This is a genomic window from Streptomyces sp. NPDC088762 (assembly GCF_044750905.1).
GTDB lineage: Bacteria > Actinomycetota > Actinomycetes > Streptomycetales > Streptomycetaceae > Streptomyces.
This window is the reverse complement of the sequence record NZ_JBIVKT010000007.1, coordinates 227,361-315,207: the sequence shown is the minus strand read 5'-3', so window position 1 is coordinate 315,207 and position 87,847 is coordinate 227,361. Positions and strand designations below refer to the sequence as shown.

Here is an 87,847-nt window from a genome sequence, read left to right as displayed (position 1 = left end):
CTTCGCATGCTGCGCCTCGGTCGCACGATCACTCGGCCCGCGCCGCGCCTGCTCACGCAGGGACTGCAACTCGGCCACGCGCCCGCGGGCGTCCGTGGGCTCGCTCGGGGTCTGGTCCACAACGGTCATGTACCGACCTTACGAAGATCGCGATGAAAAACCTCCGTTCATTCCACACAGTCTCAGGTGTCATCAGCTGTCCGGCCCGCACAGTACCGCCGGGGCATGAGCCGACTCCGCCATACGGGACCTTCGTCCTTTGTCGTAGTCCTACAAATCGGGGGGACACGCTGCCTAATGTTGAAATTTGAACGGAATGGGTCTAGCGTCGTTCTCGTTGAAGTCGTTGAACATTCAACAGAACCGCTACCAAGGAGCACGTCATGGGAATCTTCACCCGCCGCAGCCAGACCACGCCCGTCCAGCAGGCCGTCACCACCGGCGCCGCCGTCGCCACGCTCGACGTGGACCCGGCGCTCGCCGCCCTCACCGGCGACTACGTCATCGACGCCGCACACAGCAGCATCGGCTTCACCGTCCGCCACGCCATGGTCACCAACGTCCGCGGCAGCTTCGCCGAGCACGAGGGCGCCCTGTACCTGGACGGCGCCGATCCCTCCCGCTCCACCGCCTCCATCGACGTGAAGATCGCCTCCGTCGACACCGGCATCGCGGACCGCGACGGCCACCTGCGCAGCGCGGACTTCTTCGACGCCGAGACCTTCCCGCTGATGACCTTCCGCTCCACGGCGGCGAGCCGGGTCGGCGGCGACACGTACCGCATCACCGGCGACCTGACGATCAAGGACGTCACGCGCCCGCTCTCCATCGACCTGGAGTTCAACGGCTCCGCCACCGACGTCTACGGCAGCGAGCGCGTGGGCTTCGAGGGTTCGGCCGAGATCCTGCGCTCGGACTGGGGCCTGACCTGGAACGCCGCGCTGGAGGCCGGCGGTGTGATGGTCAGCGACAAGGTGAAGCTGACCTTCGACATCTCCGCCGTCAAGCAGGCCTGACGCAGCGCTCTGACCGGATGACCGGGGGCGGTTGGGGGGAGTCCCTAGAAACCGCCCCCACCGTCGAAGCCGCCGCCCCCGTCGAAGCTGCCGCCGAAGTCGGACGGGTTGAAGTCGGCCCCGGAGACGTCCCCGCCCTCGAAGCCGGACCCGTAGTCGCCGCCGAAGTCGGAGGCGTAGGCCGGGCTGGACATCATCGAACCGAGCATCGTGCCCATCAGCAGACCGGGCAGGATGCCTCCCCCGAAGTAGCCGCCGGCCCAGGGACCGTACGCCGGGCCGGCGTCGTAGTAGGGACGCGGCCCGTAGTCGGTGTCGACCGTACGGACCGCGGGGTCCCGGCCGTCGCGCAGCCGGACGGCGTCCGCCGTGCAGACGGGCACGGTACGCGCCGCGCCGCCCGCCGGCGCCCAGGCGGCGTCCTCGGTGCTCGGCCCGTGCCGCGGGTCGAAGAAGCAGGGCAGCCGCCGCTCGGGCACGGGACGGCCCTGCCGGCGCGCGTCGAGACAGGCCAGCGCGTAACGGCCGTCCTCCAGCGCCTGGGTCACGCCCTGGACCTCTTCGGGGCGCTGGACCGAGGCCATGATCTGTTTGGCTTTCTCGTACGAGTCGAGGCCCTGCTCGTAGTCCTTGCGCATCGCGTCGTCGGCGCCGGGCTCGCCGGGGTGGAAGTCCAGCCGGTCCAGCTCCTCGCCGAAAGCCGTGATGTCCTCGTCGACGACCACGGCAAGGCGTTCGACGGCCTCGCGCCGGGCCTCTTCTTTCTTCTTGCGATTGCGGCGGACCAGCGCGTAGGCGCCACCGCCGCCGATCACGGCCACCGCGCCGAGGGTGATCAGGCCGCTGACGGGGGCGCCCTCGTTCTCGGCGCCGGTGCCGGCCCAGGACGCGGGTGCTCTCCCCTTGACCTGGCTCAGGGCCTGGTCCACGAAGTTGTCGAGCTGGGTGGCGGCGTCGGGCGCCCCCACCGTGACGGCGTCGGTCAGGTTGCGCACCGCGTTCACCGGCATGACCGCCCTGTCGGCGCCGGCGTCGAACCGGTCGCCGAGCCGGATCGCGTAGAGCCCGGTGATCCCGGTCTCGGCGCGGACGGCCGTGAGCACCTTGTCCGGCGGGAACTCGGCGGTGGCCGGCAGCACGGCGACGAACACCGGCTTCCCGGCATCCTTGATCTTCTGGGCGAGCGCCTCGGCATCCGCCTTGGGCAGCTGCGCCTCGGCACGCGGGTCGACGTAGACCGGCCCCTCCTTGAGGGCCTCCCCCACGGCGGCGACGCCGGTGGCGGCCGACGCCTGCGGGGCGGCCGCCAAGGCCGTCCCGGACAGGGCCAGCAGCAGACCGGCCAACACGGATACGAGCCTGGTCCTCATACCCACGACGCTACCCGAACCGGCATTTTCCTGTGTGAGGAGGACATAAGACCCGACGAGGGTCCGCGCGGCGTACGGCGGACACCGCGCGGACCCTCGGCAGGAGGACGGCCCGGGACTACTCGGCCGGTTCGACGCCCGCGTGCAGGAGGCCGTAGGTGAAGGCGTCCTCCAGGGCCTGCCAGGACGCGGCGATCACGTTCGGGGCCACGCCCACCGTGGACCACTCGCGGACGCCGTCCGTGGTGGCGACCAGCACGCGCGTCGTGGACTCCGTGCCGTGCTTGCCCTCCAGGATGCGGACCTTGTAGTCGACCAGCTCGAACTTGGCCAGCTGGGGGTAGAAGCGCTCGAGGGCGACCCGCAGCGCGCGGTCCAGGGCGTTGACCGGGCCGTTGCCCTCCGCCGTCGCGACGATCCGCTCGCCCTTGGCCCACAGCTTCACCGTGGCCTCGTTGGCGTGGGTGCCGTCCGGCCGGTCCTCGACGATCGCCCGCCACGACTCGATGCGGAAGTATTTGCGGGCCCGGCCCTCGGCCTCGGCGCGCAGCAGCAGCTCGAAGGAGGCGTCGGCGGCCTCGTACGTGTAGCCCTGGAGCTCGCGCTCCTTGACCCGCTCCACGACCCGGGAGATCAGCGCGCGGTCCCCGCCGAGATCGACGCCGAGCTCCTTGCCCTTGAGCTCGATGGAGGCGCGCCCGGCCATGTCGGAGACCAGCATGCGCATGGTGTTGCCGACCCGCTCGGGGTCGATGTGCTGGTAGAGGTCCGGGTCGACCTTGATGGCGGAGGCGTGCAGGCCGGCCTTGTGCGCGAAGGCGGAGACACCCACGTAGGGCTGATGCGTGGAGGGCGTCAGGTTGACGACCTCGGCAATCGCGTGGGAGATCCGGGTCATCTCGGCGAGTGCGCCCTCGGGGAGCACCTTGCGGCCGTACTTGATCTCCAGCGCGGCGACGACGGGGAAGAGGTTGGCGTTGCCGACCCGCTCGCCGTAGCCGTTCGCGGTGCACTGGACGTGGGTGGCGCCCGCGTCGACGGCGGCCAGGGTGTTGGCGACGGCGCAGCCGGTGTCGTCCTGGGCGTGGATGCCCAGGCGTGCGCCGGTGTCGGCGAGGACGGTGGCGACGGTCGCCGTGATCTGGGCCGGCAGCATGCCGCCGTTGGTGTCGCAGAGGATGACGACATCGGCGCCCGCCTCGTGCGCCGTGCGCACGACGGACTTCGCGTACTCGGCGTTGGCGCGGTAGCCGTCGAAGAAGTGCTCGCAGTCGACGAAGACCCGGCGGCCCTGGGCGACCAGGTAGGAGACGGTGTCCCGCACCATCTCCAGGTTCTCGTCCAGGGTGGTGCGCAGGGCGAGCTCGACGTGCCGGTCGTGGGACTTGGCGACGAGCGTGATGACCGGGGCACCGGACTCCAGCAGGGCCCGCACCTGCGGGTCCTCGGCGGCCGAGCCGCCCGCCCGCCGGGTCGCGCCGAAGGCGACGAGCTGGGCGTTCTTGAAGGCGATCTCGGCACGGGCCCGGGCGAAGAACTCGGTGTCGCGGGGGTTGGCGCCGGGCCAGCCGCCCTCGATGAAGCCCACGCCGAAGTCGTCCAGGTGCCGGGCGATCGTCAGCTTGTCGGCGACCGTGAGGTTGATGCCTTCGCGCTGGGCACCGTCGCGCAGGGTGGTGTCGAAGACATGGAAGCTGTCGTCGAGGACCTCTGTCGTCGTCATGCTGATCTGGCTCCTGTCGGATGAGTGGCTCCGGGTGTCCGGGATCCACTGCCCCCATCATCGCGCGCGGTCCGGTCCCGGCAGGAATGGGCCGGGAAACGAAAAAACCTCTCGCGGGTGCGAGAGGTCTGCGCGCGGGTCTGGGGCACGATGGCCTCTGGCCGCGGAGTTCTTCCACGGTTCAGCGGTCAGTGCGGACCGGCGCGCTGCTGCCGATAATCATGGGCTGAGCAAGCACGTCCGCAGTGTGCCATAACGCCTGCGGCGCGCGGACGCGGATCTCAGTATGCGGGCAGCCGCTTCGCGGGCGGGGCTGGGCCCCTCGGCCCCCGCCACGCCTGACCGTCTTCGGCTGCAGCGCCGCTGCCGGGGCTCCGCCCCAGGCCCCGCGCCTCAAACGCCGGCGGGGCTGGAATCGCCTGGGGCGGGGGTCAGGCCTTCGGTCAGGAATTCGGATACGTGGGACAGGATTTCCTCGCGGGAGAGGAGCGGGAGGCCCACCGCCAGTTGGATGCTGAATCCGTCGAGCAGGGACCTGGTGCGGGTCGCGAAGCGGTCGGCGTCCACCGGGCGGAACTCGCCGCGCGAGATGCCCTCGGCGAGCAGGGCCACCAGGTCCCGGTGCCAGGCGCCCTCGATCGCCGCCTGCCGGTCGCGTTCCTCCGGTCCGGCGTTCTGGGATCGGTTCCAGACCTCCAGCCACAGGGTCCAGTGCGGGTCCCGGGCGTACTCCGGCACGTACAGGTCGACGTAGTCCCGCAGCCGCTCGCTCGCCGGGGCGCGCCGGGACAGCAGGGCCCGGCGCTCGTCGCCCAGCGCCGCCTCGCTCCACTCCAGGGTCTGCAGCAGGAGCTCGTCCTTGCTGCGGAAGTAGTAGAGGAGGTGGCCGCTGCTCATGCCGACCTCGCGGCCCAGACCGGCCATGGTCAGGCCTTCCAGGCCCCGCTCGGCGATCGTGGCCATGGCGGCGGCGAGTACGTCCTCGCGCGGGGGCGCGTTCTTGCGCGCTGCCCGTACCGGTACTCCACCCGCCGCCATGGGCCCACTCCTTCTCCGGATCCCGAAGGTCAGACCTTCGGCTGCTGCTGGGTGATGCAGTGGATTCCGCCACCCCCGGCGAAAATCGTACGTGCGTCAACGAGGGTCACGGTCCGCTCGGGGAACAGTCCGCGGAAGATCTCGGCCGCCTCCTCGTCGCGCGGGTCGTCGAAGGAGCACAGCACCACGCCGCCGTTGCACAGATAGTGGTTGATGTACGAGTAGTCCACCCACTCGCCGTCCTCCTCCAGCACGGTCGGCGCCGGGATCTCCACGACCTCCAGCAGCCGGCCCTGGGCGTCGGTGGAGGCGCGCAGGATGGCGGCGATGGTCTTGCAGCGCTCGTGGTCCGGGTGGGCCGGGTCGGGCTGGGTGTGGACCATGACCACGCCGGGGCGGGCGAAGGCGGCGACGATGTCGACGTGGCCCTGGGTGCCGTAGGTGCCGTAGTCGCCGGCCAGGCCGTACGGGAGCCAGATCGCCTTGGTGGTGCCGAGGTGGGCGTGGATCTCCTGCTCGACCTGCTCACGGGTCCAGCCGGGGTTGCGGCCCTTGCCCAGCTGCACGGTGTCGGTGAGGAGAACGGTGCCCTCGCCGTCGACGTGGATGGCGCCGCCCTCGTTGACCAGGGGGGTGCTGTACGTCCGGGTGCCGACGGCGTCGGAGATGTGCCGGGCGATCTTCGAGTCGTGGTCCCAGCGGGCCCACTCCTGGGCGCCCCAGCCGTTGAAGGTCCAGTCGACGGCCGCCAGCTCGCCGGCGTCGTTGGTGACGAAGGTCGGGCCGATGTCCCGCATCCAGGCGTCGTCGAGCTCGCGCTCGACCAGCTCGATGTCGTCGCCCACGATCGCCCGGGCACTCTCGGCGTCACCGGGCGAGACGACGAGGGTCACGGGCTCGTACGTGCGGACCGCGCGGGCGACGGCGCCCCAGGCCTCGCGGGCCTCGGCCAGCTCCTGATCGTTGGTGAAGGTGGGGTTGGGGCTGGGCCAGGCCATCCAGGTGCGCTCGTGGGGCATCCACTCGGCGGGCATCCGGAATCCGTCGTTCACGGGCTTTGCAGTCATGGTGGGGAGGTCCTTACGGGCTGGCTTAGAGGAAGTACAGGCGGTTGAGGGAGACCGAATCGGCGGCTTCGGAGCGCAGTGGTTCCCCGTCGAGGGAGACGAGGCCGCTGCGCGCGTCGACATCGACCGCGCCCACCCGGGAGTTCAGGAGGAGGTCCTTGGGGCCGATGCCGCGGGTGCCGCGGACGGCCACCCGGCGCCGGCGGGTCGGCATCTCGTCGCTGCCGAGGGCCGCCGCTGCGGCCGAGACGAAGGCGACGGAGATGTCGGCGGCGGTGGCCCCGTACGAGCCGAACTGCGGGCCGAGGACCAGCGGTTCGCAGGTGTCGGTGGCGGCGTTCGGGTCGCCGGTGACCCCGTAGGCCGGGAAGCCGGACTTGAGGACCAGCTGCGGCTTGGCGCCGAAGAACTGCGGGCGCCACAGCACGATGTCGGCGAGCTTGCCGACCTCGATGGAGCCGATCTCGTGGGCCAGGCCGTGGGCGATGGCGGGGTTGATGGTCAGCTTGGCCATGTAGCGCAGGACGCGGGCGTTGTCGTCGCCCTCGCCGTCGCCGGCCAGCGGGCCCAGCTCGCCCTTCATCTTCGCCGCCATGGCGAAGGTGCGGCGGATGGTCTCGCCCGCGCGGCCCATGCCCTGGGCGTCGGAGGAGGTGATGCCGATCGCGCCCAGGTCGTGCAGGACGTCCTCGGCCCCCATCGTGCCCGCGCGGATCCGGTCGCGGGCCATGGCGGCGTCGCCCGGGAGGTCCGGCTTGAGGTCGTGGACGGAGACGATCATGCCGTAGTGCTCGGCGACCGCGTCCCGGCCGAAGGGCAGGGTGGGGTTGGTGGAGGAGCCGATGACGTTCGGCACGCCCGCCATCTTGAGCACGTTGGGGACATGTCCGCCGCCGCAGCCCTCGATGTGGAAGGCGTGGATGGTCCGGCCCTCCAGGACGCGCAGGGTGTCCTCGACGGAGAGGCACTCGTTCAGACCGTCGCTGTGCAGGGCGACCTGTACGTCGTACTCCTCGGCCACGCGCAGGGCGGTGTCGAGAGCGCGGGTGTGGGCGCCCATGTCCTCGTGCACCTTGAAGCCGGAGGCGCCGCCCTCGGCGAGTGCCTCGACGAGGGGCGCCGGGTCCGAGGAGGAGCCGCGGGCGAGGAAGCCGATGTTGACGGGCCAGGCGTCGAAGGCGTTGAAGGCGTGCTTGAGGGCCCACGGGGAGTTGACGCCGACGCCCCACACCGGGCCGAACTCCTGGCCGATGACCGTGGTGACGCCCGCGGCGAGCGAGGCCTCCATGATGCGCGGGGACAGCAGGTGGACGTGGGTGTCCACGGCGCCGGCGGTGGCGATCAGGCCCTCGCCGGAGACGATGCTCGTGCCGGTGCCGACGACGACGTCCACGCCGTCGAGGGTGTCGGGGTTGCCGGCGCGGCCGATCGCGTGGATGCGGCCCTCGCGGATGCCGATGGAGACCTTGCGGATGCCGAGGACGGCGTCGATGACCAGCACGTTGCTGATGACGACGTCGCAGGTCTCGCGGACGGCGGCGGCCTTCAGGTGCAGGCCGTCGCGGGCGGTCTTGCCGAAGCCGGCGAGGAACTCGTCGCCGGGCTTCTGGGCGTCGGACTCGACCCGGACGGTGAGTCCGGAGTCGCCTAGCCGGACCCGGTCCCCGGCGCGGGGGCCGAAGACGGAGGCGTACTCGTGCGGGTCGATGTGCCGGCTGCCCGGCGCACAGTGGTCGCTGTGGGGGGTCTGGCGGCTCATGCCTGCTCTCCGTCCGCGGGGTCGGTGGTGCCGGTGGCGGCTGCGCCGGCGGCGCGCTCCGGGTCTGCGCCCAGGTACCCGCACGCGGCCGCCCGGCTCAGTGCCTGCTCCTTGGCGCCGGGGGCGTCCAGGGGGCCGTCGACCAGGCCGGCGAAGCCGACGGCGATGCGGTCGCCGCCGATCGGCACCAGCCCGACCTCGCCCTCGCCGTGGGGGTCGAACCGTACGGACGAGCCGGCCGGCACGCACAGGCGCATCCCGTAGGCGGCGGCGCGGTCGAAGTCGAGGCGCGGGTTGGCCTCGAAGAAGTGGAAGTGGGAGGTGACGCTCACCGGCACGGCGGCGGTGTTGCGCACGCGCAGGTGCACGACGGGCTCCGGCTGGGGGACGCCGGGGCCGGGGACGACCGCGCCGGGGGCCTCGTCACCGAGGGAGGCCGCGCCCCGGACGGGCGAGGAGACCACGGCGAGGCGGGAGCCGTCGTCGAAGACGGCCTCCACGTGCACCTCGGTGACCACGTCGGCCACGCCGGGCAGGACGTCGTCCGGGCCCAGCACGCTGCGGGCTTCCTCGATGGCCTCCGCCAGCCGCTTGCCGTCGCGCGCGGCCTCGCAGACGGTGTCCGCGATCAGCGCGGTGGCCTCGGGGACGTTGAGCTTCAGGCCCCGGGCCCGCCGGGCCCTGGCCAGTTCCGCTGCGCTGCGGAGCAGCAGCCGGTCGCGCTCCGTAGGGGTCAGCCGCACGGCGATCCACCACCCTTTGACTCGATGGGTTAGAGCATCACTCTAACTCTTCATTTCCTTGCTGGGAATCATTGACCTACCACCAGGGTGTGAGTCACATTGAGTGTCGCTCAAAGACGTGCACCACCACCCCCCGCCCTGCCAAGGGAGTCCCCCCATGCCCATCGAACAGCGCGGAGTCGACACCATCCCGGAAGAGGAGCGAACGAGCGGTCCCCGTGACCTGATCTCGATCCTCCTCGGCTCCAACCTCTGCCTCGGAGTGATCGTCTTCGGCTGGCTGCCCCCGTCCTTCGGACTGGGCCTGTGGCCCTCGGTCACCGCCATCGTGACCGGCACCCTGGTCGGCATCGCCTTCACCGCGCCGCTGGCGCTGGTCTCCCTCAGGACGGCCACCAACCTGTCGACCTCCAGCGGCGCCCAGTTCGGCGTCCGCGGGCGTCTCGTCGGCTCGATCGTGGGCCTGCTGCTCGCGCTGGGCTACACGGCGCTCACGCTGTGGATCGGCGGCGACGTGATGGTCGGCGTGCTCTCCCGGCTCACCGGGCTCCCGGACACCGGCCTCTGGCGGGCCGTGATGTACGGCGTCCTGGCCGCGTGCACCGTCGTCGGAGCCGTCTTCGGCTACCGGCTGCTGCTGCGCATGAGCAAGCTGCTCTCCATCGGCATGGTGGTCCTGCTGGCCGTCGGCCTCTTCGCCTACGCCCCGGACTTCACCACCGCCGCGCCGCCGGAGACCCCCCTCCTCCTCGGCTCCTTCTGGCCGACCTGGCTGCTCGCGGCCGTCGCCGCCGGCCTCAGCGGGCCCGTCGCCTTCATCACCCTGCTCGGCGACTACACCCGCTACGTCTCCCCCCGCAAGCACAGCTCCCGCAAGGTGTTCTGGGCCACCTGTCTGGGCCTGCTGATCGGCCTGCTGATCCCGCAGCTCTTCGGCACCTACACCGCCCTCGCCGCCAAGGCCGGCGCGGACTACGCCGGGCCCCTCGTGGAGGCCGCGCCGTTCTGGTACCTGGTTCCGCTGCTCGTCGCCGCGGCGGCCGGCTCGGTGGGCAACGCCGGGCTGATGCTCTACTCCATGGGCCTGGACCTCGACGCGATCGTCCCCAAGGCCACGCGCACCAAGGCCACCGTGATCGCCGCGGCCGTGGCCACCGCGTTCGTGTTCTTCGGCTCCTTCTCGTGGGACGTGCAGTCCGCGATGACCTCGTTCGTCCTGCTGCTGACCGCGATCGGCACCCCGTGGGCCGTGATCACCCTCATCGGTTACGTGCGCTGCCGCGGCGAATACGACGCCGACTCGCTGCAGGTCTTCAACCGCCGCTCGGTGGGCGGGGTCTACTGGTACCGCAACGGCTGGAACACGGCCGCCACCGCCTCCTGGGTCATCGGCGCCGGCGTCGGCCTGCTCGCCGTGACCACCCCCTTCTACGAGGGCCCGCTGCTCGCCCTCACCGGCGGCGTGGACTGCTCCTTCATCCTGTCCGGCCTGGCCGGCGGGCTGGTCTACCTCGCGCTGACCGCCCGTACCGCCCCGGCCGCGGTCGGCACCGAGGAGCCGGAGTCGGTGGCCGCAGCCGCCTGACCGAGACCGTACGCACGTGAAAGGGCCCGCCTCCCCGGGAGGCGGGCCCTTTCGCGTGCGGGGACGGCTTTCCCGCGCGTACGGCCCTACGCGTCCACCGCTCGTGCCAGAGCGAAACCGCCGCCCTGCATGTCCTCGCACAGGGCACGGCAGGCGCCGAAGTACTCGGCGAACTCGGGTTTGTCCTGCCAGGCCTTCATCGCGTCCATGGAGTTCCAGGAGGCGAAGGACACGTAGTGGCCGGGGTTGCCCAGATCGCGGATCAAGCGAGCGAACAGGAAGCCGTCGTTCGCTTCTTTGGTCCAGTTCAGGAGGGTCGTCCAGCGGTCGGCGAACTCGTCCTCCCTGCCCTCGGAGACCTTCCAATTGCCGGAAGCCCAGTAGTTGCTTGCCTCGGACATCGCACACCACCTCGGTACGGGCCCCACTTCAGGTTAGGCCCGTACCGATCGGTCGCACCCGGGCTCAGCCGAGCGGGTGCATCCAGCCGTGGTGGTCGGCGGCGTGGCCGGTCTGGAGCTCCAGGAGGGCCTTGCGCAGGCGCATGGTGACCTGGCCGGGCTCGCCGTCGCCCTGGATCCAGTTGGCGCGCTCCGACTTGACCGAGCCGACCGGGGTGATGACGGCGGCGGTGCCGCAGGCGAAGACCTCGGTGAGGGTGCCGCTGGCGTTGTCCCGCTGCCAGTCCTCGGTGGTGATCCGGCCCTCCTCGGCGGTGTAGCCGAGGTCGCGGGCGATGGTGAGGAGGGAGTCGCGGGTGATGCCCGGGAGCAGCGAGCCGGTGAGCTCGGGCGTGACGATGCGGTCGCCGTACACGAAGTACAGGTTCATCCCGCCCATCTCCTCGATCCAGCGGTGCTCGACGGCGTCGAGCCAGACCACCTGGTCGCAGCCGTGCGAGGCCGCCTGGGCCTGGGCGACGAGGGAGGCCGCGTAGTTGCCGCCGGTCTTGGCCGCGCCGGTGCCGCCCTTGGCGGCGCGGACGTACTCCTCCGAGAGCCAGACGGAGACGGGCTTGACGCCGCCGGGGAAGTAGGCGCCGGCGGGCGAGGCGATGACGATGAACAGGAACTCGTTGGCGGGGCGGACGCCGAGGCCGACCTCGGTGGCGAACATGAACGGCCGCAGGTAGAGGGAGGCTTCGCCCGAGTCCGGCACCCAGGCGCGGTCCTGCTTGATGAGCGCGTCACAGGCGGCGATGAACAGGTCCACCGGCAGCTCGGGCATGGCCATGCGGCGGGCGGAGGACTGGAAGCGCTCCGCGTTGGCCTCGGGGCGGAAGGTCGCGACGGTGCCGTCGGGCTGGCGGTAGGCCTTGAGGCCCTCGAAGATCGTCTGCGCGTAGTGCAGCGTCATGTTCGCCGGGTCGATCGCCAGGGGGGCGTAGGGAACCAGTTCGGCGTCGTGCCAGCCGCGGCCCTCGGTCCACTTGATCGTCACCATGTGGTCGGTGAAGTGGCGGCCGAAGCCGGGGCTGGCCAGGATCGCCTCGCGCTCCGCGTCGGACAGCGGGTTCGAGGAGGGCTTGAGCTCGATCGTGGGCGTCGTCATGAGTGCTTGTCCTTCACCGTTTGTGTATGGCGGACCGCGCTCATGCGTACTAGTTACTAGGACGTCCGAGCTTCCCCGTAGTCCGCGGCCTCGCGTTCGATTATCGCGCGCGAGGGGAGTTCGGAGAAACGGAGTGTTGCGGCCCAGGGGAGATGGTGGCACCCGGGGCCGCGCAGGAGAAGCCGCCGGGTCCTGGAATGCGACCCGGCGGCTTCCTGGGGTGGAGCTGCCGGGTCAGCCGGCTACGCGAGCGGCGAGGGCGTCGCCGATCTCGTCGGTGGAGCGGAAGGTGCCGTCGCGCTCGGCGAGGTCGGCGGAGACCGCGTCCTCGATCCGGGCGGCCCGGTCCTCGTGACCGAGGTGGCGCAGCAGGAGGGCGACGGACAGGATCGTCGCGGTCGGGTCGGCCTTGCCGGTGCCCGCGATGTCCGGGGCCGAGCCGTGGACGGGCTCGAACATGGAGGGGAAGGCGCCGGTCGGGTTGATGTTCCCGGAGGCGGCGAGGCCGATCCCGCCGGTCACGGCGGCCGCCAGGTCGGTGAGGATGTCACCGAAGAGGTTGTCCGTGACGATGACGTCGAAGCGCTCGGGCTGCGTGACGAAGAAGATCGTCGCCGCGTCGACGTGCAGGTAGTCGGTGGTGACCTCGGGGTACTCCTGGCCGACCTTGTCGAAGATGTTCTTCCACATGTGGCCCGCGTACACGAGGACGTTGTTCTTGTGGACGAGCGTCAGCTTCTTGCGGGGGCGGGCGTTGGCGCGCTCGTACGCGTCGCGGACCACGCGCTCCACACCGTAGGCGGTGTTGATGCTGACCTCGGTGGCCACCTCGGCGGGGGTGCCGGTGCGCAGCGAGCCGCCGTTGCCGGTGTACGGGCCTTCGGTGCCCTCGCGGACCACGACGAAGTCGATCTCCGGACGGCCGGCGAGCGGGGTGGCCGTGTTGGGGAAGAGCTTCGAGGGGCGCAGGTTGATGTAGTGGTCGAAGGCGAAGCGGAGCTTCAGCAGCAGTCCGCGCTCCAGGACGCCGGACGGGACCGACGGGTCGCCGATGGCGCCGAGCAGGATCGCGTCGTGGTGCTTGAGGGCTTCGAGCTCCGCGTCCGGGAGGGTCTCACCGGTGCGGTGCCAGCGCTGGGCGCCGAGGTCGTACTCCTTGGTCTCCAGCTTCACATCCTGGGGCAGGACCGCGGTAAGGACCTTGAGTCCCTGAGCCACGACTTCCTGGCCGATGCCATCACCGGGGATCACTGCGAGATTGATGCTGGTCGACATGGCGAAACCGTACTCCCTGTCCCAGCCCTCAGACATATTGCGTCCAGCATCTGGACCCATGTGGACGCAACATGTCCCGGGAGGAGGCTGCTCAGTGGCCGGTCGCCCCGCCGTTGTCCCGGCGGTCGAGGGCCCGCTGGAGGGCAGCGGCGGCCTGCTTGCGGTCGGCGTCCGCGGAGGAGGAGCGGCGGACGCGGCGGGGTGCGGTGGATGCGTTCATGGTGATCGACTCCTTGAGATCACGGCGTGGCGGGGCCACGGATGAGGGGTTCCTTCAAGGCGCCGGAAGAGGCGGGGAGCAGTACGCCGCAGGGGTTGCCTGCCAGGGCGCGCGCTCACGACCGCCATTCGCCGGATCGGCGAGACGTTCGGCTCCTACAAAGCTAGGGCAGGTGCCGCTGTATGTCTCCGCAATTACTCGGACTTCCTAGTATCTGAGACGCCGAACCCCTCGGAAGGCTCCTCCCGAGGGGTCCGTTTCAGCCCTTGCCGGAACGGAGTTCCCTGATCAGAGCCCTGACAGTGAGGGTGGCGGCGGATTCCGGAGTGGTGACGTATCCCACCTGTCTCACCGGCCTCTGGGGGCCCAGATCGGTGATCTGCACCGCCGCACCGGCCTCGCGGAGCGACAGCTCCGGCAGGATCGCCATACCGAGCCCCCTGCCGACCATCGTCAGCACCATGCCGTCGTCCTCCGCCTTCACGGTGGCCGGCGGGATCCAGTCCTGGGACCGCCACCACTCGCGGGTGTAGGAGCCGCAGTTCTCGTCCCAGTCCAGCAGCGGGAGCGACTTCGGGTCCGGGTGGCCGACCGGGTGCACCAGCGCGTACGCCTCCTGCGCGAGCACCCCGCCCAGCAGGCCGGGCGGCAGCTCCGCCGAGCCCCCCAGGGTGGCGATGCCCAGGTCGGCGCGGCCGGCGGCGACCTCCCCTGCCGTCCCGGCGCCGAGCTCGCGCACCACCCGGACCTCGGGGCGGATGCCGGGGTGCCGGGCGGTGAGCCGTTCCAGGGCGGGCGGCAGCAGGTGCAGAGCCGCACTGCGGAAGGCGGCGATCCGCAGCACGCCTTCGAGCGCGCCGCCGTCCGCGCCCGCGCCCGCTCCCGCCGGGCCGCCGCGGGCCGCGCCGCGCGCCTCCGCGCCGAGGACCTCGTACAGCCGCAGGATGCGGCGGGCGTGGCCGACGGCCCGCTCCCCCGCCGGGGTGGGCGAGGCCCCGGCCCGCCCGCGCTCGAAGAGCACCGCGCCGACCTTGGCCTCGCTGCCGCGCACCGAGTGCGAGACGGCGGACTGGGTGAGGCCGAGCGCGGCGGCCGCCGCGGAGAACCCGCCGGTCTCGGCGACGGCGACCAGGATCCGCAGTTCCTGCGGGAGGAGATCGGACACCGGGGCCCCCACCTCGTTCCATGAGCGTCATTCATGCATGTACGGCTTCCATGAGCCCAACCCCCTGCCCGGCCGGGAGATTCCTTCCTAGCGTCTGCGCCATGACCACCGACACCGCATACGCCGTCCACCAGATCGCCCGCCCGGCCGGCTTCCCCTCCGCATCCGACTTCGCGTACGTCTCCTCGCCCGTCCCCGAACCGGCCCCCGGCACCGCCCTCGTGCAAAACCTGCTGCTCTCGGTCGACCCGTACCACCGCGGGATGATGGACGGCGGCGAGGACGGCTTCGAGCTCGGCACCCCGCTGGAGGGCCGCTCGGTGGGCCGCGTGCTCGCCTCCCGCGACCCGGGGCTGCGCGAGGGCGACCTCGTCTTCCACCGGCAGGGCTGGCGTACGCACGCCCTCGTCACCCTCGGCGCGGACGGCGCGCGCAAGCTGCGCAACCACGAGGGGATCCCGCTAGAGGCGTACCTCTCGATCCTCGGCGGCACCGGCCTGACCGCGTACGCCGCACTGACCCGGACCGCCGGACTGCGGGAGGGCGAGGACCTGTTCGTCTCCGCCGCGGCGGGCGGGGTCGGCACGGCGGTCGGCCACATCGCCCGGCTGCTCGGCGCGCGCCGGATCGTCGGCAGCGCGGGCTCGGCGGCCAAGGTCCGCCACCTCACCGAGGTCCTCGGCTTCGACGCGGCCTTCGACTACCACGACGGGCCGGTCGGCGAGCAGCTCGCGAAGGCCGCACCCGACGGCATCGACGTCTACGTGGACAACGTGGGCGGGGAGCACCTGGAGGGCGCGATCGAGGTGTTGCGCGAGTACGGGCGCATCGCGTGGGTGGGCGCGATCTCGATGTACAACGGGGACCGCTCGCCCGCCGCTCCCCGCAACCTCTTCGAGGTCGTGCACAAATCGCTGCGCCTGGAAGGGGTATTGGTTCGCAACCACACCAATCTGCAGGACGAGATGGAGGACTTCCTGGTCCCCCACCTCCGCAGTGGCCGGATCGGTACCGACACCACCGTTGCGCAGGGCTTCGAGCACACCGTGGAGGCCTTCCTGGGCATGCTCCGCGGGGACAATCTGGGCAAGATGCTCGTCCGCGCCAACGCTTGATTCCAGCCACCCGGATGTTCACCGACTTCTTACCGCACGGCTGTAGACCTTTGACCCGGCGCCCGCCACTCTGTGCGTCAATGTGCCAGCCGGGCACTTGAGTTGGAGGCGAGTAGCCAGTGACACCGATCAGCCGCAGAGGGTTCGTGGGAATCGGCGCCGGGCTGATGGCGGGCGCCGCCCTGCCCGCGATCGCGCCGACGACGGCGGCCGCGGCCGCCGCGACCGGCACCATCACCGATGTGAAGCACGTGGTGATCCTGATGCAGGAGAACCGCAGCTTCGACCACTACTTCGGCAGGCTGAAGGGTGTCCGCGGCTTCGGCGATCGCGCCGCCGGCAACATCCCGGGTGGGTGGGGCATGTTCAACCAGCCCAACTGGGGTGGCCGCCAGTACCCGTGGAAGCTGTCCGCCACCCCACCGGCCGGAGGCGTGGACGGCGAGACGCTGGCCCAGTGCAACGGCGACCTCCCCCACAGCTGGACCTCGCAGCACGCCGCCTGGAACAAGGGCCGGATGGACAACTGGGTCACCGGCGTCGGCAACACCCGCACCCTCGGCTACCTCGACCGCGGGGACATCCCCTTCCACTACGGCCTCGCCGACCACTACACCATCTGCGACGCCTACTTCTGCTCCACCCTCAGCGCGACCGGCCCGAACCGCACCTTCCTGTGGAGCGGCAAGGTCGACGCGGGCAGCAAGGACGGCGGCGACGAGTCCGGGCTGACCTGGGAGACGTACGCGGAGGCCCTCCAGCGCGCCGGCATGAGCTGGAAGGTGTACCAGAACGCGCAGGACAACTACGGGGACAACGGTCTGGCCTACTTCAAGAAGTTCACGGACGCGGCGCCCGGCAATCCGCTGTGGGACCGCGGCATGGGCTCCGTCCCGAAGGTCACCGGCTCCACCCCGGACGACATCGCCGCCGCCATCCGCGCCGACGTGGTCGCGGGCACCCTCCCCCAGGTCTCCTGGGTCGTGGCGAGCGAGGCCTTCTCGGAGCACCCTTACGCCCCGCCCGGCGACGGCGCGCACTTCGTGGACCTGGTCTACCGCGCGCTGGCCGCCGACCCCGAGGTCTTCGACTCCACCGTCCTCTTCCTCAACTACGACGAGAACGACGGCTTCTTCGACCACGTGCCGCCGCCGGTCGCCCCGCCGGGAACACCCGGCGAGTACATCGACGGCACCCCGATCGGGCTCGGCTTCCGCGTGCCGATGCTGGTCATGTCCCCGTGGACGCGGGGCGGCTGGGTCAGCTCGGAGGTCTTCGACCACACCTCGGTGCTCCGTTTCATGGAGACCTGGACGGCCGCCCTCGGCACCCCCGCCACCTGCCCGAACATCAGCGCCTGGCGCCGCAGGGTGGTGGGCGACCTGACCGGCGTGTTCGACTTCGCGCACCCGGTCTACGGGGTACCGGCGGGCCTCCCGTCCACCGCCAAGGTCATCGGCCAGTCGACCTGCGGCCCGCTGCCCAACCCGGTGCCGCAGGACAACGCCCTCCCGGCGCAGGAGGCCGGGACCCGGCCCGCCCGGGCCCTGCCCTACCAGGTGAACGGCAACCTGGACCGCTTCGAATTCGGGGCTGCCGGCAAGATCCTGGCCTGGTTCTCGATGACCAACCAGGGCGCGGAGGCGAAACGGCCGGCGCACTTCTCGATCCACCCGCACCAGTACCGGGACACGGCGGCCTGGCAGTACACGGTAGACCCCGGAGCCACCTCGACCGACTACTTCAACATCGGTCTCGGCTCCGGCTCCGGCAAGTACGACATCTCGATGTACGGCCCGAACCGCTTCCTGCGCCGCTTCATCGGAGACGCCTCCAAGGCGGGCAAGGCGATCGAGGTCGCGGCCCGCTTCGCGGTCGAGCCGGGCACCGGCAAGACGGCGGTGTACTTCAGGATGACCAACTCCTCCGCCTCCCCCGTCACCTTCACGATCCGCTCCAACGCCTACCGCACGGACGGCCCGTGGACGTACACGGTCGCGGCGAACTCCTCGCGCGAGGACTACTTCAACGCGGTGGCGTACAGCAACGGCTGGTACGACTTCACGATCCTGGCCGACTCCGACGGCACCTGGTCCCGCCGGTACACGGGCCACATCGAGACGGGCGCCCCGAGCATCTCGGGCTCGTAGACACCCCTAGAGCACGTCCCCGTTGCGCCAGTCGAAGTCGAGCCGCCCGGCGGGATCCGGCAGGGTCCCGCCGGGCGGTGCCCACAGGTAGGTGGAGCCCTCCTCCTCGGGCAGGCGCACGGGCCCGTCCGGCGAGAGCGTTCCGATCCGGCCCGGCCACACCGTCCACCCGCGGCGCTCGTACAGCGCGGCCCCGTCCTCGGACGCCGACAGCGCGCCCAGCACGTAGGCCCGCCCGATCACCCCTTCCAGGGCGGCCATGACGGCGCTCCCGAGCCCCCTGCGCCGGTGGCCGGCCCCTACGGCCACGGCCTCGACGTACCCGGTGCGCAGGGCGGCGCCCCGGTGCACCACACGGCGCTGCACGACGCTGCCGTGGGCGACGAGCTCCCCGCCCGCGTGGACCAGGGCGTGCATGCCGCCGAGCCCGTGCTCGAAGTCCTCGTCGGAGAAGTCCCCGTCGAACGCCGCGTCGAGCAGCGCCCTGACCTCTGCCAGGGCGCCCGGGCCCAGCTGCGAGGTGTGCACCAGGCTCGTCCGCATGCCCGTCACCGCTCCGGTCGGCCGGTCCCGCTCGCTCATCCCGGCACCGTACCAAGGGGACCGCATTGCGGACGCCGGACGCCGTCCACCGGCCGGAATCGGCCGACGCGGCTCTGGCGGGCCGCGCCGCGGCCTCCGCACACTCGCGGTATGTCGCCCGATACCCAGCAGTGGACCCCGATCCACGGCCAGCCGTACCGCCCCGCCGCCTACCGGCCCGAGCGGATGCCGAGCGCGGAATCCCGCGCGCGGGCCGCCGAGTTGCGTGCACGCATGGACGAGCGGCGGACCGTACGCCATTTCTCCCCCGACCCCGTGCCCGAGCAGGTGGTCCGGGACGCCATCGCGTGCGCCGCCACCGCCCCCTCCGGGGCGCACCAGCAGCCCTGGACCTTCGTCCTGGTCAAGGACCCGGAAGTCCGCCGGCAGATCCGCGCCGCCGCCGAGCAGGAGGAGGCGCTCTCGTACGACGGCCGCCTCGGTGACGAGTGGCTCGCCGCCCTGCGCCCCCTCGGCACGGACGCCGTGAAGACCCACCTCACGGACGCCCCTGCCCTGATCGTGGTCTTCCAGCAGCGCTACTGGCTCGGCCCGGACGGCACGAAGCACAAGCACTACTACGTCGACGAGTCGGTCGGCATCGCCGTCGGCATGCTCCTGTCCGCCCTCCACCTGTCCGGCCTGGCCGCCCTCATCCACACCCCGAGCCCGATGCGCTTCCTCTCCCGGGTCCTGAACCGCCCCGAGAACGAGAAGGCCTTCGCGGTCGTCCCGGTCGGCTACCCGGCGGACGACTGCGAAGTCCCCGATCTGGTCCGCAAGTCCCTGGACCAGGTCCTCGTCGAGGTCTAGGGGGTCTCGCCGGGCCGCCGGAAATGGAAACCGCCCCCGCTCCGGACTTGGGGGTACCGGAGCGGGGGCGGGGTTCAGCGGGCGGGTCAGCCCATGTGGGGGTAGCCGTACTCGGTCGGGGCCACCAGCGTCTCCTTGATGGAGCGCGTCGAGGTCCAGCGCTGGAGGTTGGTCGCCGCGCCGGCCTTGTCGTTCGTGCCCGAGGCACGGCCGCCGCCGAAGGGCTGCTGGCCGACCACGGCGCCCGTGGACTTGTCGTTGATGTAGAAGTTGCCCGCCGCGAAGCGGAGCTTCTCCATCGCGTCCGCCGCCGCGTAGCGGTCACCGGCGATGATCGAGCCGGTCAGGGCGTACGCCGAGACGGACTCCATCTGGGCCAGCATCGCGTCGTAGTCCGCGTCGTCGTAGACGTGGACCGCGAGGATCGGGCCGAAGTACTCGGTCGTGAAGACCTCGTTCTCCGGGTCGGTGCACACGATGACGGTCGGGCGGACGAAGTAGCCCTCCGAGTCGTCGTAGGTGCCGCCCGCGACGATCTCGCAGGTCGGGTCGGCCTTCGCCCGGTCGATGGCGGCCTTGTTCTTCGCGAACGAACGCTCGTCGATGACGGCGCCGATGAAGTTGGTCAGGTCGCGGACGTCACCCATGGCGATGCCGTCGACCTCGGCCGCGAAGGCCTCCTTGAAGCCGTCGTTCCAGATCGAGGCCGGGATGTAGGCGCGGGAGGACGCCGAGCACTTCTGGCCCTGGAACTCGAAGGAGCCGCGGGTCAGCGCGGTCTTCAGGACGGCGCGGTCCGCGGACGGGTGCGCGACGACGAAGTCCTTGCCGCCGGTCTCGCCGACCAGGCGCGGGTAGGAGCGGTACTTCTCGATGTTGTTGCCGACCGTCTTCCACAGGTACTGGAAGGTCTTGGTCGAGCCGGTGAAGTGGATGCCCGCCAGCTCGGGGTGGTTCAGGGCCACCTCCGAGACGGCGATGCCGTCACCGGTGACGAGGTTGATGACGCCCTTGGGGAGGCCGGCCTCCTCCAGGAGCTCCATCAGCAGCACCGCGGAGTGGGTCTGCGTCGGGGACGGCTTCCACAGGACCACGTTGCCCATGAGGGCGGGGGCGGTCGGCAGGTTGCCCGCGATGGCCGTGAAGTTGAACGGCGTGATCGCGTAGACGAAGCCCTCCAGCGGGCGGTGGTCGCTGCGGTTCCACACGCCGGCGGAGTTCGCGCCGGGCTGCTCGGCCAGGATCTGGCGGGCGAAGTGGACGTTGAAGCGCCAGAAGTCGACGAGCTCGCACGGGGTGTCGATCTCGGCCTGCTGCGCGGTCTTCGACTGGCCCAGCATGGTGGAGGCGGCGAGCTTCTCGCGCCACGGGCCGGCCAGCAGCTCGGCGGCGCGCAGGATGATCGCGGCGCGGTCGTCGAAGGACATCGAGCGCCAGGCCGGGGCGGCGGCGAGGGCGGCGTCGATGGCCTCCTGCGCGTCGGCCTGGGTGGCGTTGGCGTAGGTGCCGAGCACCGACTTGTGGTCGTGCGGCTGCACCACGTCGAAACGCTCGCCGCCGCCCATCCGCTTGACGCCGTTGATCGTCATCGGGAGCTCGATCGGGTTCTCGGACAGCAGCTTGAGCTGCGTTTCGAGCCGTGCGCGCTCCGGGGTGCCGGGGGCGTACGAGTGGACCGGCTCGTTGACCGGCGCGGGGACCTGGGTCACAGCATCCATGGGGCTGGTAACTCCTTGACCTGGTTCTTGGCTAGTTCTTGGTGATCATCGAGCGGACGAAGAAGAGCAGGTTGGCCGGCTTCTCCGCGAGACGGCGCATGAAGTAGCCGTACCAGTCCGTCCCGTACGCGGTGTACACACGCATCCGGTGGCCCTCTGCCGCCAGCCGCAGGTGCTCCTCGCTGCGGATGCCGTACAGCATCTGGAACTCGTACTCGTCCAGTTTGCGCCCGGCCGAGCGGGCGAGCTCCTGCGCGATGGCGATCAGACGCGGGTCGTGCGACCCGATCATCGGGTAGCCCTCGCCCTCCATGAGGATCTTCATGATGCGGACGTACGCCCGGTCGATCTCGGACTTGTCCTGGTAGGCGACCTCGGCGGGCTCCTTGTAGGCGCCCTTCACGATCCGGACGCGGCTCCCGGCGGCGGCCAGCCGGCGCGCGTCGGCCTCGGTGCGGAAGAGGTAGGCCTGGATCACGCAGCCGGTCTGCGGGAAGTCCCGGCGCAGTTCCTCGTGGATGGCGAACATCGAGTCGAGGGTGGTGTGGTCCTCGGCGTCGAGGGTCACGGTGGTGCCGATGGCGGCGGCGGCCTCGACGACCGGGCGGACGTTGGCGAGGGCGAGCTCGTGACCGCCCTCCAGCGCCTGCCCGAACATCGACAGCTTCACGGACATCTCGGCGCGCTCGCCGAGGCCGAGGTCCGCGAGGCGCTCGATGAGCTGGAGGTAGGCGTCCCGGGCGGCGTGCGACTGCGCCACCTCGGTGATGTCCTCGCCGACGACGTCGAGGGTGACCTCCAGGCCGCTGCGCGTGAGCCGCTCGACGATCGGGATGACCTGGTCGACCGTCTCCCCGGGGATGAAACGGTTCACCACGGGCTTGGTCACCGGGGCTGCAGAGACGATACGGCGCATCGTGGCACTGCGCGAAGCGGCGAGGATCACGGGACCCAGCACGGGGGCACCTCCAACGGGTGGCAGAAGAAAAGCGCGGGAGAAACCGCAAGTGAAACCACCGTGAAACCTAAGGATCGCTTCGATCGTCTGCCATCGACAGCTGTCACGCATCCGTGTCTCGGATCTCATACATCTGTCTGAAGAGCCGGTCCGCGGGTGGGAGAATGTCCGGGTGAAGGGCGATTACCAGGACCTGGTGGACGAGATCTCGGCGCTGCTCGGCGCCCCGGCGACCCTGGAGAACCGGGACTTCCGCCTCATCGCCTTCGGCGCGCACGACAGCGACGACGACACGGCCATGGACCCGGTACGGACCCGCTCGATCCTGACCCGCCAGTCCACGGCGGCCGTCCGCTCCTGGTTCGAGGGCTTCGGCATCGCCCGCGCGACCGGCCCGGTCCGCATCCCGGCGGCGCCGGAGGCCGGGGTGTTCCGGGGGCGGATCTGCCTGCCGGTGCGGTACCGGGGCATCGTGCAGGGATACGTATGGCTCCTCGACCAGGAGCCCGGTCCGGGAGCGGCGGAACTGGCCGCGGCCATGGAGGTGGCCGAGCGGATCGGGATCCTGCTCGCCGAGGAGGCGAAGGCGGGCGCGGACCTCTCGCGGGAGTTCCTCGCGGTGCTCACCGCCGGGCGGGGCTGGCAGCAGGACATGGCCGTGGCCGCGCTGCGGGCGGCCCTGGGCCCGGGCGGGGACGGGCTGCACGCGGCGGTGTGCGTGGCGCCGTGGTCCGGGGAACCGCCGGCGTCGGTGCCGGGCGCGGCGGCGGTGTGCGTGGTCCCCGGCGGGGGGCCGGGTCACAAGCCGGAGTCGGCGGAGCGTTCGGCGGGGGCGGGCGGCTCGGTGGCCGGTCCGGCCCTGGCGGTCCTGCTCCGGCTGCGCTCGACGGACGCACTGGCTCCGGCCCTGACGGCGGTGGCCCGCCTGCTCCCGCGCGCGGCGGCGGAGCCTGCCGGCGCAGCGGCGGCCGGGGGCGCCACCGGCGGCCCGAGCGGGGCCCCCACCGTGACCGCCGGAGTCGCCGATCCCGTCCGGGCGCTCGCGCAGCTGCCCGCCGCCTGGGAACAGGCCGTGGCCGCGGCCCGGGCGGCCGCCGCGCAGCCACGGCTCGGGCCGGTCGCGCAGTGGTCGGCGATCGGCCCGTACCGGCTGCTGGCGGCCCTCGCCGCCGACCCGGTGGACGATCCCGCGGCGCGCGCCCTGCTGGGCCCGGCGCACCGCGAACTCGCCCGGACGGCCGAGGTGTTCCTGGACTGCGCCGGCCAGGCGGGCCGCGCGGCGGCGGCGCTGGGCATCCACCGCCAGACGCTGTACTACCGGCTCGCCCGGGTGGAGCAGCTGACCGGCCTCGACCTGGACGAGGGCGAGGACCGCCTGTTGCTCCACATGGCCCTGAAGGCGTCCCGCCTGCACGGCTAGTGCGGCATCCGCAACTCCGCTGGCCCTGCAGGCGGTTCGTCAGGACTGGTTGGGGGGGCGGGAGGTCATGCCCGGCCCCGCGCCCGGTGCCGCTTCGCGTACGACCAGGTCACCGCCGTCATCAGGACCGGGATGGCGAACAAGGGGGCGAAGACGAAGCCCCAGACAGTCTGTGCCGTACCGCTCGACATGTACGTCTGGCTCTCGACGGTGAAGGCGACCACGAGTTGCGACAGTGCCACCAGGACCAGGACGGTCGAGGCGGTCCAGGCCAGCGCGGCGAGGGTCCGGGGACGCAGCGGCCGCCACCGGTCGCTGACGAGGAGCAGCGGGAACAGGGCGGCGAGCTCGGCGATGACGGAGAGGCCCACGACGTACGCGACGCCCCAGCCCGGGATGCCGAAGACGTCGCGCAGGACCTGGTCGCTGTAGCCGACGTAGACACCGGACGCCATGGCGATGCGCCACAGACCGGACGGGACGGCGCACAGGGCGATGGCGTGGGCGGCGCGGCGGGCCCAGACGGGCGCGGGGGCGGTAGAGGCGGCGGAGAGTGCAGCAGGGGCTGTCGTCATGACCTCCATGCTGGCCGTGGACATGGCAGCCCCGGATCGTCCCCTGCGGCGGATCGCCTCCCCCGCGCGGCGGAGGGCTCATCCGGCTGAGGTGGCACCCGAGCGGGACGAGCCCTCCGCCACCTGTGCCGGCGAAGCCACGGACCCTCCAGTCGGGGAGCGTCGGGCGGATCGGGCCGGGCCGGCGGGAAGGCCGGGCCGGCCCCGGCTCCGCCTACTCGGCGGCGCTCTCCGGCGCCCGCGTGAGCGCTTCGGCGGCACGGCGCATGCCCTCGGTGAACTCCTCGGCGGTGGCCGCCGTTTCCGGGTCGAACAGCCACTGGATCATCAAGCCGTTGAGCAGCGCCTGGTAGAAGGCCCCGAGCGTGCGCACGTCCCGCTCGTCGAGCCGGTCCTCCGGGGTGCCGGTCAGCATCGAGATCAGCCCCCGGCGCCCCTCGCCCTGCGAGGCCGCGAGCATGGCCCGCAGCTCGGGCCGCTGATCCCCGCTCAGCGCCACCTCCAGGCTCGCCGCCCAGATCCGGCCCGACTTCTCGTGCTGCGCCAGGACGCCCGCCCACAGCGCGCGGAAGCGTTCCAGCGAGCCCCCCTCACCCTCCAGGCCGTCCTGGAAGACCTGCCCCCACTCCTCCATCAAGGCGATGAAGGCCTGGGTGAGCAGGGCGTCCTTCGAGCCGTAGTGGTAGCCGATGGACGCCAGGTTCGTTCCGGAGGCGCTGACGATGTCGCGTGCGGTGGTGCGCACGAACCCCTTCTCGACCAGGCACTTCTTGGCGCCCTCGAGCAGATCTTCACGATGTCCCATGGCCCCACCGTAGCAAGACGGTTGTCCTAGACAAAAGTTCTACACAGTTGTTCTAGACAGTTGTTTATGACGTCTGTACATTCCTTCTCATGACGAACCCCGCCGCCACAGCGCGCCTCGCCGGCCGCCGAGAATGGATCGCCTTCACCGTTCTCGTGCTGCCCCTGCTCCTGGTCTCGATGGACGTCTCGGTCCTCTACTTCGCCATCCCCGCCATCACCGAGCAGCTCGACCCCAGCGCCACCCAGCAGCTCTGGATCTTCGACAGCTACGCCTTCGCCCTCTCCGGCCTGCTGATCACGATGGGCTCGCTCGGGGACCGGATCGGCCGCCGCAAGCTGCTGATGATCGGCGCGACCGCCTTCGGCCTCGCCTCGGTCGGCGCCGGGTACGCCACCAGCGCCGAGATGCTCATCGCGGCCCGCGTCCTGCTCGGCATCGGCGGCGCGACCCTGATGCCCTCCACGCTGGCCCTCGTACGGAACCTCTTCCAGGACGACAAGCAGCGCGGCAAGGCCATCGCCCTCTGGTCCGGGGCCATGACCGGCGGCATCGCCCTCGGCTCGGTGCTCAGCGGTGTGATGCTGAACCACTTCTACTGGGGCTCGGTCTTCCTGATCAACGTGCCCGCGATGCTGCTCCTGCTGGTCCTGGTCCCGGTGCTGGTCCCGGAGTTCAAGGACCCGGCCCCCGGCCGCTTCGACCTGCTGAGCGTGCCGCTGTCCATGGCCGCCGTGCTGCCGGTCGTCTACGGGCTCAAGGAGATCGCCGCCGAGGGCTTCGAGCCCCTCCACCTCGGCTCGCTCGCCCTCGGCCTGGTCTTCGGCTTCGTCTTCGTCCGCCGCCAGCGCACCCGGGACGACGCGATGGTCCCCCGGGCCCTGTTCGGCGGGCGCGGCTTCGGGGCGGCCGTCGGGCTCAACACCATCGCCGCCTTCGCCATGATGGGTTCGGCCTACTTCACCACCCAGTACCTCCAGTCGGTGCTCGGCATGGGCCCCCTGGAAGCCGCCCTGTGGAGCCTGGCCCCCTCGGTCGTCATCGGCGCCGCGGCCCCGGTCTCCGCGGCCCTCGCCCAGAAGGTGGAGCGGGCCTACGTCATCGCCGGCGGGTTCGTCCTCGGCGCGGCCGGGTTCGTCCTGGTCGGCCTCGTGGACACCGACTCCCTGTGGCTGCTGCTGACCGGCGCCGGGGTGCTGGCCTCGGGCATCGTCACCGTGATGTCCCTGGTCTCGGACACGGCCCTCGCCTCGGCCCCCGCCGAGAAGGCCGGTTCCGCCGCCTCCCTGCTGGAGACGGGCCAGGAGTTCGGCGGCGCGCTCGGCATGGCGGTGCTGGGCAGCCTCGGCACCGCGGTCTACCGCAGCGACCTGGCGGGCTCCGAGCCCGCCGTACGGGAAACCCTGGGCGGGGCGGTGGCCACCGCCCGGCAGCTCGGCGGGGCCGCCGGGGAGCAGGTACTGGCCCTGGCCCGCGAGGCCTTCGTCCACGGCATGCAGTACGCGGCCTGGGGCGGTGCGGCGCTGCTGGTCGGGGCGGCGCTGCTCGCCGCGGCTCTGATGCGGGGGAAGGAAACCCCTGCCCCGCCCGCGGCGGCGGGGGCCGGCGTTCCCGAAGCGGGCGTGCAGGTGCCGACGTACAACTGATCGGTCCGCGGGTGCGGGTGTCCGGCGGAACGCGAAAGGGCCCGGGGTCTGCCCCGGGCCCTTCGCCGTGTCGTGCGGGTCAGCCGAGGCTGACCGTGCGCGCCGAGACCGCGCCGATCTCGGCCGAGATCTCCGCGAGGACGTCTCCCGGGACCTCGGCGTCGACGGTGAGGACCGCGAGGGCCTCGCCGTGCGCCTCGGCGCGGGCCACCTGCATGCCCGCGATGTTCAGGCCGGCCTCGCCGAGGATGCGGCCGACGGCGCCGACGACGCCGGGGCGGTCGGAGTAGCGCAGCACGGCCATGAAGTCGGCGAGCGCCAGGTCGACGTCGTACTCGCCGATGCCCACGATCTTCTGCAGGTGCTTCGGGCCCGCGAGGGTGCCGGAGACCGACACCTCCTGACCGTCCGACAGGGTGCCGCGGACGGTCACCATGTTGCGGTGGTCCGGGGACTCCGAGCTGGTGGTCAGGCGCACCTCGACGCCGCGCTCCTGCGCGAACAGGGGGGCGTTGACGTAGGAGACCGTCTCGTCGACGACGTCCTCGAAGACGCCCTTGAGCGCGGAGAGTTCCAGCACCTTGACGTCGTGCTGGGTGATCTCGCCGTAGACCTCCACGTCGAGGCGGACCGCGACCTCGCCCGCGAGGGCGGTGAAGATGCGGCCGAGCTTCTCGGCGAGGGGCAGGCCGGGACGAACGTCCTCGGCGATGACGCCGCCCTGGACGTTGACGGCGTCCGGCACGAGCTCACCGGCGAGCGCGAGGCGCACCGACTTGGCGACCGCGATGCCGGCCTTCTCCTGCGCCTCGTCCGTGGACGCGCCGAGGTGCGGGGTGCAGACGACCTGGTCGAGCTCGAAGAGCGGGGAGTCCGTGCAGGGCTCCTTCGCGTACACGTCGAGGCCGGCACCGGCGACGCGGCCCTCCTTGATGGCCGTGTACAGCGCGGCCTCGTCCACGATCCCGCCACGGGCGGCGTTGACGATGCGGACAGACGGCTTCACCTTGTGCAGGGCCTCGTCCCCGATGAGACCGAGGGTCTCGGGGGTCTTGGGCAGGTGCACGGTGATGAAGTCGGCGACCTCCAGCAGCTCGTCCAGCGTCAGCATCTTGACGCCCATCTGGGCGGCGCGCGCGGGCTGCACGTAGGGGTCGTACGCGACGATCTTCATGCCGAAGGCCGACATGCGCTGCGCGACCAGGACACCGATGCGGCCGAGGCCGACGACCCCGAGGGTCTTCTCGCTGAGCTCGACACCCGTGTACTTGTTCCGCTTCCACTCGCCGTTCTTCAGGGCGGTGTTGGCCTGCGGGATGTTGCGGGCGGTGGCGACGAGCAGGCCGCAGGCGAGCTCGGCGGCGGTCACGATGTTCGAGGTGGGGGCGTTGACGACCATCACGCCGGCCTTGGTGGCGGCGGAGACGTCCACGTTGTCCAGACCGACGCCGGCGCGGGCGACGACCCGCAGCTTGCGGGCGGCGGCGATGGCCTCGGCGTCGACCTTGGTGGCGGAGCGGACGAGGATCGCGTCGACGTCGGCGATCGCGGGCAGCAGTTCGGCGCGGTCGGCGCCGTTGCAGTGCCGGATCTCGAAGTCCGGGCCGAGCGCCTCCACGGTGGCAGGCGACAGCTCTTCGGCGATGAGTACGACAGGTTTCGAGCTCACGTGGGTCCTCACAAGTCCAGTGCGGACGGCCGTCCCGACGGCCGCAGGCGGTGGAGGGGGTAGCCGCGTGGAAGACGCACGACACTGTGGGCCTGACGCGTTGTGTTGAGCAGTGTATAAGCGCTGACGGACCGGATTTCCGCCTGTACGGAAGGATCACCCTTCCGTGGTTGGCCGGGTTGGACAAGCCGGGTGTACCAGGAGCGCGCCCCGGCCCCGTCCGGCCTGCGCGGCGGGGCCGGGACGCACCGTCCCGGCCCCGCCGCCGCGAGATCAGTTCTCGCTGCTGTCGACCCAGCTCATGAGCTTGCGCAGCTTCTTGCCGGTGGTCTCCAGCAGGTGCGCCTCGTCGGCCTTCTTGTACTCGTTGTACTTCGGCAGACCGGCCTTGTACTCGGCCATCCAGGTGTTGGCGAACTCGCCGCTCTGGATCTCCGCGAGGACCTTCTTCATCTCGGCCTTGGTGGCGTCCGTGATGACGCGCGGGCCGGTGATGTAGTCGCCCCACTCGGCGGTCTCGGAGACCGACCAGCGCATCTTCTCCAGGCCGCCCTCGTACATGAGGTCCACGATGAGCTTCAGCTCGTGCAGGCACTCGAAGTACGCGATCTCCGGCTGGTAGCCGGCCTCGGTCAGGGTCTCGAAACCGGCCTTGACCAGGGCGGAGGCGCCACCGCAGAGGACGGCCTGCTCACCGAACAGGTCGGTCTCGGTCTCCTCGGTGAAGGTGGTCTTGATCACGCCGGCGCGGGTGCCGCCGATGCCGGCCGCGTACGAGAGCGCGAGGGCGAAGGCGTTGCCGGAGTGGTCCTGCTCGACGGCCGCGATGCACGGAACGCCGCGGCCCTCCTCGTACTGGCGGCGGACGAGGTGGCCCGGGCCCTTGGGCGCGACGAGGGCGACGTCCACGTTGGCCGGGGGCTTGATGAAGCCGTAGCGGACGTTGAAGCCGTGGCCGAAGAAGAGCGCGTCGCCGTCCTTGAGGTGGTCCTTGATGGACTCCTCGTAGATCTCGGCCTGCAGCGGGTCCGGCGTCAGGATCATGATGACGTCGGCCCACTCGGCGGCCTCGGCCACGGGGACGACCTTCAGGCCCTGCTCCTCGGCCTTGGCCTTGGACTTCGAGCCCTCCTTCAGGCCGACGACGACGTCGACGCCGGAGTCACGGAGCGACAGCGCGTGGGCGTGGCCCTGGCTGCCGTAACCGATGACCGCGACCTTGCGGCCCTGGATGATGGACAGGTCGGCGTCGTTCTCGTAGAACAGCTCGGCCACTGGGATATCTCCTTGGTGCGCTGGTGTTGCTCCCACCGTACGGCGGGGAACGGAATCTGAGTTTCGGGTCTCGCTATGCGAACTGACGCAATGCGAACTGACGCATGGTCCGGACGGTCAGGCGCTGCGGTCGAGCGCCCGCAGGCTGCGGTCCGTGATGGACCGGCCGCCACGCCCTATGGCGATGGTGCCGGACTGCACGAGTTCCTTGATGCCGAAGGGCTCCAGCATCTTCAGCATCGCGCCGAGCTTGTCGGCACCGCCGGTGGCTTCGATGGTGACGGCCTCCGGGGAGACGTCGACCGTCTTGGCGCGGAACAGCTGGACGATCTCGACGATCTGTGACCGCGTCTCGTTGTCGGCGCGGACCTTCACCAGAACGAGTTCGCGCTCGATCGCGTTGTGCGATTCCAGCTCGACGATCTTGAGCACGTTGACCAGCTTGTTCAGCTGCTTGGTCACCTGCTCGAGGGGCAGGTCCTCGACGTTCACGACGATGGTGATGCGGGAGATGTCGGGGTGCTCGGTGACGCCGACCGCGAGGGAGTCGATGTTGAACCCGCGGCGGGAGAACAGCGCGGCGATCCGGGCGAGGATGCCGGGCGTGTTCTCGACCAGGACGGAGAGCGTGTGCTTGGACATGTGAGTCGTTCTCTCTCTCAGGCTCTCTCGGCTCAGTCGTCTTCGTTGTCGCCGAAGTCGGGACGGACGCCCCGGGCGGCCATGACCTCGTCGTTGGAGGTGCCGGCGGCGACCATCGGCCACACCATGGCGTCCTCGTGGACGATGAAGTCGATCACGACCGTGCGGTCGTTGATCGCGTTGGCCTCGGCGATGACCTTGTCCAGGTCGGCCGGGTCCTCGCAGCGCAGCGCCACGCAGCCCATGGCCTCGGACAGCTTGACGAAGTCCGGGACGCGGGTGCCCTTGCGGGGGGCGATGGACTCGCCGAGCTGGGAGCCCACGGTGTCGTGGCCGGTCTCGTCCGCGTGCAGCACGGTGTTGGAGTAGCGCTGGTTGTAGAAGAGGGTCTGCCACTGGCGGACCATGCCCAGCGCACCGTTGTTGATGATCGCGACCTTGATCGGGATGTTGTTCAGCGCGCAGGTGACCAGTTCCTGGTTGGTCATCTGGAAGCAGCCGTCGCCGTCGATCGCCCAGACCGTGCGCTCCGGCATGCCGACCTTGGCGCCCATGGCGGCCGGGACCGCGTAGCCCATGGTTCCGGCGCCGCCGGAGTTCAGCCAGGTGCGGGGCTCCTCGTACTTGACGAAGTGCGAGGCCCACATCTGGTGCTGGCCGACGCCGGCCGCGTAGATGGTGCCCTTCGGCGCCAGCGCGCCGATCCGCTCGATGACCTGCTGGGGCGAGAGCATGCCGTCCTCGGGCAGGTCGTAGCCCAGCGGGTAGGTGTCGCGCCAGCGGCTGAGGTCCTTCCACCAGGCGCTGTAGTCGCCGGCGTTGCCCTCGGTGTGCTCGGCCTGGACGGCCTGGATCAGGTCGGCGATGACCTCGCGGGCGTCACCGACGATCGGGACGTCGACCGCGCGGTTCTTGCCGATCTCGGCCGGGTCGATGTCCGCGTGGATGATCTTGGCGAACGGGGCGAAGCTGTCGAGCTTGCCGGTGACGCGGTCGTCGAAGCGGGTGCCGAGCGCGATCAGCAGGTCCGACTTCTGGAGCGCGGTGACGGCGGTGACCGCGCCGTGCATGCCGGGCATGCCGACGTGCAGCGGGTGGCTGTCGGGGAAGGAGCCCAGGGCCATCAGGGTGGTGGCGACCGGGACGCCGGTCAGCTCGGCGAGGACCTTCAGCTCGGCGGTCGCGCCGGACTTCATGACGCCGCCGCCGACGTACAGGACCGGGCGCTTGGCCTGGCAGATGAGCTTGGCGGCCTCGCGGATCTGCTTGGCGTGCGGCTTGGTGACCGGCCGGTAGCCAGGGAGGTCCTGGCTGGGCGGCCAGGAGAAGGTGGTCCGCGCCTGGAGGGCGTCCTTGGCGATGTCGACCAGGACCGGGCCGGGACGGCCGGTGGCGGCGATGTGGAACGCCTCGGCGATCGTCTTCGGGATGTCCTCGGCCTTGGTGACCAGGAAGTTGTGCTTGGTGATCGGCATGGTGATGCCGACGATGTCCGCCTCCTGGAAGGCGTCGGTGCCGATCGCCTTGGAGGAGACCTGGCCGGTGATCGCGACGAGCGGGACGGAGTCCATGTGCGCGTCGGCGATCGGGGTGACCAGGTTGGTCGCGCCCGGGCCGGAGGTGGCCATGCAGACACCGACCTTGCCGGTGGCCTGCGCGTAGCCGGTGGCGGCGTGGCCGGCCCCCTGCTCGTGGCGGACCAGGATGTGACGGACCTTCTTCGAGTCCATCATCGGGTCGTACGCGGGAAGGATGGCGCCGCCCGGGATGCCGAAGACGGTGTCGCACCCCACCTCTTCGAGAGAGCGGATGAGGGACTGCGCACCCGTGACGTGCTCAACTGCGGCGGACTGCTGTCCGCCGGAACGGGGCCGCGGCTGCGGATGGTGGGCCCCGGTGGCCTGCTCGGTCATCGGCATTCTCTTCTCGAAGCTGAGGGTTTTACGCGGATTCGATTCTGTGCCAGTGCAACAAAAAACCCCTCGTGCCATGAGGCAAGCGAGGGGAGCGCGTCGGGTGCGTGGAGCGGGGACATGCTGGTCCCGGCTTCAGCCGACGCGCTTTCCAAGTACGAGAATTCGGGTGCGCATGGCATTGACCCTCCCTCCGGCGGGAGGGTGATGTCAAGTAGGTGGGACGGGCGTCTCATTATGTGAGCCTCTGCGGATGGCCATCGAGCCCCCGGGCGAACCTCCGGCCAGGGCGGGTTGGACCGCTCCACCCGGTACTGGGAAAGTACCGCGCACGAGCGCGCGGCGCAGCCTGTATTCGTCGAGCGGTCCGGAGAAGGCCATTCCCTGGCCGTGGGTGCAGCCCATGGCACGCAGCGCCTGGACCTGCTCGGGAAGATCCACCCCGTCGGCGACGGACCGCATGCCGAGGTCGTTTGCGATCCGCAACAATCCTGCGGTGATCTTGTGGAGGCGGGCGGACTCGACGACCCCTTCCACCAGGCCGCGGTCCAGCTTGAGCATGTCCACCGGGAGGCGCCGCAGGGCGCTGATGGCGGCGTAACCGCTGCCGAAGCCGTCGAGGGCGATTCCCACCCCGAGCCGGTGCAGGGCCGTCAGACGGCGCTCCAGGTCGTCGAAGGGCACTCTGGGGTCGGATACGGCGAGCTCGAGGATCAAGGCCCCGGAGGGCAGCCCGTGGCGGGTCAGCAGGGCTTCCACGGAGCCCAGGGGCATGGCGCGGTCGAGGAGCCGCTGTGCGGTCATCCGGACGGCCACGGGCACGTCGTGCCCGGCCCGGTGCCGGTCGGCGGCCTGCTCCACGGCCTCCTCCAGCAGCCAGCGCCCGAGCTCGGCTGTGCGCGAGGCGTCGGGGCCGCCCCCGGCCGCGCCGCCCTCGCTGTATTCGGCCACCCGGAGGAACTCCGCCGGGGTGAAGAGGATGCCCTGGGCTGAGCGCCATCGGGCCTGCGCCGCCACTGCCGCCACCTCGCCGGTGGCCAGCGACACCACGGGCTGGTGCAGCAGGGCGAACTCGCCCTCGTGCAGTGCCGTCCGCAGCCGCCCGGCGAGCTCGGCCTTCCGTACGACCTCGGCCTGCATCTGCGGGGCGTACATCTCGACGCGGTCCTTGCCTCCCGCCTTGGCCCGGTACATCGCCAGGTCCGCGTTGCGCATCAGGTCCGAAGGGGTGATGCCGGGGTCCGCGAAGGCCACGCCGATGCTGGCGGCGACCCGGACCTCGCTGCCGGCGATCCGGTACGGCTGGGAGAGGGTCGTGCGCAGCCGGTCGGCGATCTCGTGCACCTGGTACTCGCGGGCGCTGCGGTCGCGGCTGCCGTCGCCCAGGATCAGCGCGGCGAACTCGTCTCCGCCGAGCCGGGCGGCGGTGTCCCCGGCCCGGACCGAGTCCTGGAGCCGGCGCGCGGCTTCGATGAGCAGTTCGTCGCCCGCCTGGTGGCCGATGGTGTCGTTGACGGCTTTGAAGCCGTCGAGGTCGATGAAGAGCACGGCGGTGCTGTGGTCGCCCGCGCGGCGGCCGGTCAGGGCCTGGCGGACCCGGCGGGTGAACAGCGCCCGGTTGGGCAGGTCGGTGAGCGGATCGTGTTCCGCGCTGTGCTGGAGCTGGGCCTGGAGCCGGACCCGCTCGGTGACGTCCCGGCTGTTGAGGATGAGCCCGCCCTGGTGGCGGTTGACGGTGGACTCCACGTTGAGCCACTCGCCGCCGCCCGACTTGAACCGGCACTCGATGCGGGTGGTGGGCTCCTCGGTGGGCGGTGCGGCGAGGAAGCGGCGCACTTCGTGGACCACCCGTCCGAGGTCGTCGGGGTGGATCAGGGTGGCGAGCTCGGTGCCGACGAGCTCCTCCGCCTCGCGGCCGTAGACCCCCGCGGCGGCGGGGCTCACGTAGCGCAGGGTGCCGGTGGGCGCGGCGATCATGATCACGTCGCTGGAGCCCTGGACCAGGGAACGGAAGTGGTTCTCCTTCTGGGCCAGTTCCTGGGTCAGCGCGATGTTGTCGAGGAGCATGATGCCCTGGCGGATGACGAGGGCGAGCACGACCGTGCAGCCCGTGAAGACGACCATCCGATCGACCTTCCGGCCGTCCACGACGTTGTAGAGGATCCCCAGGGTGCACACGGCGGCCGCGAGGTAGGGCGTGAGCGCTGGCAGCGACCCGGTGATCGGACGGCTGTGCGGCCGCTCGGCGCGCGGGTGGCCCGCGCGCGGATGGCCGGCGGGCTCCGGGCCGGGGTGGACCCGCCGGGCCCCCCAGGGGGCGTAGGCGAGGAGCAGGGAGCCCGCGAACCAGCCGGCGTCGAGCAGCTGCCCGGACTGGTACCCGGCGCTGAGCAGCGGCGAGGTGAACAGGGCGTCGCTGAGCACGGTCAGCGCGAGGGCGGCGATGGCGGTGTTGACGGCAGAGCGGTTGGTCTCGGAGCGCCGGAAGTGCAACACCAGGACCATCGAGACCAGCGCGATGTCCAGGAGCGGGTAGGCGAGGGAGAGGGCGGCGCGCGGGACGCTGCCGGGGGCACCGGACTGGGCGGTCCGCGCCGCGTGGGCGAGGGCCAGGCTCCAGGACAGGGTGAGCAGCGAGCCGCCGATGAGCCAGGAGTCGAGCCCGAGGCACACCCAGCCCGCGCGCGTGACGGGCCGTTTGGCGAGGACGAGCAGGCCCACGATGGCGGGCGGGGCGAAGCAGAGGAAGGCGAAGTCGGCGAGCGAGGGCTTCGGCACGGCTTCCCCGAGGATCACCTCGTACCAGCCCCAGACGGCGTTTCCGCCGGCGCCCATCAGCGAGGAGAAGGCGAAGAGCAGCCAGGCGGGGCGTTCACGGCTGTCGATGGCCCGCGCGTAGGTGTAGCAGGAGACCGCGGCCAGTAAGCCGGCCGCGCTGAGCCCGAAGTCGCCCATGATCTCTGCGACTTCCTCGGACCCCCAGTTGAGGGCGGCACCGACGGCGTACCCGCCGCTGATCAACGCCAGGAGCAGCTGCATCGCCAGACCCTTGCCTCCGCCCGAGAGGGACGGACGGTTCAGGAGCGCCGCCCCCGGGGCACTCACCGGTCCCCCTCGCCGGCTGGTTCCGGCGCAGCCCAGTCTCGGCAGCGTCGCCTCCGGCGGCTGTGCCGCATCGGATCCTTCGTCCATTGGCCGTGCATCGCCCGTCGCCCCCCAAAGTGTCCGATCACTCCCCAGCGCCAGACGTTCGTGGCGCAGCCCCTTCTTCCGGACGATACACCACTTTCGTCACTCAGGGACATAGTTTCTCTACTCTCCGTTACCAGGAGGGGAGTTGTACCCACAGAGCGCATCCGGATGACCGCGGAGCGTGCGCATCAGGCGTCACTCGGTGATCAGCACCGTGTGCTCCACGGGCTGTCCGGCGGCGAACCGGGCGAGCTGGCGCGCCAGCAGGCGCTTGGCGCGGGGCTCGAAGGCCGAGCTGCTGCCGCCGACGTGAGGCGTGATCAGGACGTTCGGAGCATGCCAGAGCGGGTGTCCGGCGGGCAGCGGTTCCGGGTCGGTGACGTCGAGCGCCGCGCGCAGCCGGCCTGATTCCACCTCCGCCAGCAGGGACTTGGTGTCGACGACGGGGCCGCGTGCCACGTTCACGAGCAGGGCGCCGTCCTTCATGCGGCCCAGGAACGCGGCCCCGGCCAGCCCGCGAGTCGCCTCGGTCAGCGGCGTCGTGAGGATCACCACATCGGCCCGCGGCAGGAGTTCGGGCAGGTCGGCCAGGGCGTGGACGGGCCCGCGGGCGCTGTCGCGCGCGGTCCGGGCGACGCGGGCGACCCGGCCGCACTCGAAGGGCGCGAGCCGGTCCTCGACGGCCGCGCCGATGGATCCGTAGCCGACGATCAGGACGGACTTGTCGGCGAGGGCCTCGTAGAAGCCGCCGTGCCACTCCTCGCGGTCCTGGCCCCGGACCATGCGGGGAATGCCGCGCAGCGAGGCGAGGACCAGGGTGAGGGCGAGCTCGGCGGTGCTCGCCGTGTGGACCCCGGCCGCGTTGCAGAGCCGTACGCCTGGGTGCAGGTCGCCGAGTCCGCCGAGGACGTGGTCGATGCCGGCGGTCAGGGTCTGCACGACCCGCAGGGCGGTCATCGCCGCCAGCGGGCGGACGGTGACCTCGGGGGACTTCATGTACGGCGTGACGTAGAAGAGGCAGTCGGCCGGATCCGCCGGGAAGGCGTCCTCGCCGTCCCAGAGGCGGTAGCGGAAGGTGTCGGGGAGGCCTTCGATCTCCTCGGCGGGGAACGGGAGCCAGACGTCGGCGGTCTTTGCGGTCATGATCAGGAGGCTATGCCAAAGGAATACGGATCAAGCCGTTAGTTTGGGGGGCGGTAGCGGGAGGGGGACGCACGGGTGGAGCGCAGGGCGATCGGGGCGGGGGCGCTGACGGTGGGCGCCATCGGGCTCGGCTGCATGCCGATGAGCTGGGCGTACGCGCCTTCGCGCCGGCGGGGTCAGGAGTCGCTGGCCGCCGTGCACGCGGCGCTGGACCTGGGGTCGAACCTGCTGGACACGGCCGATGTGTACGGGCCGTTCACCAACGAGCTGCTGCTGGGGCGGGTGCTGCGGGAGCGGCGGTCCGAGGCGTTCGTCTCGGCCAAGGTCGGGCTGCGGGCGGGTGATCAGCACGTGGTGGCCGACGGGCGGCCCGGCTACCTGCGGCGGGCCTGCGACGCCTCGCTGCGGCGGCTGCGGACCGATGTCATAGACCTCTACCAGTTGCACCGGGTGGATCCGGACGTGCCGGTGGAGGAGACCTGGGGGGCGATGGCGGAGCTGGTGGGCGCGGGGAAGGTGCGGGCGCTCGGGTTCTGCGCGCTGGGTGCGGGAGCCGGGCCGGGGGCGGGGCGGCGCGGGGACCGGGCGTACGCGACGACCGTGCGGCACCTGGAGCGAGTGCAGCAGGTGTTCCCGGTGAGCGCGGTACAGGCGGAGCTGTCGGTGTGGTCGCCGGAGGCGGCGTGGCAGCTGCTGCCGTGGTGCGCGGCGCGCGGAGTGGGGTTCCTGGCGGCGATGCCGCTGGGCAGCGGGTTCCTGACCGGGACGCTCACGCCGGGCGAGGGCTTCGAGTCGCAGGACGTACGGGCCCGCCATCCGCGGTTCACGGCGTACGCGATGGCCTCGAACCAGGGGCTGGTGGCGGGACTGCGGCGGGTGGCGGAGCGGCACGGACCCGAGGTCACGGCCGCGCAGGTGGCGCTGGCGTGGGTGCTGGCGCAGGGGCCGCAGGTGGTTCCGGTGCCGGGGGCGGACCGCGCGCACTGGGCGGCGGAGAACGCCCGGGCGGCGGAGGTCCGGCTCACGGCCGGTGATCTGGCCGAGATCGCGGCGCTGCCGGTCGCGGTGGAGGCCTGGGACTGACCCACAACCACTCGATCGGGTGTACGAGTGACGGAACTTCGCGAAGTGTCCGGGCTGTTGAGACAGGTGAAGGGCACGATCGGAGGACCGGAAGGGAGCAGGGCGATGCGATACGGACGGGTGGGGACCGTGGGGCGCGTCAGGAACGCGGAGTCCACGGGGTGCGTGGGGCGGGGCGCGGGGCGTCGCCGTGTGCCGGCGGCGGTCGCGCTGGCCGGGTGCTGGGCGTTGCTGGCGGCGGGATGCTCGCCGGAGGGCGGCCCCGGGGCGCGGTCGGGCGGCTCTCCACCGGGGACGGCCTCGCCGGGCCCCGGATCACCGGGGGCCTCGGCTCCGGGCTCGGCGGGAGCGTCCGCCTCGCCGGAGGCCGCCGGGCCGCCGGCCAAGGGCGCCGTCACGGTGACCGGCGAGGTCGCCAAGGGGCTGGAGTCCCCGTGGGGGGTGGTCCCGCTGCCGGGCGGGGACCTGCTGGTGGCCTCGCGGGACAAGGGGACGATCAGCAGGGTCGCGGTGGGCTCGGGCACGGAGACGCAGATCGGGAAAGTGCCGGGGGTGGCGCCGGGCGGGGAGGGCGGGCTGCTGGGGCTGGCGCTGTCGCCCTCGTTCGCCTCCGACCGGCTGGTGTACGCGTACTTCACGACCGAGTCCGACAACCGCATCGCCCGGATGCGCTATGACGAGCAGAGGCCTGCCGGGCAGCAACTGGGCGCCCCCGACACGGTGTTCCGGGGCATCCCCAAGGGTCTGATCCACAACGGCGGCCGGATCGCCTTCGGCCCGGACAAAATGCTCTATGCGGGGACGGGCGAGACCGGTGAGACGGGGCTCGCGCAGGACAAGAAGTCGCTGGGCGGCAAGATCCTTCGGATGACCCCGGACGGGGATCCGGTGCACGGCAATCCGGAGGCGGATTCCGTCGTCTACTCCTACGGTCACCGCAATGTGCAGGGGCTCGCCTGGGACAAGGACAAGAGGCTGTGGGCGGCCGAGTTCGGCCAGCACACCTGGGACGAGCTGAATCTGATCGAGCCGGGCGCGAACTACGGCTGGCCGGAGGCCGAGGGGAAGGCCGGCAGACCGGGCTTCCGGGATCCGGTGGCGGTGTGGAAGACCGATGAGGCCTCGCCCAGCGGGATCGCCTGGGCGGAGGGGTCCGTGTGGATGGCCGGGCTGAAGGGCAACCGGCTGTGGCGGATCCCGCTGGCCGGGGCGGTGCCCGTGGCGGAGCCCGAGGCCTTCCTGGAGGGGAAGTACGGCCGGCTGCGCACGGTGCTGGCCCTTGGCGGGGACAAGCTGCTGCTGGTCACGAGCGAGACGGACGGGCGCGGGTCGCCGGAAGCGGGCGACGACAGGATCCTGACACTGACGGTGCGGTGACCGGCATATCCCCGGCGGGGGACGAAAGGTGCGGTGGACGCGGTGTTCAACATGATCGAGGAACTGTTCGCTCCGGGGCGCAAGCACACGGAGGAAGAGAAGAAGCGGCTGGAGCTGTCCCGGGTCGACGTCGATGACGGGGACCCGGGACGGGGTCCGATAGACCTCGACTCCGGCACGGTGCTCATACGCCTCGAGGAGCAGCCTCCGGCTGCGCACTGACCGGCCCGGCGGGGGCGAAGAGGCGCAGCCGGTGGGCGACGGCGGCCGCCTCGCCCCGGCCCGCGACACCCAGCTTCGCCAGGATGTTCGAGACGTGCACGCTGGCCGTCTTCGGGGAGATGAAGAGCTCCTCGGCGATCTTGCGGTTGGTGCTGCCGGCCGCCACCAGGCGCAGGACGTCCCGCTCGCGGCTGGTCAGGCCGAGCGCCTCGACCGGGTCCGCCTGCGGTACGGGCGGCTCCGCGGGTGTGGCTCCGGCCGTGAGCGGGAGCCGGGCTCTCTGCGCCAGCAGGGCGAGGTCCTCACGCAGCCGGCGTGAGCCGAGCCCGTCGGCGGTGGCGTGGGCCGCGCGCAGCAGGTCGGCCGCGGACTCGCGGTCGCCTCCTGCGGCCAGCAGGGCTTCCGCGAGCCGGTGGCGGGCCCTGGCCAGCAGGTACGGGCGCTCCAGCGGGCGGACGGCCTCCTCGACGGCGGTCCAGTCGGCGACGGTGTCCAGGGCCTGCGCCCGGAGCAGTTCGGCGCGGAGGTATTCGGCGTGGGCGGCCCACACCGGTACCGGGGCGGCGAGATGGCGGGCGGCGTCGCGCAACACGTCCAGTGCGGCGTCCCGGCCGGCCTCGACGGCGGGGAGCCCGCGGGCGTCCGCTTCGGCGGAGGCGGCGGCGAGCAGCAGCGGCCACGCGTAGCGGTGCTGTCCGAGGGGGAACCCGTACGCGACGGCGGCGGCGATCTCGGCGCGGACGTCGGCGATCCGGCCCTCCCCCGCGGCGATGCCGACCGCGAGGCGGAACAGCGGGATCCGGTGCTGGGGCTGGGTGTCGTGCGTGCCGAAGTGCGCGTGGGCGGCGGCGAGCTGGTGGGCCGCCTCGGTCAGTTCGCCGCGGGCCAGTGCCAGATACGCCAGCCGCGCGGCGGCGGAGCCGCGCGGGGCCGCGCTCTGGCCGACGAGCAGGGTCCGCCGGGCCGCTTCGGCGGCCTCGTCCCAGCGGCCGAGGCTGTAGAGGCTCTCCGCCAGATTGCCGCGCAGCCAGGCCTCGGTGTCCAGCAACCGGGCCTTGCGGACGAGTTTGGCGCCTTCCTCGGCCAGCTCGACCGCCTCCGAAGAGCGTCCCATGGCTTCCAGCTGAGAGGTGAGGTTGATATGCGCACGACCAGCGAGCACGGTGAGGTCCAGTTCCGTGGCGCGCTTCCTGACCGCGTGCAGCTCGGCGAAGCCGAGTTCGGGGTCGCCCGTGTCGGTGAGCAGGCAGCCGAGCGTGATCCGGGCGTTGAGCTCTATCTCCTCGGCGCCGACCATCCGCGCGTAGGCGACGGCGCGTTCGGCGGCGGCGAGGTTGTCGGGGCCCGGGTTGTGGAGCATGCCCCAGCCCGCGGCCCGGACCAGCACCTGGGCGTGGACCTGCGAGGGCGGCAGGCCCCGGACGAGGTCCTGGGCCTTGGCGAGTTCGTCCCAGCCGTCACCGCGGGCGAGGCTGGCGACGAGCGTGGACCGCTCGCTCCAGAACCAGGCGGCGCGCAGCGGATCGTGGTCGTCCTCCAGCGTGCGCAGGGCGAGCTTGGTGATCTTCAGTGCGCGCTCGCGCTCTCCGCCGAAACGGGCCGCGACGGTCGCCTCCGCCAGCAGGTCGAGGTGCTGGAGCGGTTTGACCTCCGGGTCGCAGCCGCACGGCGGGTACACATCGGTGTAGTCCGCCGGGCGCAGCGCCTCGCGGACCTCGCCCGGCGTGCTGTCCCACAGGTCCACCGCCCGCTCCAGGAGCCTCAGTTGCTCGGAGTAGGCGTGCCGGCGGCGGGCGGCAACGGAGGCGGCGAGCACGGCGGGCAGTGCCTTGGCCGAGTCGTTCGCGTGGTACCAGTGGCTGGCGAGCCGGATGATCCGCTCCTCGGCCCGGATCAGGGACTCGTCGGCCTCCAGGGCCTCGGCGTAGCGGCGGTTGACGCGGGACCGCTCGCCGGGCAGCAGGTCGTCGCTGACTGCCTCACGGACCAGCGAGTGGCGGAAGCGGTAGCCGTCCCCGTCGGGGGTGGCGAGGAGGATGTTGGCTCCGACGGCGGCGCGCAGGGCTTCGATCAGCTCGTCCTCGGTGAGCCCGGCGACGGCGCGCAGCAGCGGGTACTCGACGGTGGATCCGCCCTCGGCGACGAGGCGGACCACGCGCTGGGCCTGGTCGGGGAGCACCTCGACACGGACGAGGAGCAGGTCGCGCAGGGATTCGGTGAGGCCGGCGCGGCAGCCGTTCTCCCGGGAGGCGACGAGTTCCTCGACGAAGAAGGCGTTGCCGTCGGAGCGGTCGAAGACGGAGTCCACGAAGGCTTCGTCGGGCTGGGTGGCGAGGATGCCGACGAGCTGGCGGCGCACCTCGGCCCGGTTGAAGCGGGGCAGCTCGATGCGCCGGACGGTGCGGAGCCGGTCCAGTTCGGCGAGGAGGGGGCGCAGCGGGTGGCGGCGGTGGACGTCGTCCGCGCGGTAGGTGGCGACGACGACGAGCCGGCCGCCGGCGAGCGAACGGAAGAGGTAGGAGAGCAGGTGCCGGGTGGAGGTGTCCGCCCAGTGCAGGTCCTCCAGGACGAGGACCAGGGTGCGCTCGGCGGCGAGCCGCTCCAGCATCCGGGCCGTCAGCTCGAAGAGCCGGGCGGTGCTCTCCTCGTCGTGCGGGCCGCGCGGGGTGTCGCCCAGCTCGGGGAGTATCCGGGCGAGTTCGTCCTCCTGACCGCCCGCGGCGGCGGCCAGCTCGCCGGGGAGCCGGCGGTGCAGGGTGCGCAGGGCGGTCGAAAACGGGGCGAAGGGAAGCCCCTCCGCCCCGATCTCCACACAGCCTCCGACGGCGACGACGGCGCCGCGGCGGGTCGCTTCGGAAAGGAACTCCTCGGTGAGGCGGGTCTTGCCCACCCCTGCCTCGCCGCCGATGAGCATCGCCTGCGGTTCCCCGTCGGCGGCGCGGGTCAGTGCGTCGGTGAGTACGGCCAGTTCGTCGGCGCGGCCGACGAACACCGGGCTGACAGATCTGGTCTCCACGCCGCCGAGCATCGCACAGGCCCCCTGCCCGGCGGCACTCGTTATCGGTGCGCTCCTCATCACGTGCCGGTCCACACGGGTCGCGACGCGGGTTACGCGGCGCGGGCGAAGCGGCTCCGGAGCCCTCTCACCGTCCCTTCCCGTTCCTGGCTTCGCGACGAGGCGTTCGCCGCCTTCTTGGCCTCCCGCATCAGGCGGTACGCGTCGGCCTGGCGGATGAGGTCGGCGCTGCGGGCTGCGGCCATCTCGTACTCGAACATGTCGTACTCCCTGGATTGCGTTTCTCGGCACCTCGTTCGGTGTGATCCAAGCTTCGCTTCCCAGGGGTGGCCGGGGCATCGGGCGCATGCCGCATCTCGCGGCGCCAGGGGTCCTTAGGCGGTGGCCGTCGTTCCCCAGGGGCGCTGCCCGGTACTGGGGAGCTGCCTTACCGCCCCGGCGGTGGCGTGGCGCAGCCGGCGGTCAGGCCGTTGTCGCCTCGTCGAAGAGCGCCTTGTTCCGCTCGAGGTGAGCCGCGTTCGCCGTACCGGTCAGCACGACTCCGCGCGGGAACGCGGCCGCGTGGAAGCGGAACGGGTTGGGTGCTTCGGTGAGCGCCCCGGAGGCCATGGGGCGGTTGAGGAGCGGCAGGCATTCGGAGCGCCCCTGTCCGAAGGCGTCCGAGAGGGAGGTGGCCGTCTCGTTCGCGGGGAACTGAAGCGTGTCGAACACGTCGGCGGCGACGGCTGCGTGCAGAGCCTCCGGCGTCGAGACGCTGACGCCGATCGCACCGACCAGGCCGGTCGCCCGCAGAGAGGCGAACCACGCGAGGAGGGCGTCGTCCCGCATGTCGTCCACGCCGCACTTGTGCAGCTGGAGCAGATCGATCCGGCCCAGCAGCTCGATCGAGCGCTCCAGACTGGCCTCCAGCGCGCCCACCGAGTGGTCGACGGGGGCGGAGCCGGCATGCGGCGGCCACACCTCGCCGCACTTGGTGGCGACGAGCAGTTCCTCGCGGCCGCCGGGCGGCAGATGGCGCAGGTATTCGCCCAGGACGCGTTCGCTGCTGCCGTAGGCCGCGGCGGTGTCGAAGAAGCGGATGCCCAGGCCGATGGCCCGGTCGAGCAGGGCCCACGCCTGCTCGGGCGGGCAGACGGGGTTGGTGGCTCGGGGCCATGGACGGCCGATGCCGATGAGGCCGAGCCCCAGTCGCAGCCCGGGGAGGTCCCGCACGGCTGGTGCCTTCACCGTGCGGCCCTCGGGTGGTAGGAGAGCTGGCGTTCGACGGGAGCGGCGGCGAAGTCGCCGCTCCCGTTGACCACCTCACCGGCCTCCAGCCGCAGGCCGCGGGCGAGTCCGAAGCCCTTGAGGACGGCGCCTCTGGTGTCGGGGTCGGGGCCCTCGAAGTCGTCGCCCGCGCCGAGCCGGACGCTCTGTGCCGCGACAGCACCGATGATCTGCGAACCGCTGCCGAGGAGGCTGGCGCCGACGATCTCGGCTCCGTTGAGGACGCGCACCCGGTCTTCGACGCGGAGCTCGGTGCCGGGACGGTTGGCCTTGATCTGCACCCCGCCCGGTCCGAACGTGCACGCGTCGCCGATGGTGATCCGGCCGCCCGCCCCGGCCAGCAGGACGGTCGAGGGAAAGAAGGTGTTGTCGCGCCCGATGACGCAATCGCCGCCCTCGCAGCGCACGATGACGCCGGGGTAGAAGACGTTGCCCGAGCCGATCTCGGCGTCCTTGGCGATCAGCGTGGAGCCGAGGTCGAAGAGGGTGTTCGTCTCGGCGAGCTCCGACATCTCCGCGAACGTACGGAATCCGTGCCGGCGGCGGTGCTCGTCCAGCCGCCCGTGCGCCATCTCAGCCCTGTCGGCCATGTCGAGCATTCCCCCGTATGACGTTCGGCGTTCTCAGCCGGCTGCCTTCGGGACGGCGAGGAGGAGGTCGAAGTACATGAGGACGAAGAGCAGGATGCCGAGGGCGCCCAGGGCGATGGACGCCCAGGAGACGGACCGCACCCAGGTGGGGAGGTGGCGCTCGGGGGTGCTGAAGGCGGGGAGGGCCAGCACGAAGACGGCGATGATCAGGGCGAGGGTGGAGAAGATGCCGTTCACGAGGGCCGTGCTGTGCCAGGGGCCGACGAACTGCGCGGCGATCTGCGCGTTGGCGTCGGCGGCCTGGGTCAGTTCGAGGCGGCCGGTGATGCTCGTGCGCTCGGACACGATGCCCGCGACCCAGCTCCCGCTCAGGGCGACGACGGAGAGCCCGGCGGCCACGATCGCGGAGGCTGCGGCTGCGACATGGCTCGGCTGCTCGGACTCGGCCGGCTCCGACGCGAGCTCCTCGTCCTCCGGTTCGGCGTCCGCGGCCGGGTCCCGGTCGAGGTCGAGGTCAGCGGCGGCGGCCGGGGCGTCGGCGTCGGCCTTGTCCAGGTCGACGGCGTTCGGGGCGGGGGTCTTGGTGGTGTCCATGCGGGGCACCGTAGGCGGCCCGTCTGAGAGGTTCATGAGAAATGCGCCGGGCCCCGCGACGGCGGGGCCCGACGACGGCTCAGGCGGACCGGACGGCCGGCCATTCGTGGGCGAGGACCGACCAGACCTCGGTGCTCTGGCGCACGCCCCGGTGCAGGTGGTTCTCGCGCATGGCACCCTCGCGGGTCAGGCCCAGCCGCTCGGCGACGGCGATGCTCTTCTTGTTCTCGGTGGCGACGTGCCACTCCACCCGGTGCATGCCGCGCCCGTTGAAGGCCCAGTCGATGAGCACCCGGCAGGCGGCGGTGACCAGCCCCCGCCCGGCGGCGGCGGGCTCCAGCCAGCAGCCGACCTCGCAGTTGCCGGCGGCGGCGTCGAAGGCCGGGTAGAGCACGCCGCCGACAAGGGTGCCCTCGACCCAGATGCCGAAGAACCGGGTGCCGTCGTTCGCGGCCTTCTCGGCGTTGGTGCGGAGCAGCTCCCGCGCCGACTCGAGGTCGGTGGCGCGGTCGGGGAAGCCCACGTACTGGCCGATGTACTCGCGGCCGCGGTCCATGTGGGCGAGGAACTCCTCGGCGTGCCACACCTCCAGCGGCTTGAGCTGGGCGTCTTCGGCCAGGTCTATCGCGAACATGCGGGGAGTCCTTACGGCTGGTCAGCGGGACACGGATACGGTTCCAGCCGGCTCCGCGGTGTCTGCGCTCGGCCGCTGTGCCGGAAGTGTCCCATGCGGACGGCGGTCCGGGGGCTCGATGCTGATCTTGGGAAGCCGCCGCTCGAGCCAGGCGGGAAGCCACCAGTTGGCGCCGCCGAGCAGGTGCATCAGGGCCGGGACGAGCAGGGTGCGCAGGACGAAGGCGTCCAGGGCCACGGCCGCGGCGAGCGCGATGCCGAACATCGCGATGATCCGGTCGCCGCTGAGCACGAACGCCAGGAACACGGAGATCATGATGACGGCCGCCGAGTTGATGACCCGGCTGGTCTCGGCGAGGCCGACGCGGACGGCCCGCCTGTTGTCACCGGTCTCCAGCCACTCCTCGTACATCCGGCTGACGAGGAAGACCTGGTAGTCCATCGACAGTCCGAAGAGGACGGACACCATGATCACGGGCAGGAAGGGTTCGATCGGTCCCGCGCTGCCCAGGCCCAGCGGTTCGCTGCCCCAGCCCCACTGGAAGATCGCCACGACCACTCCGAAGGAGGAGGCGACGGCGGCGACGTTCATGGCCGCCGCCTTGACCGGGATGCCGATCGAGCGGAAGGCCAGCAGCAGCAGGAGGCAGCCCAGGGCGATGACCACGCCCACGAACAGGGGCAGTTTCCCGATGATGACCTCGGCGAAGTCGTCGTAGCCGGCGGTCACACCGCCGACGTGGACCTCCATGGAGTTGCCCCGCCCGGCACGCGGAATGACGTCCTGGCGGAGGGTGTCGACGAGGTCGCTCGTGGCCCGGGACTGGGGGGCGGAGTCCGGTACGACGGTCAGGACGGCGGTGTCCCCGCTCCGGTTGAAGACGGCCGGGCCGGTGGAGGCGACGCCCTTCGTCGTACGGAGGGCCTGCGCGAGGTGGTCGACCGCGAGGCGGTCGCCGGCTCCGTCGAGCCGGGCCACGACGGTGAGCGGGCCGTTGGTGCCGGGGCCGAACCCCTCCGCCAGCAGGTCGTACGCCTGCCGGGTGGTGGAGGCGGCCGGGTTGTTGCCCTGGTCGGAGGTGCCCAGGTGGAGGGAGAGCGTGGGCAGCGCCAGCACCAGCATGACGACGGTGGCCAAGGCCCCGAGCAGGGTGGGGTGCCGCTCCACGAAGGCCGACCAGCGGACGGCGAAGCCCGTGGTCCGCTCGGGCTGCGGGCCCTCGGCGGCGAGCCTGCGGCGCTCGCGGCGGGAGAGCGCGCGGGGGCCGATGACGGCGAGGAGGGCGGGGAGCAGGGTGACGGAGGCCGCGACCGTCAGGACCACGGTCACGGAGGCCGCTATCGCGACGCCGTTCAGGAAGTTCAGCCGCAGCACCAGCATGCCGAGGAGCGCGATGCAGACGGTGGCTCCGGCGAAGACGACGGCCCGGCCGGTGGTGGCGACGGCGTTCTCGGCGGCTTCCTCCACCGGCAGTCCGCGGGCGAGGCCCTTGCGGTGCCGGGTGACGATGAACAGGGCGTAGTCGATGCCGACACCGAGGCCGATGAGGGTGCCGAGCATCGGGGCGAAGTCGGCGACCGCCATCGCGTGGCCGAGCAGGGTGATGCCGAAGTACGCGGTGCCCACGCTCACCAGCGCGGTCGCGATGGGCAGCAGGCTCGCGGCAAGCGAGCCGAAGGCCAGGAAGAGGACCAGGGCCGCGACGGCGACGCCGATGACCTCGGCGACGTGGGCGGTGGGGGCCTCGGTGAGGCCGATGGCGCGGCCGCCGAGTTCCACCTGGAGGCCGTCGGTCTCGGTGGCGGGGTTCTTCGCCGCGTCGACGACCGCCTTGGCCTGGGCCCTGGGTACGGAGTCGGCCTGCCGGTCGAAGGTGACCACGGCGTAGGCGGTGCGCCCGTCGCGGCTGATCTGCGCGGCACTCTCGGGGGCGGGCCCGTAGGGGCCGGCGACCGATCCGACGCCGGGGAGACGGCCGATGGCGTCCAGCGCCCGGGCCATGCGCTCCTGCACGGCGGGGGTGCGGACGCTCTGGTGCGCCGGCGCCCGCCACACGACGGTGTCCGTGTCTCCGCCGTATCCGTGGAAGCCCTCGCGCAGGAGGTCGTCGGCCTTGCCGGATTCGGTGCCGGGGACCTGGTAGTCGTTGGAGAAGGCCGATCCGGCGGTCGTCGCGGCCGCTGCCGTCCCGCCCAGCGCGAGCAGCCAGATCAGTACGGCGAGGAGTCGGTGCCGCATGCACCACCGTGCGATTGCTGCCAACGGACGTGCTCCCTGGTGGTTCGGATCTTTACCGGGGACAGCCCGTCGCAAAGAACGCACAACTCTTCAACTTGGATATACACCGCCACGATCTCAGCGTTTCGTGATCGTTGGTCCCTTTCGTGTGCATCGTCACAGCGATGCGGGGAATGGCCGGACCGAGGTCACCCCAGGGCGTGAACGGAGGACCTTTCCTCGTCACGGTCGTCGCGGGCGTCGTGGTCGTCGCGGGCGTCGGGCTCGTCGACCCGGTAGCCCGGGATGGAAGGCCAGCGGACGGTGAGGACCACCGCGTCCTCCTCCGCGTACCAGGAGTGGTCGACCCCGCGCCCCCAGACCACGTAGTCCCCCTGCTCGGCGAGGACGACCGTCCGCCCCGGGAACTCCAGCCGGAAGCGCCCGCTGATCAGCACCAGCAGCGCGGTGCGCCGCTCGGCGGTCGCCCAGCGCTCGCGCTCCTCGCCCTTGGCGTGGACGCCCCACTTGATCTCCACGTCCGCGCTGTGGCGGGGGTCGGCGGGGTCCTTGAAGTGGCCGAGGAGCCAGCCGCGGTCGGCGGCCGCGTCGGGGGCCGCCTTGCCGGTGTAGATGGTGGAGTCGTCGTTCACGGGGTGAGGCTAATGCAGTTGTGCGGCGGGCCGGACACTGATCGGGTGGCGCGATGACGATGGATCTCGATGAACTGGACAAGGCCCGCGCCGCGTACGACGCCGGGATGCGCCGCGACGCGCAGCCGGACTCCGCCCGGGCCCGGGTGGAGCGGGTGGGCCCGGTCGTACGGCAGACCGCGCCCGCGCTCGGCTGGAACGGCGTGCTCTGGTCGGACCTCGACGCGGACACGGCGGATGCGGAGATCGCGGCGCAGGTCGCGTACTTTGCCGGGTGCGGTGCACCGGAGTTCGAGTGGAAGCTCTACGACCACGACCGCCCGGCGGACCTGGGCGAGCGGCTGCGGGCGGCGGGCCTGGTGCCGGAACCGCCCGAGACGCTGATGGTGGGCCGGGTGTCCGAACTCGCCGGACTGCCGGTGGAACCGCCGGAGGGGATCACCCTGCGGGTGGTCACCGACGACGCCGGGGTGGACCTGATGATGGAGGTCCACAAGCGGGCCTTCGGAACCGAGCGGCCGCGGATCCGGGAGCTGCTGCTGGCCCTGCTGCGGGACGAGCCGGAGTCCCTCGCCGCCGTCGTGGCGATGGCGGGCGGCACCCCGGTGAGCGCGGCCCGGATGGAGATGCGGCCGGGGACCTCGTTCGCGGGACTGTGGGGCGGCGGCACGGTCCCCGAGTGGCGCGGCCGCGGCATCTACCGGCTGCTGGTCGCGCACCGCGCCCGTATCGCGGCGGAACGGGGCATCCCGTACCTCCAGGTGGACGCGTCGGCGGACAGCCGCCCGATCCTGGAGCGGCTGGGCTTCGGGGTGCTCGGCGTGACCGTCCCGTACGTGTGGACGCGACCGTAGGCGCGCACCGGACGGGCGCGCCGAGGCAGGGCCCCTCGACTCGAGGGAGCCCTGTCTGTCGTGACCGGTTCGTGGGCCCGGCGGGGGTCGCCACGGCGGAGGCGGCGGCCGGCAGAACGGCCAGGCCGGCGGCAGCGCTCAGGCGAGCGGTACGGGACATGCAGTCCCCCGGGTGTGAGCAGACGGCAACGGGGTCCCCGCCCCACCGCCCGGTGAGCGACACCTCAGAGCAGAGATGATCTTGGCGAGTGGTCAAGTCCGGCAGCGACCGGCGGGGGCGGCCGGACCATTCTCCGGCGGGGCCGGAAGGGTTCCTCGAACCGAGGAAAGGCCTTCCCCTGCGCCGGGCCGGCGGGAAGGATCACCCGCATGGAACCCGCCGAGCGCATCCCCCCGCCCCTCACGGGCGACGAGCGCGAAACCCTGCGCGCCTACCTCGACTACCACCGGGCCACCCTCGCCTGGAAGTGCGAAGGCCTCACCGACGAGCAGCTGCGCCGCGCCTCGATGCCGCCGTCCACCCTGTCCCTGCTGGGCCTGGTCCGGCACATGGCCGAGGTCGAGCGGCACTGGTTCCGCCGGGTCGTGAACGGCGAGGACCTCCCGCACCTGTGGTCGGACTGCCACGACTTCCAGGCCGCCTACGACGCCTCCGGCTCCGGCCGTGCCGAGGCGTTCGGCGCGTGGGAGGCGGAGCTGGCCCACTCCCGCCGCATCGAGGCCCAGGCCCCGTCCCTCGACGTGACGGCGTTCGTGCCGCGCTGGGAGAAGGAGGCCTCGCTGCGCGTGCTGATGCTGCACCTCATCCACGAGTACGCCCGCCACAACGGCCACGCCGACTTCCTCCGCGAGGCGATCGACGGGACCACGGGAGCCTGAGGGGCGGGGCACGGCGGGTCGGCCCCACCGGGTGCGTGGGGCCGGGGGCTGTCCTAGCGTCGAACGAGGGAAATCGGGGCCCCACCCGCCTGCACGCTCTCCGGCCACGTTGCCCCTTTACAGCCCTGACCGACCGCTGCCGCTCGACCCCTCCTCTGACCCCTCCCCCGACACCTCTATAGTTAGGCGAGCCTTACCTAATTTATTTCGGGGAAGAGTGTGAGCGTGTGACCAGCGAGAGCAGTGCCAGCAGAGCCGACCGGTACGGAAGCCACGAGGTCTTCCGCGACCCCTGGGGCATCCCCCACCTGCGCGCCTCCGACGACCTCACCCTCGCCTACGCCCAGGGCCGCGTCACCGCCTTCGACCGCGCCTGGCAGCTGGAGGTCGAACGCCACCGCGCCCAGGGCTCCAGCGCCTCCTTCCTCGGCGCGGACTCCGTGGCCTGGGACACCTTCGCCCGCCAAGGCCGGCTCGACGACACCGGCCGCCGCTGCCACGAGGCCCTGGACGCGCGCACGGCCGCCTGGGTCGGCGCGTACGTCGACGGAGTCAACGACGGGCTGGCCGCCGGCGCCGCCCGCGACGAGCGCTTCGCCCGCACCGGCCTGGTCCCGGCCCCCTGGGAGCCGTGGGTCCCGCTCTCCGTGTGGATCGCCACGCACATCCTGTTCGCCGGCTTCGCGACCAAGCTGTGGCGCGAGCGCGTGGCCCGCGCCCTCGGCGACGACGCCGCCACCCTCTTCGCCACGGACGGCCCCGGCACCGCCGGCAGCAACGGCTGGCTGGTGCCGGGCGACCGCACCGCCGGCGGTGCGGCGATCATCGCCGGCGACCCGCACCGGTTCATCGAGGACCCGGGCGTCTACCAGCAGATACGTCTCTCCTGTCCGGACTACGACGTCCTCGGCCTCGCCGTCCCCGGCGTACCCGGCCTCGGCCACTTCGGGCACACCGGCAGCGCCGCCTGGGCCATCACCAACGCGATGGCCGACTACCAGGACCTGTACACCGAGCGGTTGAGGCCCACGGCCGACGGTGCGGGCGTGGAGGCACTGGGCCCCGAGGGCGTCTGGGAGCCCGTCCACCGGCACACCGAGACGATCACCGTCGCCGGCGGCGAGGACGTCGAGGTCGAGGTCCTGGAGACCGCCCGCGGCCCGGTGATCGTGCGTGCGGACCACGCCGGTACCGGCAGCGGGACCGCCGGAGAGAGCCTCTCCCTCCGCTATCCGCCCCGCGTCCGCCGGGACCTCGGCTTCGCCGCTCTCCCCGCCCTCCTGCGCGCCCGTACCGTCGCCGACATCGACCGCGCCCTCGACGGCTGGGCCGAGCCCGTCAACGTCGTCCACGCCGCGGACTCCCGGGGCGGCCTGCTGCACCGCGTCGCCGGCGCCGTGCCGCTGCGCGACGGCGCCAACCGGCTGCGCCCGGTGCCCGCCTGGGACCCGCGCCACGCCTGGCGGGACGGCTGGGCCGAGACCCCCGCCGAGCCGGTGCAGGGCTTCGCCGTCATGGCGAACGCGCGCGGGATCGCCTCGCCCCTCGGTGTGGAGTTCGCGCCCCCGCACCGCGCCGACCGCATCCGCGAGCTGCTCAGCGGCTCCGCGGACTGGTCTCCGAAGGCGATGGCCCACGTGCACGCGGACACCTACCTGGCCTCCGCCGAGCCGCTGCTCGCCCTGCTGCCCGCCTTCCGGGACCTGACGCCGGCCGCGGCGGCGCTGCGCGCCCGACTGCTGGCCTGGGACCGGCACATGGCGGCCGACAGTGCCGACGCCACCGTCTTCGCGGCCTTCCGGACCGCGACCGTACGCCGCTTCGCCGCCGACCCCGTCTTCGCGGACCTGGCCGGCGCCCCGTCCGGCCCGGAGGTGTTCCACCCCTGGCTGTACCTGGTCCCCCGGATCGGCTACGCCCTCGAAGGCCTGCTCACCACGCCGCTGCTCCCCGGCCTCGACCGGGCGGCCCACGTCCGCGCCGCCCTGGAGGAGACGGCGGCGGCCGCGGCCCCCGACACCCCCTGGGCGGAGGTCCACCGCCTCGCCCCCTGGTCGGCGCTCCCCGATCCGGAGGCCCGGTGGCCCGGCCTCGGCGGCGACCACGACTGCGTGAACGCCACCTCCTCCGTCCCCGGTTTCACCGACCTCACCGCCCGCGCGTCGGCGGCCCGTTACGTCTGGGACCTCGGCCGCCGCGAGGACAGCCTCTGGGCGGTCCCGCTGAGCGCGGACGGCGTCACCGGCACCCCCCACCACCGCGACCAGCTCCCCCTGTGGGCGCGGTGCGAACTCGTCCCCGTCGTCACCGACTGGACCCGCCTCACCAAGGAATCGATATGAGCACGCCCCGGCAGCCCGTGTACACCCACCCCGTCGACGGCTTCGGCACGGTCACCGTCACCCCCGTCGACCCGGCCGCCGACTCCGCGCTGATCCACGGCTGGGTCACCCAGGAGCGGGCCCGCTTCTGGGGCATGGGCGGAGCGAGCCGCGAACTGGTCCGGGAGATCTACGAGGACGTCGACCGCCGCACCACGCACCACGCGTTCCTCGTGGCCCGCGACGGGGTGCCGGTCGCGCTGTTCCAGACGTACGACTGCGCCGAGGACCGGGTCGGCGAGTGCTACGAGGTCCGGCCCGGGGACGTCGGGGTGCACCTGCTCATCGGCCCCGGCGAAGGGGCCCCGGAGCGCGGCTTCAGCGCGGCCCTGGTGACGGTCTTCCTGGCGTTCCTCTTCACCGACCCGGCGACCCGGCGCGTGGTCGCCGAGCCGGACGCCCGCAACGACAAGGCCATCGCCCGCCTGGAGCGGACCGGTTTCGCACTCGGCCCGGAGGTCGAACTCCCGGAGATCGACCTCCCGGAGGTGTACCTGCCCGCCAAGCGGGCCCGGCTGGCCTTCCTCAGCGCGCCAGGAACCCGGTGATCAGCGCCGCCCATTCCGCCGGTCGCTCGGTGAACGGGAGGTGCCCGGTGGGCAGTTCCGCGAACCGGGCGCCCGGCAGGGTGTCCGCCAGCTCCCGCTGAAGGGCGAGCGGGACGAGCCGGTCCTCGGTGGTCCCGATGACCAGGGCCGGTACGCGGATCCCCGCGGCCTCCGCGCGCAGGTCCACCCCACGGATCAGGTCGACGTGGTCACCGCTCCCGGGCGGGATCGTTGCCGCGGTCTGCCGCACCAGTTCCTCGGTCTGATCCGGGGTCAGTCCCTCGAGCGCGGCCGGACTGAGGGCGAGCGGCACCAGCAGCCGGGCCAGCAGCTCGTTCTCGCCGCGCGCGGCGAGCCCCGACCAGAGGTCGGCGACCAGCCTGAGCCGGTTGCCGGCCCGGGCGAAGGTGGCGGTGAGCACGAGCGCGGTCACCCGCTCGGGGTACCGGGCGGCGAGGCGCAGGGCGACGTTCCCGCCGAGGGAGTAGCCGAGGACGGCGAACCGCTCCAGCCCTTCGGCGTCGGCCGCGGCCACCAACTGGTCGGCCAGTTCGTCCAGTTCGAGCGGTTCTTCGGCCTTCGGCGTGCCCCCGGTGCCGGGGTAGTCGACGCCGACGACGCTGTGGGCGGCGGCGAGTTCTTCGAGGACCGGCCCGAAGTTGGACTCCACCGATCCGCCGCCCCCGTGGGCCAGCAGCAGGCCGGGGCCGCCGCTCTCCTTGCGGACGGTGCGGGCGTAGGCGGAACGGGACGTGGCGGTGCTCATGGCGAACCCCCTGATTTCTTTAGCGATCATTATGGAAAGAACGGTACCGGATTAAACTAGCGATCGCTACAGAAACTTGGGTCCGACACTCGAGCTCGGGTTCCCATTGACCGGGTGACCTGGGCCACGCCAAGCTGATCCCCACTCAAATCACTGGAGCTGGGGGGAAATTGACCAGCCAGAACCTGCACATCGGTCCGGACGCGGCAGCCGACCGATATCGGTTGCTCCGCTCCATCGGGCGCGGCGGGGAGGCCGTGCTCTATCTCGCCGAGATCGAGCTCGCCGGCGGGGCCGAACCCGTGGTCGTCAAGGTGCTCGACTCCAAGACGACCATCACGCCCGAGATCTTCGACCGGATCAGCCGTAAGTGGAACGAGCAGGCGGAACTGCTGCGCTTCGTCCACCGACCCGGTGTGGTGGGCGTACGGGAGCACTTCGAAGGACCGCCGATCCACCGGCCCGGGGAGTCCTCGACCCTGACCGGACGGGCGCTCGTCCTGGTCATGAACCACGTCGACGGACTCGACCTGCGCGACTGGCGGGCGGAGCGGACCCTGGCCACCGCCGCCGAGCGGCGCGAGGTGATGCGCACGCTGGAGCAGCTGGCCGACGTACTGGACTGGCTGCACTCTGGGAAGGCCACCCCCTCGGGGCGGCAGGTGATCCACGGCGACCTCTCCCCCGGCAACGTGATGGTGGACGAGTACGGGCAGGCCACGCTGGTGGACTTCGGCCTCAGCAAGCTGACCGCCGACCACCAGACCGCCGAGGTCTGGTTCACCCCGGGCTACGCGGCCCCCGAGGTCTTCGACGGCAAGCGGACCCCGGGCACGGACCGGTACGCCTTCGGGGCCATCGCCTACTTCCTGCTGAGCGGGCAGTCGCCGCCCACCACGCCCGAGCAGCTGGCCCGGGCGCTGGCCGCGCTGCCGCAGATCGCCGTACTGGACGCCGAGCAGCGGGCGCGGATCACCGCGATCTGTTCGGCCGACCCGGCCGAGCGGCCGGTGAGCCTGGCGGGCTGGATGAAGGACGTCCGGCACGCGGTGGTCTCCACGACCGCCTCGACCTCGCGGCCGGCCTCCGTCCGGGACGCCCCGCCGAGGCCGGCCGCGCCGCCGCCCGCGCCCCTGGCACCTCCGCAGCCGGTCGACCCGCCCGGGGCAGCGCGGCCCGCGGCCGCACCACCGCCCGTGGAGGCGCGGTCAGGAGAGGCGCAGCCGCCCGCCCCCTACGTGCCGACGGCGCCGCTGACCACCCCCGACCCGGGGCCGGCCACGGTGCCCGAGTCGGTTCCCCCGGGGTACGGACCGGCGTACCACCCGAGCGCGGCCCCTCCCCCCGCCCCCGCCCCTGAGCCGCCGCGGCCGGCCGGGAAGCGGCGGACCGGCCTGGTCCTGGGTTCGGTGGCCGCCGTGGTGGTCCTGGCGGCGCTCGCGGTGGTCGGCGTACAACTGCTCAAGGACAAGGACCGGGGAGCCGGGCAGGCGTCGGGCTCGGACGGACCGGCGGCCGTCGCGTCCGGTCAGCAGACCCCGTCCGCGACCCCGACGCCCAGCGCCTCGGCGAGCCCCGGTGGCGACTTGGTGGAACCCACCGCCACCGCCTCGAAGCCCGCGGGCGGCGCCGCACCCGGGGTCAACGCCGCCGACCTGACCGTTATGAACCCCGTCGACGGGTTGGGCGACTTCACGGTCGGAGCGGCGAAGATCAACACGAAGCAGTACGGCGCGGCGTTCATCGCCGACCTGGGCTGCAACGGCGACGCGATCGCCGAGTTCGACCTCAACCGCGAGTGGAAGTACCTGGACTTCACGGCCGGAGTCGACGACGGCTCCAGCAAGGAGAGCGGCCGGGTCAGCATCTCGCTCGACGGCCAGCCGGCCGCCTTCTCCGAGCTGGTCGCCCTCGGCCATCCGGTCACCAAGAGGGTGGAGGTGAGCGGCGCCCTGCGCCTGCGCATCAAGGTGGACGCGGGGTGCGACATGGGCAAGGTGGTCATCGCCGCCCCGCAGCTGACGCGCTGAACCCCGGAAACGCAAGGCGGCCCCACACCGGAGAACCGGTGCGGGGCCGCCTTCGCGTCACGGGTCCTACTCGGAGACGCCCAGGCGCTCCAGGATGAGCTCCTTGACGCGGGCCGCGTCGGCCTGGCCGCGGGTGGTCTTCATGACCGCGCCGACCAGGGCGCCGACGGCGGCGATCTTGCCGCCGCGGATCTTGTCGGCGATGGCCGCGTTGCCCGCGATGGCCTCGTCCACGGCCGCGCCGAGCGCGCCCTCGTCCGAGACGACCTTCAGGCCGCGCTTCTCGACGACCTCGTCCGGGGTGCCCTCGCCGGCGAGGACGCCTTCGAGGACCTTGCGGGCCAGCTTGTCGTTGAGCGAGCCGTCCGCGACCAGGGCCGCCACCCGGGCCACCTCGGCCGGGGTGATCGGCAGCTCGTCGACGGAGACGCCCTGCTCGTTGGCGTTGCGGGCCAGCTCGCCCATCCACCACTTGCGCGCGGCGGTCGAGTCGGCCCCCGCCTCGATCGTGGCGACGATGGAGTCCACCGCGCCCGCGTTGAGGATCGACTGCATGTCGTGCTCGTTCACGCCCCACTCCTCGCGGAGCCGGTTGCGGCGCACGCGCGGCATCTCGGGCAGGCCGGCGCGCAGCTCCTCGACCCAGTCACGCGACGGGGCCACGGGGACCAGGTCGGGCTCCGGGAAGTACCGGTAGTCCTCGGCGTTGTCCTTGATGCGGCCGGCCGTGGTGGAGCCGTCCTCCTCGTGGAAGTGCCGGGTCTCCTGCACGATCACGCCGCCCGACGTGAGGACCGCCGCGTGCCGCTGGATCTCGAAGCGGGCCGCGCGCTCGACGGAGCGCAGGGAGTTGACGTTCTTCGTCTCGCTGCGCGTGCCGAAGGGCGCCTGGGGGCCGGGGCGCAGCGACAGGTTCACGTCGCAGCGCATCTGGCCCTTGTCCATACGGGCTTCGGAGACGCCGAGCGCCTTGATGACCTCGCGCAGCTCGGCGACGTACGCCTTGGCGACCTCGGGAGCCCGGACGCCCGCGCCCTCGATCGGCTTGGTGACGATCTCGATGAGCGGGATGCCGGCGCGGTTGTAGTCCAGCAGGGAGTGAGACGCGCCGTGGATACGGCCGGTGGCGCCGCCGACGTGCAGCGACTTGCCGGTGTCCTCCTCCATGTGGGCGCGCTCGATCTCCACGCGGAAGACCTCGCCGTCCTCCAGCTGCACGTCGAGGTAGCCGTTGAAGGCAATCGGCTCGTCGTACTGGGAGGTCTGGAAGTTCTTCGGCATGTCCGGATAGAAGTAGTTCTTCCGGGCGAAGCGGCACCACTCGGCGATCTCGCAGTTCAGCGCGAGGCCGATCTTGATGGCCGACTCGACGCCGATCGCGTTGACGACCGGGAGGGAGCCGGGCAGACCGAGGCAGGTCGGGCAGGTCTGCGAGTTGGGCTCGGCGCCCAGCTCGGTGGAACAGCCGCAGAACATCTTGGTCTTGGTGCCGAGCTCGACATGGACCTCGAGGCCCATGACGGGGTCGAACGAGGCGAGAGCGTCCTCGTACGACATCAGTTCGGTGTAGGTGCTCACGGTGAAACTTTTCCCTCTCAGCCCAGCAGGACGTCGTCGTCGCCCAGGCGCTTCAGCTCGCGGTACAGGATCGCGAGGCCGGTGACGATGGCGGCTGCGGACACGACGGCGTCGACCAGCCTCAGCGTGTCGTTCTCCAGGCGGGCCTTCTTGGCCTGCTTGATCACGCTGACGGCGCCGAAGGCGGTGGTGCCGATCGACAGGTACGTGCCGGACTTGGACTTCTTGAAGCCCTTGGCCTTGGACAGTGCACTGGTGCTCACAGCGACGGTGCCTCCTCAAGCAGCGGGTGACCCCAGCGCGCGACGAAGGCGGCTTCGACGGCCGCGCCCACCTTGTACAGGCGGTCGTCCTTCATCGCCGGGGCAATGATCTGCAGGCCGACCGGCAGGCCGTCCTCGGGCGCCAGGCCGCACGGCAGCGACATGGCGGAGTTCCCGGCCAGGTTGGTCGGGATGGTGCACAGGTCCGCGAGGTACATGGCGAGGGGGTCGTCGGTGCGCTCGCCGATGGGGAAGGCGGTGGTCGGGGTCGTCGGGGAGACGATCACGTCGACCTGCTCGAAGGACTTCTCGAAGTCCTTCGAGATGAGGGTGCGGACCTTCTGGGCGGAACCGTAGTACGCGTCGTAGTAGCCGGAGCTGAGCGCGTACGTACCGAGGATGATGCGGCGCTTGACCTCGTCGCCGAAACCGGCTTCGCGGGTGAGCGCGGTGACGTCCTCGGCGGACTTGGTGCCGTCGTCGCCGACGCGCAGGCCGTAGCGCATGGCGTCGAAGCGGGCCAGGTTCGAGGAGCACTCGGACGGCGCGATCAGGTAGTACGCGGCCATCGCGAGGTCGAAGGACGGGCAGTCCAGCTCGACGATCTCGGCGCCGAGCTCCTTGAGGAGCTCCACCGACTCGTTGAAGCGCTGGACGACGCCGGCCTGGTAGCCCTCGCCGGCGAACTGCTTGACCACGCCGACGCGCATGCCGGCGACCGACCCGTTGCGGGCGGCCTCGACGACCGGCGGGACCGGCGCGTCGATGGAGGTCGAGTCCAGCGGGTCGTGGCCGGCGATGACCTCGTGCAGGAGCGCGGCGTCCAGGACCGTACGGGCGCAGGGCCCGCCCTGGTCGAGGGAGGACGAGAACGCGACCATGCCGTAGCGGGAGACGCCGCCGTAGGTGGGCTTGACGCCGACCGTGCCGGTGACGGCGGCGGGCTGGCGGATGGAACCGCCGGTGTCCGTGCCGATGGCGAGGGGCGCCTGGAAGGCGGCCAGCGCGGCCGCGGAGCCGCCGCCGGAGCCGCCGGGGATCCGGGTGAGGTCCCACGGGTTGCCGGTGGGGCCGTAGGCGCTGTTCTCCGTCGACGACCCCATGGCGAACTCGTCCATGTTGGTCTTGCCGAGGATGACGACGTCGGCTTCCTTGAGCTTGCGCGTCAGGGTGGCGTCGTAGGGCGGGATCCAGCCTTCGAGGATCTTCGAGCCGACGGTGGTCGGGACCCCGACGGTGGTGAAGATGTCCTTGAGGGCGAGCGGGACGCCGGCCAGCGGGCCGAGCTTCTCACCGCGCTCGCGCTTGGCGTCGACGGCCGCGGCCTGGGCGAGGGCGCCTTCGCGGTCGACGTGGAGGAAGGCGTGGACCTTCTCGTCGGTCGCGTCGATGCGGGCCAGGTGGGCCTCGGTGACCTCGACGGCCGTGAGCTCGCCGGAGGCGATCTTCTCGGCGGTCTCGGCGGCCGTGAGCCTGATGATGTGGGTGTCAGCCATGGTGATTAGTCCTCCCCCAGGATCTGCGGCACCTTGAAACGCTGCTGCTCCTGGGCGGGAGCGCCGGAGAGCGCCTGCTCGGGGGTGAGCGAAGGACGGACCTCGTCCGCGCGCATGACGTTCGTCAGGGGCAGCGGGTGGGAGGTCGGCGGTACGTCTTGGTCGGCGACCTCGGATACGCGGGCGACCGCGCCGATGATGTCGTCGAGCTGTCCGGCGAAGTGTTCCAGCTCTTCGGCCTTGAGCTCCAGACGTGCCAGCCGAGCGAGGTGGGCGACCTCCTCGCGCGTGATGCCAGGCATGCAGCGATCCTCTGGGGGTGGTGAGTGTGTAGGTTTCGGGCCCAATCCTATGGGGCCCGCCCCCTGACCCGCTAAACGGTTTGCCGTGGCTGCGCGCGGGGGCCGGGTCCGGACCGCTGCGCGGGGCTTCCCGGGCTCCGCCCGTACCCGCGCCTCAAACGCCGGCGGGGCTGGATCGGGCTACCGCCCGGCCGCCGGGTGCGGCTCACCGATCCGGGGCTCCGCCCCGTACCCCGCGCCTCAAACGCCGGCGGGGCTGAATTTGCCCCCGCACCGCTGTCAGGTGCGGCTTCCACCCTGCCGGGCGGCACGTGGAAGCGAAGCGGCGCGTCCGCGCTTGCCGGCGGCGTCAGCCGGCGTCGGCGTCCGCCGCGGCCAGTTCCGCCGAGATGTCGGCCGGGCGGCGCCAGCCCCGCTCGCCGCGGGCGAGGAGCCAGGCCGTGGCCTCCTGCGGCGGCATGGCGGCCGCGACCAGCCACCCTTGGACCGCGTCGCAGCCCAGGTCCCGCAGCCGCTCCCACGTCTCGTCGTCCTCCACGCCCTCCGCGACGACCAGCAGCCCCAGCGAGTGCGCCAGGTCGACCGTGCAGCGGACGATCTCCGCGTCCTGCGCGTCGACGGCGAGGCGGCCCACGAAGGAGCGGTCGATCTTCAGCTCGCTGACCGGCAGCCGCCGCAGGTGGACCAGGGAGGAGTAGCCGGTGCCGAAGTCGTCCAGGGACATCTTCACGCCGTGGCCGGTGAGCCCCGCCATGGTGTCCGCCGCCCGCTGGGGGTCCTCCAGCAGCACGTGTTCCGTTATTTCCAGCTGGAGCCCGCTCGCCGGGACCCCGTGCCGGGCCAGTCTCGCCGCCACCGCCCCCGCGAAGCCGGGCGTGTGGACGTCGCGCGGCGAGACGTTGACGGCGACCGGGACCTTCAGGCCCTGGGCCCGCCACCGGGCCACCTGGGCGAGGGCCGTCTCCAGCACGTACTCCGTCAGGTGCGGCATCAGCCCCGAGGTCTCGGCGATCGCGATGAACTCGTCCGGGGACACCCGGCCCCGCTCCGGGTGCACCCAGCGCACCAGTGCTTCGAGCCCCGCCACCTGCCCGTCGAAGCGGACCTTCGGCTGGTAGTGGAGTTCCACTTCGCCCGCGTCGAGGGCCCGGCGGAGGTCGCCGAGGAGGCCGAGCCGGTCGGGCGTGTTGCTGTCCCGCTTGGACTCGTACACCTCCACACCCGTGCGGTCCCGCTTCGCCTGGTACATCGCCACGTCCGCGCGCCGCAGCAGCCCCTCCGCGTCCAGCGCGTGCTCGGGGAAGACGGCGAGTCCGGCGCTGGCCTCCAGGACGAGGGTGAGGCCGTCCAGGTCCAGCGGGGAGCTGAGCTCCGCCACCAGGTGGCGGGCGATCCGCTGGGCGCTGGTGGTGGAGTCGGCGACGGGCAGCAGGACGGCGAACTCGTCGCCGCCGAGCCGGGCCGCCTCGGCGTCCTCGGGCAGGGCCTGGCGCAGCCGCTCGGCGATCTGGAGGAGGAGGCGGTCCCCGGCCAGGTGGCCCAGGGTGTCGTTGACGGCGCGGAAGCGGTCCAGGTCGATCAGCACGAGCGCCGCCCGGGTGCCCAAACGTTCAGCCTCGTCCAGGGCGGACCAGGCCCGCTCGAGCAGCCACTGCCGGTTCGGCAGTCCGGTCAGGGGGTCGCGCAGCTGTTCCTCGGCGCGGGCCCGGGCGATCCACAGCGTGGAGTCCAGGGCGATCAGCGGTACGGCGAACAGCGGCAGCAGCACCGGCTGGGTGACCGCGACGGCGCAGATCAGCGGGGCGATGCCGAGCAGTGCGACGGCCACCAGTGCCTGGCGGACCAGGGCCGTACGGGCGACGGTCGGCAGGCCGCCGCCGCGCGGGGCCAGCGCGAGCCACAGCAGGACCCGGGTGACGCACAGGTAGGTGACGGCGACGAGGATGACCTCGGGGACCGCGTCCAGGCCCCAGCCGGTGGGCTTCCACGGGGACTCGACGGACGGCGCCTCGCCGAAGGCGGCGAGGACGAGGGCTCCCGCGCCGATGCCGAGGACGTCCACGGAGCCGTGCAGGAGCCCCTGCCGCCAGCGGTGCCGGCGCGCGGCCCCGACCAGGGTGACGACCGCCAGGGAGACGAGTCCCGCGGGCACCCACCCGTAGAGGATGAGCACGCCGAGGGTGAGGGCGGCGCCCGATCCGGTGCCGCCCCACCAGCGGTCGCGGCCCAGCGCGACGAGGTGGCCGACGATGATGCCGGTCAGCAGGGCCAGTGCCCAGCCCACCGAGCCACCGGGGAACAGCGCATGACGACCGGTCAGGGCGGATGCCACGCCGGCCGCGAGGACGACGACGGAGAGGCCCACGATGGCGAGCGCCATCACCCGGCGGCGCCCTGGTTCTCCCGTACCGAGGTCCAGCGGTCGGGTCTCCGGCGTCCTGGCTCCCAGGACACCGAGCCGGCCCGCCCGCATGGACGGGATCTCCCCGCCGAATTCAGGTGACGGGTCGGCGCTTTCGGTGGGTTTCATGCCCGTCCCTCTCACAGCCGGCGGTGCCGATGTCACGCAATGGCCCTGACGTCATGCCATCACGGCCGGACATCGCGTCCTGCAGCCGTGCACGACAGGCGCACCCCTCAACAGTAGGACGCAGGAGGCTCCCAGGGGCAGCGGTCGGCGGTGGTTGCCCGAATGCGACCCAGCCATCCTCATCAGTACGGTATCCGCCGAACGGGTGAGTTTGGACCAGGACCCCCCGGTCACCCCTCCGATGATCCGACAGGTCACCGCCCTGCTACCAGCCTTGTACCGGCCGTTTACCACCGGTGGACGCGCCCGGCGTGCGCCCGCCCGTACGGCCGCACGCCACGCATCCGTTCGCCTTCGCTACTCCCCCGAGGCGATTGCCTTCTTCCGTCCTACTGCTCTTCGCCCCCGCCGTCCACCGGAAGCGCGGCTTCCCGCGCCGCGTCCGGGCCTTGCTCCAGCAGGACCTCGAAACCGGCGTCGTCGAGGATCGAGAGCTTCAACTGCACGGCCTTGTCGTACTTCGAGCCCGGGTTGTCGCCGACCACGACGAACGAGGTCTTCTTCGACACGGAGCCGGTGACCTTGGCCCCGCGGCTCTGCAGGGCCTCCTTGGCGCCGTCCCGCGTATGGCTCTGCAAAGTGCCGGTGACGACGACGGTCAGCCCCTCCAGCGGGCGCGGCCCCTCTTCCTCGGCGGAACCTTCCTCCTCCATCCGGACCCCGGCCTCCCGCCACTTGCGCAGGATCTCCTGGTGCCAGTCGACGGCGAACCATTCCTTGAGGGAGGCCGCGATGATGGCGCCGACGCCGTCGGTGGCGGTCAGCTCCTCCTCGGTGGCCTGCTCGATGCGCTCGATCGACCGGAACTCGCGGGCGAGCGCCTCCGCGGCGACCGGGCCGACGTGACGGATCGACAGGCCGTTGATGATGCGGGCCAGCGGACGGCTCTTGGCCGCCGCGATGTTCTCCAGCATCGCCAGGGCGTTCTTCTTCGGCTCGCCCTTCTGGTTGGCGAAGACCGTGACGATCTTCTCCTCGCCGGTCTTCGGATCCCGCTTGGGCAGCCCGCTGTCCGGGTCACGGACGTACGCCTTGATGGGCAGCAGCTGCTCGATGGTGAGGTCGAAGAGGTCGCCCTCGTCGAGCAGCGGGGGCTCGGCCGGCTCCAGCGGGGCGGTGAGTGCGGCGGCGGCCACCATGCCGAAGTTCTCGATGTCCAGGCTCTGCCGGCCGCCGAGGTAGAAGAGCCGCTCGCGCAGCTGGGCGGGGCAGGTCTGCCCGTTGGGGCACCGGACGTCGATGTCCCCCTCCTTCATGGGCCGCAGCTCCGTCCCGCACTCGGGGCAGACGGCAGGCATCACGAACTCCCGCTCGGTGCCGTCGCGCAGGTCGACCACCGGGCCGAGGATCTCGGGGATGACGTCGCCCGCCTTGCGCAGGACGACGGTGTCCCCGATGAGCACGCCCTTGGCCTTGACCACCTCCTGGTTGTGCAGGGTCGCGAACTCCACCTCGGAGCCCGCCACCGTCACCGGCTCGACCTGCGCGTACGGGGTGACGCGACCGGTGCGGCCGACACCGACCTTGATGTCGATCAGCTTGGTGTTGACCTCTTCGGGGGCGTACTTCCAGGCGATGGCCCAGCGCGGGGCGCGGGCGGTGGAGCCGAGGCGGCCCTGGAGGGCGATCTCGTCGAGCTTGACGACCACGCCGTCGATCTCGTGCTCCACGGAGTGCCGGTTCTCGCCGAAGTAGGCGATGAACTCGCGCACCTCCTCGAGCGAGGAGACCACCTTGTTGTGCCGGGCCGTGGGCAGGCCCCACTCGCGCAGCAGCTCGTAGGCCTGCGACTGGTGGTCGATGTCGAAGCCCTGGCGGGCGCCGATGCCGTGCACCACCATGTGCAGCGGCCGGGTGGCGGTGACCTTCGGGTCCTTCTGGCGCAGCGAACCGGCGGCGGCGTTGCGCGGGTTGGCGAAGGGCTTGCCCTCGGCCTCGACGAGCCGGGCGTTGAGCTCCTCGAACTTCTCCATCGGGAAGTAGACCTCGCCGCGGATCTCGACCAGGGCCGGGATCCGGTCACCCTTGAGGCGGTCCGGGATCTCGGCGATGGTGCGGACGTTCGGCGTGATGTCCTCGCCCGTGCGGCCGTCGCCGCGGGTGGCGGCGCGGGTCAGGCGGCCGTTCTCGTAGGTGAGGTTGACCGCGAGGCCGTCGACCTTCAGCTCGCACAGGTAGTGGTAGTCGGCGGTGCCGGCGTCCCGGGCGACCCGCTCGGCCCAGGCCGCCAGCTCCTCGTCGTCGAAGGCGTTGTCGAGGGAGAGCATCCGCTCGCGGTGCTGGACGGAGGCGAAGTCCGTCTCGTACGCCCCGGCCACCTTCTGGGTGGGCGAGTCGGGCGTGCGCAGCTCCGGGTACTGCTCCTCCAGCGCCTCCAGGGAGCGCAGCAGCTTGTCGAACTCGGCATCGCTGACGACCGGCGCGTCGTTCACGTAGTACCGGAAGCGGTGCTCCTCGACCTGCTCGGCCAGCAGCGCGTGCTGCTCACGCACCGCCGCCGGTACTGCCGTGTCCTGCTGTTCGGCTGCCATGCCGTGTCCTCCCGTGCCCCGTCTCGACCGTCACTCAGGGTTGTCGGCGAGCGACCTCGCCGCCCTGACGCAATGCGCCTGCGCCGCGCGGGCGTAGGCGGGTGAAGCGCCCGCCAGACCGCACGACGGGGTGACCACGACGGACTCCGCCAGAGTCCCCGGGGCCAGTCCCAGCCTGCGCCAAAGCTTCCTGACACCCATGACGCTACCGGCAGGGTCTGACAACGGGCCGTCGGTGCCCGGCACCACTCCGGCGTAGAGTTTCGTACCGCCCTCGACGGCTTCCCCGATGGCGTCGTCCTCGCGCTCGGTGAGCAGGGAGAAATCGAACGACACCCCCGCGGCGCCGGCCCGCCGCAGCAGGCCGAAGGGCACCTCGGGCGCACAGGAGTGCACGATCACCTCGCCGTCGTGGACGGCGAACAGCTCCCTCAGCGTCCCTTCGACGACCTGCCGGTCGACGGCGCGGTACGTCCGGTAGCCGCTCGCGGACCGCACCCGCCCGAGCAGGACGGCGGTGAGCGAGGGCTCGTCGAACTGGAGCACGATCCGGGCGCCGGGGATCCGCTTGCGCACGTCGGCCAGGTGCTCGCGCAGCCCCTCGGCGAGCGATCCGGCCAGGTCGCGGCAGGCGCCCGCGTCCTGGAGCATGGCCTCGCCACCGTGCAGTTCGAGAGCGGCGGCCAGCGTCCACGGCCCGACGGCCTGGACCTTGAGCTTGCCGGTGTATCCCTGGGTGAACTCCTCCAGGGCGTCGAGGTCCTCGCCGAGCCAGGACCGGGAGCGCCGGGTGTCGCGCCCCGGGCGGTCGCTCACCCGCCAGCCGCTGGGCTCGACGTGCGCGTACATGTCGACGAGCAGCCCGAGCGAGCGGCCGATCATGTCCGCGCCGGGCCCGCGGGCGGGCAGCTCGGCGAGGTACGGGAACTCCTCGAAGGAACCGGTGACGGTCTTGGCGGCCTCCCGGGCGTCGCCGCCGGGAAGCGATCCGATGCCGGTGGCGCTCGCGGTCATCGGCCGGGCCTCACGCTCAGGTCGTTGACCTCGGCGTCGCGGGGCAGGTCGACGGCCATGACGATCGTCGTCGCGACGGATTCGGGGTCGATCCATGCGGCCGGGTCGTAGTCCTTGCCCTCCTGCGAGTGCACCTTGGCCTGCATGGGGCTGGCGGTGCGCCCCGGGTAGACGGAGGTCACGCGGATCCCGTTGCCCTTCTCCTCCTCGCGCAGCGAGTCTGCGAGTGCCTTCAGCCCGTGCTTGGAGGCGGCGTACGCGCTCCAGTCGGCGTGCGCGTGGAGCCCGGCGCCGGAGTTCACGAAGACGACGGTGGCCTTGGAGGCCCGCAGGGTGGGCAGCAGCAGCCGGGTGACCTCCGCGGGGGCGATCAGGTTGACGTTGAGCTGCTGGTGCCAGGTCTTGGGGCGCAGGTCGCCGACGGGTCCGAGGTCGACGATCCCGGCGATGTGGAGCAGGGAGTCGATCCGCTCGGGCACGGGCTGCTTGGAGAACGCCCACGACAGCCGGTCGGGGTCCGCGAGGTCGCCCACGAGGGTCCGCGCGCCCGGGTAGCGCTCCACGAGCTGCCGGGCGCGGGCGGCGTCGCGGGCGAGCAGGACGAGGTCGTCGCCGCGGGCGTGCAGGCGGGCGGCGACGGCGGCGCCGATGCCGGAACCGGCACCGGTGATCAGGTGAGTAGCCATACGGCCCATGCTCGCATCCGCCCGGGCCCCGCCGGCGCCTCGGTCCGCCGCTCCCGGCGGGCGGGTCACGGTCCGGCGGTCTCGCGCAGGGCGGCGGCGCGCCCCGCGGCGTCGTAGTCGGCGGGGACTCCTTCGACCAGGACGGCCTCGCCCGGGATGTGGTCGGTGCGCAGCGGGAGGATCGCCTGGTAGGCGGGCGAGGCGTACCAGGCGCGGGCCCGTTCGATGTCGGGGAAGGAGATGACGACGACCGTGCCGGGGAAGGGGCCTTCGATGACCTCGACCTCCTTGCCGTGGACGAGGAAGCGGCCGCCGAAGGGGTCCATGGTGGCCTGGATCTCCTCGATGTAGCGGATGACGTCGTCGTTGATGGTGGGCCGGCGCAGGTGGGCGATGGCGTACGCGGTCATGTCGGTCTCCCCGGTGTGGCGGGCCGGGCGGTTCCGGCCGTTGCACCCAGGCTGTCAGCGGGCGTCGGCGGTGGCGATTACCTCCGGGGTCATGGTGTGCGGGCCGAAGGTGCGGCGGTAGGCGATCGGGGAGACGCCGAAGGCGGTCCGCATGTGCTGGCGCAGGGAGTTGGCGGAGCCGAAGCCGGCGCGGTGCGCGACCAGGTCGACGGGCAGGTCGCTGGACTCCAGCAGCTGGCGGGCGACCTCCAGGCGCTGCCCGGTGAGCCACTGCACGGGGGTCATGCCGACCTCGTCGCGGAACCGCCGGGTGAAGGTGCGCAGGCTCATCCGGGCGTGGGCGGCGAGCTCGCCCAGGGTGATCGGCTCGGCGAGGCGTTCCAGGGCCCAGGCGCGGGTGGCGGTGGTGGTGGCGACCGTGGGGGCGGGGACGGGGCGGTCGATGTACTGGGCCTGCCCGCCGTCGCGCCAGGGCGGTACGACGCACATGCGGGCCGCCCGGTTGGCGACGGTGGTCCCGTGGTCGCGGCGGATCAGGTGCAGGCACAGGTCGACCCCGGCGGCGACGCCGGCGGAGGTGAGGACGTCGCCGTCGTCGACGAACAGGACCTCCTCGTCGACCTGGACGCGGGGGTAGGCCCGGCGGAACTCGGGTGCCAGGTTCCAGTGGGTGGTGGCGGGGCGGCCGTCGAGGAGCCCGGCGGCGGCGAGCACGTAGGAGCCGGTGCAGATGGAGACGAGCCGGGTGCCGGGGCGGATCCCGGCGATGGCCGCGGTGACCTCGGGGGGCAGGGGTCCGCCGTGGGCCAGCTCGGGCATGGCGTGGGTGGGCGGCAGGATCACGGTGTCGGCGGCGGCGAGGGCTTCCGGGCCCGCGGCGGGCTGGACGGTGAACCCGGCGTCGCTGAGCACGGGGCGGCCGTCGGCGGTGCAGACGGTGACCTCGTACAGGGGCTGCCCGGCCTCGTCCACGGCGCTGCCGAAGACGCGGGAGGGAATGCCCAGCTCGAAGGGGGGCACACCGGGCAGGGCGAGCACCGCGACGCGGTGGGGGCGCCGGCCGGCCACGGCCTCCGCTGTCGTTTTCCGTGCGCTGTCCATGGCCAGATCCTGTCACACCATGGCCATCCGGCCAATACCACGGCCTCCCGCGAGGCCCGAGTGTGGAACGTGTCGCCGGGGAGGACCCGGTATCGGACGGAATCCCATGGAATGAGGAAACAGACATGCGCGCGATCGTCGTGAACGGATGGGGCGGCCCCGAGACCCTGGTCGAGCGGGAGATCGACCGGCCGGAGCCGGGTCTGGGCGAGGTCCTGGTCCGCGTCCACGCGGCCGGTGTGAACCCGGTCGACTGGAAGACCCGGGCCAGTGGCGCCCTGATCGCCTGGGGCGAGACCCCGATCGTCGGCTGGGACGTCTCCGGCACCGTCGAGGCGGTCGGACCCGGCGTGACCCTCTACGCCCCGGGCGACGAGGTGTACGGCATGCCGCTCTTCCCGCGGCAGGCGGGCGGCTACGCCGAGTACGTGGTGGCCCCGGCCCGGCACTTCGCGCGCAAGCCCGCCTCGCTGGACCACGTGCAGGCGGCGGCGCTGCCGCTGGCGGCGCTGACCGCCTGGCAGGCGCTGGTGGACACGGCCGGCGTCACGGCCGGACAGCGGGTGCTGGTGCACGCGGCGGCGGGCGGCGTCGGGCACCTGGCGGTGCAGATCGCCAAGGCGCGCGGCGCGTACGTGATCGGCACCGCCAGCGCGGGCAAGCACGAGGTGCTGCGCGAGCTGGGCGCCGACGAGCTGATCGACTACCGCTCGGTGGACTTCACCGAAGCGGTGTCGGACGTCGACGTGGTGCTGGACGCGCTGGGCGGCGAGACCGCCGAGCTCAGCCTGAAGGTCCTCAGGCCCGGCGGGCACCTGATCTCGCTGCCCGGTCCGGACTCCGTCCCGGCCGCGGCCGACGGGGTGAACGCGGCCTGGGTGCTCGTCGACCCGGACCTCAAGGGCCTGGAGGCGATCGCCGCTCTCGCGGACCAGGGCCTGCTGAAGCCCCTGGTCGAGACCGTCCTGCCGCTGGAGGAGGCCGCGAAGGCCCACGAGATCGGCGAGCAGGGCCGGACCACCGGCAAGATCGTCCTGACGGTGGCCTGATCCCGCCGGGTCAGACGGCGGCGGTCGCCCGCGTGGTCGTGGCGATCGTGGCCGAGCCGACCACACGGGTGCCGTCGTAGAGGACGATCGCCTGGCCGGGGGCCACACCGCGGACCGGTTCGGTGAAGCGGACCTGCAGCTCGCCGTCCACGAGCTCGGCGAAGACCTCGGTCTCGCCGCCGTGGGCGCGCAGCTGCGCGGTGTACGTGCCCGGGGCGGCGGGCGTGGAGCCGCACCAGCGGGGGCGGATCGCGGTGAGGGCGGTGACGTCGAGGGCCTCGACGGGGCCGACGGTGACGGTGTTGTTCACCGGGGAGATGTCGAGGACGTAGCGCGGCTTGCCGTCGGGGGCGGGGTGGCCGATGCGCAGGCCCTTGCGCTGGCCGATCGTGAAGCCGAAGGCGCCCTCGTGGGTGCCGACCTTCTCGCCGGTCGCCTCGTCGACGATGTCGCCCTCGGCCTTGCCGAGGCGGTTCGCGAGGAAGCCCTGGGTGTCGCCGTCGGCGATGAAGCAGATGTCGTGGCTGTCCGGCTTCTTCGCCACGGCCAGGCCGCGGCGCTCGGCCTCGGCGCGGATCTCGTCCTTGGTGGTGAGGGTGTCACCGAGCGGGAAGAGGGCGTGGGCGAGCTGCTTCTCGTCGAGGACGCCGAGGACGTACGACTGGTCCTTGGCCATGTCGGAGGCGCGGTGCAGCTCGCGGGAGCCGTCCGCGTTCTCGACGACGGTGGCGTAGTGGCCGGTGCAGACGGCGTCGAAGCCGAGGGCGAGGGCCTTGTCGAGCAGCGCCGCGAACTTGATCTTCTCGTTGCAGCGCAGGCAGGGGTTCGGGGTGCGCCCGGCCTCGTACTCGGAGATGAAGTCCTCCACCACATCCTCGCGGAAGCGCTCGGCGAGGTCCCAGACGTAGAACGGGATGCCGATGACGTCGGCGGCGCGGCGGGCGTCGCGGGAGTCCTCGATGGTGCAGCAGCCGCGGGCGCCGGTCCGGAAGGACTGCGGGTTCGCGGAGAGCGCGAGGTGGACGCCGGTCACGTCGTGCCCGGCTTCGACCGCGCGGGCGGCGGCGACGGCGGAATCCACGCCGCCGGACATGGCGGCCAGGACGCGAAGGGGGCGGGCGGTGCGCGGCAGGTTCTCAGTCATAGCACCGTCCAGGGTACGGGGAACCGCGCGCGGCCACAGCGCGTTATCGGCTGTGGGGGGTGGATCACGATGGTGACCAAGGGGAACGAGGCGAAGAAGCCGCCGGGGAAGAAGTCGGCGGGAAAGCCGGGCAGGCCCGGCAGGACCCGCAGGGCCGTGCTCTTCGGCGGGCTCGGGATCTTCACGGTGGCGGCGATCGCCGGCCGGGACGAGGTGCGCAGGGCCTGGTGGCTGCTGCCGGGGGTGGCCAAGCCGCGCAAGGAGGGCGAGCTGGACCACGCGGGCGCGAGCTGGACGGCGGCCTCGCCCGCGAACTGGCGGCTGGCGGACCGGCCCGACGACTACCGCGTGGACCGGATCGTCGTGCACGTGACGCAGGGCGGCTTCGAGTCCTCGGTGGACGCCTTCAAGAACCCGTGGCACAAGGCGTCGGCGCACTACATAGTCCGCCAGGACGGCCACGTCGAGCAGATGGTGCGCGAACTGGACGTCGCCTTCCACGCGGGCAACCGCTCGATGAACGAGCGCAGCGTCGGCATCGAGCACGTGGGCTACGTGGACCGGCCGCAGGACTTCACGGACGCCATGTACGCGGCGTCGGCCCGGCTGGCGGCGGACATCTGCCGGAGGTACGGCATACCCGTGGACCGCCGGCACATCCTCGGGCACTCCGAGGTGCCGGGCGCCGACCACACGGATCCGGGCCGCCACTGGGACTGGAACCGGTACATCCGCCTGGTCGGCGAGGCGCTGTCCGCCTAGAGGGCTGTCCCCCCAGGCGGACACTCCTAGCTGAGGCCTGCCGTGCGGGCGCGGGCCACGGCCGGGCCGATGGCCGCGGCCAGGGCCGCGATGTCCTCCTTGGTGGAGGTGTGGCCCAGGGAGAAGCGCAGGGTGCCGCGGGCCAGATCGGGGTCGGTGCCGACGGCGAGCAGGACGTGGCTCGGCTGGGCCACGCCGGCCGTGCAGGCGGAGCCGGTGGAGCACTCGATGCCCTGCGCGTCGAGCAGGAGGAGCAGGGAGTCGCCCTCGCAGCCGGGGAAGCTGAAGTGGGCGTTGGCCGGGAGCCGGTCGACGGGGTCTCCCCCGAGGACGGCGTCGGGCACGGTCGCGAGGACCGCGGCGACCAGCTCGTCGCGCAGGGCGCCGACCTCGGTGGCGAACCGCTCGCGCCGCTCGGCGGCGAGGGTGGCGGCCACCGCGAAGGCGGCGACGGCCGGGACGTCGAGGGTGCCGGACCGGACGTGCCGCTCCTGCCCGCCACCGTGCAGAACGGGTACGGGGCTCTGGTCGCGGCCCAGCAGCAGGGCGCCGATGCCGTACGGGCCGCCGATCTTGTGGCCGCTGACCGTCATGGCGGCGAGGCCGCTGTCGGCGAAGCCGACGTCGAGCTGGCCGAAGGCCTGGACGGCGTCGGAGTGCAGCGGTACCCCGTGTTCGGCGGCGATGGCGGCGAGTTCACGGACCGGCATGACGGTGCCGATCTCGTTGTTGGCCCACATGACGGTGGCGAGCGCGATGTCGTCCGGGTTGCGTTCGACGGCCTCGCGGAAGGCTTCGGGGTGCACGCGGCCGTAGCGGTCCACGGGCAGGTAGTCGACCCGGGCGCCCTCGTGCTCGGCGAGCCAGTGGACCGCGTCGAGGACGGCGTGGTGCTCGACGGGGCTGGTGAGGACGCGGGTCCGGGCGGGGTCGGCGTCGCGGCGGGCCCAGTAGAGGCCCTTGACGGCGAGGTTGTCGGCCTCCGTGCCGCCGGCGGTGAAGACCACCTCGCTCGGGCGGGCGCCGATCGCCTCGGCGAAGGCCTCGCGGGCCTCCTCTACGGTGCGGCGGGCGCGGCGGCCGGCGGCGTGGAGGGAGGACGCGTTCCCCGTGGCGGCGAACTGCGCGGTCATCGCCGCGGCGGCCTCCGGCAGCATCGGGGTGGTGGCGGCGTGGTCGAGGTAGGCCATGATCCCCCGATTCTACGAGTGTGTACGGGGGCGGTCCGACCCTTCCGCTCCGCGGGGGTTCCCGGGTGGTCCGCGCCGGGCTTGTCTGGGGCCCGGCCCGGGGCCCCCGGGCCGGGGCGCCCGGCCGACGGGCGGGGCGGGGGCCCTGCGGGGCTGGCCCCCTACCCGCCCTTCCACCTCCCCCAGACTCCGTCCGGGGGGACCCCCACCCGGGCTCCGCCCGGACCCGACAGATCCTGGGGCTCCGCCCCAGACCCCGCGCCTCAAACGCCGGCGGGACTGGATCATGCCCCCGCCGTGCGAGGGGTGGGTCAAGAAGCGGTGCGCGGCGCCCGGGCCAGTTGGCGGGACTGGGCCACCAGGTGGTCGGCCGAGTCCCAGACTTCGGCGTCCTCCTCCAGGAAACCGCCGGCCAGGTTGCGGGTGGTGATCGAGATGCGGAGGGGGCCGGGGGCCGGGCGGCGGCGGATGTGGGTGGTGAGTTCCACCGTCGGGGTCCAGCCCACCAGGCCCAGGTCGAAGGAGGTGGGCGGCAGGGCGTCCACCGCGAGGAGCATGGAGAGGGGATCGGCGTCCCGGCCGTCGGCCAGTTCGAACCAGGCCCGCATCTCGCCCTTGCCCGAGGGCGCGCCGACGGCCCAGCCCGCGGTCGCGGGGTCCAGACGCAGCCGGAGCCGGTCGACGATCGCGGAGCTGCCGGGGATCGGGGCCGGGCCGGCCTCGGGGCCGAGGCAGTCCTCGTAGGCGGGCATGACCGGCGGGACCGCCGTGGTGCGGACGTCGTCCGGGAGCGAGGCGAGGTCGCCGTACGAGGCGAGGACGCGGATGCGCTCGACCTCGGCGCCGTTCTCGTCGTACTGGAACAGCGAGGCCTGTCCGGTGGAGAGGGTGCGGCCGACGCGGGCCACGTGGGTGCGGATCACCGCGGGGCCGGGCACCGACGAGGTCAGGTAGTGGGCCGAGATGGAGAACGGGTCCGGGTGCGGGAGGGCGGCCGACAGGGCCCGGCCGACCAGGGCCAGCAGGTAGCCGCCGTTGACGGCGGTGATGATCGTCCAGCCGGCGGAGAGTTCCGCGTCGTACACCCCGGGCTCGTCCGCGCGCGCGGTGACGGTGGTGTCGCGGTCGAACTCGCTGTCGCCGATGGATGCCTGGGCAGCTGCGTGTGACATGTGAGCGACGGTAACACCGGCTAGCTACTAAGCGGTAGCTTTTTTCTACGGTTCTTCGGCCACCGAGGAGCGTCGGTTCCAGGCCAGCGGGGCCCGCCAGTGGTAGCGCATGGCGAGCAGGCGCAGCACGAAGGTGGTGACGATCGCGAGGGCCGTGGTGACGGCGTTCAGGACGTCGAAGCCGATGAAGACGGCCACCATGGAGGAGCCGACGGTGGCCGGGACGGCGTACATCTCCCGGTCGCGCAGCAGCCGGGGCACCTCGCCCGAGAGGACGTCGCGCAGGACGCCGCCCCCGACGGCGGTGGCCAGGCCGAGCGCCGCGGAGGCGGTGAGGCCGAGGCCGTACTCGTACGCCTTGGTCGTGCCCGTCACGCAGAACAGGCCGAGGCCGGCGGCGTCGAAGACGTTGATGGCGGTGTTGATCCGCTGGACCTCGGGGTGCAGGAAGAAGACGATCGCGGCGGCGACGAGCGGGGTGACGAAGAAACTGAGCTCGCCGAAGGCGGCGGGCGGTACGGCGCCGATGACGAGGTCGCGGAAGAGGCCGCCGCCCAGGGCGGTGACGAGGGCGAGCACGGCGATGCCGAAGACGTCGAAGTTCTTGCGGACGGCCAGGAGGGCGCCTGCGGTGGCGAAGACGAAGATGCCGGCGAGGTCCAGGGCATGCTGGATCCCGGGCGGGAAGAGATCGTGGAGCACCGCCTCATTGTCGCCCGGCGGCGGGCCGTCCTGACTTCGGGGCCGCCCCCGGGCCGCGTCGGCCGCCCCCGCAGACCGGGCTGCGCGCCCCTGGGGCTCCGCCGGACCCCGCGCCTCAAACGCCGGCGGGGCTGGGTGTGGCCGGCCTGACCGCCCAAGTGCGGCTCAAAGATTCGGGGCTCCGCCCCGGACCCCGCTCCTCAAACGCCGGAGGGGCTGGATCTTGCCCGGCCTGATCGGCAGGGAGCGGGCTTGCCCGGCAGTGGAGGGTCCTGCCCCGCAGGGTGTCGGCATGCCGACGGGGCCGGGGTGCGCCGTTGTGCGGCAAGCCCGGTCCCGTCGGCGTTTCGGCCGCTACTCCGAAACCGTGTCCACCGCGTCCGCCGCGCCGGGCAGGGGCTGGTCGCCCGGGGCCTGGTCGGGGGCGTTCTCCGGGTGGTGGCAGGCCACCTGGTGGCCCGTCTTGAGTGCCAGCAGCGGCGGTTCCTGCGTGGTGCAGATCTGCGTCGCCTTCCAGCACCGCGTGTGGAAGCGGCAGCCGCTGGGCGGCGAGATCGGGGACGGCACGTCGCCCTTGAGCAGGATGCGGCCGCTCTTGGCGCCGCGCCGGCGCGGATCCGGCACCGGCACGGCCGACATCAGGGCCGTCGTGTACGGGTGCATCGGCGCCTCGTACAGCGACTTGCGGTCGGCCAGCTCGACGATCTTGCCCAGGTACATCACCGCGATGCGGTCCGAGACGTGCCGGATGACCGACAGGTCGTGCGCGATGATCACGTACGTGAGGCCGAGCTCCTCCTGGAGGTCGTCCAGCAGGTTGACCACCTGGGCCTGGATCGACACGTCCAGCGCCGACACGGGCTCGTCCGCGACCACCAGCTTCGGCTTCAGCGCCAGGGCCCGCGCGATGCCGATGCGCTGGCGCTGGCCGCCCGAGAACTCGTGCGGGTAGCGGTTGTAGTGCTCCGGGTTGAGGCCGACGAGGGACAGCAGACGCTGCACCTCCGCCTTGAGGCCGCCCTCCGGCTCCACTCCCTGCAGTTTGAACGGGGCGCTGACGATCGTGCCGACCGTGTGGCGCGGGTTCAGCGAGCCGTACGGGTCCTGGAAGATCATCTGGATGTCGCGGCGCATCGGCCGCATCCCGGCGACGCCGAGGTGCGTGATGTCCTTCCCCTCGAACTCGACGGTGCCGCCCGTCGGTTCGAGCAGCCGCGTGATCAGCCGGCCCATGGTCGACTTCCCGCAGCCGGACTCGCCGACGATGCCGAGGGTCTCACCGCGCCGGACGTCGAAGTCGATGCCGTCGACGGCCTTGACCGCGCCCGCCTGCCGCCGCAGCAGCCCCTTGGTGATCGGGAAGTGCTTCGTCAGGCCCGTCACCTTGAGCAGCAGATCGGGCTCGGGAGAGTCCGAGGCCTGCGCGGGGATGACGGTGGCTTCCGTCTTCTTGGTCTCAGGCGTGTCGGTCACAGCTTCGGCGCAATCTCTTCGGTCCAGATCCGGGTCCGCTCCTCCTGCGACATGTGGCAGGCGGACCAGTGGTGGCTGCCGTCCTCCGTGAGCTCCGGCCGTACCGTACGGGTCACATTGCCCTTGGGTACGTCGGCGTACGGGCACCGCGGGTTGAACGCACAGCCGCTCGGGATGTTGATGAGGCTGGGCGGCGAGCCCTTGACCGGGATGAGGCGCTCGGTCTGGTCGCGGTCGATGCGCGGCATCGAGCCCAGCAGGCCCCAGGTGTAGGGGTGCCGGGGCTCGTAGAAGACCTTCTCGGCGGTGCCCCGCTCGACGCACCGGCCGCCGTACATCACGAGGAGTTCGTCGGCCATCTCGGCGACGACGCCGAGGTCGTGCGTGATCATGATGACGGCGGAGCCGAACTCCTGCTGGAGATCCCGGATGAGGTCGAGGATCTGCGCCTGGACGGTGACGTCCAGGGCGGTGGTCGGCTCGTCCGCGATGAGCAGTTCGGGGTTGTTGACCAGCGCCATCGCGATCATCGCGCGCTGGCGCATGCCGCCGGAGAACTCGTGCGGGTAGCTGTCGACCCGCTTGTGCGGCTCGGGGATCCCGACGCGGTCGAGGAGTTCGATCGCACGCGTGCGCGCGGCCTTCTTGTCGACCTTGTGGTGGACCCGGTACGCCTCGGCGATCTGCTTGCCGACGGTGAAGTACGGGTGCATCGCGGACAGCGGGTCCTGGAAGATCATCGCGATCTCCCGGCCGCGCAGCCTGCGCACCTCGTCCTCGTCGGCGGAGAGCAGCTCCTTGCCGTTCAGCCAGATCTCGCCGGAGATCCGGGCCCGCTGGCGGCCGTACTGGCCGACGCGGTGCAGGCCCATGATGCCCAGCGAGGTGACCGACTTGCCGGAGCCGGACTCGCCCACGATGCCGAGGGTCTTGCCCTTCTCCAGCGTGAAGGAGAGCCCGTCGACCGACTTGACCAGTCCGTCCTCGGTCGGGAAGTGCACCTTGAGGTCGCGGACTTCGAGGAAGGCGCCGGAGGGCTGCCCCGGGCCGACGGGCTCGTTCAGAGCTCCGGTCTTGGTCAGTTCGGTCATGACAGCCTCACTCGGGGGTCGATCACCGCGTACATGAGGTCAACGATGAGGTTCGCGGCGACGACGAAGAAGGCGGAGATCAGGGTGATGCCCAGGATGACCGGCAGGTCGTGGTCGCTGATGGCGCGGACCGCGCTGTAGCCGAGGCCGTGCAGCGAGAAGGTGGACTCGGTCAGCACCGCGCCGCCCATCAGGGCGCCGAGGTCCAGGCCCAGCACGGTCAGGATCGGCGTCATCGTCGAGCGCATGGCGTGCTTGCCGATGACGACCGGTTCCGTCAGGCCCTTCGCGCGGGCCGTGCGGATGTAGTCCTCGTTGAGGACTTCGAGCATGGTCGCGCGGGTGAGCCGCGCGTACATCGCCGCGTAGAGGAAGGCGAGCGAGACCCACGGCAGGACCATGCCGTTGAACCACTTGCCCGGGTCGTCGGCGAAGGCCGCCTCCGGCCGCCCGAACCAGCCGAGCTGGTCGGAGAAGAGGGCGATGAAGAGCATGCCCGTGAAGTAGATGGGGAGGGAGACGCCGGCGAGGGCGACGCCCATCGCCGAGCGGTCGAGGGCCGAGCCGCGCTTCAGGGCGGAGATGACGCCGGTGGCGACACCGCCGATCACCCAGATCACGACGGCGCCCGCGGCGAGGGAGAGGGTGACCGGGAGCCAGTCGAGAAGCAGCGGCCACACCTCCTGCTCGGTCTTGAAGGAGTAGCCGAAGCAGGGCGCGGCGCATTGCGTGACGTCGGAGCCGTTGGCGTACGTGCGACCCGCCACCAGCCCGACGATGAACTTGCCGAACTGGACGAGGATCGGGTCGTCGAGACCCATCTTCTGCCGGATGCCCTCGATGGCGGCGGGGTCGGACTGCTTCCCGACGAAGTACAGCGCGGGATCCGTCCCGATCAGCTTCGGGAAGAGGAAGAAGATTCCGAAGGTCACCAGCGAGATGACCAACAGCATGACGATGACGGCGAAGATCCGTCGGATGAGATATGCAAGCACTGCGCTCGGCCTGGCTGCGGCCCGGGGGCGCCCCCTTCTGGAGGGCGCCCCCAAGCCGTAACCGCGGCCATCACCTGCCCTTCGTGCCTAGCGGGTGTGGCACTGGAACACTGGAAAGTGGATCTGAACCGGGTCTGACGGACTGCTACTTCATGACACCGAGCGACGCGTAGTCGTACCGGCCGTTGTAGGCGTCGGAGGTGTAGGCGTTCGTCAGCCGGGAGCTGCGCCACGTGATCGTCTTGTCGTAGACGAAGGGCAGGTAGACCGCGGCCTCGGAGACCTTCTCGTTCATCTTCTTGTAGATCTCGCCGGCCTTGACCGGGTCGGTCTCCGCGATGGCCTGGTCGAACAGGGTGTTGATCGCCGGGTCGTTCAGCTCGGAGAAGTTGTTGTTACCGCTCTGCAGGATGAAGCGGCCGTCGACCAGCGGCTGGGAGAAGCCCTGTCCGGTCGGGAAGTCGGCGCCCCAGCCCATGATGATGATGCCGTAGCCCTTCTCCTTGACCACCTTCGGCGAACCGATGATGCCGGAGGTCTGGGCGCCGTCGAACTGGTCGACATCGGCCTCGATGCCGATCTGCTTCAGGGAGTTCTGCAGCGAGACGGCCGTGGCGATCTCGACCGGCTTGTTGTTGCGGACGGCGATCGTGGTCTTGAAGCCGCCCTCCTTGCCGCAGGCCTTCAGGGCGGCCTTGGCCTTCTCGACGTTCGGCTTGCCGTCGTTCTTCAGGACCTCGTACGGGTCGTACTTGGGGTCGGCGCCCTTGATGCCCGCCGGGAGCATGTTGGGGGCGATGTCGCCACCGGCCTGCGGGCCGCCGCGGGCGGTCTGCAGGGACTTGTGGTCGGCGCCGTAGATGACGGCCCTGCGGCACTCGACGTTGTCGAACGGCGCGACGGTCGTCGGCATGACGGCGTACCGGATGAAGCCGGTCTGGCCGTTGTCCAGGTTGTCCTTGTGGTCCTTCAGCGCGGTGGCGCGGGCCGCCTGGCCGATGCCGGTCGCGTTGATGTCGACGTCGAACTCGCCGTTCATCAGGCGCTTGTCCATGTCGTCCGCGTTCGCCATGAACGTGACCGAGATGGAGTCCGGGAGCGCCTTGCGGATGGTGTCCGACTCGGGCTTCCAGTTCTCGTTGCGCGAGAGCTTCATGCTCTTGTTGGGCTCGTACGAGTCGATCTTGTACGGACCGTTGGAGAACGGCTTCAGGCCGTACTTCGCCGCGGTGTCCTTCTCCTGCTTGACCGGGGTCGCCGCCGGCATGGCCAGCATCTGCTCGAAGTCACCGTTGGCCTGCGGCAGGTGGAAGATGATGGTCTTCGCGTCCGGCGTCTCGATCGCCTTGAGGCCGAGCTTGTCCGGGGCGGTGTCCTTGTACGGGCCCGGGTACTCGGTCTTCGGGTCGAGGACCTGCATCAGGTAGACCGGGCCGCCGGAGATGACGTCCTGGGCCCAGGTGCGCTCGATGCCGTACTTCACGTCCTGGGCGGTGACGGGCGTGCCGTCCTCCCAGGTCACGTTGTCCTTGAGGGTGTACTTGTAGGTCTTGCCGCCATCGCTGATCTCGGCCTTGGCGGTGGCGAGGTCGGGCACCAGCTCGGTGCTCTGCTCACCCGGGGCCGCCTTGTAGCTGACCAGCTGACGCGTGTAGTAGCGGGCGAAGTCCCACATGAAGCCGTAGTAGCCGCGCTGCGGGTCCCACGAGTCGGCTTCCTGGGTGCCGACGAACTTGAGCTCGCCGCCCTTCTTGTCCGACGCGTTGGCGACCTTGCCGATGCCGGCGTTGAAGCCCCCGCCGCTCGACTTCTCGTCCGTCTTGTCGTTGCCGCCACAGGCGGTCGCGGTCAGCATGGCCGCGAGCACGACGGCGGTGCCGGCGGCCAGTCTGCGCTTCGACGTGCGATGGGTAGTCACGATGCTCGCAACCCTCCGTTGTAGTACCGGTGTTCCGGTGTGCTTACGGCTCGAAGCCGGTTCCTGGTGTGCCCTGCGATGGCTAGCGGGAGCCCTTCGGGTCGAGGGCGTCACGGACGCCGTCGCCGAAGAGGTTGAAGGCCAGCACGGTGATGAAGATCGCTACGCCGGGGAAGATCATGAAGAGCGGATCGTCCTCGTAGGTCCGCACGGCCGTGGAGAGGGTCTCTCCCCAGGACGGCGTGGGCGGCTTGACGCCGACTCCGAGGAAGCTCAGGGCGGCCTCGGTCAGCACGTTGGTGGGGATCATCAGCGTCGAGTAGACGGTGATGGGCGCCACCAGGTTCGGGAGCAGTTCGCGGAAGAGGATGTACGTGCGGCCCGCGCCGAGGCTGCGCGCCGCTTCGACGTACTCGCGTTCGCGCAGCGACAGGGTCTGGCCCCGGACGATGCGGCCGATGTACGGCCAGCCGAAGAAGCCGATCACCAGCACCAGTACGGCGATGCGCAGGCCCGATCCCTCGAAGCCCCACAGCTTGCTAGGGATGACGGAGATCAGCGCGATGATGAACAGCAGCTGCGGGAAGGCCAGCAGCAGGTCCATGACGCGGCTGATGGCCGCGTCGATCCAGCCTCCGAAGTATCCGGCGATGATGCCGAAGACGGTGCCCAGGGAGACCGCGACGAAGGCGGACAGGAAGGCCACCAGCAGCGAGATGCGGGCGCCGTAGACGATCCGGCTGAAGACGTCGCGGCCGTTGACCGGCTCGATGCCCAGCAGGAAGTCGCCGTTCATGCCGCCCCAGTCGCCGGCCGGCAGGCCGAGCAGCGGGTCCAGCAGGTCCTCGTGCAGTTCCTCCGGCGGGTGGCCGAAGGCCTTGACGATCAGCGGCGCGAAGATCGCGACGAGGATCAGGAGGAGCACGACGACACCGCCGGCCAGGGCGACCTTGTCACGCTTGAGGCGCAGCCAGGCGATCTGCCACGGCGAGCGTCCTTCGATCGCCTTCTGCGGAACTTCGGGGGCGGCCACGGCCGCGGGCTCGGCCGCGCTGGTGTCGTGCAGTGGTGCCGTCATCGTGGTGGGGACCCCTCTCGGCCGACGGTGGCCGGCCCATGCCCGCCGCTGTGGCGGCTTTGGTTCTTTCGGCGTCGCTAGATGGTGCGATGGCGCGATATGCGCCTGAAGTGCACGTGAAGAGCAGGTGATTGCGGGATTGACCGGCCTTCGGTGGGGGGAGTCTTCAACGGCCTCTCAATCGCCCGCCAGACCTGCCGGTGATGTGATGCGCAACCGTGATCTGCGCCTACACCTTCCGTTATCCGAACCGCGTGCGCTGGTGAGCGGTGAAACGGTGCCCCTTCGGCGCGGAACGGACATCCGGCCCAACTGCCATGTCGGGCATGGTTCTTGGGTGCATTCGGTGGATATGCCGAAGGCCGCACCGGTGGGTCCGGTGCGGCCTTCGAGATGAATGTCTCAATATGTGGATGTGCTGATCGGTGCCGCTCAGTAGGCGGGAGCCTGGCCCTCGCGGTCGTAGAACGGCCGGGTCTGCGCGCGCAGCCACATCGCCACGGGGTCGTGCTCGTCCGCCAGGGCGACCGTGCACACCGGGACGCCCTCGGGGACGACGCCGACGGACTGCCGCATCATCTCCCGTACGGATTCCAGCGCGGGCCCGGAGGCGTCGTACAGGTCCAGCCCGACCGCGAGGTACGGGGACCCGAGCGCGGGCTGCACCCAGGCCCGGCGCAGCGACCGGACCGCGGGGGTGCGGTGGGCGTGCTGGGTCAGCAGCCCGTAGAACTGCGGGAGCTCGATGGCGGGCTCGGAGAGCCGCAGCGGGCCGGCCGGCATCCGGTCCAGGCCGGTCGCGATGCGGCGCAGGTCGGCCCAGGGGACGCCGAGTCCGCCGCCCTGGGCGTGCGGGTTGAGCCACAGGCCCCAGCGGTCGGGGTAGAGCGCCCGGGCGATGTCCCGCCCGGTCACGACCTCGTAGCCCCGGTTCCAGCCGCTGGCGGCCAGCTCCTGCGGGGAGGTCACGCAGGGCGCGTAGCCCAGCCCCTCGACCTCCATGCCGCCGTACTGGGCGTCCGGGGAACCCGGCTGCCCCTGCCAGAGGAGCATCCACAGCCGGCCCTCGGAGAGGGCGTGCAGAAGCGACTCGTAGCCCTCGTAGCGCCCCGGAGTCACCTGGCGCAGCATGTGCTCGACCTGCCCGGCCTCGGCCGTGCCTGACGCACTCACCCGGTACCCCTCTTCGTCCGCCCGTCGTCCACACGTACCAACAGCTTAAGCGGCGCTACGGCAGGTAGAAGGGGCGTACGCGCTCACGAATCCAGTCCGTGACCGGGTCCTGGGCGGCGTCGAGGAGGATCAACTGCACGGGCCAGGGCGGCGGAACGCGGGTCAGGGCGCGTCCCAGGGCGTCCATCGGGGCGTTTCGCATCTCGGGCTCCCATCCCAGCAGGCGGACACCGATGAACAGTTCCGGCTCCCCGCCCTCGACGCTCGCGAGGCAGCGGTGGGCGGCGGCGACCACGCCGGTGGAGCGGAACTCCTCGGCGGCGGCGGCCAGGAAATCGACCGGATCGTCCTGCCAGTCGGGCTCGTAGAGCCGTACGCGGCCGCCGGTGGCCGGGCCGTCGAGGGGGGTCCGGCCGGTTCGGCACAGCTCCGCCACGGCGGGCGGGGGGAGCGGGACGCCGACGGCGCCCTCGGGGTTGAGCGCGATGCCGAGCTGCGGGGGCAGTCCGCGGGCGAACTCGACGGCGGGGGCCACGGCGAAGTCCATACCGGGGCCGACGCAGGCGTGGAACTGGGCCTCGGAGCTGTACACCGGGACGTACGCCGCCCCGGCGATCTCCATCGTGGGGAGGGTCAGCGCGCCCTGCTCGGGGCCGCCGCCGGCGGGCAGGGGCACCCACACCTGGCTCCGCCCGAGCACCTCGAGGATCCGCCCGCCGGCATCCGGCTGCCCCAGCGCCGCCCCGAGCACCTGCTCCAGCTCATTCCCCGGCCAGCCGCTGCCCTGCATGTCCGTGCCTCCGTGATCCCGCCGCGTGTCGCCCCGCAGGGTACCGGCCCGGTCCGCGGCACCGCCGCCGGGGCCGCCCGTCCGCGTCCGACCGCGCCGCCGTCTCCTGGGGCTCCGCCCCAGACCCCGCGCCTCAAACGCCGGCGGGGCTGGATTTGGCTCCCGCCCCCTCCGCGAGGCCAGGCCGAACAAGTGCGGCGCCGCTCCTGGGGCTCCGCCCCAGACCCCGCGCCTCAAACGCCGGCGAGGCTGGTTTTGCCTCCTGCCGCCTTTCACTTGCAGGCCTACGCCGGCCACCTCCAGCTCCGCCGGCGTTTGAGGCGCGGGTCCGGGCAGGGCCCGGCAGCGGCGCCGCAGCCGGACGTCAGGGGTGGAACGCGATGCGCGTCACGGCGGCGGCCGAGCGGCGGTCCAGGAGGGTGGCCGAGGCGCAGCCCGGCGGAGGATGGCCGGCCTCCGCGGAGCGGAGCAGGCGGGTCACCGCCCCCCGGTGGCGGGCGAAGGCGTACGCCGAGACCCCGCGCCCCCGCGCCGCCTGGCCGGCCAGGGCCTCCTCGGGGCTGGTGTCCAGGAGCAGCAGGTGCAGCGCCCGGCCCCGGCGGCGCGCGGCCGCCGCGAGCAGGCTCCGTACCCAGGTCTGCGTACCGCAGTCGTGCACGACGACCGAGGCGCCGGAGCGCAGCGTGCGCCACAAGCCCCAGTAGTGGGCGGCCCGGACCAGCGGGCGGTAGACGGCGTAGGGCACCGCCCCCGGCATCCTCCGCTCCCAGCGCTCGCGCGTGTCCTGGGAGTCGATGGCTCCGCCCTCGGCCGCCGCCCGCTTGATCAGCGTGCTCTTGCCGCCTCCCGGCAGGCCGGACACCACGACGATGTCCCCCGCGGCGAAGCCCAGCCGCTGCGGCCCCCGCACCCCCGGTCCGCGGAGGTCGCGCACCGGGCCGGCCGCCGCGCTCCGCACGCGCGGACCCCGCTGCGCCGGAACCGCGTCCACGGTCCCCGCAGCCGTCACCGCTCCGAATCTCCGCACAGCGTTCGCCTCCCCCGAATCGGGCCCGCAGGACCCTTGCCCACTGAGTGTAAAGAGACGGTAATCCGGCAGGCCCGGTTCCGGTCCGGCCGCTTGAGGACCGCACGAACTTTCGGGGCCGCACCACCGATCACCGCCGTGGCGTGCAATGATGTGCGCCATCTGGACCAACTGCATACCGGCCGCTTGAATCCGCGCGGGAGAGTCCCGGCACGCCGCAAGGCCGTGCGCGGGCGCCGAAGGAGCAAGAACCTCCCTTGAATCTCTCAGGCCCCGTACCGCGTGGATGAGGCAGATCTGAAAAGCGAGCTGCGCGTCGGCGCAGGCTCCACCCAAGGTGCAAGCCGAGGACCCCTGACGACCGGGGGAACTCCTGGCGAACCTCTCAGGTTCCGATGACAGATGGGGAGGACCCTCCTCGTCATGTCATGCCCTGGGACCCGGGAGCCACACCCATGAGCACTGCCCCCCGTCTGACCGCCCTCGATGCGGTGCACCGTTCGCTCGGTGCCACCATGACCGACTTCGCGGGCTGGGACATGCCGCTGCGGTACGGCAGCGAGCGCGACGAGCACAACGCCGTCCGCACCAAGGCCGGTCTCTTCGACCTGTCCCACATGGGTGAGATCACGCTCACCGGCCCCGAAGCGGTCAAGGCCCTCGACTACGCGCTGGTCGGCAACATCTCCACCGTCGGCGTCGGCCGCGCCCGCTACACGCACATCTGCCAGGAGGACGGCGGGATCGTCGACGACCTGATCGTCTACCGCCTGGGCGAGACCGAGTACATGGTCGTCGCCAACGCCTCCAACGCCCAGGTGGTGCTGGACGCGCTCACCGAGCGCGCCGCCGGCTTCGACACCGAGGTCCGCGACGACCGCGACGCCTACGCGCTGATCGCCGTCCAGGGCCCCGAGTCCCCCGGCATCCTGGCCTCCCTCACCGACGCCGACCTGGACGGGCTGAAGTACTACGCCGGCCTGCCGGGCACCGTCGCGGGCGCGCCCGCGCTGATCGCCCGTACCGGCTACACCGGCGAGGACGGCTTCGAGCTGTTCGTCTCCCCCGAGCACGCCGTCGAGCTGTGGCAGGCGCTGACCAAGGCCGGCGAGGGCGTGGGCCTGGTCCCGGCCGGCCTGTCCTGCCGCGACACCCTGCGCCTGGAAGCGGGCATGCCGCTGTACGGGCACGAGCTGAGCACCTCCCTCACCCCCTTCGACGCCGGTCTGGGCCGTGTCGTGAAGTTCGAGAAGGAGGGCGACTTCGTCGGCCGCGCCGCGCTGGAGGCCGCCGCCGAGCGCGCCGCGACCAACCCGCCGCGCAAGCTGGTCGGCCTGGTCGCCGAGGGCCGCCGCGTCCCGCGCGCCGGCTTCCCGGTCGTCGCCGGCGGTCAGGTCATCGGCGAGGTCACCTCCGGCGCCCCCTCCCCGACGCTGGGCAAGCCGATCGCGATGGCGTACGTGGACGCGGCGCACGCCGCGCCCGGCGCCTCCGGCGTCGGCGTCGACATTCGCGGTACGCATGAGCCGTACGAGGTCGTGGCGCTGCCGTTCTACAAGCGGCAGAAGTAGTCCCGCACACGACCCCGCCGTCCGGGCGCCCCTGCGGGGCCCGTGCGGCGCGCCGTCTCAGTACCCAAGACCGCTGTTCGATCCACTCCCCCGCATCCAGGAGAATCAGGCCATGAGCAACCCCGAGAAGCTGCGTTTCAGCAAGGAGCACGAGTGGCTGTCGGCCGCCGAGGACGGCGTCGCGACGGTCGGCATCACCGAGTTCGCGGCCAACGCGCTCGGTGACGTCGTCTACGCCCAGCTCCCCGAGGTAGGCGACACGGTGACCGCGGGCGAGACCTGCGGCGAGCTGGAGTCGACCAAGTCGGTCAGCGACCTCTACTCCCCCGTCACCGGTGAGGTCGTCGAGTTCAACCAGGACGTCGTGGACGACCCGGCCCTGGTGAACACCGCCCCGTTCGAGGGTGGCTGGCTGTTCAAGGTGCGCATCGCGGAGGAGCCGGCCGACCTGCTCTCCGCGGAGGAGTACGCCGCGCTCACCCACTCCGACAACTGACCCAGGGAACCCTGATGTCCGTGCTGAACACCCCTCTCCACGAGCTCGACCCCGACGTCGCCGCCGCCGTCGACGCCGAGCTCGTGCGCCAGCAGTCGACCCTCGAAATGATCGCCTCGGAGAACTTCGCTCCGGTCGCCGTCATGGAGGCCCAGGGTTCGGTCCTGACCAACAAGTACGCCGAGGGCTACCCGGGCCGCCGTTACTACGGTGGTTGCGAGCACGTCGACGTGGTCGAGCAGATCGCGATCGACCGCATCAAGGCGCTGTTCGGCGCCGAGGCCGCGAACGTCCAGCCGCACTCGGGTGCGCAGGCGAACGCCGCCGCGATGTTCGCGCTGCTGAAGCCGGGCGACACGATCATGGGCCTGAACCTGGCCCACGGCGGTCACCTGACCCACGGCATGAAGATCAACTTCTCCGGCAAGCTCTACAACGTGGTCCCGTACCACGTCGACGAGACCGGTCAGGTCGACATGGCCGAGGTCGAGCGCCTCGCCAAGGAGTCCAAGCCGCAGCTGATCGTCGCCGGCTGGTCCGCCTACCCGCGCCAGCTGGACTTCGCCGCCTTCCGCCGCATCGCGGACGAGGTCGGCGCGTACCTGATGGTCGACATGGCGCACTTCGCGGGCCTGGTCGCCGCGGGTCTGCACCCGAACCCGGTGCCGCACGCCCACGTCGTCACCACCACCACGCACAAGACCCTCGGCGGTCCGCGCGGCGGTGTCATCCTGTCGACGCAGGAGCTGGCCAAGAAGATCAACTCCGCGGTCTTCCCGGGTCAGCAGGGCGGCCCGCTGGAGCACGTGATCGCCGCCAAGGCCGTGTCCTTCAAGGTCGCCGCCTCGGAGGAGTTCAAGGAGCGCCAGGTGCGCACCCTGGAGGGTGCGAAGATCATCGCCGAGCGCCTGGTGCAGCCCGACGTCACCGAGGCCGGCGTCTCCGTCCTCTCCGGCGGTACGGACGTCCACCTGGTCCTGGTCGACCTGCGCAACTCCGAGCTGGACGGCCAGCAGGCCGAGGACCGGCTCCACGAGATCGGCATCACGGTCAACCGGAACGCCATCCCGAACGACCCCCGCCCGCCGATGGTCACCTCGGGCCTGCGCATCGGTACGCCGGCGCTCGCCACCCGCGGTTTCGGCGCCGAGGACTTCACCGAGGTCGCCGAGATCATCGCGGCAGCGCTGAAGGCGCCTTCTCCCTTCGGGCGTACTGACAGCGAGGGCCTGAAGGCGCGCGTCTCCGCGCTCGCCGCGAAGTTCCCGCTCTACCCGTCGCTCTAACGACGGACCGGGGGCCCGGCCGCGTCTCGTACGGGGCCGGGCCCTTCCCATGCCCGGGCGCGCCTTGATCCCGTACACGCGCCCGTACCCCTCCCGATCCGTTCGGCGGCCAAGCCGTTCATTTCGCCGCGTTAAGCTCGTCTGTCGGACAAAATCCGCGCAATCCGCCCTACCCGGCACGATCCGCCTCTCCTGCCCCCTCCCACCCCACGAGCAGACAAGGGAGTCCGCCAGTGGCCATCTCCGTCTTCGACCTCTTCTCCATCGGCATCGGCCCGTCCTCCTCCCACACGGTCGGCCCGATGCGCGCGGCGCGCATGTTCGTCACGCGGCTGAAGAAGGACGGTGTCCTCGCCCAGACCGCGTCCGTCCGCGCGGAGCTGTTCGGCTCCCTCGGCGCGACCGGACACGGCCACGGCACCCCCAAGGCGGTGCTGCTCGGCCTGGAGGGCCACTCGCCCCGCACGGTGAACGTGGAGACGGCGGACGACGAGGTGGAACGCATCCGCAAGAGCGGCCGCCTGCGCCTGCTGGGCGCGGAGATAGGCGACGTCCACGAGATCGCCTTCGACGAGCCGAACCAGCTGATCCTGCACCGTCGCCGCTCGCTGCCGTACCACGCGAACGGCATGACGCTCTTCGCGTACGACGAGGCGGGCGCCCCGCTGCTGGAGAAGACCTACTACTCGGTCGGCGGCGGTTTCGTCGTCGACGAGGACGCGGTCGGCGAGGACCGGATCAAGCTCGACGACACGGTGCTGAAGTACCCCTTCCGCTCCGGTGACGAGATGCTGCGCCTGGCGAACGAGACCGGCCTGTCGATCTCCTCGCTGATGCTGGAGAACGAGAAGGCCTGGCGCACGGAGGAGGAGATCCGCGAGGGCCTCCTGGAGATCTGGCGGGTCATGCAGTCCTGCGTCTCCCGCGGCATGTCCCGGGAGGGGATCCTCCCCGGCGGCCTGCGCGTCAAGCGCCGGGCGGCCTCCACGGCGCGCCAGCTGCGCACCGAGGGCGACCCGATGATGCACCGCAGCGAGTGGACGACGATCTACGCGATGGCGGTCAACGAGGAGAACGCGGCGGGCGGCCGGGTCGTGACCGCCCCGACGAACGGCGCTGCGGGCGTCCTGCCGGCGGTGCTGCACTACTACGTGAACTTCGTGCCGGGCGCGGACGAGGACGGCGTGGTCCGCTTCCTCCTCGCCGCGGGCGCGATCGGCATGCTGTTCAAGGAGAACGCCTCGATCTCCGGCGCCGAGGTCGGCTGCCAGGGCGAGGTCGGCTCCGCCTGCTCGATGGCGGCCGGCGCCCTCGCCGAGGTGCTGGGCGGCACCCCGGAGCAGGTCGAGAACGCCGCGGAGATCGGCATGGAGCACAACCTCGGCCTGACCTGCGACCCGGTCGGCGGCCTGGTCCAGATCCCCTGCATCGAGCGCAACGGCATGGCGGCCGTCAAGGCCGTCACCGCCGCCAAGATGGCCATGCGCGGCGACGGCAGCCACAAGGTCTCCCTCGACAAGGTCATCAAGACCATGAAGGAGACCGGCGCCGACATGAAGGTGAAGTACAAGGAGACCGCCCGCGGCGGTCTCGCGGTCAACGTCATCGAGTGCTGACGCCGCTCGCGCGGTGGTCGTAGGCGGTGGTACTACGCGGGGGCCCGGCGCGCGCCGGGCCCCCGCCGCATCCCGGGGCTACTTCCGGAGCTCCTTGAGGCACGC

The 87,847-nt window shown here is 71.8% G+C and carries 75 protein-coding genes and 1 riboswitch (1 of these 76 running past the window's edge); of the genes, 21 read left to right on the top strand and 54 right to left on the bottom strand.

The genetic code is table 11. The features are described from left to right. Positions 1 to 383 precede the first annotated feature (383 nt). Positions 384 to 1,016 (top strand): YceI family protein, encoded by a 633-nt coding sequence (locus tag ACIP5M_RS19370; protein ID WP_401198521.1) that lies wholly within the window; start codon positions 384 to 386, stop codon positions 1,014 to 1,016. A 44-nt stretch (positions 1,017 to 1,060) separates the two neighbouring features. Here the strand turns inward: ACIP5M_RS19370 and ACIP5M_RS19365 are convergent, their stop codons facing one another. The 6 genes from ACIP5M_RS19365 to ureA all read right to left on the bottom strand — a co-directional run bounded on the left by ACIP5M_RS19365 (position 1,061) and on the right by ureA (position 8,716). Further along, complete coding sequence (locus ACIP5M_RS19365) at positions 1,061 to 2,386, bottom strand: hypothetical protein (RefSeq protein WP_401198519.1); 1,326 nt, start codon at positions 2,384 to 2,386, stop codon at positions 1,061 to 1,063. 118 nt (positions 2,387 to 2,504) lie between these two features. Beyond that, positions 2,505 to 4,109: a citramalate synthase gene (cimA, locus tag ACIP5M_RS19360; protein ID WP_401198517.1), complete on the bottom strand. Its 1,605-nt coding sequence runs from the start codon at positions 4,107 to 4,109 to the stop codon at positions 2,505 to 2,507. 393 nt (positions 4,110 to 4,502) lie between these two features. Next, the gene (locus ACIP5M_RS19355) at positions 4,503 to 5,147 is read right to left on the bottom strand and encodes a TetR/AcrR family transcriptional regulator (protein WP_401198515.1); all 645 of its coding nucleotides are present in this window, start codon (positions 5,145 to 5,147) and stop codon (positions 4,503 to 4,505) included. A gap of 29 nt (positions 5,148 to 5,176) precedes the next feature. Then, positions 5,177 to 6,214: an agmatine/peptidylarginine deiminase gene (locus ACIP5M_RS19350; RefSeq protein ID WP_401198514.1), complete on the bottom strand. Its 1,038-nt coding sequence runs from the start codon at positions 6,212 to 6,214 to the stop codon at positions 5,177 to 5,179. 25 nt (positions 6,215 to 6,239) lie between these two features. Beyond that, positions 6,240 to 7,973 (bottom strand): urease subunit alpha, encoded by a 1,734-nt coding sequence (locus ACIP5M_RS19345; RefSeq protein WP_401198512.1) that lies wholly within the window; start codon positions 7,971 to 7,973, stop codon positions 6,240 to 6,242. Continuing rightward, entirely contained in the window at positions 7,970 to 8,716 is a 747-nt protein-coding gene (ureA, locus tag ACIP5M_RS19340) for an urease subunit gamma (RefSeq protein ID WP_401198510.1), read from the bottom strand. Before ureA ends, ACIP5M_RS19345 begins: the two co-directional genes overlap by 4 nt. Before the next feature lie 157 nt (positions 8,717 to 8,873). Between ureA and ACIP5M_RS19335 the strand changes: the two genes are divergently transcribed. After that, the gene (locus ACIP5M_RS19335) at positions 8,874 to 10,301 is read left to right on the top strand and encodes a cytosine permease (protein WP_401198508.1); all 1,428 of its coding nucleotides are present in this window, start codon (positions 8,874 to 8,876) and stop codon (positions 10,299 to 10,301) included. An 86-nt stretch (positions 10,302 to 10,387) separates the two neighbouring features. Here the strand turns inward: ACIP5M_RS19335 and ACIP5M_RS19330 are convergent, their stop codons facing one another. The 5 genes from ACIP5M_RS19330 to ACIP5M_RS19310 form a co-directional block, all read right to left on the bottom strand. Continuing rightward, the gene (locus ACIP5M_RS19330; protein WP_401198506.1) at positions 10,388 to 10,702 is read right to left on the bottom strand and encodes an antibiotic biosynthesis monooxygenase family protein; all 315 of its coding nucleotides are present in this window, start codon (positions 10,700 to 10,702) and stop codon (positions 10,388 to 10,390) included. Positions 10,703 to 10,766: 64 nt separating this feature from the next. After that, the gene (locus ACIP5M_RS19325; protein ID WP_401198504.1) at positions 10,767 to 11,852 is read right to left on the bottom strand and encodes a branched-chain amino acid aminotransferase; all 1,086 of its coding nucleotides are present in this window, start codon (positions 11,850 to 11,852) and stop codon (positions 10,767 to 10,769) included. Between the two features lie 234 nt (positions 11,853 to 12,086). Next, a complete protein-coding gene (locus tag ACIP5M_RS19320; RefSeq protein WP_401198502.1) occupies positions 12,087 to 13,127 on the bottom strand; it encodes a 3-isopropylmalate dehydrogenase in 1,041 nt (346 codons plus the stop codon). Between the two features lie 91 nt (positions 13,128 to 13,218). Then, entirely contained in the window at positions 13,219 to 13,347 is a 129-nt protein-coding gene (locus tag ACIP5M_RS19315; RefSeq protein WP_401198500.1) for a hypothetical protein, read from the bottom strand. Between the two features lie 259 nt (positions 13,348 to 13,606). Then, positions 13,607 to 14,512 carry a LysR family transcriptional regulator gene (locus ACIP5M_RS19310; RefSeq protein WP_401198498.1) on the bottom strand — a complete coding sequence of 302 codons (906 nt, stop codon included), beginning with the start codon at positions 14,510 to 14,512 and terminating at the stop codon, positions 13,607 to 13,609. 101 nt (positions 14,513 to 14,613) lie between these two features. Between ACIP5M_RS19310 and ACIP5M_RS19305 the strand changes: the two genes are divergently transcribed. Together ACIP5M_RS19305 and ACIP5M_RS19300 are read left to right on the top strand one after the other, a co-directional pair. After that, positions 14,614 to 15,627 carry an NADP-dependent oxidoreductase gene (locus ACIP5M_RS19305; protein WP_401198496.1) on the top strand — a complete coding sequence of 338 codons (1,014 nt, stop codon included), beginning with the start codon at positions 14,614 to 14,616 and terminating at the stop codon, positions 15,625 to 15,627. 119 nt (positions 15,628 to 15,746) lie between these two features. Next, positions 15,747 to 17,777 carry a phosphocholine-specific phospholipase C gene (locus ACIP5M_RS19300; protein ID WP_401198494.1) on the top strand — a complete coding sequence of 677 codons (2,031 nt, stop codon included), beginning with the start codon at positions 15,747 to 15,749 and terminating at the stop codon, positions 17,775 to 17,777. Between the two features lie 6 nt (positions 17,778 to 17,783). Here the strand turns inward: ACIP5M_RS19300 and ACIP5M_RS19295 are convergent, their stop codons facing one another. Then, complete coding sequence (locus ACIP5M_RS19295; RefSeq protein WP_401198492.1) at positions 17,784 to 18,359, bottom strand: GNAT family N-acetyltransferase; 576 nt, start codon at positions 18,357 to 18,359, stop codon at positions 17,784 to 17,786. A 111-nt stretch (positions 18,360 to 18,470) separates the two neighbouring features. On the opposite strand from ACIP5M_RS19295, the gene ACIP5M_RS19290 reads away from it, so the two are divergent. After that, positions 18,471 to 19,172, top strand: a complete 702-nt coding sequence (locus tag ACIP5M_RS19290) for a nitroreductase family protein (RefSeq protein WP_401198490.1) — start codon at positions 18,471 to 18,473, stop codon at positions 19,170 to 19,172. 86 nt (positions 19,173 to 19,258) lie between these two features. Here ACIP5M_RS19290 and pruA read toward each other — a convergent pair whose 3' ends face one another. Together pruA and ACIP5M_RS19280 are read right to left on the bottom strand one after the other, a co-directional pair. Further along, a complete protein-coding gene (gene pruA / locus ACIP5M_RS19285) occupies positions 19,259 to 20,890 on the bottom strand; it encodes an L-glutamate gamma-semialdehyde dehydrogenase (protein ID WP_401198488.1) in 1,632 nt (543 codons plus the stop codon). 31 nt (positions 20,891 to 20,921) lie between these two features. Beyond that, entirely contained in the window at positions 20,922 to 21,848 is a 927-nt protein-coding gene (locus tag ACIP5M_RS19280) for a proline dehydrogenase family protein (protein WP_401198486.1), read from the bottom strand. A gap of 172 nt (positions 21,849 to 22,020) precedes the next feature. On the opposite strand from ACIP5M_RS19280, the gene ACIP5M_RS19275 reads away from it, so the two are divergent. Continuing rightward, positions 22,021 to 23,268: a PucR family transcriptional regulator gene (locus ACIP5M_RS19275; protein ID WP_401198484.1), complete on the top strand. Its 1,248-nt coding sequence runs from the start codon at positions 22,021 to 22,023 to the stop codon at positions 23,266 to 23,268. A gap of 65 nt (positions 23,269 to 23,333) precedes the next feature. On the opposite strand, the gene ACIP5M_RS19270 is transcribed toward ACIP5M_RS19275, so the two are convergent. Beyond that, positions 23,334 to 23,852, bottom strand: coding sequence for a hypothetical protein (locus tag ACIP5M_RS19270; protein ID WP_401198562.1), 519 nt, complete (start codon positions 23,850 to 23,852; stop codon positions 23,334 to 23,336). Between the two features lie 205 nt (positions 23,853 to 24,057). Further along, the gene (locus tag ACIP5M_RS19265; RefSeq protein WP_401198482.1) at positions 24,058 to 24,648 is read right to left on the bottom strand and encodes a TetR/AcrR family transcriptional regulator; all 591 of its coding nucleotides are present in this window, start codon (positions 24,646 to 24,648) and stop codon (positions 24,058 to 24,060) included. An 89-nt stretch (positions 24,649 to 24,737) separates the two neighbouring features. On the opposite strand from ACIP5M_RS19265, the gene ACIP5M_RS19260 reads away from it, so the two are divergent. Then, positions 24,738 to 26,294 (top strand): MFS transporter, encoded by a 1,557-nt coding sequence (locus ACIP5M_RS19260; protein WP_401198480.1) that lies wholly within the window; start codon positions 24,738 to 24,740, stop codon positions 26,292 to 26,294. Positions 26,295 to 26,373: 79 nt separating this feature from the next. Here the strand turns inward: ACIP5M_RS19260 and serA are convergent, their stop codons facing one another. The 6 genes from serA to ACIP5M_RS19230 all read right to left on the bottom strand — a co-directional run bounded on the left by serA (position 26,374) and on the right by ACIP5M_RS19230 (position 36,128). Further along, on the bottom strand, positions 26,374 to 27,963 hold the full coding sequence (gene serA / locus ACIP5M_RS19255; RefSeq protein WP_401198478.1) for a phosphoglycerate dehydrogenase: 1,590 nt from the start codon (positions 27,961 to 27,963) through the stop codon (positions 26,374 to 26,376). A gap of 273 nt (positions 27,964 to 28,236) precedes the next feature. Next, positions 28,237 to 29,238, bottom strand: a complete 1,002-nt coding sequence (gene ilvC, locus ACIP5M_RS19250; RefSeq protein WP_401198476.1) for a ketol-acid reductoisomerase — start codon at positions 29,236 to 29,238, stop codon at positions 28,237 to 28,239. 117 nt (positions 29,239 to 29,355) lie between these two features. After that, a complete protein-coding gene (ilvN, locus tag ACIP5M_RS19245; protein WP_031150278.1) occupies positions 29,356 to 29,880 on the bottom strand; it encodes an acetolactate synthase small subunit in 525 nt (174 codons plus the stop codon). Between the two features lie 32 nt (positions 29,881 to 29,912). After that, positions 29,913 to 31,799, bottom strand: coding sequence for an acetolactate synthase large subunit (locus tag ACIP5M_RS19240; protein WP_401198473.1), 1,887 nt, complete (start codon positions 31,797 to 31,799; stop codon positions 29,913 to 29,915). A 204-nt stretch (positions 31,800 to 32,003) separates the two neighbouring features. After that, the gene (locus ACIP5M_RS19235) at positions 32,004 to 34,898 is read right to left on the bottom strand and encodes a putative bifunctional diguanylate cyclase/phosphodiesterase (protein WP_401198471.1); all 2,895 of its coding nucleotides are present in this window, start codon (positions 34,896 to 34,898) and stop codon (positions 32,004 to 32,006) included. Positions 34,899 to 35,180: 282 nt separating this feature from the next. After that, entirely contained in the window at positions 35,181 to 36,128 is a 948-nt protein-coding gene (locus ACIP5M_RS19230) for a 2-hydroxyacid dehydrogenase (protein ID WP_401198469.1), read from the bottom strand. Between the two features lie 75 nt (positions 36,129 to 36,203). Between ACIP5M_RS19230 and ACIP5M_RS19225 the strand changes: the two genes are divergently transcribed. The 3 genes from ACIP5M_RS19225 to ACIP5M_RS19215 all read left to right on the top strand — a co-directional run bounded on the left by ACIP5M_RS19225 (position 36,204) and on the right by ACIP5M_RS19215 (position 38,810). Continuing rightward, positions 36,204 to 37,211: an aldo/keto reductase gene (locus ACIP5M_RS19225; protein ID WP_401198467.1), complete on the top strand. Its 1,008-nt coding sequence runs from the start codon at positions 36,204 to 36,206 to the stop codon at positions 37,209 to 37,211. A 105-nt stretch (positions 37,212 to 37,316) separates the two neighbouring features. Beyond that, positions 37,317 to 38,588 carry a PQQ-dependent sugar dehydrogenase gene (locus ACIP5M_RS19220; protein WP_401198466.1) on the top strand — a complete coding sequence of 424 codons (1,272 nt, stop codon included), beginning with the start codon at positions 37,317 to 37,319 and terminating at the stop codon, positions 38,586 to 38,588. Between the two features lie 42 nt (positions 38,589 to 38,630). Next, positions 38,631 to 38,810, top strand: coding sequence for a DUF6191 domain-containing protein (locus ACIP5M_RS19215; RefSeq protein WP_401198560.1), 180 nt, complete (start codon positions 38,631 to 38,633; stop codon positions 38,808 to 38,810). Here ACIP5M_RS19215 and ACIP5M_RS19210 read toward each other — a convergent pair. The 8 genes from ACIP5M_RS19210 to ACIP5M_RS19175 form a co-directional block, all read right to left on the bottom strand. Then, the gene (locus tag ACIP5M_RS19210; protein ID WP_401198559.1) at positions 38,773 to 41,838 is read right to left on the bottom strand and encodes an AAA family ATPase; all 3,066 of its coding nucleotides are present in this window, start codon (positions 41,836 to 41,838) and stop codon (positions 38,773 to 38,775) included. The two genes, ACIP5M_RS19215 and ACIP5M_RS19210, sit on opposite strands and share 38 nt — an antisense overlap. An 80-nt stretch (positions 41,839 to 41,918) precedes the next feature. After that, positions 41,919 to 42,086, bottom strand: a complete 168-nt coding sequence (locus ACIP5M_RS19205) for a hypothetical protein (RefSeq protein WP_401198464.1) — start codon at positions 42,084 to 42,086, stop codon at positions 41,919 to 41,921. Positions 42,087 to 42,288: 202 nt separating this feature from the next. Then, positions 42,289 to 43,053: an aldo/keto reductase gene (locus ACIP5M_RS19200; protein ID WP_401198462.1), complete on the bottom strand. Its 765-nt coding sequence runs from the start codon at positions 43,051 to 43,053 to the stop codon at positions 42,289 to 42,291. Then, entirely contained in the window at positions 43,050 to 43,682 is a 633-nt protein-coding gene (locus ACIP5M_RS19195) for a hypothetical protein (RefSeq protein ID WP_401198460.1), read from the bottom strand. The genes ACIP5M_RS19200 and ACIP5M_RS19195 overlap by 4 nt, the downstream gene beginning before the upstream one ends. A gap of 33 nt (positions 43,683 to 43,715) precedes the next feature. Next, entirely contained in the window at positions 43,716 to 44,276 is a 561-nt protein-coding gene (locus tag ACIP5M_RS19190; protein WP_401198458.1) for a hypothetical protein, read from the bottom strand. A 79-nt stretch (positions 44,277 to 44,355) separates the two neighbouring features. Continuing rightward, positions 44,356 to 44,910, bottom strand: coding sequence for a GNAT family N-acetyltransferase (locus ACIP5M_RS19185; RefSeq protein ID WP_401198456.1), 555 nt, complete (start codon positions 44,908 to 44,910; stop codon positions 44,356 to 44,358). 21 nt (positions 44,911 to 44,931) lie between these two features. Further along, entirely contained in the window at positions 44,932 to 47,172 is a 2,241-nt protein-coding gene (locus tag ACIP5M_RS19180; RefSeq protein ID WP_401198454.1) for an MMPL family transporter, read from the bottom strand. 164 nt (positions 47,173 to 47,336) lie between these two features. Then, positions 47,337 to 47,780 carry a signal peptidase I gene (locus tag ACIP5M_RS19175; protein WP_401198452.1) on the bottom strand — a complete coding sequence of 148 codons (444 nt, stop codon included), beginning with the start codon at positions 47,778 to 47,780 and terminating at the stop codon, positions 47,337 to 47,339. Between the two features lie 59 nt (positions 47,781 to 47,839). On the opposite strand from ACIP5M_RS19175, the gene ACIP5M_RS19170 reads away from it, so the two are divergent. The 4 genes from ACIP5M_RS19170 (at position 47,840) to ACIP5M_RS19155 (ending at position 52,442) form a co-directional block, all read left to right on the top strand. Beyond that, a complete protein-coding gene (locus ACIP5M_RS19170; RefSeq protein ID WP_401198557.1) occupies positions 47,840 to 48,634 on the top strand; it encodes a GNAT family N-acetyltransferase in 795 nt (264 codons plus the stop codon). A gap of 369 nt (positions 48,635 to 49,003) precedes the next feature. Beyond that, positions 49,004 to 49,513, top strand: a complete 510-nt coding sequence (locus ACIP5M_RS19165) for a DinB family protein (protein WP_401198450.1) — start codon at positions 49,004 to 49,006, stop codon at positions 49,511 to 49,513. A gap of 227 nt (positions 49,514 to 49,740) precedes the next feature. Further along, positions 49,741 to 51,855, top strand: coding sequence for a penicillin acylase family protein (locus ACIP5M_RS19160; protein ID WP_401198448.1), 2,115 nt, complete (start codon positions 49,741 to 49,743; stop codon positions 51,853 to 51,855). Continuing rightward, positions 51,852 to 52,442 carry a GNAT family N-acetyltransferase gene (locus ACIP5M_RS19155; RefSeq protein ID WP_401198446.1) on the top strand — a complete coding sequence of 197 codons (591 nt, stop codon included), beginning with the start codon at positions 51,852 to 51,854 and terminating at the stop codon, positions 52,440 to 52,442. Before ACIP5M_RS19160 ends, ACIP5M_RS19155 begins: the two co-directional genes overlap by 4 nt. Here ACIP5M_RS19155 and ACIP5M_RS19150 read toward each other — a convergent pair. Further along, positions 52,420 to 53,208, bottom strand: a complete 789-nt coding sequence (locus ACIP5M_RS19150; RefSeq protein ID WP_401198444.1) for an alpha/beta fold hydrolase — start codon at positions 53,206 to 53,208, stop codon at positions 52,420 to 52,422. The genes ACIP5M_RS19155 and ACIP5M_RS19150 overlap by 23 nt on opposite strands. Before the next feature lie 170 nt (positions 53,209 to 53,378). Between ACIP5M_RS19150 and ACIP5M_RS19145 the strand changes: the two genes are divergently transcribed. Continuing rightward, a complete protein-coding gene (locus ACIP5M_RS19145) occupies positions 53,379 to 55,238 on the top strand; it encodes a protein kinase (RefSeq protein ID WP_401198442.1) in 1,860 nt (619 codons plus the stop codon). Between the two features lie 66 nt (positions 55,239 to 55,304). Here the strand turns inward: ACIP5M_RS19145 and gatB are convergent, their stop codons facing one another. From gatB to ACIP5M_RS19095, 10 genes are all read right to left on the bottom strand, one after another. Next, positions 55,305 to 56,795, bottom strand: coding sequence for an Asp-tRNA(Asn)/Glu-tRNA(Gln) amidotransferase subunit GatB (gene gatB / locus ACIP5M_RS19140; protein ID WP_401198555.1), 1,491 nt, complete (start codon positions 56,793 to 56,795; stop codon positions 55,305 to 55,307). A gap of 38 nt (positions 56,796 to 56,833) precedes the next feature. Next, positions 56,834 to 57,079, bottom strand: a complete 246-nt coding sequence (locus ACIP5M_RS19135) for a hypothetical protein (RefSeq protein WP_401198440.1) — start codon at positions 57,077 to 57,079, stop codon at positions 56,834 to 56,836. Next, on the bottom strand, positions 57,076 to 58,575 hold the full coding sequence (gene gatA / locus ACIP5M_RS19130; RefSeq protein WP_401198439.1) for an Asp-tRNA(Asn)/Glu-tRNA(Gln) amidotransferase subunit GatA: 1,500 nt from the start codon (positions 58,573 to 58,575) through the stop codon (positions 57,076 to 57,078). The genes ACIP5M_RS19135 and gatA overlap by 4 nt, the downstream gene beginning before the upstream one ends. Before the next feature lie 5 nt (positions 58,576 to 58,580). Then, complete coding sequence (gene gatC, locus ACIP5M_RS19125; RefSeq protein ID WP_165335824.1) at positions 58,581 to 58,877, bottom strand: Asp-tRNA(Asn)/Glu-tRNA(Gln) amidotransferase subunit GatC; 297 nt, start codon at positions 58,875 to 58,877, stop codon at positions 58,581 to 58,583. Between the two features lie 349 nt (positions 58,878 to 59,226). Further along, on the bottom strand, positions 59,227 to 61,257 hold the full coding sequence (locus ACIP5M_RS19120) for a putative bifunctional diguanylate cyclase/phosphodiesterase (protein ID WP_401198553.1): 2,031 nt from the start codon (positions 61,255 to 61,257) through the stop codon (positions 59,227 to 59,229). 539 nt (positions 61,258 to 61,796) lie between these two features. Then, entirely contained in the window at positions 61,797 to 63,998 is a 2,202-nt protein-coding gene (gene ligA, locus ACIP5M_RS19115) for an NAD-dependent DNA ligase LigA (RefSeq protein ID WP_401198437.1), read from the bottom strand. A gap of 30 nt (positions 63,999 to 64,028) precedes the next feature. Beyond that, entirely contained in the window at positions 64,029 to 65,012 is a 984-nt protein-coding gene (locus ACIP5M_RS19110) for a methionine synthase (protein WP_401198436.1), read from the bottom strand. Next, positions 65,009 to 65,698: an SDR family oxidoreductase gene (locus ACIP5M_RS19105; protein WP_401198434.1), complete on the bottom strand. Its 690-nt coding sequence runs from the start codon at positions 65,696 to 65,698 to the stop codon at positions 65,009 to 65,011. Before ACIP5M_RS19105 ends, ACIP5M_RS19110 begins: the two co-directional genes overlap by 4 nt. A 65-nt stretch (positions 65,699 to 65,763) precedes the next feature. After that, the gene (locus ACIP5M_RS19100) at positions 65,764 to 66,108 is read right to left on the bottom strand and encodes a DUF1330 domain-containing protein (RefSeq protein ID WP_401198432.1); all 345 of its coding nucleotides are present in this window, start codon (positions 66,106 to 66,108) and stop codon (positions 65,764 to 65,766) included. 54 nt (positions 66,109 to 66,162) lie between these two features. Continuing rightward, the gene (locus tag ACIP5M_RS19095; protein WP_401198431.1) at positions 66,163 to 67,209 is read right to left on the bottom strand and encodes a GlxA family transcriptional regulator; all 1,047 of its coding nucleotides are present in this window, start codon (positions 67,207 to 67,209) and stop codon (positions 66,163 to 66,165) included. A gap of 125 nt (positions 67,210 to 67,334) precedes the next feature. Between ACIP5M_RS19095 and ACIP5M_RS19090 the strand changes: the two genes are divergently transcribed. Continuing rightward, a complete protein-coding gene (locus ACIP5M_RS19090; RefSeq protein WP_401198429.1) occupies positions 67,335 to 68,258 on the top strand; it encodes an NADP-dependent oxidoreductase in 924 nt (307 codons plus the stop codon). A gap of 10 nt (positions 68,259 to 68,268) precedes the next feature. On the opposite strand, the gene mnmA is transcribed toward ACIP5M_RS19090, so the two are convergent. After that, positions 68,269 to 69,402: a tRNA 2-thiouridine(34) synthase MnmA gene (mnmA, locus tag ACIP5M_RS19085; RefSeq protein ID WP_401198428.1), complete on the bottom strand. Its 1,134-nt coding sequence runs from the start codon at positions 69,400 to 69,402 to the stop codon at positions 68,269 to 68,271. Positions 69,403 to 69,471: 69 nt separating this feature from the next. Between mnmA and ACIP5M_RS19080 the strand changes: the two genes are divergently transcribed. After that, entirely contained in the window at positions 69,472 to 70,164 is a 693-nt protein-coding gene (locus ACIP5M_RS19080) for an N-acetylmuramoyl-L-alanine amidase (RefSeq protein WP_401198426.1), read from the top strand. A 26-nt stretch (positions 70,165 to 70,190) separates the two neighbouring features. Here the strand turns inward: ACIP5M_RS19080 and ACIP5M_RS19075 are convergent, their stop codons facing one another. The 11 genes from ACIP5M_RS19075 to ACIP5M_RS19025 all read right to left on the bottom strand — a co-directional run bounded on the left by ACIP5M_RS19075 (position 70,191) and on the right by ACIP5M_RS19025 (position 82,755). Continuing rightward, positions 70,191 to 71,354: a cysteine desulfurase family protein gene (locus tag ACIP5M_RS19075; protein ID WP_401198425.1), complete on the bottom strand. Its 1,164-nt coding sequence runs from the start codon at positions 71,352 to 71,354 to the stop codon at positions 70,191 to 70,193. Positions 71,355 to 71,665: 311 nt separating this feature from the next. Next, positions 71,666 to 72,526 carry a thioesterase family protein gene (locus tag ACIP5M_RS19070; RefSeq protein ID WP_401198423.1) on the bottom strand — a complete coding sequence of 287 codons (861 nt, stop codon included), beginning with the start codon at positions 72,524 to 72,526 and terminating at the stop codon, positions 71,666 to 71,668. 45 nt (positions 72,527 to 72,571) lie between these two features. Then, positions 72,572 to 73,228: a trimeric intracellular cation channel family protein gene (locus tag ACIP5M_RS19065; protein ID WP_401198421.1), complete on the bottom strand. Its 657-nt coding sequence runs from the start codon at positions 73,226 to 73,228 to the stop codon at positions 72,572 to 72,574. A gap of 354 nt (positions 73,229 to 73,582) precedes the next feature. Beyond that, positions 73,583 to 74,701 (bottom strand): ABC transporter ATP-binding protein, encoded by a 1,119-nt coding sequence (locus ACIP5M_RS19060; protein WP_401198419.1) that lies wholly within the window; start codon positions 74,699 to 74,701, stop codon positions 73,583 to 73,585. Then, entirely contained in the window at positions 74,698 to 75,792 is a 1,095-nt protein-coding gene (locus ACIP5M_RS19055; RefSeq protein ID WP_401198417.1) for an ABC transporter ATP-binding protein, read from the bottom strand. Before ACIP5M_RS19055 ends, ACIP5M_RS19060 begins: the two co-directional genes overlap by 4 nt. Then, positions 75,789 to 76,787, bottom strand: a complete 999-nt coding sequence (locus ACIP5M_RS19050; protein WP_401198415.1) for an ABC transporter permease — start codon at positions 76,785 to 76,787, stop codon at positions 75,789 to 75,791. The genes ACIP5M_RS19055 and ACIP5M_RS19050 overlap by 4 nt, the downstream gene beginning before the upstream one ends. 145 nt (positions 76,788 to 76,932) lie before the next feature. Then, complete coding sequence (locus ACIP5M_RS19045) at positions 76,933 to 78,705, bottom strand: ABC transporter substrate-binding protein (RefSeq protein WP_401198413.1); 1,773 nt, start codon at positions 78,703 to 78,705, stop codon at positions 76,933 to 76,935. An 82-nt stretch (positions 78,706 to 78,787) separates the two neighbouring features. Beyond that, complete coding sequence (locus ACIP5M_RS19040) at positions 78,788 to 79,783, bottom strand: ABC transporter permease (protein ID WP_401198411.1); 996 nt, start codon at positions 79,781 to 79,783, stop codon at positions 78,788 to 78,790. A 432-nt stretch (positions 79,784 to 80,215) separates the two neighbouring features. Beyond that, the gene (locus tag ACIP5M_RS19035) at positions 80,216 to 80,956 is read right to left on the bottom strand and encodes an enhanced serine sensitivity protein SseB C-terminal domain-containing protein (protein ID WP_401198409.1); all 741 of its coding nucleotides are present in this window, start codon (positions 80,954 to 80,956) and stop codon (positions 80,216 to 80,218) included. Between the two features lie 55 nt (positions 80,957 to 81,011). After that, a complete protein-coding gene (locus ACIP5M_RS19030) occupies positions 81,012 to 81,746 on the bottom strand; it encodes an enhanced serine sensitivity protein SseB (RefSeq protein ID WP_401198407.1) in 735 nt (244 codons plus the stop codon). Positions 81,747 to 82,110: 364 nt separating this feature from the next. Beyond that, complete coding sequence (locus ACIP5M_RS19025; protein ID WP_401198405.1) at positions 82,111 to 82,755, bottom strand: AAA family ATPase; 645 nt, start codon at positions 82,753 to 82,755, stop codon at positions 82,111 to 82,113. Between the two features lie 205 nt (positions 82,756 to 82,960). Beyond that, a riboswitch (glycine riboswitch) is annotated at positions 82,961 to 83,064 on the top strand. A 164-nt stretch (positions 83,065 to 83,228) separates the two neighbouring features. Here ACIP5M_RS19025 and gcvT point away from each other — a divergent pair. The 4 genes from gcvT to ACIP5M_RS19005 all read left to right on the top strand — a co-directional run bounded on the left by gcvT (position 83,229) and on the right by ACIP5M_RS19005 (position 87,742). Next, the gene (gene gcvT, locus ACIP5M_RS19020; protein WP_401198403.1) at positions 83,229 to 84,344 is read left to right on the top strand and encodes a glycine cleavage system aminomethyltransferase GcvT; all 1,116 of its coding nucleotides are present in this window, start codon (positions 83,229 to 83,231) and stop codon (positions 84,342 to 84,344) included. Between the two features lie 112 nt (positions 84,345 to 84,456). After that, complete coding sequence (gcvH, locus tag ACIP5M_RS19015; protein ID WP_401198401.1) at positions 84,457 to 84,840, top strand: glycine cleavage system protein GcvH; 384 nt, start codon at positions 84,457 to 84,459, stop codon at positions 84,838 to 84,840. A 14-nt stretch (positions 84,841 to 84,854) separates the two neighbouring features. Further along, complete coding sequence (glyA, locus tag ACIP5M_RS19010; RefSeq protein ID WP_401198399.1) at positions 84,855 to 86,126, top strand: serine hydroxymethyltransferase; 1,272 nt, start codon at positions 84,855 to 84,857, stop codon at positions 86,124 to 86,126. Positions 86,127 to 86,359: 233 nt separating this feature from the next. After that, entirely contained in the window at positions 86,360 to 87,742 is a 1,383-nt protein-coding gene (locus ACIP5M_RS19005) for an L-serine ammonia-lyase (RefSeq protein WP_401198397.1), read from the top strand. A 78-nt stretch (positions 87,743 to 87,820) separates the two neighbouring features. Here the strand turns inward: ACIP5M_RS19005 and ACIP5M_RS19000 are convergent, their stop codons facing one another. Beyond that, on the bottom strand, positions 87,821 to 87,847 hold the 3' end of the coding sequence (locus ACIP5M_RS19000; protein ID WP_401198395.1) for a hypothetical protein. The gene runs 501 nt beyond the window's last position; 27 of the gene's 528 nt are visible here — the last part of the coding sequence; the start codon falls outside the window, past its right edge — the gene reads right to left on this strand; the stop codon is at positions 87,821 to 87,823.

Coding starts and splice junctions, on each gene's coding strand:
- ACIP5M_RS19370 (WP_401198521.1), top strand. CDS start 384: ATGGGAATCTTCACCCGCCGCAGCCAGACCACGCCCGTCCAGCAGGCC.
- ACIP5M_RS19365 (WP_401198519.1), bottom strand. CDS start 2,386: ATGAGGACCAGGCTCGTATCCGTGTTGGCCGGTCTGCTGCTGGCCCTG.
- cimA (WP_401198517.1), bottom strand. CDS start 4,109: ATGACGACGACAGAGGTCCTCGACGACAGCTTCCATGTCTTCGACACC.
- ACIP5M_RS19355 (WP_401198515.1), bottom strand. CDS start 5,147: ATGGCGGCGGGTGGAGTACCGGTACGGGCAGCGCGCAAGAACGCGCCC.
- ACIP5M_RS19350 (WP_401198514.1), bottom strand. CDS start 6,214: ATGACTGCAAAGCCCGTGAACGACGGATTCCGGATGCCCGCCGAGTGG.
- ACIP5M_RS19345 (WP_401198512.1), bottom strand. CDS start 7,973: ATGAGCCGCCAGACCCCCCACAGCGACCACTGTGCGCCGGGCAGCCGG.
- ACIP5M_RS19335 (WP_401198508.1), top strand. CDS start 8,874: ATGCCCATCGAACAGCGCGGAGTCGACACCATCCCGGAAGAGGAGCGA.
- ACIP5M_RS19330 (WP_401198506.1), bottom strand. CDS start 10,702: ATGTCCGAGGCAAGCAACTACTGGGCTTCCGGCAATTGGAAGGTCTCC.
- ACIP5M_RS19325 (WP_401198504.1), bottom strand. CDS start 11,852: ATGACGACGCCCACGATCGAGCTCAAGCCCTCCTCGAACCCGCTGTCC.
- ACIP5M_RS19320 (WP_401198502.1), bottom strand. CDS start 13,127: ATGTCGACCAGCATCAATCTCGCAGTGATCCCCGGTGATGGCATCGGC.
- ACIP5M_RS19315 (WP_401198500.1), bottom strand. CDS start 13,347: ATGAACGCATCCACCGCACCCCGCCGCGTCCGCCGCTCCTCCTCCGCG.
- ACIP5M_RS19305 (WP_401198496.1), top strand. CDS start 14,614: ATGACCACCGACACCGCATACGCCGTCCACCAGATCGCCCGCCCGGCC.
- ACIP5M_RS19295 (WP_401198492.1), bottom strand. CDS start 18,359: ATGAGCGAGCGGGACCGGCCGACCGGAGCGGTGACGGGCATGCGGACG.
- ACIP5M_RS19290 (WP_401198490.1), top strand. CDS start 18,471: ATGTCGCCCGATACCCAGCAGTGGACCCCGATCCACGGCCAGCCGTAC.
- pruA (WP_401198488.1), bottom strand. CDS start 20,890: ATGGATGCTGTGACCCAGGTCCCCGCGCCGGTCAACGAGCCGGTCCAC.
- ACIP5M_RS19270 (WP_401198562.1), bottom strand. CDS start 23,852: ATGGAGGTCATGACGACAGCCCCTGCTGCACTCTCCGCCGCCTCTACC.
- ACIP5M_RS19265 (WP_401198482.1), bottom strand. CDS start 24,648: ATGGGACATCGTGAAGATCTGCTCGAGGGCGCCAAGAAGTGCCTGGTC.
- ACIP5M_RS19260 (WP_401198480.1), top strand. CDS start 24,738: ATGACGAACCCCGCCGCCACAGCGCGCCTCGCCGGCCGCCGAGAATGG.
- ilvN (WP_031150278.1), bottom strand. CDS start 29,880: ATGTCCAAGCACACGCTCTCCGTCCTGGTCGAGAACACGCCCGGCATC.
- ACIP5M_RS19240 (WP_401198473.1), bottom strand. CDS start 31,799: ATGCCGATGACCGAGCAGGCCACCGGGGCCCACCATCCGCAGCCGCGG.
- ACIP5M_RS19230 (WP_401198469.1), bottom strand. CDS start 36,128: ATGACCGCAAAGACCGCCGACGTCTGGCTCCCGTTCCCCGCCGAGGAG.
- ACIP5M_RS19220 (WP_401198466.1), top strand. CDS start 37,317: ATGCGATACGGACGGGTGGGGACCGTGGGGCGCGTCAGGAACGCGGAG.
- ACIP5M_RS19210 (WP_401198559.1), bottom strand. CDS start 41,838: ATGCTCGGCGGCGTGGAGACCAGATCTGTCAGCCCGGTGTTCGTCGGC.
- ACIP5M_RS19205 (WP_401198464.1), bottom strand. CDS start 42,086: ATGTTCGAGTACGAGATGGCCGCAGCCCGCAGCGCCGACCTCATCCGC.
- ACIP5M_RS19195 (WP_401198460.1), bottom strand. CDS start 43,682: ATGGCCGACAGGGCTGAGATGGCGCACGGGCGGCTGGACGAGCACCGC.
- ACIP5M_RS19190 (WP_401198458.1), bottom strand. CDS start 44,276: ATGGACACCACCAAGACCCCCGCCCCGAACGCCGTCGACCTGGACAAG.
- ACIP5M_RS19185 (WP_401198456.1), bottom strand. CDS start 44,910: ATGTTCGCGATAGACCTGGCCGAAGACGCCCAGCTCAAGCCGCTGGAG.
- ACIP5M_RS19170 (WP_401198557.1), top strand. CDS start 47,840: ATGGATCTCGATGAACTGGACAAGGCCCGCGCCGCGTACGACGCCGGG.
- ACIP5M_RS19165 (WP_401198450.1), top strand. CDS start 49,004: ATGGAACCCGCCGAGCGCATCCCCCCGCCCCTCACGGGCGACGAGCGC.
- ACIP5M_RS19155 (WP_401198446.1), top strand. CDS start 51,852: ATGAGCACGCCCCGGCAGCCCGTGTACACCCACCCCGTCGACGGCTTC.
- ACIP5M_RS19150 (WP_401198444.1), bottom strand. CDS start 53,208: ATGAGCACCGCCACGTCCCGTTCCGCCTACGCCCGCACCGTCCGCAAG.
- gatB (WP_401198555.1), bottom strand. CDS start 56,795: ATGTCGTACGAGGACGCTCTCGCCTCGTTCGACCCCGTCATGGGCCTC.
- gatA (WP_401198439.1), bottom strand. CDS start 58,575: ATGGCTGACACCCACATCATCAGGCTCACGGCCGCCGAGACCGCCGAG.
- gatC (WP_165335824.1), bottom strand. CDS start 58,877: ATGCCTGGCATCACGCGCGAGGAGGTCGCCCACCTCGCTCGGCTGGCA.
- ACIP5M_RS19120 (WP_401198553.1), bottom strand. CDS start 61,257: ATGGCGCTCGCCATCGTGGGCCTCTCCGTCGTCGTCCTCGCGGCCGGC.
- ligA (WP_401198437.1), bottom strand. CDS start 63,998: ATGGCAGCCGAACAGCAGGACACGGCAGTACCGGCGGCGGTGCGTGAG.
- ACIP5M_RS19110 (WP_401198436.1), bottom strand. CDS start 65,012: ATGACCGCGAGCGCCACCGGCATCGGATCGCTTCCCGGCGGCGACGCC.
- ACIP5M_RS19105 (WP_401198434.1), bottom strand. CDS start 65,698: ATGGCTACTCACCTGATCACCGGTGCCGGTTCCGGCATCGGCGCCGCC.
- ACIP5M_RS19100 (WP_401198432.1), bottom strand. CDS start 66,108: ATGACCGCGTACGCCATCGCCCACCTGCGCCGGCCCACCATCAACGAC.
- ACIP5M_RS19095 (WP_401198431.1), bottom strand. CDS start 67,209: ATGGACAGCGCACGGAAAACGACAGCGGAGGCCGTGGCCGGCCGGCGC.
- ACIP5M_RS19090 (WP_401198429.1), top strand. CDS start 67,335: ATGCGCGCGATCGTCGTGAACGGATGGGGCGGCCCCGAGACCCTGGTC.
- mnmA (WP_401198428.1), bottom strand. CDS start 69,402: ATGACTGAGAACCTGCCGCGCACCGCCCGCCCCCTTCGCGTCCTGGCC.
- ACIP5M_RS19080 (WP_401198426.1), top strand. CDS start 69,472: ATGGTGACCAAGGGGAACGAGGCGAAGAAGCCGCCGGGGAAGAAGTCG.
- ACIP5M_RS19075 (WP_401198425.1), bottom strand. CDS start 71,354: ATGGCCTACCTCGACCACGCCGCCACCACCCCGATGCTGCCGGAGGCC.
- ACIP5M_RS19070 (WP_401198423.1), bottom strand. CDS start 72,526: ATGTCACACGCAGCTGCCCAGGCATCCATCGGCGACAGCGAGTTCGAC.
- ACIP5M_RS19055 (WP_401198417.1), bottom strand. CDS start 75,792: ATGACCGAACTGACCAAGACCGGAGCTCTGAACGAGCCCGTCGGCCCG.
- ACIP5M_RS19040 (WP_401198411.1), bottom strand. CDS start 79,783: ATGACGGCACCACTGCACGACACCAGCGCGGCCGAGCCCGCGGCCGTG.
- ACIP5M_RS19030 (WP_401198407.1), bottom strand. CDS start 81,746: ATGCAGGGCAGCGGCTGGCCGGGGAATGAGCTGGAGCAGGTGCTCGGG.
- gcvT (WP_401198403.1), top strand. CDS start 83,229: ATGAGCACTGCCCCCCGTCTGACCGCCCTCGATGCGGTGCACCGTTCG.
- gcvH (WP_401198401.1), top strand. CDS start 84,457: ATGAGCAACCCCGAGAAGCTGCGTTTCAGCAAGGAGCACGAGTGGCTG.
- glyA (WP_401198399.1), top strand. CDS start 84,855: ATGTCCGTGCTGAACACCCCTCTCCACGAGCTCGACCCCGACGTCGCC.